Raw genomic sequence first — 111,795 nt, 5'->3', positions numbered from 1 at the left:
ACGGGAACGTCGCCGGCCAGATGTCCTGGTAGGCACCCGTGCGGATGGAGATCTCGCCGGGGTTGATGCCGGCCGCGACCACCTCGACGAGGACCTGGTCACCGGCGGGGGTGGGACGTTCCACCTCTTCGACGCGGAGAACGTCCACGTCACCGTACTGATCGAATCGAACCGCTCGTGTCATGCCGAACTCTTGCCCAGCGCCACGCGAGGCAAGGCCGTCTCGTCGGTCACACCTGCAGCAGACCGGCGGCCTCCGCCGCGACGGACGAGGGTTCACGGCCGTCGGTCTTGACCGTGTGGGTGGCCACCTCGAGGTAGAGGGGCCGCCGCTGGTCGAGCAGGTATTTCAGGGTCGCGCGGGGGTTGATCGCCAGCAGCGGGCGGCCGGCGCCCAGCCCGACGCGCTTCACGGCGTCGCTCAGCTCGACCGACAGGTAGACGACCGTGTGCTTCGCCAGCAGCGCGCGGGTGCCCTCGTTCAGGATCGCGCCGCCGCCGAGGGCCAGCACCCCGTCGCAGTCTTCCAGAGCCGAGGCGATCACCGAACGTTCGAGGGCGCGGAAGGCGTCCTCGCCGTCGTCGATGAAGATCTCGGGGATGGGCTTGCCCGCCCGCTCCTCGATGATCGCGTCGGCGTCGACGAACGGGACGCCCAACTGCTCGGCGACGAGCGCGCCGATCGTCGACTTGCCAGCGCCCGGGGCGCCCACGAACACGGCCCGCGGCGCCATCAGCGGATGACCAGGTTCTCGATGTAGCCGGCCAGGTTGCGGCGGATCTCGCCGACCGAGTCGCCACCGAACTTCTCGACGGCCGCCTCGGCCAGCACCAGGGCCACCATCGCCTCGGCCACGATCGCCCCGGCCGGCACGGCTACCACGTCGGAGCGCTGGTTGATCGCGGTCGCGGGCTCGCCCGTCGTCACGTCGATCGTCTGCAGCGCCCGGTTGAGCGACGAGATCGGCTTGAGCGCGGCCCGCACGCGCAGCGGCTCGCCGTTCGTGATGCCGCCCTCGAGGCCGCCGGCCCGGTCGGTGACGCGCTTGACGCCGTCGTCGGTCGGGATGATCTCGTCGTGGGCGACCGAGCCCCGCGAGCGGGCCTGGGTGAAGCCGTCGCCGATCTCGACTCCCTTGACCGACTGGATCGACATGAGGGCGGCGGCCAGGCGCGAGTCGAGCTTGCGGTCCCACTGCACATGAGACCCCAGACCCGGCGGTACGCCGTACGCCAGCACCTCGACGATGCCGCCCAAGGTGTCGGCGTCGCTCTTGGCCGCGTCGACCTCGGCCACCATGCGCGCGCTCGCCTCGGGGTCGAGGCAGCGCAGCGGGTCGGCGTCGATGCGCTCGGCGTCGGCCGGGGTCGGGATCAGGCCGGTCTTGGCGGCCACCGAGCCCAGTTCGATCACGTGCGAGACGATCTCGATGCCGAGGGCCTGCTTGATCAGGTTCTTGGCGACGACACCCACGGCGACGCGGGCGGCGGTCTCGCGGGCGCTGGCGCGCTCGAGGATCGGGCGGGCGTCGGTGTGCGCGTACTTCTGCATGCCGGCCAGGTCGGCGTGGCCGGGGCGCGGGCGGGTCAGCGGCGCGTTGCGGGCCTGCGACGCGAGCTCTTCCTCCGAGACGGGGTCGGCCGACATCACCGTCTCCCACTTGGGCCACTCGGAGTTGCCCACCCGGATGGCGACGGGGCTGCCGAGCGTGCGCCCGTGCCGGATGCCACCGATGATCTCGATGACGTCCTGCTCGAACTTCATGCGGGCGCCGCGGCCGTAGCCGAGCCGTCGGCGCGCGAGATCACGCCCGATCTGCTCGCTCGTCACCTCGACCCCGGCGGGGACGCCCTCCATCAGCGCGACGAGCGCCGGTCCATGCGATTCACCTGCGGTAAGCCAGCGCAACACGGGTCACAGTCTGGCACGTCGCGACGACGCCCCGCCGCTACCCCGCCGTCGTCCCGCCTAGCGGGCGGCCGCGGCGGCGAGCAGAGCGGCCCGCATCGCCTCTTCAGGAGCCGGCACAACCCCCGTGAACTGCTCGAACTGGCTCAGCGCCTGAGCCAGCAGAAGATCAAGGCCAGAGGCCACCGGTACGCCGTGAGCCTCGGCACTCGCGGCCAGCGGAGTGGGCCACGGGTCGTAGATGGCGTCGAACAGCACCGTGCCGTCACGCCAGGTGACCTCACCGGCCAGCGTGTCGGCCGCGCCCTTGGGCACCGTGGAGATCACCGCGTCGGCCTGGAACGTCTCGGCGGCCCGGGGCCACGGCGTGCCGATCATCGTGATGCCGAGGGCGGCCGCGGCGGGCGCGAGCTCCTCCAGCGCGGCCGGGCGGCGGGTCACGACCGTCACCGCCGAGGCGCCGAGCTGGGCCGCGGCCGCGAGCGCGGCTCGGGCTGTGCCGCCACCGCCGAGCACGGTCACCGACGGGGCGGGCTTGAGGCCGGCGTCGCGCAGCACGCGGACCATGCCGGCGACATCGGTGTTGTCGGCCTGCCAGGTGCCGTCGTCACGGCGTACCAGAGTGTTGGCCGCACCCGTGGCCACCGCGACCGGGGTCGCCGCCGCAGCCAGCCGCAGAGCCTCTTCCTTGAGCGGCATGGTCAGCGACAGCCCGGCCCACTCGGGGCCGAGACCGTCGACGAGGACGGCCAGCTGCGGCTCGGCGCACTCGAAGGACGAGTACACCCAGCCGGAGAGTCCCGCCGCGGCGTAGCCGGCGTTGTGAATCACCGGCGACAGCGAGTGCGCGATCGGCTTGCCGCAGACCGCGGCGCGACGGGATGGAACCACGTCGACCAGATTAGTCGCACTGCAGCTTGATGCCGTTGGCGCATGCCTTGTCGATGTTCTTCTCGTGCTCGGCGTCGGTGACCGCGAAGGCCGAGTTGCCGTCCTTGTCGACGGCCACGAAGAACAGCCACGGGCCGGTCGCCGGGGTCATGGCGCCCTGCAGCGCGGCCTTGCCGGGGCTGTCGATCGGGCCGGGCGTCAGACCGGTCTGAGACACCGAGTTGTACGGGTTCTTCGGGTCGTTCAGCTCGGCCTTGGAGAGCTGACCCGAGTGCTTGGCCGCGCCGCCCTTGAGCTGCAGCCAGTAGTTCGCGGTGACGTCGAACTGCAACGGCATCTGGGGCTTCTGGACGTAGGCACGGTTGTAGGCGACCCGGGCGATCTTCGGAAGGTCCTTGGGCACGCCGGCCTCGGCCTGGGCCAGCGACGCCACGATCAGCGCCTCGAACGGCGAGATCGAGAGGTTCTTCTGCACGGTGTCGACCAGGCCGAGCTCCTCGACCGTGGCGTTGAACTTCTCGACCATGACCGAGAGGACACCCTTGGCGTCGAGCTTGGGGTCGAACTCGTACGTGTCCGGGAAGAGGAAGCCCTCGATCGACTTGCGGGCCGGCTTGCCGTCGCGCCGGTTGAACCAGAACGACGCCACGCCCAGCTCTTCGGGCTTCTTGGCCGCCTCGACGAAATCGTCGTACGGGATCTTGGTGCCCTTGGAGAGCAGATCGAAGGTCTGCATCATGGTCAGGCCCTCGCGGATGGTGACACCGCGGGTGACGCGCGCCTTGGGGTCGAGCAGCAGCGTCACGGCGTTCTGGGCCGACATCTGCTTCTTCAGGTTGTACGTGCCGGACTGGATGTTCTTGCCCTTGGGGTTCTCATCCGCCGCGTTCACGAAGGCTTTGGTGCTCTTGACCACGTCGGCGTCGACCAGGGTGTTGCCGATAGTGGTCAGCGTGGCGTTCTTCTCGATCGTGACCTGCACCGGGTCGCCACCGGCGCCGTCGTAGTCGGCGGCCGTGAAGAAGTCTTTGACCTTGTTGTAGCCGAAGTAGACACCGCCGCCCAAAGCGGCGAGCAGGACGAATGCCATGACAAAGGCGATGCCGGACTTACCCGTGCTCTTCTTGCCGCCACGACCGCGGCGGTGCCTGGGTTTCGTCTTGTCGGCGTGCTCATCGAACGCCAGGTCCAGCTCGTCGATCATCTCTGCCTCCGCTGCGCGTCCAGCCAGCTCTGCAGGATCTCCACAGCGGCCGCCTGGTCGACGACCGCCCGTTGGCGCTTCCCTCGGACGCCACGCTCGGCCAGCCTACGGGTTGCGACCACGGTCGACATCCGTTCGTCCGTGAGAACGACCGGAACCGCGCCGATCGCGGCGGTCAGTCGCGCGACGTACGCACGGATGTCGATGGCGGCGGGCCCCTCGGCCCCGTTCAGGCGAACGGGGAGCCCCACCACGATCTGCACCACCTCGTGTTCCCCCACGAGGCGGACGAGCTCAGCTATATCGCCGGGCACGGCATCATCTGCCGCACCCATGTCACGGGCGACCGTGACCAGGGGGGTGGCCAGGATCCCGTCAGGGTCGCTGATCGCGACCCCGACGCGCACCTTACCGACATCGACGCCCAGTCGCCTACCCCGCGACAAAGCGCTCACCTGACCACCCTCCGTAGTCCAACTGGCCCTGAGCACCGCCCTTAAAGCGGACTTAAGGCGGTCACACAGCGGCGTCGTTCACCGACTTTTCCACCGCCGCCAACAGAACCGGCACCTGGTCGGCCGGCAGGCCGCCGCCCTGGGCCAGATCGGCGTTGCCGCCGCCCCGTCCGGAAAGGGCGCCCTTGACCAGATCGGCCGCGGAGAGCCCGCGGGCCTTCGCCGCCCCGTTGAGCGCGACGATCAGCGACGCCTTGCCGTTCGCCCGGGCCGCCACCGCGACGACCGCGGGACGCGCCGCGTCGATCTTGCCGCGGATCTCCTGCGCCAGCGTACGCACGTCGTTGCCCGCAGCCCCCTCCGGAGCCTCGGTGCCGACGAACGCGACGCCGCGCAGATCCTTGGCCTGCGCGGCCAGGGTTCCGGCACCGCCCAGCACCATCTGGGCGCGCATCTTCTCGAGCTCCTTCTCGGCGTCGCGCAGCGCGGTGACCGTCTGCTCGACCCGCTCGGCGACCTGATCGCCCGGCACCCGGAACATTTCGGCCAGACGCGAGACCAGCAGGTGCTCCTTGGCCAGGAAACCGAACGCGTCGATGCCCACGAGCGCCTCGACACGGCGTACGCCCGAACCGATCGACGACTCGTTGAGGATCTTCACGAGGCCGAGCTGACCCGAGCGGGCCACGTGGGTGCCGCCACAAAGTTCACGCGCGTAGTCGCCGACCTCAACCACCCGGACCTCGTCGCCGTACTTCTCACCGAACAGCGCCATCGCACCGAGGCGGCGCGCTTCCTCCTGGGAGGTGATGAACGCGTGCACTTCGAGGTCACGCAGCAGCACCTCGTTCACCTGCTGCTCGACGTCGTTGAGCACCGCGGGCGAGACGGCCCCCGGTGTGTTGAAGTCGAACCGCAGCCGGCCCGGGGCGTTCAACGAGCCGGCCTGGGTCGCCGACTCGCCCAGGAACGCGCGCATCGTCTGGTGGATCAGGTGGGTCGCCGTGTGCGAGCGCGAGATCGCCTTGCGCCGGGTCACGTCGATCTCGGCCTCGGCCGACTCGCCCGTACGCACCTCGCCGCGGATCACCCGCGCCTTGTGCACGATCAGCCCCGGCAGCGGCTGCTGCACGTCGACGATCTCGAGCTGCCCGGCGCCCACCTTGATCACGCCGGTGTCGGCCTGCTGGCCACCACCCTCGGCATAGAACGGCGTGGTGTCGAGAACCAGCTCGACGAAGTCACCCTCGCCGGCCACCTCGACCGCGCCGCCGCCACCGATCAGCGCCCGCACCCGCGATTCCCGCGTGACCTCCTGGTAACCGGTGAACTCCACCGGCCCACCCAGATCAAGAGCGTTCCGGTACGCGCTGAGGTCGGCGTGACCCGTCTTGCGCGCCGCCGCGTCCGCCTTCGCCCGGGCCCGCTGGTCGGCCATCAGACGACGGAAACCGTCCTGGTCGACCTCGAGGCCCTGCTCCTGCGCGATCTCGAGGGTCAGGTCGATCGGGAAGCCGTACGTGTCGTGCAGCTGGAACGCCTGGTCGCCGCTGAGCGCCTTCCCACCCTTGGCGCGCGTGTCGGTGATCGCCGTGTCCAGGATCGTCGTGCCCGCGCGCAGCGTGGACAGGAACGAGTCCTCTTCCGCGTAGGCGTAGTCGGAGATGCGGCCGAACTCTTTCTCGAGCTCGGGATACGACGGCGCCATGCAGTCGCGCGCCACCGGCAGCAGCTCGGGCAGCGCCGGCGCCTGCCAGCCCAGCAGACGGATCGACCGGATCGCGCGGCGCATGATGCGCCGCAGCACGTAACCCCGGCCCTCGTTCGACGGCGTGACCCCGTCGCCGATCAGCATCAGCGCGGTGCGCACGTGGTCGGCGATCACCCGAAGACGTACGTCGTCAGGGTGGCTCTCGCCGGCGACGTGACCCGAGTGCGCGCCGTAGACCTTGCCGGTCATCTCGGCCGCGCGGGCCAGGATCGGGCGGACCTCGTCGATCTCGTACAGGTTGTCGACGCCCTGCAGCACCGAGGCGACGCGCTCGAGGCCCATGCCGGTGTCGATGTTCTTGTTCGGCAGGTCCGACACGATGCGGAAGTCGGTCTTCGACTTCACGTCGGCGATGTCGTACTGCATGAAGACCAGGTTCCAGATCTCCATGTAGCGGTCCTCGTCGACCGCCGGACCACCCTCACGACCGTATTCCGGGCCGCGGTCGTAGAAGATCTCGGAGCACGGGCCGGCCGGGCCGGGGATGCCCATCGACCAGAAGTTGTCCTTCTCGTCGCGGCGCACGATGCGCGCCTCGGGCACGCCGATCGCCTTCCAGAACGCGTACGCCTCGTCGTCGGTCTGATAGACGGTCGGCCAGATGCGCTCGGGGTCGAGGCCGTAACCACCCTCGGACTGCGGCTTGGTGACCAGCTCCCAGGCGAGCTTGATCGCGCCTTCCTTGAAGTAGTCACCGAACGAGAAGTTGCCGTTCATCTGGAAGAACGTGCCGTGCCGCGACGTCTTGCCGACCTCGTCGATGTCGGGGGTGCGGATGCATTTCTGCACGCTGACCGCCCGCTTGAACGCCGGGGTGCGCTGGCCCAGGAAATAGGGCACGAACTGCACCATGCCGGCGTTGATGAACAACAGGTTCGGGTCGTCGATGGCCGGCAGCGGGGCGCTCGGCACGACCGTGTGCCCGTTGGCCTCGAAATGCGCCAGATAGCGCCGCTTGATCTCCGCCGTCTTCATCGGTTCCCCTCCTGGCCGTCCTGGCCGCTGTCCTCATCCACGTAGAGCTCACCCTCGGCGAACGCTTTGTTGATCTGTTCCTCGCGCTCCGCCGCGGCTTCGCGAACGTCGTCCACGAAGCTACGCACCGACTCGACCAGACCGCCAGCGGATTGCGACAGCGAGGTGGCGATGCCGGTCGGAGTGAACTCGTTCGCCTTCTGGGTGAGCTTGCGAACGACGATGGCGCCGACGGCGAGGCCGACGCCCAGCCAGAGCAGGCGCTTCATGGCGGTGGTTCCCTTCTGATTAGCGGCGGGCGGCCTTACGGCGCTGCTTCAGGGTCTCGCGGACCTCACGGGTCTCCTCGGCCGTGCGGCGGGCCTGCACGGTCTTGCGCAGGCCGTAGCCGAACGAGGCCACCTTGACCAACGGATTGGCGGCCGCGGCGGCGACGACGGTGGAGAGGTTGGCCACGTTCGCGGTGACGTGCGCGGCGTGCTCGGTGATCGTGTCGACCTTGGCGAGCTGCACGTTCACACCGTCCAAAGAGACCTGCACCTGGCCCAGCGTGGCGTTGACGCCCCGCACGGTGTCGTTCACGTCACCGAGCAGCGGGCCGGTGCGGTCGGTCAGGTCGTTGATCGCCCGGGTGGCGGCGTCGACGGTGCGGCCCAGCTTGAGGATCGGCACGGCGAGCACCAGCACGAGCATCAGAAAGGCGCCCGCCGCGATCAGGCCTGCGATTTCTCCGGCGTCCATCAGGCGCGTCTCCCTTACAAGGTCACGGTTGGCGGGGCAACGTGCAGACCCTACCGTCCGTGACCTCGGCCCGCGTCACGACGGCGAGGGTGTCGGCTCCAGGAGCGGATCATCGGTGATCACCGGGTCGGGCGTCACCCCGACGAGCGGGTTCTCCTCCTCCTGCGGCTGGCCCCGAGTGTCGGCGATCGCGGTCTGCACCTTGATGCTGACGCTCGACCCGACGCACTCGCCCGCGGGCTTCACCGGCGGGGCCGTCGCACCCCCGACCGAGGGATCGTTGGCCGCGACCTGGTCGACCTCGCACGGCGGCGGGCCCACGACGAGGTCCAGTGTGAACTCGTCGCGTTTGAAGCAGGTGTACGTGCCCTTCTGCTTGTCGGTCTCGAACTCGGGGCAGTCGACGACCTTCCACGGCTCCCAGCCGGCCGCGGTCAGGGCCGACGTGTAGGCGGCGGTCGTCTCCTTGAACGGCTTCTCCGACTCGGCGGTGCGCTCCCGGAACGTGCAGTCGAAGAAACACCATCGGCTGCCGCTGCTCTGGTCGTCGACCTTCTGCTCGGCCCACGACGGCACCTCGAGCGAGTTGAGAGAGCTGAAGACCGGGTCGTTGCCGGCCGCCCGCAACCCGAAGAACGCGGGCAGCACCACGAGCACGACGACGGCGAGCGAGACCAAGGTCACCACGCGGAGCTTCCGCTGACTGCGCAACTGCCCCCGCAACCCGGCAGGCGCCTCCTCGTCGTTGCCACCGCGTTCTTCACCCAAACGGGGTACGCCTTCAGCACCGGCGCCCGCGTCGACAGCGGCTCGCGCGGGCAGCGCGGGGCGTGCGCCCGGCGGCGGCGCGGCGGCTCCGACGCGCGCGGCGCCGACCTTGGCCGCCCCGACCGGGGCCGACCCCACCTTCGCGGCCCCGGTCGCGGCACCCGGCATGGCGACCGACGCCGCACCGACCGAGGCTGACCCGGCCGCGCCACCAGGCGGCCCCACCGGCGCGGCGCCGACCGAGGCGGCACCGGTGGCCGGGCCGCGCACGGCTGCTCCGCCGACAGCCGCGGCACCGGTGGCGCCACCGACCGTGGCCGCACCGGCAGCGCCCCGGGCGCCGCTCGGAGGCCCACCGGCCGGCCCGCCGGGACCGTTCGGGCCCCGCCCACGGGCACCCCGACCGGCCGGCGGCTGAGCCGTCGGGATGCGACCGGAATCGTCCGGGTCCCGCTGCGGCCCGGGCACGTTCTGGGCAAGCGAAAGCTGGTCGTACTCGTCATGGCCGGGCTCGTCGCGGGTCGCGCCGGGCACACCCTGGGCCCGCGAAAGCTGCCCGTACTCCCCCGGCGCCTGCGGCGATCGGCCATATTCGCCTGGAGCCTGCGGCGGCTGACCGTAAACACCCGGCGGCTGACCGGACTGACCGGGTGAAACCGGTCCGACCGGCGATCCGGGGGGTCCCGAGGGAACGGCAGCCGTCCCGGCGCGGCCACCCCGGGCCTGCGAGGGCTGCGGTCCTGGCCCTGCGGGCAGGGCCGGCCTCTGCTGACCTCGTCCCTGCGGCTGACCCGGTCCCGGCTGACCCGGGCTCTGCTGTCCTGGGCGGGGCGGCTGGCCCGGCTGACCTGGGCCCGGCTGGCCTGAGCGGGGCGGCTGGCCCGGCTGACCTGGGCCCGGCTGGCCTGAGCGAGGCGGCTGGCCCGGCGTCGGTTGCCCCGGCCCGCCCGGCTGACCCGGGACCTGCGCCTTGCCGCCGCGCGGGGCGACCCGGCCGGAGCCCTCGCCCGGCCGCGGGACCACGCCCGAGTTCTGTCCGGCCATCGCGCCGGCCCGGCCGGGCACGGCCGGAGCCCGGACGCCCTCGCGCCCCGGCACAACCGGCGGGACCACGGCCGCGGCCCGGGCCGTCGTGCCGGTGCCGGGCGCGATCACGGGAACGCTGCCCGTGTGGCCGGAGATGCCGGGTCCGCCCGACCCGCGTCCACCGCGGCCCGGAGCTCCCGGGCCGCCGGCCGGCCCGTCCGGGCGGCCTACGTTCTGACTGGTGCCGCCCGTTTCGCCCGGACCCTGCGGCGGCATGCCCGGAGCGGGCGCGGCGCCGCGCCGACTGCGGCCCTGGCCCTGCGGCTCCGGCTCGGGCGAGCCGTGCCGGCCCGTGCTCTCGTCCGGTGCGCGGCCGTGCCGCCCAGCGCCCGCGTCGTCGCCCCGGCCGTGCCGGCCGGTGCTCTCGCCGGGGCCCGCGAAGCCCGGACCGCTGCCGGGGAAGCCCGGACCCGGTGCACCGGACACGGGTCGTCCGGCGCCGGCGGAACCGTATTCACCGGGCACGCCGGAGACCGGCCGCCCGGCTCCCGCTCCCCCGAAGCCCGGCCCGGACACCGGACGCCCGGCGCCGCCCTGAGGCGGGCCGTCGGCCCGGAACCGGTCGCGGCCGCGGGTCGGGCCGCCCGGCGAAGTCGGGCGCGAGGCCGGGGACACCGGCCGGCCGGGAACTTCGGGCGCGTTGCCCGTGACCGGCACGATCGGCCCCGAGTGCATGCCGTCGACGTCACCGAGGTCGGTGCCACGCCGCGGGGGCGCGCCGTAGGTCTGCCCGGGCGCGCCGCCGGGGCCTGCTCGCCCGGCCGCCTGCGGCGGAACGCCACGCTGAGGCCCGCCCTGCTGAGGCCCACCCTGTGGGGGCGCACCGTATTGAGGCCCGCCGTGCTGGGGGCCGCCGTGCTGGGGGCCACCCTGCTGAGGGCCACCCTGCTGTGGGCCACCCTGCTGAGGGCCACCCTGTGGGGGCCCGCCTCGCTGCGGAAAGTTCTGCGGGGGCACACCGGCCTGGCCGGCACCCTGCGGAGGACGACCCTGCGGGGGCATGCCGCGCGGGGGAACGCCTTGCGGCGGCATGCCCTGAGGCGGCATGCCCTGAGGCGGCATGCCCTGAGGCGGCATGCCCTGAGGCGGCATGCCCTGAGGCGGGACCCCGGCCCGTCCGGGCGGGGCCTGACCCGGCACGGGTCGACCGCCCGAAACCTGCCCGCGCGACCCCGGCCCAGGTGCCTGTCCCGGGATCGGCCCGGAGTGTTCCTGCTGCCCACCGGCCGGGAACTCGCCGCTGGCGCCCTGCCATCCGCTTCCGGGGTCGGCGCCGAGCGGCGGAAGATTGTCGTCGGGAGCATCGTCGGGCCCGGGCGCGACCCGGCCCGATTTGCTGTACTGGGTCTCGCCGGCCAGCGTCCCCGGGCCGATCGCCGAGCGTCGTTCCTTGGCCGTGCGCAGGTCGTCGAGCCAGCCGGTCTCTTCCTGACCGATGACCTCGGGCTCGGCCGGTTCCGCCGGGCGTCCGCGGCCGAACCGGCGACCCTTCCGTCCGCCGCCGACATCGCGCAGGTCAGCGTCGTCGTCGGGCTGGTCGGCACCGCGCGGGGTCACGGCTGTTCCTCTCCGGCGGCGGAGCCGCTGTCGTCTGCCTGGTCCGTCCCGGCCGGGGCGGACGGGCCCGGATCGGGGAGGCTACCAGTCCCGGCTGTGACCACGCTCCCATCAGGAGTGGCCGACTCCGGAACGGCGCCCGTCGATGCGGGTCGTTCCCCCACCGGATCAGCCGCGATGGGGGTCGCGGGCGGTTCCGGTGTGATCTTTTCCGCAGGTCGGCCGGCCGGGGCCGGTGGGGCGTCCCCCGCACGCGGTGTGGCCGGGCGGCCACGCACGATGCGCCGCAGCCGGGGCACCCGTTCCCCGATCGCGCGTTCGGCACCGTGGTCGGTCGGCTGGTAATACTCCGTCTCGGCCAGATCGTCGGGCAGATATTGCTGGGTGACCACCCCTCGGGGGTCGTCGTGCGGATAGCGATAACCACGACCGTGCCCGAGCCCCCGCGCGCCCGGATAGTGCGCGTCGCGCAGCGCCGACGGGACCGCCCCGCCGCGCCCGGCCCGCACGTCGGCCATGGCCGCGCCGATCGCCGTCGTCACGCTGTTCGACTTGGGGGCGGTGGCCATGTGGACCACGGCCTGGGCCAGGTTGAGACCGGCCTCGGGCAGACCCACGTTCTGTACGGCCTGGGCCGCGGCCGTCGCCACCAGGAGCGCCTGCGGGTCGGCCATGCCGACGTCCTCGCTGGCGAAGATGACGATGCGCCGGGCGATGAACCGCGGGTCCTCGCCGGCCACCAGCATGCGGGCTAGCCAGTGCAGGGCCGCGTCGGGGTCGCTGCCGCGCATGCTCTTGATGAACGCGCTGATCACGTCGTAGTGGGCGTCGCCGTCGCGGTCGTAGCGCACGGCGGCGACGTCGACCGCCTTCTCCGCGGTGGCGAGGTCGATCTCTTTGACGCCCTGGGCGACGGCCGAGCCCGCGGCGGCTTCGAGGGCGGTCAGCGCCTTGCGGACGTCGCCGGACGCCAGCCGTACGAGATGCTCCTCGGCCTCGGTCGAGAGCGTGACCTCGCCGCCCAGCCCGCGCTCGTCGGTGACCGCGCGGCGCACGAGGCCGCGGACGTCGTCGTCGTCGAGCGCCTGCAGGGTCAGCAGCACGCAGCGCGACAGCAGGGGCGAGATGACCGAGAAGTAGGGGTTCTCGGTTGTCGCGGCGAGCAACGTGACCGTGCGGTCCTCGACGGCGGCGAGCAGCGAGTCTTGCTGGGTCTTGCTGAAGCGGTGGACCTCGTCGATGAACAGGACCGTGGGCGGACCACCGGCGCGGCGCTCGCGGCGGGCCGTGTCGATCACCGCGCGCACGTCCTTGACCCCGGCCGACAGCGCCGACATGGCGACGAACTTGCGATTGGTCGCGCCGGCGACGAGGTGGGCGATCGTGGTCTTGCCGGTGCCGGGCGGGCCCCAGAGGATCACCGACATGGGGCTGCTGCCGGTGACGAGCTGGCGCAGCGGCGCACCCGGCGCGAGCAGGTGTTCCTGCCCGACGAGCTCGTCGAGCGAGGCGGGTCGCATGCGCACCGGCAGAGGGGCGTCGGCGGCCGGGGCCGAGAAGCCGCCGGCCGGTCCCGCGGCCGGCGTGGCGCCCGGCTGGTTGAGGGAGAAGAGCCCGTCCAGTTCCATCGGGGGAAACAGTACCGGCCCGCCGGTACGTGCCCGAAATGCACGTGCCGGCGGACCGGGAAGGGGGCCTGGGGTGGGGACGGGAATCAACCGCGGCCGGGGCGGCGGCCGTAGAAGCGGCGGCCCGAGCCGGTGCCGCCGGTGCGCGGTCCGCTGCCGACGCCCGCGAGGTAGAGCGCGAGGAGCAGCAGCCCGAGCGAGGCCATCGTGGAGAAGTTGAACAGGTCGGGGGCGCCCAGGTTGGTGTCGAACAGGTCGAGGAGCAGCCAGACTCCGAAAACGACGGCGGCGGCGATAGCGAGCATTTTATTTTCCTCCGGGGGGTGAGAGCTCTGTCACGGCATTTACCCCGGTCACGGTGCCGTCCAAACTCCACTGTCACCCGAGCGAATTGACCGCCTTCGCGATCAGGAGGATGGCGATCAGCAGCGCGATGGCCGATTCGAGGCCCATCGCCGCTTTGGCCCAGCGCGACATCGGCAGGGTGTCGGTCGGGCTGAACGCGGTCGCGTTGGTGAACGCGACGTAGAGATAGTCGAGGAAGTACGGCTCCCAGTCCTTGGGGGCCAGCTCGGGCGTGGTCATCGGCGGGAATAGGAAGTCCGGGTACGGGTCGGTGCCGCTGGCGCGCCGGGCCGGTCCACCGCGGTCGAGCTCCCAGAACCAGATCGCGAAGGACAGGATGTTGAGCAGGTAGACCGCGCCACCGACCATGATCAGCTCGGCTGCCGTGCCCGTCTCGCGCCCGGTCAGGATCTGACGGACGAGCATCGCCACCGACCAGGCGTTGCCGAGGCTGGCCACCGCGATCAGGGCGAGGGCGAGCATCCGCAACCTCGGGGTGTCGCGCCGGATGCGCACCGGGTCGGCCGCGACCAACGCCGCCACCATCGCCACCTCGATGGCCGGCAGCAGCCAGCGCGGGCCGAGCGTGAGCCCTTCGGGCAGGGTCACCTGCAACGCGATGATCACGACGACCGCGAGCGACACCGGCCAGCGACGCTCGTCCTGGGTACGGCGCCGCCACGCCGGCTGGAGCACGTCCTCGGTCAGCCGCTCGAGCTCGTTCTCTCCCCTGCTCACCGGCCCATCATCGTCGCCGGACCGGTCGCGCGGAACCAATAGGGGCGGAACCGATAAGGCGCGGAACGAACAAGGCGCGGAACGAATCAGTCGGCCAGGCGGAGGAAGAGGTCGGTGCGCCACCTGTGCATGTCGGGCTGTTCGGCCGGGTTGGTCATCAGCACCTCGAGGCGGCAGCCCCACACCTCGCCGGTCGGGGTGGGCTGCATGTCGAAGGCCAGGCCGTGGTCCTGCGCCCAGTCGAGCAGCCGGGCGGTGACCGCCATCAGCTCGTCGGGGTGCCCGTTGTGGGTGATCGTCACGTAGCGGCCGGCCGGCAGTGTCTCGACGAACATGGGCGCGGCCACGTCGACCCGTTCGGTGATCGGGATGCCGGCCTCGACGACCAGGTCGGCGGACATGTCAATCACCCGGTAGCGGAAGAACGGCGCGCCGGCCACGGTCACCCCGCGCTCGCCGAGCCGCGCGAACATGGTCGGCAGGTGGTCGGCCACCCGCGCGAACTGGGTCATCGTGATCGACTCGCGCCGGCCCACGTACGCCTGCTCGCCCAGCTCGGTGATGGTCGGCTCCACGAGCCCAGTCTCACATGTCCGAGACGGGACGCAACCGGACGCGCAGCACCGTACGGGCGAGGGACGTGTCGAGCCGCACGTCGAGCGGGCGCGGACCGAGGCCGCCCTCGGTGCTGAGCCCGACCGGCAGTGCCGACGGGTCGAGGCCCTGGGCGCGGGCGATCAGGTGGCCGAACTCGGCTCGCGAGACCGCCTCGGGCCCGGCCACGTTGAGCAGGCCCGCGAACCGGGAGTCGGCCAGTTCGAGCAGGGCGGCCGCGAGGTCGTCGACGTGGATCGGGCAGCGGATCTCGTCGGTGAACATCTGACCGGAGCGGCGGCGCTCGATCAGGTCGCGGACGAGGGTCTCTTGCTTGCTCGCGCCGTCGCCGTAGATCAGCGACGTCCGCACGATGACCGCGGACGGGTCGACCGCCGCGACCGCCGTCTCGGCCGCCGCCTTGGCCGCGCCGTAGAGGGAGACCGGCGTGGGCGGATCGTCCTCCGTGTACGGCGACGGGCGCCCGGCGTGCAGGGCGTCGGACGAGACGTGCACGAGCCGGGCACCGACGGCGGCGGCCTCGGCGGCCACAATGGCCGCTCCGTCCGCCGTGATCCGCCAGTCCTCGGCGGGCCGCGACCCCGTCCACGGCGCGCCGCTGCTGTTGATGACGAGCTTGGGCCGCACGGCGGAGATGAGCGCCCGCACGGCTTTGCGATCGGTGATGTCCACCGGCACCCACCCACCGGCCGCGGTGGTGGCCGTTCCCACCACCGCGTGGTCGGTGGCCGCCGCCCGGCGAGCCACTACGGAACCGAGGAAACCGGACGCGCCGACGACGAGAGTGCTCATGTATTGATCAGATCAGTTCGAGCGCTCCACCGGAACCGCCACGCCGTCGGTGCCCGGCGTGCCGGCGGTCGGCTTGGGCTTCGCGTCGATGCCGGCCTCGAGCCGCTGCTGGGTGGTGATCGGGGTCGGCGCCGTGGTCAGCGGGTCGTAGCCGCCGCGGGTCTTCGGGAACGCGATGACCTCGCGGATCGAGTCGTTGCCGGAGAGCAGCATGCAGGTGCGGTCCCAGCCGAGCGCGATGCCGGCGTGCGGCGGGGGGCCGTACTTGAACGCCTCGAGCAGGAAGCCGAACTTGTCCTGCGCCTCCTCGGGCGAGATGCCGAGCAGGTCGAAGACCCGGCTCTGCACGTCGCCGCGGTGGATACGGACGCTGCCGCCGCCGATCTCGTTGCCGTTGACGACGATGTCGTACGCGTAGGCCAGCGCCTTGTCGGGCGCTTCCTCGAAGTTGTCGATCCACTCGTCGTTGGGCGAGGTGAACGGGTGGTGCACGGCCGTCCAGCCGCCGTCGTCGGTCTTCTCGAACATCGGGGCGTCGACGACCCAGCAGAACGCCCAGGCCGACTCGTCGATCAGGCCGGACCGCTTGGCGATCTCGATGCGGGCCGCGCCGAGCAGTTCCTGGGCCTCGCGGCGCTCGGTGGCGGCGGCGAAGAAGATCGCGTCGCCCGGCTTCGCCCCGACCTGGTCGGCCAGGCCGGCGAGGTGGGCCTCGGAGAGGTTCTTGGCGACCGGGCCGCGGGCCTCGCCGGTCTCGGCGTCGAGCACGACGTAGGCCAGGCCGCGGGCGCCCCGGGCCTTGGCCCAGTCCTGCCAGCCGTCGAGTTCCTTGCGGGTCTGCGACGCGCCGCCGGGCATGACGACCGCGCCGACGTAGCCGCCGGCCGCGATGGCCCCGGCGAAGACGCGGAACTCGGTGCCGTTGAGGTAGCTGGTCAGCTCGGTCAGCTCGACGCCGTAGCGCAGGTCGGGCTTGTCGGAGCCGTAGCGGTTCATCGCGTCGGTCCAGGTGATGCGCGGGATCGGCAGCTGCACCTGGTAGTCGGCGAGCTCGCTCCACAGCTTCGAGACGATCTCCTCACCCAGGGCGATGATGTCGTCCTGCGTGACGAAGGACATCTCGATGTCGAGCTGGGTGAACTCGGGCTGCCGGTCGGCGCGGAAGTCCTCGTCGCGGTAGCAGCGGGCGATCTGGTAATACCGCTCCATGCCGGCCACCATCAGCAGCTGCTTGAACAGCTGGGGCGACTGGGGAAGGGCGTACCAGGTGCCGGGCTGCAGGCGCACCGGGACCAGGAAGTCGCGGGCGCCCTCGGGCGTCGACCGGGTCAGGGTCGGCGTCTCGATCTCGTTGAAGTCGCGGGCGTGCAGGATCTCGCGGGCGATCTGGTTGGCCCGCGAGCGCAGCCGCAGCGCCTTGGCCGGGCCGGAGCGGCGCAGGTCGAGGTAGCGGTACTTGAGGCGCAGGTCGTCGGAGGCGGTGATCGCGTCGTCGACGGGCAGCGGCAGCGGGGCGGCCTCGGAGAGCACGGTCAGCCCGGACGCGACCACCTCGATCTCGCCGGTGGCCAGCTCGGGGTTCGCGTTGCCCTCGGGCCGGGCGTTGACCTCGCCGACGACGAGCACGCAGAACTCGTTGCGAAGCGCGTGCGCGTCCTCCTCGCGGAAGACGACCTGGACCACGCCGGAGGCGTCGCGGAGATCGACGAAGATGACCCCGCCGTGGTCGCGCCGGCGGGCGACCCACCCGGCGAGCGTCACCGTCGTGCCGGCGTCGCTCGCGCGCAGAGTGCCGGCTTCATGGGTACGAATCACGGGAAGGACTCCTCACAGATGTCACAGGGCGCAATCGACATTCTGTCAGGGGCCCTCGGTACGACTGCCGTCAGCCCGCGACTTTCCACGACGTGGCTCGCATGCCCGCCGTCCCGGTACGCCCGACATCGGTGATCTCGACCAGCACCATGCGCGCCGGGGTGGCCGCGGTGAGCACGCAGAGGACGGCTCCCTTGCGTACGGGAACGCTTGCCCCGGGACCCACCGGACTCGTGCGGATCGCCTTCTCGCAGCCCGCCGCGTCGGTGTCGGAGTCCTTGACCTGGCTGCCGCCGGCCGCGCCGGTCCCGAGCGTGAGGCTGGGCAACTGATCGCCGCAGCGGCTGTCGTAGCGCAGGTCGCTGACCTTCTCGGCCGCGTTCGAGCGGGGCTCGTCGAGGTCGAGGTAGAGCACGGCCGAACAGCCCACCTGCACCCGCAGCGGTTCCCGGGCGTACGACACGTCGAAGCCCTCGGGCTGCGCCGGGGCCACCGGGTGCGCGGCGGCCGGCGGTTCGAGCGCGGCCCGGGCCAGGTGCGACGCCCGCCAGCCGACGAAGAGCGCGACCCCGGCGACGTTGAGCGCGAAGAGCGCGACCACGACGGCGAGGTAGACCGCCCAGTTGCGCCGTCCGGTGGCGCGTCCGTTGAGCCGCTCGGTCGGCCCGTCCGGGATCGGCGCCTCCTCCGCGGGTGGCTTGGGCCGGTTCATGGTGTAGGGGTCGCGGGTTCGGGCCGGGTTGTTGTTGGTGGCGCGGAACGTGGCCATCGGGCAGCTCCGAGGGGTCGGCAAACCGGGTGAAACGACCCTAAGACGGCCGAAGACCCCGACCCCATCCCCCGGCGAGGTGACTACGTTTCCGGGACGAACCAGCCGTCGCGCAGCACCGGGACGACCGGGCTGGCCCCGACCGCCGCGGCGACCGTGACGTCCCCGGCGAACCCGTTGGCGGCCAGTTCGCGCCCGCTCACCGACTCGGGCAGCGCGGTGGCCATCCGCTCGGCGACCCCGCCGTACGCCGCCATGGCGGTCAGGGCCTCGGGCGAGTAGTCGTCGTTGCCGTCGAACTCGGCCAGCCGGGAAAGAAAGGCGCCGGCACCCCAGAGGTCTTCGGTGGCCGGGCGCAGCGACCCGTCGGGCCAGCGCTCCCCCGCGGCCACCACCGCGACCGGACGCCCGGCGGCCCGCTCCCCCACCCAGGCCGCCGCGGCCGCCGCGTTGCGCAGGCAGACGCCGACGACCGTACAGCCGGCCTCGGCGAGCCGGGTCGAGATCGCCGAGCCGTTCGGGGACGGCAGCACCAGCCGGTCGATCTTGGCGGCCTCCAGGTCGGTGCGCATGATGCTCTCGGGCGAGAGGGTGACCTGACCCGGCCCGGCCTGCGAACGCAGCACGGCCAGCATCGCCCCGTGCCGCCGGGCGACCGCCACCGCCGAGTCGTCGCGCCACCGGTAGGGCAGCACGCTGATGCCCTGCTCGACCGCCACGGTCAACGTCGTCGTGAACGACAGCACGTCGACGACGGCGACGAAGGCCGCGCCGGGCGCCACCGCGTCGGCGCCCACCGGCCCCCAGTCGAACCGAACCCGGAAACCGCCCTGCCCGTCCGCGATCATCGACGCTTCCCCATGCCTCGCAGTGTGCCAGGGGTACGGCCGTCAGAAGTAGGTGGCGACCACGTCGACCACGCGACGGTCCTCGTCGACGACCGGGATGTGCCGCCATTTGTCGAAAGCCGTGCAGGGATGCGAGATGCCGAACCGCACCAGATCGCCCGGGGCGAGCACCACGTCGCCCACTGTGGACAAATAGGTGTGGTGGTCGTTGAGCTTGGTCACCTCGACGCCGGTGGCCGGGGCCGACGAGCCGTCGGGCCGCCTGATCTCGCGCGGCACGGGCAGGCCCTCGTCGAACGGCGCGTCACGTTTACCCAGGCCGGCCAGCGCCAGCCCCGGCTCGGGCGCCGAGATCACCTGGGCCCAGAGGTCGAGCGCGGCGGCCAGCGGGCCCTCGTCGGGCACCCGCAGGAACGGGGTGTTCTCGCGGTAGAAGCCGTCGTCGTGGGTGATCGACGCGCCGCTGCGCAGCACCAGGGTGGCGTCGCCGGCGACGGGGGCGAGCCGCTCGACGACGCGATCGAACCAGGTGCTGCCGCCGGCGGACACGATGGGTTCCCCGGGCAGGAGCTTCGCGGCCCGCAGCCGAGCGAAGCCGGCCACGATCCGGTCGAGGAAGGCGTCCACCTCGGCCTCGGCGCGCAGCTGACCCTCGTACGCGGTGACGCCTTGAAGCTCGAGGCCGGGCGCCTCGGCCACGGCGCGGGCCACCTGTTCGAGATCGTCGAGCGAGCGGATCCCCGTACGCCCATGGTCGTGGCCCTGCTCGACGAGAACCCGCAAGGTGCCGCCGTCCGCCGCGCGCGACGCCACGGCCACGCCTTCGAGCGAGTCGACCTGCAGGTAGACCTCCCAGTCGGCCGCCTGCTCGGCCAGCCAGCGCAGCGCCGTCTCGTCGAGCACCTCGTTGGCGATCAGCACCCGTGGCACGCCCAGCCGGCGCAGCACCAGAGCCTGGTTCGGCGTCGCGACCGTCATCGCCCAGGCGCCCGCCGCGAGCTGCGAGGCGAGCAGAGCCGGGGCCATCGTCGTCTTCGCGTGCGGGGCCAGCTCCCAGCCGTGCCGCCGGGCATAGGCCGCCATCGTCGCGATGTTCGACTCGGCCGCCTCCCAGCGCAGCACCAGCAGCGGCCAGGTGAACAGGCCACCGAAGATGCTCGGCTTCTCGGCCGCGATCTGGGCCGCCGACAGTACGCCGTCGGGCAGCCAGAACCCCTTGCTGCGCCAGTCGATCATCACCTCAGGGACGTCCATCGGTCACCTCGATACCCAGATCGCCGAGCGGTTCCAGCGCGTCGAGCACCTTGGCCAGGCGCTTCTCCTCGCCGATGAAGTGCGTCTCGAGCACGGCGCTGAGCCCGTCGAGCTCCTCGTGCGTGGTGGCCGCCTCGAGCCGGGTCAGCATCCCCGCGATGATCTCGTGATCGCGGCGCAGATCGTCCAGGAACGACGCGAGCTCGGGGTGGCGGGCGGCCAGCAGCGGGAACACGTTCGCGTCCTCGGCGGTGTGGTGACGGGTCACCGCCGTACAGAGGGTGAGGCAGTGCAGCCGAAGATCGCGGCCGTCGTCGAGGGCGTCGTAAAGATCTTCGACCATCTCGCGCAGGCGCAGGTGGGCGCCGATGAGCTGGTTGCCGTAGGCGCGGAAGCGGGTCCGCTCGCTGTCGTACATGTTCTGTCAGCTCACCAAATCCGGGTGGCGGAGGTCAAGTGCGGGGCAGCCGGGCGGTCATCTCGCGCAACTCCGCGAGGCGTCCGGGCAGGTCCTGAGGATGACCGGGCGCGTCCGGGCGGGCATCCCAGGGTCGCGGGCCGCTCAGCGGACGATGGTTGACCTGGAGAGCGCCGAGCCGTTCGAGGTGGTCCGGCAGCCTTCGGGCGAACGACTCGTAGGAGCGGCCAGGCGGGTCCCACACATCCCCAGCCGACCGCAGCAGCCCGAAGCAGCGTTGCCGCTGGGCCCGGGTCCGGCGCAGCCCGATCCGGGCGGTGCACCACCGGGCCGGCGCCTACGCCACGACGTCTAGGCATACGACCATCCTGTCACACGACCAGCTTATACGCGACCACCCTCTCAATCCGGCCAACGTTTGCGGACACCGCACTAGCGGGCTGCGAGGCCGCCGAGCCGCGGTTGTCCACAGGTCGCCCCGGCTCCCGGGCGTTTCCACAGGCCAGGACCTACGGTGATCGGTCGGATAGGGTCGGCCCGGGAGGTGGGCGTGACCTACGACCTGGTGCTTGCCGGGGGCGAGCCGTTCGACGTCGCGGTTGCCAGTGGGGTGATCGCCGCGACCGGTCCAGGGCTGTCCCGCGACGCGAGCACGGTGGTCGACGTCTCCGGCAAACTGGTCACTCCCGGCCTCATCGACCTGCACACCCACGTCGGCCCGGGCTATTGGGGCATCGACCCCGACCCCATCGCCTGGCACACGGGCGTCACCACCTGGGTCGACGCGGGCTCGGCCGGGGCGTACACATTAGATGGTCTGCGCCGCGTCGCCGCCACTTCCGGTGTACGTGTCCCCGCGCTGCTCAACATCTCGGCGATCGGTCTGGCCGGCCGCACCGGGGAGTGCCGCGACCTCACCAACTGCGACGTGGGCCTCGCCGTCGAGACCGTGCAGCGCAACCGTTCGCTGATCCGCGGTTTCAAGGTCCGCGTCGACCGTGAGACCGTCGGCCCCAACGGCGTCGAGCCGCTGCGCCGCGCCCTCGACGCGGCCGCGGCCTGCGACGTTCCCTTGATGGTCCATATCGGATCTGCACCGCCGTTACTGGCCGACGTCGTGAGTCTGCTGCGCCCCGGCGACATCGTGACCCATTGCGCCAGCGGGCTGGCCGAGCCGCTCGGGCCTGACGTGCGGGCGGCTGTCGACCAGGGCGTTCTGCTCGACCTCGGGCACGGCTCGGGCGGGTTCGCCTTCGACGTCCTGGAACGGCAGCTCGACCTCGGCCTCGCGCCCCACACGATCTCGACCGACCTGCACTGCCGCTCGGTCGCCGGGCCGGTGTTCGACCTGCCGACCACGATGGCCAAGCTGCTCGCCGTGGGATTGCCGCTGGCCGACGTGCTCGACATGGTGACCGCCCGGCCGGCCCGCGCGCTGGGCCTGCCCGGCGGCTCGCTCGAGGTCGGCGCCCCGGCCGACCTGGCGGTCTTCGACGTGCGCGCCGAACCCCACCCGGTCGTCGATTCTCACCGGCAGGTGCGAACCGCGCCGCTGCGGCTGGTCAACGTGGCGACCTACGTGGCCGGGCGCCGCCTTCCGCCGCGCTTCCCCGCGCCGCCATCGCCGTGGGTGCCCCTGACTGACGCCCAACGGGCCGCGCTCGCCCGCCGCGAGCAGGCTTTGCGCGACCTGCTGAACGAACCGCTGGCCGGCGTCGACGGTCTGGCCGAACAGTTCCGACGAGACAGAACCGAGGAGACACTTCATGCCCAAGCGCGCCATCAAGGCTGACCAGGCGGCCCCGGCCGGCGGCCCCTATTCGCACGCGGTCGTCGCCGGCGACTTCATCTACCTGGCCGGCGCGGTGCCCGCCACGCCCGCGGGCGAGATCATCCAGGGCAGCTTCGCCGAGCAGGCCCACGCGGCGTTCCGCAACCTGGCCGCTGTCGCCGAGGCCGCCGGGTCGAGCCTCGACCAGGCCGTGCGTCTCGGCGTCTACCTGCGTGACTTCGCCGACTTCGCCGAGATGAACGAGATCTACCAGCAGTACGTGAAGGGCCCCGAGCTGCCCGTACGAACGACGCTGCCGGTGCCGCTGGTCGGCTTCGACATCGAGATCGACGCGGTGCTCTACACCGGAGCCTGAGAGCCCGGGATTCGCCCCTTTGTGGCGCCCCGGCCTGCTTTGATCGACCTGTGACGTGTGGTGCGGGTAACACGTCCGAAACGTCGAGCTGCGAGCATCGCGGGGCGCTACCAGGGGAGGTTCGGCTTGTTCCTCAGTCAGCACGAGCAGGAGCGGCTTCTCGTCCACGTGGCCGCCGACGTGGCCCGGCGGCGGCGGGAACGTGGCCTGCGGCTCAACCATCCCGAGGCCACCGCGATCATCACCGCGTTCCTGCTCGAGGGCGCGAGAGACGGGCGTACGGTCGCCGACCTGATGGACGCGGGACGCCGGGTGCTCACCCGTGACGACGTCATGCCCGGTGTTCCCGAGATGCTCGCCGAGGTGCAGGTGGAAGCCACCTTCCCGGACGGCACGAAGCTGGTCACCGTGCACGGGCCGATCTCGTGAACGTCATTCCGGGCGAGGTGCTCCTCGGGGCGGGCGACATCGAGATCAACGCGGGGCGGGCGAAGATCGAGATGACCGTACGCAACACCGGCGATCGACCGGTGCAGGTCGGCTCGCATTTCCACTTCGCCGAGTCCAACGAGGCGCTGTCGTTCGACCGGCGGGCCGCGTGGGGTCATCGGCTGGCGGTCCCGGCGGGAACGTCGGTGCGCTTCGAACCCGGCATCCCGCGTGACGTGACGCTGGTGGCCCTCGCCGGCGCCCGCGTGGTGCCCGGCCTGCGCGGGCTGGCGGGCGGTCCGCTCGACAGAGCAGCGAACCCCGAAGCCGCAGCGACCTCGGAGGCGCAGCCCGGCCCGCCCGAGAACGGGAGCCCGCGATGACGAGCCTCGACCGTGCGCGCTACGCCGCTCTCTACGGCCCCACGACCGGCGACCGGATCCGGCTCGCGGACACCAACCTGCTCATCGAGATCGAGGAGGATCGCAGCGCCGGTCCGCAACCGGGCGACGAGGCCGTGTTCGGCGGCGGCAAGGTCATCCGGGAGTCGATGGGACAGTCGCGGGCCACCCGCGCCGAGGGCACGCCCGACACGGTGATCACCGGCGCGGTCGTGCTCGATCACTGGGGGATCGTCAAGGCCGACATCGGCATCCGCGACGGCCGGATCACGGCGATCGGCAAGGCCGGCAATCCCGACACGATGGACGGTGTGCACCCCGACCTGGTGATCGGGCCGGGCACCGAGATCATCGCGGGCAACGGCAAGATCCTCACGGCGGGGGCGATCGACAGCCATGTGCACCTGATCAGCCCGACGATCCTCGACACCGCACTGGCCAGCGGCATCACGACGATCATCGGCGGCGGCACCGGACCCGCGGAGGGGACCAAGGCCACCACCGTCACCCCGAACGCGTGGCACCTGGCTCGCATGCTCGAGGCCCTGGACTCGTACCCGATCAATGTCTTGCTCCTCGGCAAGGGCAACACCATGTCGCAGGAGTCGATGTGGGAGCAGTTGCGCGGCGGGGCGGGCGGTTTCAAACTGCACGAGGACTGGGGTACGACCCCCGCGGTGATCGACGCCTGTCTGCGCGTGGCCGACGCGTCGGGGGTGCAGGTCGCGATCCACACCGACACGCTGAACGAGGCCGGCTTCGTCGAGGAGACGGTGCGCGCCATCGCCGGGCGATCGATTCACGCCTATCACACGGAGGGTGCGGGCGGCGGGCACGCGCCCGACATCATCACGGTCGCCGCTTACCCGAACGTGCTGCCCTCGTCGACCAACCCGACCCGGCCGTACACGCGCAACACCCTCAGCGAGCACCTCGACATGCTGATGGTCTGCCACCACCTCAACTCGGCCGTGCCGGAAGATCTGGCCTTCGCCGAGAGCCGCATCCGTCCGTCCACGATGGCCGCCGAGGACCTGCTGCACGACCTCGGCGCGATCTCGATGATCGGCTCGGATTCGCAGGCGATGGGCCGCGTCGGCGAGGTCGTGATGCGCACCTGGCAGACCGCCCACGTGATGAAGGCCCGCCGCGGCGCGCTGACGGGCGACTCGGCCGCCGACAACACCCGCGCGAAGCGCTATATCGCGAAATATACGATCTGCCCGGCGGTGGCGCACGGGCTCTCGGAGCACGTCGGTTCGGTCGAGCCGGGCAAACTGGCCGACCTGGTGCTGTGGGAGCCCGCCTTCTTCGGCGTACGGCCCTCGGTCGTCCTCAAGGGTGGCATGATCGCCCTCGCGCAGATGGGCGACGCGAACGCCTCGATCCCCACCCCGCAACCCATGCTGCCGCGTCCGATGTTCGGCGCCTACGGCGTCGTTCCGGCCCAGACGTCGCTCGCCTTCGTCGCCGAGGCCGCGATCGACGCCCTGCTCGGCGACCGCATCGGCATCCGGCGCACCCTGGCCCCGGTGGCCGACACCCGCCAGGTGGGCAAGGCCGACATGCCCGGCAACGACGCCCTCCCCCGCATCGAGGTGGACGCCGACACGTTCGAGGTCCGCGTCGACGGCGAGGTCATCGACCCCGACCCGGTCACGGAACTCCCGATGGCCCAGCGCTACTTCCTCTTCTGATCATGAGTCTCGCGACCCTGCTCGTACTCGCGGACGGGCGGCTGCCCTCGGGCGGGCACGCTCACTCGGGCGGGCTCGAGCCTCAGGTCTCGGCCGGCCGGGTGCGCGAGCTCGACTCCGTCGCCGAGTTCCTGCGGGGCAAGCTCGCCACCACCGGGCTGGTCGCCGCGGCCTTCGCGGCCGCCGCCTGTGCGAGGCCCGGCAACGGGGCCGAGTTTGATCAAGGGATTGACGTGCGTACGCCGTCACCCGCGCTGCGCAAGGCGTCGAGAGCACAGGGGCGGGCGCTGCTGCGGGCGGCCCGCGCGATGTGGACGCTGCCATCGGCCGGGCGCGAACCGCATCAACCCGTGGCGCTCGGGATCGTCGCCTCAGCGGCCGGGCTCGGAGCGCTCGAGGCCGCGGTCGCGGCCGCGCACGGGACGGTGTCGGGTGCGGCCAGTGCCGCCGTACGGCTGCTGGGTCTTGATCCTTATGCGGTGCACGGGCTGCTCGCCCGGCTCGCTCCCGACTGCGACCGGATAGCGGCGGCGGCCGCGAAAACGGCCGGTGCGCCGGTGGACGATCTGCCGGCCGCCGGTGCTCCCCTGCTCGACATCGGCGCCGAGCTTCACGCCACCTGGGAGGTGCGTCTCTTTGCCAGCTGAACCGCATGCTGCACCGCACACACACGAGCCCGACGAGGTTCCGCACACCCACCCCGACCCGGGCGTCGATCCGCACGCGCCGTTGGCCGCCGGGGCGCGGGCCTTGCGCGTCGGCATCGGCGGGCCGGTCGGGTCGGGCAAGACCGCGCTGGTCGCGGCGCTCTGCCGGGCGCTCGGCGACGAGCTGCGGCTGGCCGTGGTCACCAACGACATCTACACGACCGAGGACGCCGACTTCCTGCTGCGCAACGGCGTGCTGCCGGCCGACCGCATCCGGGCGGTGGAGACCGGCTGCTGCCCGCACACGGCGATCCGCGACGACATCTCGGCGAATCTCGACGCGGTCGAGGATCTGGAGGCGGCGCTGGGCCCGCTCGACCTGGTGCTGGTCGAGAGCGGCGGCGACAACCTGACCGCGACCTTCAGCAAGGGCCTGATCGACCGGCAGATCTTCGTGGTCGACGTGGCCGGCGGTGACAAGGTGCCCCGCAAGGGCGGTCCCGGCGTCACGGCGGCCGACCTGCTGGTCATCAACAAGATCGACCTGGCCCCGCTGGTCAGCGCCGACCTGACCGTGATGGACCGCGACGCCCGCGCTCGCCGCGGCGAGCTGCCCACGGTCTTCCTCTCGCTGGTGCAGGACCGCGCCGCGAGCCCGGTCGCCGATTGGATCCGCGGACTGGTCGCCGCCCGCGTGCCGGCCGCGTGACGGGGCGCGCCGGCAGCTCACCGGCGGCGGCAGCGCGATGAGGGCGCGCTCCCGGGTCGTCGCCGAGTCCGACGGGCACGGCGGCACCCGGCTCACCGAGCTGCGCAGCGAGTCGCCGCTGCTGCTGCGCCGCACGGGTGCCCGCACCGTTCACCTGGTCGGCGGCGGGGCCGGCCCGTTGCGCGGCGACGACCTGCGCCTGGAGATCGAGGTCGGCCCCGGCGCGACCCTCGAGATCCGCAGCGTCGCCGCTCAGCTGGCCCTGCCCGGCCGCGCGCACCTGCCGCCGTCCCGCCTCGAGATCCACGCCACCGTCGCCGGGGGCGCGAGCCTGCGCTGGCTCCCCGAGCCGCTGATCGCCGCGGCCGGCTGCGACCACCTGACCGTCACGCGGGTCGAGGTGGCCGAAGGCGGTTCGCTCCTCTGGCGCGACGACCTGGTCTGCGGCCGCCACGACGAGGATTCCGGCACCGTCCGAACCGACACGACCATCCGGTACGCGGGCAGCACGCTCTACCGCCACGAACTGTCCGCCGGCCCGGCCGCCCCGGGCTGGTCCGGTCCCGCCGTGCTGGGCGAGGGCCGGGCGATCGGCACGGTCGTCGCCGTCCCGGCCTCGCTGCTGCCCCCCGCGACCAGCGGCCCGGCCGACTTCGCGATCATGCCCCTGGCCGGTCCCGGCGCGTTGGCCACCGCCGTCGCCGCCGACCTGCGCCCGGTCCGCGCGGCCCTGGACCCGATCTGCGACCGGCAGCCGGCAACGGCCGGAGGACGACCCTAGGGCCGCCCTCCTCCGTTTTCGAAGATCTACGCCGCGACCGCGATGGGCACGCCGTGCTCGTCGGTCAGCGCCAGCCGGGTGTGCAGGTTGCCCTGCTGCGCCACCCGCGCGAAATACTCGGTCCGGCGGCGTTGCAGACAACCCTTTCGCGTACGAGGCCCGCCCGCCGCCACCGTGAGCAGTTCGGGCGCCAGCGAGCTGTTGAGGCCCTCCCGCAACAGCTGAAGCGCCTCGGTGCGCAGTTGCGAGATGCGCGACTCGGTGACCCCGAGCCGGGCCGCCACGTCGCTCAGCGGCTGCTCCTGCAGGAACGACTCGGTGACCACCTGGCGCAGCCTCTCGGGCAGCGCCTGGATCGCCTGATGCAGGTAGCCGAGACGCTCCCGCTTGATCAGCAGGTCCTCGGGTCCCTCCGAGGTCTCCGGCACCATCTCCTCGGCCGCGCCGGTCGGGAAGCCCTGCAGACTGAGCAGGGCCGCCTTCTGCACGTCGTCCTCGACCGTGGCCAGTTCCGCCACGCCGATGCCGAGCAACTCGGCCACCTCGGCATCCGTCGGCGTCCGGCCCAGCCCGGCGGTCAGCTCCTGGCGGGCGGCCGCGCTCTTGCGGGCCCGGGCGCGCACCGATCGGCTGGCCCAGTCCTGTCCGCGCAGCTCGTCGAGGAGTGCGCCGCGGATGCGGACCGCGGCGAAGCGGTGGAACGGGATGCCGCGGCTCACGTCGAAAGTACGGGCGGCGCCCAGCAGCGCGGCGAAGCCGGCCGAGGACAGATCGTCCGCGTGGACGTGGCCGGGTACCCGGTTGAGCAACTCCCGGACCAGATGGCCAACCATCGGCATGTGTTCGCGGACCAGGTCCTCGATGTCACGCGCCGACGGCGCGTCGTGGGTCGTGCCGATGGTGGCGGGGAGTTCGGTCGTGTCGGTCACGTAGTCCTCCTCGCTCATACGACCGGTTGGGTGAAACCGGCTGACGAGGAAGACTTTTGCCGTCGAAAGGTGCAGAGGTGGCCGAACTCGGTTGCTTTTCAGGTGCTTTTCGCGAGAAAAGCTCAGGTTAGCTAGTGGGAAACGGTGGCCCTCCGGGGCGCGAGCACCCCGGTGAGTTCCGTGTTCACCCAATGCATGCGGCGGACCGCGATGTCCGGATGGTCGCCGAACTCGGTCGCCACCTCGGCCGCGCAGCCGTCACTACCGTGCAACAGGATCATGGCGGTCACCGCTCGCTCCACCGCCTGACGGCTGGGGAACTGCGACGGCTGGAGATCGGAGACGAACAGGGCCTCCGCGGCCAGATCCCGGACGATGCTGATCATGTCGAACTCCCCGATGGACGACAACCTGCCGTGCACCTGAACTTTCATGCCCTGTCCCGGACGGTTCAGACACCACAGCTCCGCTATCTCATCTTTTGCCCGAGGCCCGCTCCGGCCCGGGTCGCCACGCCGGGCGAATCGGAGGAAAGTGTCCCGAACTATCGCTTTTACAGTAACTCCGCAGCGTCGGGTCCTGCCGCCGCTTTACCGTCGGAACACAGCGAAAGGGCCGGCTCACCGGAGCCGGCCCTTCCCTGCGTGCGTGGTTATCCCGCGCTCGGCCCCTCGCAGTCCTCCGGGGTGAACTCGCAGTCCTCGTCCCCGAGATCCGGTTGGGTCGGCGTATCGCGCACGGTCGGCGTGGAACTCGGCGGCGGGTCGACCACCGGTTCCGAGCTGGGCGGCCCCTCGCTGTCCGGCGGATCCGGAACCACGATCACCGGCGGCGAGCTCGACTTCGAGGTACTCGGCGGGTTTTCGATGACACCCCCGCCGGGCGGCCTGCTGGTTCCCGGGCCACTGCTCGGCGGCCTCTGCGTGGTGGTCGGCTTCGTCGTCGGCGTGACCGTGAGTTCGCCGCCGTCACCGATCGAGACGCCGGGAATCGGCGACTTCGTCGGACCCAGGCGCGTCTGCCCGTTGGGAAGCTTCTCGACGTAGCGCGACGGCTCGCCCGGCTTGGCCGACACGAACGTCTCACAGACCGCGCCGTTGAGCGTGAAGGCCATCGGCGGCGTGTTGCTGGCGCTGTAGCGCCCGCTGATCGGCAACGACACCGTCTTCAGCGCGCCGATCGCCGTCTCCGACGTGACCGTGATGCTGCCGCCCTTGGGCTGTTCCTGGGTGAGCTGCACGTCGCCGTTGCCCGAGACCACCTGGTCGCCGGGCATGATGAACCACAGCTTCCAGTCCTTGATCGGCACCGTCTCACTGCGGTTGGCCACCGTGACCTGCGCCTGGAAGCGGCCGTCGCGGTCGGTCCAGACGGCATAGCTCACCACGCACTTGGCGCTGTCGGGAATCAGTCCCGCACCCTTGGCCGCCTCGTTGCGGGTGCCGCCCGAGACGCTCCAGCCGTACGTTCCAACGGCGAGCAGCAGTGCGCCGAGCACCACCACCAGTGAGCGGCGAGTCTTGGTCCCGCGCCCGTGGGACCCTGACGCGTTGGCCGGCCCCCCGGATTTGCCGGGCGGGGCCGGCGGCTGGTTGTTGCCGAACGCCGGGCGCAGATCGCCGGGCGGGGAGGCGGCGGCGTTGTGGACCGGACCCGACGGCAGGTCGCCGAAGCGGCTGTTGCGGTCGGGCGGCCGGCCGCCGGTGTCGGGAGACGGGGAGACCGGCGCGGGCGAGACCTGCGCGGCCTGGTGGAGGATCTCGGCGTACGACTGCTGCGACGGCAGGATCGTGGTGTCCTCGCCGCTGTCGGACCAGTCGGGCACATAGCCGCGGGCCACCGACGACGCCGCCCCGGCCGACAGGGCGGCCAGGATGTGCGCCAGCTCGGCGCTCGACGGCCGGTCGGCGGGGCGCTTCTCGAGGCACCGGCCCACCAGGGCGTCCACCTCGGGCGGCAGCCCTTCGACCGGCGGCAGCGGTTCGGGCTCGGTGTACTGATGGGCGCGCAGCAGGGCCGTGGTCGTGCCCACGTCCCACGGGAGCTGCCCGATCAGGGTGCGGTAGATGAGCAGGCCCACCGCGTAGACGTCGGTCGCCGGGCTGACCTGGCCGCCCTCGAGCCGCTCGGGTGCGAGGTAGGCCGGCGTGCCCAGCAGGCTGCCGTCGGGGTCGATGTCGTTCTCACCGATCAGGGCCGAGATGCCGAAGTCGACGACCTTGGCCCCGGTCGCGGTGAGCATGACGTTGGCCGGGGTGACGTCGCGGTGCACGATGCCCCGCGAGTGTGCGGCGGCGAGCGCCGCGGCCACCTCGGCCGTTATCCGCACGGCGTGCTGCCAGGGCAGCTTGCGCGCGCGGGCGAGCACGGCGGCGAGCGACTCGCCGTCGATGAGCTCCATGACGACGTACGGCACGGGCTCACCGTCGACGGTGGTCGCCTCGCCATAGTCGTAAACATTTGTAATATTGGGATGGCTGAGCCGGGCAGCCGCTTGAGCCTCCGCGCGAAGACGGCGCCGGAACGCCGGGTCCGCACTGGTCGACGGCGGCAGAACCTTCACCGCGACCTGGCGCCCGAGGACTTCGTCGAACCCTCGCCACACCACTGACATCCCGCCGGCGCCGAGCCGCTCGACCAGTCGATATCGACCGGCCAGCAGACTCGAACCGGGCAGGTCCGTCTGGCTCATGTGCCCCCACATGCGCGCTTCGAAGAAACACCGGGTCGCACCGCCATGCTCCCCGGAGCGGGGCGCCCGGCCAGGCCGGACAATCCCCATCGACGGATCGGATGCTAGCTGATGATCCGCCCCCTCACGATCCCGCGCACATACCGTCTTACCTGCGGTTCGTCACGGTGCGTTCCGGGACGGATCGCACCTGCGACGGGTGCCCGTCCAGTACCCGAAAGTCGGATCTCAGACTGAAGCCGAGAGGCATTGACCCGCCTCGTCCGGCAATGACCGCTTTGTCGAAAGACACTGCGGGGGCAAGTTTCCTATCATCCACACTGGATACGATCACGGTCGGTTTCCGGCAGGTCACCCATAGCGACAGCTGGCGATCGTCAACAATTACTCGCCGTGGAACAATTGTTGAAGGATCTACCAGTGCAACCCCGCCTGATCGGGCACGACGGTCGGCTGATCAGCCTATTTCGTGTGCCAACCTCGTCAACCGTGATATCCGGGGACGGGAACTCGCTCGTTCCCCATTAAGGATCTTGCCGGAGACACGAGCGGGCGAGGGCCGCGACCGGGCAGCGCCGGCGTCACCGAGCCGGCCGGCACGGCGCCGAGCTCGGCCAGCAGGCTCAGCACCGGGGCGAGCTTCTCGTAGACGACCAGCACGACGTCGCCCGGCTCGGCCAGGCCCAGGGCCTCGGTCACGGCGGCCCGGAATCCGGTCACCCGCAGCGCCGAAAGCTTGGGCCGGCGCGCTCGCATCTCGCGCTCGACCAGGGCCGACACCTCCCCCGGCGTACGCCCTCGGGGGTCTTCGTCGTCGTAGAGGACCGCTCGGGTCACCCCGTCGGCGACCACCTGGGCGCACGCGGCGAGCAGGTCGTCGCGCCGGTCACCGGGCAGGGTCAGCGCGGCCACGCAGCGGCTCGGGCCCCAGAGCCGGTGCAGCGTACGCAACGTCGCGGCCAGCGCGGCCGGGTTGTGCGCGTAGTCGACGAAGACCGAGATGTCGCCCAGGCGCAGCAGCGTGCCCCGGCCCGCGTTCTCGACGGCCGGATCGAACTCGGCGAGGCGCCGGCACACCGCATCCTGCCCGGCGCCCAGAGCCCGCGCGGCCGCCACCGCGGCGAGGATGTTGGCCACGACGTGCTGCGCGGCACCCCCGTACGCCCCGGGCAGTTCGGTCACTCTGGTCAGCGGGGTCCTTCTTGCTCCGGTCGCCTGCACGACCCACCCGTCGTCGATCAGGTAGGCCGTCGCGCCCTTGGCGAGATGCTCGACCACCACCGGCTGGCCGGCGTCGAGCGAGAACCAGACGATCCGCTTGCGGTCGGCCCGCACCCGCGGCCGGTCGACCAGGCTGCGTACCCACGGGTCGTCGGCGTTGAGCACGAGGGTGCCGCCGTCGCGCACCCGCTCGGCCACCAGCGCCTTGACGTGGGCCAGGTCCTCGATCGTCGCGAGCCCGTCCTGGCCCAGGTGGTCGGCCGTGATGTTGGTGAGCACCCCGACGTCGGACCAGTCGTAGCCCAGCCCCCGCCGCACCAGCCCGCCGCGCGCCGTCTCGAGCACCGCCGTCTGCACCCCCGGGTCGCCGAGCACCATCTGGGCCGAGAGCGGCCCGGTGGCGTCGGCCCGATAGATCACCCGCCCGTCGATCCGTACGTCGTCGGTGGTGGTGAGCCCGACGCGCAGGCCGCCCTCGGCGAGCAGATGGGCGGTCAGGCGGGCCACGGTCGTCTTGCCGTTCGTGCCGGTGACGGCGACGGTCGGGATCCGCCCGTCGGAGCCGGCCGGGAACATCGCGCGCACGATCGCGTCGCCCACGTCGCGCGACCGTCCCCGCACCGGCGCGAGGTGCATGCGTAGCCCGGGGACCGCGTTGACCTCGATCACGCCGGCGGCGGTCTCGTCGTCGTCCTCGGGCGGCGGGACCGGCTCGGCGATGTCGGGCAGGCGCAGATCGATGCCCGCGATGTCCAGCCCGAGCAGGGCCGCCACCCGCAGGCAGAGCCAGACCACCTCGGGATGCACCCGGTCGGTGACGTCGTGGCTGGTCGCACCGGTGGAGAGGTTGGCCGTGCCGGACAACCACACCTGAGTGCCGGCCGGCGGGACGCTGTCGAGCGTGCAGCCCTGCCGTTCGAGCAGCCCCGGCGCGACGGTGACCCGGGTCAGCACGCGGGAGTGCCCGGTGCCGCGGCGCGGGTCGGCGTTGACCCGGGCGATCAGCTCGGCGACCGTGTTGTGCCCGTCGCCGACGACGTGCGCGGCGATCCGTTCGGCCGCCGCGACGACCTCGCCCGCCACGACCAGCACGCGGTAGTCGCGCCCGTCGAGGTGCCGTTCGACGATCACGTCCTCGCCGGCCTCGGCGAAGGCCCGCGCGACCTCGGTGGCGGTGCTCAGGTGCAGCGCGACGCGTTCGCCGTGGCGGCCGTGGCGGGGTTTGACGACGACCGGGCCGCCGAGCCGGTCGAGCCAGTCGAGCGCCTCGGCCGGCGTACGGGCGGCGCCGCCGTCGGGCATCGGGACGCCGGCCTCGGTGAGGAGCCGCCGGGTCACCTGCTTGTCGCCGGCGATGTCGATGCCCACGCCGCTGGTGCGGTCGGTCATCGCCGCCCAGGCCAGCCGCCGCCGGGTGCCCCAGCCCAGGCGCAGCAGGCTCAGGTCGTCGAAGCGCTCGACCGGGATGCCGCGTCGCCGGGCGGCGGTGATGATCGCCCGGGTGCTCGGCCCGGTGGCCTCCCGCTCGGCCCGCGCCGCGAGCTCGTCGAGGTCGAGGCCCGCCGTCGAGCCCTGCTCGATCGAGAGGACCAGGGCGACCGCGGCCTCGAGCAGGTCGCGCGGCACCCGCGAGGCCGGCGACTCGTCGACCGGGCATTCCAGGATCAGGTCGTAGCAGCCCGGCTCGCCGGCCGAGACGGTGCGGCCGAAGCTCACGTCGCGGCCGATCACCTGGGACAGCTCCAGGCACACGTGCTCGGTGACGTGGCCGAAGTAGGTGCCGCCGCGCAGCCGGCTGACGAAGCCGCCGGGCGCACCGGCCGCGCAGTGGTGTTCGGCCAGCCCCGGCAGGGCTCGCAACAGCCGCTCGGCGAAGCCGGTGACGTCGCAGGTCTCGACGCCGGTCAGTTTCTCCAGACGCAGCCGGGCGACCACGGCGGGCCGGGAAAGATAAACGTTCGGGCCGCGCAGCCGACGGACGCTCTCGATCCTCATCGACACGTCATCAGGTTAAACGGAACAAAACCGAAACATCCTGCTAATCGTCGATGTCAGCGGGTAATAGGTGGGTAATTTCCGGCGGCCCCTCGGCCAGGGCCCGGGCGCGTTCCTCCACCTCCTCGTCGCTGCCGGTCAGCCGCCCCTCGTGCTGACGCAGATGGTCCTCCCACGTCGGCACCTGATAGACCTCGACGTAGCGGACCGGGTCGGCCCCGTCGCGGAACAGCCCCCACCGGGTCGCCCCCGTACGCAGCCGGGTCAGCCGTACGCCGTCCATCGCCGTCACGAACTCGGCGGCCCTCTCGTCCCGCACCCGATAGGCCGCGGAGACCAGCACCGGCCCCTCCTCGGGGCGCGGTTCGAGCATGATGTGCGGCTCGGCCCAGAAGACGGCCGGGCTGCGGTCGGCGTCGTCGTGCTCGTGCACCGGCAGCCACGGGACGGTCGCCGTGCCCAGCAGCATCACCACGGCCGCGGCCACGAAGGTCACCGGCAGCCCGGCCACCTCGGCGACCTGCCCCCACAGCAGCGCGCCGAGCGCCTGCGCCCCGGCGAAGACGACCTGATAGATGCCGAAGCCGCGGGCCCGCACCCAGTTGGGCAGCAGCAGTTGCAGGGTCGCGTTCATCCGCGAGACAAGCGTCATCCAGGCCGCCCCGGCCAGCACCAGCACGACGGCCACCGGCGCGAAGTGCGGCACGAGCGCGACGACGGCCAGGGCCCCGGCATAGATCAGGCCCGAGACCAGGATCAGCCGGTTGGCCGTCATGATCCGCCGGATCCGCGGCATCAGGAGGGCTCCGCCGATCGCGCCCACCCCGAGCGCGGCCAGCAGCACGCCGTAGCCGCTCGCGCCCAGGTGCAGCTCCTGGTGGGCGACGACCGGCAGCAGACCCCACACGACGCTGCCGGGCAGTACGAACAGGATCACGCGGATCAGCAGCCGCCGGACCGTCGGCGCGTAGCGGACGAACTGCCCGCCGGCCCGGATCGCGGGCCCGAACCGCTCGGGGTGACTCGGTCCGCGGCGCGGCGGGCGGCGCCAGAAGAACAGGGTCACGGCGAAGATCCCGTACGAGATCGCATTGAACCCGAACACGGCGGCCGAGCCGATGTGGGCCACGAGCAGGCCGGCCACCGCGGGACCGGCCGAGCGGGCGAGATTGGTGTTCACCGCCCCCAGCGCCGACGCGGCCGGCAACTCGGCGCGCGACACCACCTCGGGGATCACGGCCTGCCAGGTGGGCAGGGTCAGCGCCTGACCCACCCCGAGCAGAAAGGTGAAGAACAACAGCAGCGGCGGCGGCATGCGGCCGAGGGCGGTCAGCACGGTGAGCAGCGCCCCGACCAGGAACAGCATGCACTGCACGGCCAGCAACAGCCGGCGACGATCGAGTACGTCGGCGATCGCACCGGCCGGCAGGGCCAGCAGAAGCACCGGCAGCATCGTCACGGTCTGCACGAGGCTGGTCCAGGTGGCCGCCCGCGGCTCCCCCACCACCAGCCACTGCGCGCCGACGGTCTGCATCCAGGTGCCGACGTTGCTGACCAGCACCGCGATCCAAAGCGCCCGGAACACGCGCCCCCGCAACGGCCCCCACGGCGAGTCCACGGGAGGAACCTATCGGCGGCGCGCTCCCGGCCCGGGATAAGGCCAGACTTCCTTAAGCCTTGCGCTCCTGACGCAGGCGGCGGGCCTCGCGCTTCTCCTCGAAGCGGACGGCCTGGGCCTCGAGCTCGTCCATGTGAAGGGCGAGCTCGTCGCGGGCCTTCTCGCCGTCGCCGTCGAGGTCGGTGCGGCCGAAGACGTTCCACTGGCGCAGCACCGGCTGCAGGACCTCGTCGCGGTGCTGGCGCAGGTCGTAGATGCCGGCCAGCGCGATCGACAGGGCCTTGCGGCCGAAGCCGTCGATGTTGGCGCCGGGCATCTCGAAGTTGGCGACCACATCGGTCACGGCGCGCATCGACTGGTTGGGGTCGAGGTCGAAGGCGGCGGCCAGCAGGTTGCGGTAGAAGACCATGTGCAGGTTCTCGTCAGCCGCGACCCGGGCCAGCAGTTGCTCGGCGATCGGGTCGCCGGTGGCCTTGCCGGTGTTGCGGTGCGAGATGCGGGTGGCGAGTTCCTGGAAGGCGACGTACGCGATCGAGTGCAAAATCTCGTCGTGCGCGTTGGTGTAGCCCGACTCCATGTGGGTCATGCGGGCACGCTCGAGGGCGGTGGGGTCGACGGCGCGGGTGACGGTCAGGTAATCGCGCAGGGCGATGCCGTGCCGGCCCTCCTCGGCGGTCCAGCGGTGCACCCACGTGCCCCAGGCGCCGTCACGGCCGAAGAGCGTGGCGATCTCGTGGTGGTAGGAGGGCAGGTTGTCCTCGGTCAGCAGGTTCACGATCAGCGCGGTGCGGGCCACGTCGGGCAGCGGGGAGTCGGCCGGGGTCCACGGCTCGCCACCGAGCAGGCCGTCGAAGGTGCGACCCTCGCTCCACGGCACGTACTCGTGGGGGAACCATTCCTTGGCCAGCGACAGGTGCCGGTCGAGATTCTTGGCGACGACGGGCTCCAACTCGATGAGCAGCGCGGTCTGGTCCAACGACATAAAGATCACTCCCTACGGTGGCGTAACTTACGGCACCGTAGGTAAGGGTACCCCTCCTGATGTGCGCAAACCTGCGGACCCCGGCGACCTCGACGAGGATGAGGGAAAGTTCGCCGACCGAACCGCACCCGATCGACCTCGCGGTCCAGGGCTTCCGCACCACCGCGATCCGCGGGACGACCACCGGCGGGCCGCCCACGCAGATGCGGCGGATGGGCTGATCAACCGGCGGTGACCTCGGGGCTCAGGTCGGCGACCGGTGGCTGCCACGTGGTGGCGTCGGCGTCGACCTGCTCACCCGAGCGGATGTCCTTGACCGTGTCGTTCTCACCGGGGAACCAGACGTACGGGATCCCGCGCCGGTCGGCGTACTGGATCTGCTTGCCGAACTTGGCCGCCGTCGGCGCGACCTCGGTCGGGATACCGCGCTTGCGTAGCGCCCCGGCGATCCGGTCGCAGGCCGTACGCTCCTGCTCGCTCGGCACGGCGACCAGCACGGCCGTCGGCACCGAGCGCGACACCTTCAGCGCGTCGTGCCCGAAAAGCAGCCCGAGCAGCCGGGTGACGCCGATCGAGATGCCGACGCCGGGGAACTTCTCCTTGCCGGTCGAGGCCAGGTTGTCGTAGCGGCCGCCGGAGCAGATCGAGCCGAACCGCTCGTAACCCTCGAGCTGGGTCTCGTAGACCGTGCCGGTGTAGTAGTCGAGCCCGCGAGCGATCTTCAACTCGGCCACGACCAGGCCCGGAGCGTGCTCGCGAGCCGTCTCGACCACCCGCACCAGCTCGTCGAGACCCTCGTCGAGCAGCGGGTCGCTGACGCCGAGCTTGCGCACCGCGTCCACGAAGGAGCCATCCTCGGACGAGATCGCGGCCAGCTCGAGGCACGCGTCGGCCTGGGCCTGGGTCGCCCCGGCCGTCTCGATCAACAGCGCGGCCACCTTGGCCGGGCCGATCTTGTCGAGCTTGTCGACCGTACGCAGAACCTGGGCTGTGTCCTCAAGACCGAGCCCGCGGTAGAAGCCCTCACAGACCTTGCGGTTGTTGACCTGGATGCGCACCGCCGGGATGGGCAGGCCGCTCAGCGCGTCCCCGATGACCAGCGGCATCTCGGTGTCGTAGTGGAACGGCAGCGTCTCGCGGTTGACCACGTCGATGTCGGCCTGCAGGAACTCGCGATAGCGGCCCTCCTGCGGCCGCTCGCCGCGCCACACCTTCTGGATCTGGTAGCGCTTGAACGGGAACTGCAGCTTGCCGGCGTTCTCGCCGACGAACCGGGCGAACGGCACGGTCAGGTCGAAGTGCAGGCCGAGCTGGTCGTCGTCCTTGGCGTTCTCGTCGGCCTGCAGGCGGCGCAGCAGGTAGACCTCCTTGGACGTCTCCCCCTTGCTCAGCAGCGTGTCGAGCGGCTCGACCGAGCGCGTCTCGAGAGGGGCGAAGCCGTAGAGCTCGAACGTCGTGCGAATGCGGTCGAGCACACGCTGCTCGATCATGCGCTGGGCGGGCAGCCATTCGGGAAAACCGGAAATGGGCATACTGGGAATCTCCTCAAAGAAGTCTTAGAGCCCACGGCCGGGCGCGGCAGCCAGTTCCCGCAGGTACGGGTTCTGGGCGCGCTCGCGGCCGATGGTGGTGGCCGGTCCGTGGCCGGGCAGCACGACGGTGTCGTCGGCCAGCGGCAGGATCTTGTCCCGCAGGCTGGTCATCATCGTCGGGGTGCTGCCGCCCGGCAGGTCGGTGCGTCCGATCGAGCCGGCGAAGAGGACGTCCCCGGAGAGGCAGAGCTGCTCCGCGTCGTAGGAGGTCCCGGCGCCGGGCAGGCGGAAGAGCACCGACCCGCCGGTATGGCCCGGGGCATGATCGACTGTCACTTCCAGACCGGCGAGGGTCAGCGTGGCGCCGTCGGTCAGTTCGGCCACGTCGTCGGGCTCGGTGTACGTCAACCGACCGCCGAAGAGCTGGTCGAGGCCGGCGCCCAGGCCCTTGGCCGGGTCAGCCAGCATCTCGCGGTCGGCGGGGTGCACATAGGCCGTGATGCCGCGCGCACCGCAGACCGGGGCGACCGAGAAGGTGTGGTCGAGGTGGCCGTGGGTGAGCAGCACCGCGGCCGGGAAGAGCCGGTGCTCGGCGAGCACCTCGTCGAGCTGGTCGAGCACGCCGATGCCGGGATCGACGATCAGGCACTGCTCACCCGGGCCGGCGGCGACCACGTAACAGTTGGTGCCGAAGGCTTGCGCCTCGAAGCCGGTGACGAGCACGACAGGCCCTCTCTGTATTCAGGTACGAATCGTAACGATCCTAGTCCGGCGGGCGCACACCACTTTCTCAGGAGGTACCCGTACACTCTTGCGGGCGTGTGACACGGGCCGTACGAGAGGACAACGTTCGGTGGCATCCAGCAAGGACCGGCAGCGCAAGCTGGCGCGGGCGAAGCTCGATCGGCAGATGGCGCGGCGGGCTGTCAAGGAGCGCCGCAGTCGTCGCGTGCTCGCGGGCGTCGGGTCGGTGGTCGCCGTTCTTCTCGTCGTCGCCGGCGTGGCGTGGATCGGCGGGGCGTTCGACTCCGACCCCACGACCGACGCCGCCGACCAGGACCTCTGCCTGTGGACCCCGCAGAACGCGTCGACGAACTCGAACCTGAAGGACGTCGGCACGCCGCCGACCAAGAACATCCCGACGCTGGGCACCGAGACCATGACGATCAGCACCAACCAGGGTGAGCCGGTCGTCGTGGGTCTCGACCGGGAGCTCTCGCCGTGCGGCACGGCCGACATCGGCTACCTGGCGAGCAAGAAGTTCTACGACAACACGGACTGCCACGAGATCACGACGTACGGGGCGCTGCGCTGCGGTGACCCGAGCGGCACCGGTCTCGGCGGCCCGACGTACAGCATCTATAACGAGAACCTGCCGACGGTCCCCGAGCCGACTCCAAGCGCCAGCGCGGCTCCCGGATCGACTGCCGCACCGCTCTACCCCAAGGGCACGGTCGCGTTGATCGGTAACCCGCCCGGCACCAACGGCAGCCAGTTCCTGATCTTCTTCAAGGACTACAGCCCGGCCAACCCCGAATTCTCGATCGTCGGCAAGGTGACCGGCGGGCTCGCCACGGTGGAGAAGATCGGCAAGATCTCCACGTCGAACAACGAGGCGGGCGAGAAGGTCCGGCCCTCCCAGAAGATCACCATCAAGACCCTGACCGTCGGCGACGCCCCCGTGGCCGCCGCTCCGTCGGCCAGCGCACAGTCCTAAGGCCCCCAAGCAGGCTCAGCCCCAAGGCCGACCACTCAGCAGGAGGAACACGGTGTCGTCGATCAAGGACCGGCAGCGCGCGGCGGCGCGGGCCCGGCTCGAGAAGGAGATGGCCGAGCGCTCCGCCGCCGCTCGCAAGCGCCGGCAGCGGCAGGCCATCATCGGGTCGGCGATCGCGGTGGTGCTGATCGCCGGCGTCGCCGTGTGGATCGCGACCTCGCTGCAGGACGACAAGCCCACCAAGAACACGGCGGGCGGCGTGCCGGCCGGTCAGGTCGCCTGCACGTGGACGCCCGACCAGGGCGGCGGCAAGGTCAAGGACGTCGGCACCCCGCCGGCCAACGTGGCCAACACCGGCATGGCCACGCTGACCATCGACACCAACCTCGGCCCCATCAAGGCGACGATGGACCGCAGCAAGGTGCCGTGCACGGCGGCCAGCTTCGAGTTCCTCTCGGCCAAGAAGTTCTGGGACAACACGAAGTGCCACCGCCTGGTCAACCAGGACCAGTTCAAGGTTCTGCAGTGCGGCGACCCGTTCGCCTCCGGCAAGGGCTACCGCGAGACCGACGGTCAGGGCGGCCCGAGCTACACGATGGCGGAAGAGAACCTGCCGACCGACACCCAGAAGCCGTACCCGGCGGGGTCGATCGCGATGGCGAACACCGGCCAGCCGGGCAGCACCGGCAGCCAGTTCTTCATCGTCGCGGCCGACACCCAGCTGCCGGCGAACTACACCCTGCTCGGCACGATCACCGAGGGCATGAACATCGTGCAGGAGGTGGTCAAGGCCGGTGACGACGGGGCGTTCGCCCAGCAGGCCGGTGGCGGCCACCCCAAGAAGGAGATCGACATCAAGAAGATGGCGGTCGCCGCGGCCTGATCGGAATTTTGAAAGGGGGCGGGCTTCTTCGGAAGCCCGCCCCCTTTGCTATGCCCCTGAGGTCACGCGGTAGGCGTCGAAAACGCCGTCGACCTTGCGCACGGCGGCCACCAGGTGGCCCAGATGCTTCGGGTCGGCCATCTCGAACGTGAACCGGCTGACGGCCACACGGTCGCGGGTCGTGGTGACCGTCGCGGAGAGGATGTTGACCCGCTCCTCGGACAGCACCCGCGTCACGTCGGCCAGCAGCTTGTGCCGGTCGAGCGCCTCGACCTGGATAGCGACCAGGAACGTCGACGCGCTGGTCGGCTTCCAGGTCACCTCGACGACGCGTTCCTGCTGGTCACGCAGGTCTTCGGCGTTGGCGCAGTCTTCCCGGTGCACGCTGACGCCGCCCGAACGGGTGACGAAACCGAACACCGCGTCACCCGGCACCGGGGTGCAGCAGCGGGCCAGCTTGACCCACACGTCGCTGACCCCCTTGACCACGACGCCCGGGTCCTGCGCGGAGCTGCGGTTGCGCGGCGGACGGGTCGCGACGGCGGTCTCGGCGATGTCCTCGACCGCGCCCTCTTCACCCCCGAAGCCGGCAACCAGCTTCTGCACGACGGACTGGGCGCTGACCGTGCTCTCGCCGATCGCCGCGTAGAGCGAGGCGACGTCGGCCAGGTGCAGGTCGCGGGCGATGGTCGTGAGGTTCTCGTTCGTCAGCATGCGCTGCAGGGGCAGGCCCTGCTTGCGCATCGCCTTGACGATCGCCTCCTTGCCGACCTCGATCGCTTCCTCGCGGCGTTCCTTGTTGAAGTACTGCCGGATCTTCGTGCGCGCCCGAGGGCTCTTGACGAAGCCGAGCCAGTCCTGCGTCGGGCCGGCGTTGGCCGACTTCGACGTGAAGATCTCGATGACGTCGCCGTTGGACAGCGTCGACTCGAGCGGCACGAGCTTGCCGTTGACCCGCGCGCCGATGCACTTGTGCCCGACCTCGGTGTGCACCGCGTAGGCGAAGTCGACGGGCGTCGAGCCGGTCGGCAGCGGGATGACGTCGCCCTTGGGCGTGAAGACGTACACCTCTTGGCTGGACAGATCGAAGCGCAACGCGTCGAGGAACTCGGACGGGTCGCTCGCCTCGCGCTGCCAGTCGAGCAGCTGCCGCAGCCAGGTCATCTCGTCGATGTGCGCCGGCGGGCCGACGATCGTCGCGCCCTTCTGTTCCTTGTACTTCCAGTGGGCGGCGATGCCGAACTCGGCCGTGCGGTGCATGGCGAACGTGCGGATCTGCATCTCGACCGGCTTGCCGGTCGGGCCGATGACCGTCGTGTGCAACGACTGGTACATGTTGAATTTCGGCATCGCGATGTAGTCCTTGAACCGGCCCGGCACGGGCTGCCAGTTCGCGTGGATGACGCCCAGCGCGGCATAGCAGTCGCGGACCGTGTCGACCAGGATGCGCACGCCGACGAGGTCGTAGATGTCGTTGAAGTCGCGGCCCCGCACGATCATCTTCTGATAGATCGAGTAGAGGTGCTTGGGGCGGCCGGTGGTCTCGGCCTTGATCTTCGCCGACTTGAGGTCGAGGCTGACCCGGTTGGTGACCTGGCGCAGCAGGGCCTCACGCTGCGGCTGGTGCTCCCCGATTAGGCGGTTGATCTCTTCGAACCGCTTGGGGAACAGGGTGCCGAAGGCGAGGTCTTCCAGCTCCCACTTGATCGTGTTCATGCCGAGGCGGTGAGCCAGCGGCGCGAGGATCTCGAGGGTCTCCTTGGCCTTCTGCTCCTGCTTGGCGCGCGGGAGGAAGGTCAGGGTGCGCATGTTGTGCAGCCGGTCGGCCAGCTTGATGACCAGCACGCGCGGGTCCTTGGCCATGGCGACGACCATCTTGCGGATCGTCTCTGCCTTGGCCGCGTCGCCCAGCTTGACCCGGTCGAGCTTGGTCACGCCGTCGACCAGCAGCGCCACCTCGGGGCCGAAGTCGGTGCGCATCTGCTCGAGGCCGTAGTCGGTGTCTTCGATCGTGTCGTGCAGCAGGGCCGCGACAAGAGTGGTCGTGTCCATGCCGAGGTTGGCCAGGATCGTCGCCACGGCCAGCGGGTGCGTGATGTAGGGGTCGCCGGACTTGCGGTATTGACCGGAGTGCCAGCGGGCGGCCACGTCGAAGGCGCGCTGCAGCATGCGGCCGTCGGCCTTGGGGTGGCTGGCCCGGTGGGTGGCGATCAGCGGCTCGAGAACCTCACTGACCTGGGTGCTCTGCCAGGGCGCGTTGAACCGCGCCAGGCGGGCCCGCACCCGGCGGCCGGTGGGCGCGCTGGCCAGCCCGAACCCGCCGGGCTCACCGCCGGGCGGCATCGGCTGAGTGGCCTCGTCGGCCGCCTCAACCGCCGCCACCGTGGGAACCTCGTCGGCGGGCGCAGGCGCGCCGGAGCCGTTCCGTGAGTTCTCGGTCGGCTGCACCGTGCCCTCCGCCGGAGGGACGACGTCGCTGGACACCGGCCTCCTCACACCTTCGCTCGTGACCCGGCCGGGGATCGCCGGCCGGAGAAGTCCAGGGTTGCTCACCTGGTTAGGAACGCCATCCTACCCGCACACTCTTCCCCGATGGCGCGCCTGAACCTCCGAAAGAACCGGGCCCACGCCGGGCAAATGCCTATCAAACGGTCAGTAGCGCATGGACCGTACGCGAACCGAGACGCTCGCGGCCCTTCAGGAACGCCAGCTCCATCAGCACCGTGAAGCCGGCGACCGTACCGCCGGCCCGCTCGACCAGCTCGAGGGCCGCCCCGGCCGTGCCCCCGGTGGCGAGCACGTCGTCGACCACCAGCACCCGCTGCCCGGCGACGAACGCGTCCTCGTGCACCTCGAGGGTGGCCTCGCCGTACTCCAGCTCGTAGGAGACCGCGATCGCGGGCCGCGGAAGCTTGCCGGCCTTGCGCACCGGCACGACCCCCACCCCGGCCGCGTACGCCACCGCGGCGGCCACGACGAAGCCCCGCGCCTCGACCCCGGCCACCACGTCGAACGTGTCCTTGCCGTAGTGGGCGACGATCCCGTCGATCACCGTGCGGAACGCCGGCCCGTCGGCGAACAGCGGCATCAGGTCCTTGAAGACGATGCCCGGCTTGGGGAAGTCGAGCACGTCGACCGTGCCGCCCGCGACGACCGCGGCGAGATCGAGTTCATCAGTCACGCGCGTCAGCGTAACGACAAAGGGGGCGGCCGGATCACCGGCCGCCCCCTTGTCGCGTCAAGCGTCAGCGTCGCTTAGTGCCGCCGCTGGGGCGGTTGCCGGCGCCGCCGGTGCGTCCGCCACGGTTGTTCGTGTTGCGCTTGGCCGTCGGACGGCTGCCGGGCCGCGGGGCGGCCGACGCGAGCGCCGGAGCCACCTCGTCGGACTCCGACACGTTGGCGTCACGGCCGGTGCGCTCACCACGCGGAGCCACGTCGCCCGAACGGACCGAGGCCCGCCGCGCGAGGACCCGGGCGGTGTGCGCCTTGATCTTCGGCTCGCGGTCCTTCAGCAGGGTCAGCACCGGCGCCGCGAACATGATCGAGGCGATGACGCCGAAGCCCATGCCGACGAAGAGCACCAGACCGAGGTCCTTCAGCGTGCCCGCGCCGAGCAGACCGGCCCCGATGAAGAGCAGACCGCCGACCGGGAGCAGCGCCACCAGACCGGTGTTGAGCGAGCGCATCAGGGTCTGGTTGACCGCCAGGTTGGCGGCCTCGCTGTAGGTGCGGGTGCTGCCCGCGGTGATACCGCGGGTGTTCTCCTGCACCTTGTCGAAGACCACCACCACGTCGTAGAGCGCATAACCCAGGATCGTCAGGAAGCCGATCACGGTCGACGGGGTGACCTCGAAACCCACCAGCGAATAGACGCCGGCCGTGACCACGAGGTCGAGCAGGAGCGAGGCGACGGCGGCGACCGCCATCCGCCACTCGAACCGGACGACCAGATAGATCATCACGATGATCAGGAAGATCACCAGACCGAGCAACGCCTGTCTCGTGACCTGACCACCCCACGCGGCCGACACCTGGTCGTCACTGACCTCCTCGGCCGAGACCTTCAGGTCGGTGACGAGGGCGGTCTTGGCCTCCTCGGCCTGCTGAGCGGTCATCGCGGTGGCCCGGACGGTGAAGCTCTTGCCCTGGCCGGCCCGGCCGACCTCCTGCGCGGCGCCGACCTCGGCGCCCGGGTCGACCGACTGGATCGCCCGCTGGACCGCGTCGGACACCTCACCCTGGGTCAGGGTGCGCCCGTCCGAGGTCGTCGCGGGCACGCTGAACGACGTGCCACCGGCGAACTCGATGCCGAGGTGGAACCTCTGGATCGAGATGCTGGCGATCGAGACGACCACGAGCGCGGCGGCGATCAGGAACCAGAGCTTGCGCCGGCCGATGATGTTGATGTTCGCCTCACCCGCGTACAGCCGGGCGGCGAGACCTTGGCGGGCCATGTCAGGCCTCCTTGGGGTCGGTCGAAGCGTTGCGCAGCACGCGGCCGAGACCGCTCACCCGCGGCGAGAGGAACGCCTTGGTCCGCGCGAACATCGTCATGATCGGGTGACGGAAGAGGAACACCACGACCAGGTCGAGCACGGTCGACAGACCCAGCGCGAAGGCGAAGCCCTGCACCGCGCCGACCGAGACGATGTAGAGCACCACGGCGGCCAGGATGGTGATCGTGTTGGCCGAGATGATCGTACGCCGGGCACGGGCCCACGCTCGTGGCACAGCGCTTCGCGGACTTCGACCCTCGTGGATCTCGTCTTTAAGACGTTCGAAGTAGATGACGAACGAGTCAGCCGCGACACCTAGTGACACGATGAACCCGGCGATGCCCGCCAAGGTCAGCGTGAAGCCCACCGTACGGCCCAGGAAGACCAGCGCGCCGAACGTGAGCAGACCCGACAGGATCAGGCTCAGGAAGATGACCGAGCCGAGCAGGCGGTAGTAGAAGAACGCGTAGATCGCGACCAGGCCCATGCCGATCGCGGCCGCGAGCAGACCGGCCTGGAGCTGCTGGATGCCCAGCGTCGCCGAAACCGTCTGAGCCGGGCCCGAGGTGAAGGTCACCGGCAGCGCGCCGAAGTTGAGCTGGTCGGCCAGCTGACGGGCCGAGGCCGAGGTGAACTGGCCGGTGATCTGCGAGGTGCCGGTCAGCACGCCCTGGATCTGCGGGGCCGAGATGATGTTCTTGTCGAGCACCACGGCGACGGCACAGTGGTCAACCTGGCCGTAGAGCGCCTGCGCGGCGACGAAGCAGGGAGCGGTCGAGGTGGCCTCGAACGCCTGCCGGGTCAGCGCCGCCCACTTGGTCGAGCCCGCGCTCGTGAAGTCGAGCGAGACGACCCACTGGCCGGTCTGCTGGTCGAGCTGCGGGCTCGCCTTCGAGATGTCCTCACCGACGACCGGCGCCTTGTCGAGCAGCACCTTGGCGCTCTGGTAACACGCGACGGCCTGAGCGTCCTTGTTGTCGATCGCGCCGTTCGGCCGGGCGTCGAGCTGCTGACAGCCGATCGTCGGCACGTTGAACTGCATCTGCGGGGTCAGAACGTTGACCTCGTCGCCGCTGAGCTTGGCGAAGTTCGCGAACGGCAGGCCGGCCTTGGTGTCGGTGCTGAGATCGACCGGGGTCGTCAGCTTCTCGGCCGCGGCCCACGCCGCGGCGCCGACCTTCTTCTCGACGGCGGCGCGCTGCTCCTGCACGCCGGCGGTGGCCGGCACGGGCTCGCTCGCCGCCGGGGCCGACGCGCTCGGGCTCGGGGTCGGCGTCGGGGCCTTGACGACCTCGCCGCCACCCTGACCACCGGTCGACGGGCTGTTCTGCACGGCCGGGGCGCTCGCGCCGTTCGACGGCGTGGTGCCGGCCGGCGCCGAGGGCGGCGCGGACGGCGCGCCGGAAGGCGCGGCCGACGGCGGGTTCAACGCCACCGAGGCGACGTCGCCCGTCGTGCCGATCAGCAGGCGGAACCGCATCTGCGCGGCCTGCGACAGGTCTTTGAGCTGGTCGTCGGCCTTACCGGCGAGGGAGACCACAATGTTTCGGTCACCCTGGATGACAACCTCGGCCTCGGAGACACCGAGAGCGTTGACCCGCTCCTCGATGATGCCGCGGGCCTGCTCCAGGCTCTGCTTCGACGGCACCTGGCCGCCCTGCACCGAAGCGATGTAGGTGGCCTGGGTGCCACCCACGAGGTCGAGGCCGAGCTTGGGGTGCAGGCGGTCCATGAAGCTGCCGCTCGCTCCACCGGCGAAGAAAACCAGCAGATACAGGACGACGAAGATGGCGCCGAGCACGGCAAGCTGCCGTCCGGGATGCATCTGTCCCTGTGGTGGTCGTGCCACGGCTTTAGGTCTCCCTGTGTGTTACGGCATCTTTGTGGGTACCGCGGTAGCGGTGCCCGTTTTATACACCAGGCGGCGGCCGGATGTGGGCCCCACGAAACGGCCCGGCGACGTGATGCCGCGCGGGCCGGCCCGAAGAGTAAGTCAGTCCTTCTTACGCGTGTCGGTCACCGGGTTGACGATCGGCTCCTCGACGGCGGGCTCGGCGATCGGCTCGTCCTCGACCGGCGCCTCGGCGGCCGGCTCGGGCACGACCCGCGCGATGGCCGGACGCGCGAACTGCACCTGCACACCGTCGGCGATCTCGATCGTCACGATGTCGTCGGAGACGGAGACGACAATGCCGTGCAGGCCGCCGATGGTGACGATGTGGTCGCCGGGGCCGAGCGTGTTCTGCATCTGCTGGGCCTCACGGCGACGCTTCTGCTGCGGCCGGATCATGAGGAAATACATCACACCGAAGAGCAGAACGATGAGGAGCAGGGGCGTGAAGCTGCCGCCGCCCGATGCTTCGGCTGCCAGGTCGTCCACGAATATGCCTTCCGTTGGCCGTCCACGGCGCTCCGCGCCACCGACGGCGATAAACAACTCCCGGTTGAACGGCGGCGAGTCTAATCGGTCAACCTGGGAAGTCCGAATGCGGCACACATCACGTTCGCATTACGAGGGGATTTCATGCATCCCGTGCGAACAAATCTCCTTGGGCCGTGCCCGATGGCGGTGTCTTTCCGAGATGAAGCCAACCCGCCTCGGTGGCGACACGACCCCGCGGCGTACGGGCCAGAAGCCCGGCCCGCACCAGGAACGGCTCGCAGACCTCCTCGACCGTGTCGGACTGCTCCCCCACCGCCACGGCCAGCGTGGACAGGCCGACCGGACCGCCCCGGAACGACTCGATCAGCGCCCGCAGCACCGCCCGGTCGAGCCGGTCGAGACCCAAGGCGTCGACGTCGTACACCTTGAGCGCCTCCCGGGCGGTGGTCTCGGTCACGATGCCGTCGGCGCGCACCTCGGCATAATCCCGGACCCGCCGCAGCAGCCGGTTCGCGATGCGCGGCGTACCCCGCGACCGCCCGGCGATCTCGGCCGCCCCCTCATCGGTGATCGGCACCCCGAGAATGCGGGCCGACCGGTGCAGCAACGCGTCGAGATCGGCCGGCGAATAGAAATCGAGGTGTGCGACGAAACCGAACCGGTCGCGCATCGGCCCCGACAGCAACCCGGCCCGCGTGGTCGCCCCGACCAGCGTGAACGGTTCGACGTCGAGCGGGATGGCGGTCGCCCCCGGCCCCTTGCCCACGACGACGTCGACCCGGAAGTCTTCCATCGCGCTGTAGAGCAGCTCCTCGGCCGGCTTCGCGATGCGATGGATCTCGTCGATGAACAGCACATCCCCGGGCGCGAGACCGGTCAGGATCGCCGCGAGATCCCCCGACCGCTCGATCACCGGCCCACTGGTCGTCCGGATCCCGGTCCCCAGCTCGGCCGCCACGATGTTCGCCAGAGTGGTGTTGTGCACGACCAGGTCGTTCACAGTGAACGTGTGATCGTCAGCGACGGTCAGACACCGGCATTCCGTCAGACCAGCGGGCTCCACGGACGCAACCCGGTCTGGCGCCAGCCGCTCATCGAAGCGGTCCCGGCGCGGCGCCCACTCACGCAACCGCACACCGCGCTCACCGATCGGTGTGACCCGCTCGGCGAACCGCGCCGCATCGTCCTGACTGGTGATCGACAAACGCCACGACTCATGGAGGCGGCCCTGGTAGCGGCCGCGCTTCAGCTTCAGGCGCGATTGGATGCCCAGGCGGAGCAAAAGGTGCTGGGTGTCTTCGAGGAGACCGCGGGAGACGCTGTAGAACTCGATAACCACGTCGTAGCGGTCGCTCCCACGGCGGCTCACCGTGCCGTCGCACGCGAAATAGGCAGCAAGAAAGGCACTGACCTGCCACTCATCGCCCTGGAAGACGAACCTGGGCACTCTCTTGAGCCACGCCGTCTTGTCGATCAAGCCGGTTTCGGTGAGCCAAGGCTTCAGCCCTGAGATCCGCACCAACTCGCTGCGTGCCGAGTTGGGCCGGGTGATGTGCGAATACCCGAGACGGTCACAGACGGCGCGGAAATCGTCCAGCACCGTGGCATCGCCTCCGGTGAAGGTGACCTGGTTGCTGGTGCATCCGTCGCCGACCATGTAGCCGGCCAGGCGGAACTCGTCTGACTCCTCGGTCGCCTCGGCGACGGTCACCGGGGACAACACGTTCGCCAGCGTGTCCTGGGGGGTGAGGTCGCCCGCTTTGACCCAACCCTCCGTCGTCCAGAACGGGTGGTCCGGCGCCGCGACGACCTCGCGGCCGGTGGTCGTGCGGATCCGCACGGAGTCGAGTTCGCCCTGCTCATGCACGGCGAGAACGGCGGCTGCCTCACCCGTGCGGGTGATGACCTGATCGCCGACGACGATGTCGCCGAGGCGGCGCCGCGAGCCGTCGCCCATCAGCACCAGCGCGTCCACCGACACCGGCTTGCCCAAGCCAGGGGGCCCCGAGAGCAGAATGTGGTCGGGTGGGGTGCCGCGGCCCATCGCGCCCTTGAGCAGCAGTTCCAGCTGGTCGCGGACGCGGTGCTGGGCGATGAAGTCGGCCAGGCGGCGGGGGCGGACGCTCGCTTCGGCATCCAGATCGTCGTCGCCGGCGTCGGCTGAGACCAGCTCGCTCATCGGGCCTTGCCCAGCAGGCGGATGGCCTGACGCAGCAGCACGGGCACCGCGGGCACCTCGCCGTCGATGCTCTCGGCGACCGCGGCGACGGCCTGGTCGGCCTGGGCCGCCGACCAGCCGAGGGCCAGCACGCCTTGACGCACCTGTTCCTGCCAGGCGCCGCTGAGCACGCCGGCCGGGCCGTCGCCGAGGGGCAGCGGGCCGACGCGGTCGCGCAGTTCGAGCACGAGCCGTTCGGCGCCCTTCTTGCCGATGCCCGGCACCCGGGTCAGCGTGGCCAGGTCGCCGCCCGAGATGGCCCGGCGTACGACCTCGGGCTGGTGCACGGCCAGCACGGCCTGGGCGAGCCGGGGACCGACCCCGCTGGCCGTCTGCAGCAGCTCGAAGAGGTGCTTCTCGTCGTCGTCGGCGAAACCGTAAAGGGTCAGCGAGTCTTCCCGCACGACCATGCTGGTGGCCAGCCGTGCTTCGACGCCCGCTTTCAGGCCGGCCAGGGTCGCCGGGGCGCACTGCACCTGCAGACCGACGCCGCCGACCTCGATGACGGCGCTGTCCGGCGCGATCGCCGCCACCACCCCACGCACGCTGGCGATCATCGGCGAATTCCCCTCTTGTTCGCCGCGGTGGCGGCTTTGTGCGCTTTGTTGGCCGCGGCAACCGCGGCGGCCTGAATGCGGGCGCGCGTGCCGCCCCGCCAGATGTGGCAAATGGCGAGGGCGAGAGCGTCGGCAGCGTCGGCCGGGCGGGGCGGCTCGTCGAGCGCGAGCAGCCGGGTGACCATGGCCGTCACCTGAGCCTTGCCGGCCGTGCCGGAGCCGGTGACCGCCGCCTTGACCTCGCTGGGCGTGTAGGTCTGCACGGGCAGCCCGGCCCGCGCCCCGGCGAGCACGGCGACGGCGCTGGCCTGGGCCGTGCCCATCACGGTGCGCACGTTGTGCTGGGAGAAGACGCGCTCGACGGCGACGCTCTCGGGTTGGTGCTGGGCGACCAGTTCGCCGAGAGATTTGTCGAGGTGCAGCAGCCGCAGCGCGATGTCTTCGTCGGGCTCGGTGTAGACCACGTAGTAGGCGACGAGCTTGCACTGCCGGCCCGGCACGCCCTCGACGACCCCGACCCCGCAACGGGTGAGTCCCGGGTCGATCCCGAGTACGCGCACCACGGACCTCCCCATTTCACGTACGTGTGTTCGACACCCTAATACCCGGGCCTCTTGCGCCCCGCAGCGACACGCCTCGACCATGGGGAGCGGGGGTGAGCGTCATGTACCTCGTTCCGCCCATGGCCGAGGAGCCGCCGCACGACTACGTCGTCTTCGTCGCGACGTACCTGGCTGACCTGCGCAGTTCGACGTCCCGTCTGGTCGGCGGCGACCCCGAGGCCGAGCATCTCTACATGGACGTGCTGGCCGACGTGGCCTGCCATTGGCGCCGCCTGTCGTGGCGCCGCCGCCTGCTGGGCCGGCCCTACGCAGCCCGCGATTACCTTCAACACCGTTTGGACGTACGCACGAAGCAATGGCGCGACGACCAGATGTACGAGGTCGACGTGCGGGTGCTGCGCCCGCAGCCCTATGCCCCGGCCCTCTATCGCCGCGGCGGCAGCATCGCCCTGCTCAAAGCCCCCCTGCTGGCCGACACTCACCGCGCGGGCGCGATGGCCACCGCCGACGCCGGCATCGCATGGTGCCAGGCCTACCGCCGCCAGCAGTGGCATGCGATCGGTCGCCGCGTGGCCCTCGGAATCCTTCTGATTCTCACGCTGATCCAAACAATGTCGGCGATCTCCGTCGACTACTGAGCGGGGCCGGCGACAACGCACCGGCCCTCGCTCAGGAAACGGTTCACAGATCGAGCCGGGTCATTGCCTACCGGCCCAACACGCTGGTATCGACGAGACATTCACGCCCCCGGTCGATCGCATCCAGATCGAGCAGCCCTTCCCGGACCATGCGCTGGATGCTGTCGTAGGCGCGAAGGCGGCGTTCCCGCCTCTCTTCCACCAGCCGCCGGAGCGCAATATTGATCACCTCGGTATTCGATTCGACGCCGACCTGCCGGCGCGCTTCTTCGAGCAGGTCTTGATCAACCCCTCCTGGAGGTCGGGCTTTTCGGCCAGATCCGTCATCGGCTCCTCCTCGGGCTCCATCGGACCACCCACCTCCAGACCAGTAGTCGAGCGACCAGATGTCACGAGTCAAGATGAGGATATTCGCGTTCGAGGTCGGAGAGGAGGACATTTCGCTCACGGCCGTAGATCGGCTCGCCGCCGGCCAGCAGGAGGCGGTGGACGAGCACGAAGGCGTCGTCGTCGGAGCGGTCGGGGGCCTGGTCGACGATCCAGTACTCGGGGATGCCGTGCTCGGCGTACCAGGCGGCCTTGTCGGTGTATTCGCCGTTGACCGAGTTCTCGGACACGATCTCGACGACCAGGCTGAACGACGACGCCGGCAAATTGGAGTAGGTGGCCAGCCCGGGTGGCAGGCGGGTGACGACACCCAAGTCGGCCAGACGGTTGTCGCGCGGGCGGTCGCCCCTGATCCCAGGATCGACGAAGGCGTTCAGGCCCGCCTTGTGCAACATCGTCACCAGACGCATCGACATCTCTTTGTGCCAGAAGCTCGTCGGCGCGGCGATGACGAGATTGCCCTCACGCAACTCGTATCGGTAGTGCTTGGGCAGGGTGGCGAGGTCTTCGATATCAAGATCCTCGATCGGCGGCAACCAGAAACGGGTCATGGCGGAGCACCTCCACGCCGAAAGACTCGGTCCCGTCACCATACTGGTCACACGACCAGGTGTCAGGCCTCGTTCTTCGCCCGGTACTCGGACTCGAGCTCGGACAGCCGTGCCGACCGAACCTGAACGTAGTGAGGGAGGTCGCCGGTCAGCGCCAGACGGTGCAGATGAACGATGGCGTCGTCGTGTGAGCGTTCGACGTCGCGGTCGACGATCCAGTATTCCGAGATGCTCCGCTCGGCATACCAGCGGGCCTTTTCGGTGTACTCGCCGTTCTCTGAGTTCTCCGACACGATTTCGATGATCAACTGGAACGCGGATCCTGGCAGGTTCGAGAAATCGGCCACGTCAGTCGGCAGATGGGCGACGACACCGAGGTCGGGCAACCGAAGATCACGCGGCCGGTCTCCGCGGATTCCAGTGTCCTGGAGGACCTCGAAACCGGCCGCGTAAAGCATCAGCAGGAGCCGCCGGGCCATGAGTTTGTGCCAATAGGTCGACGGCGTCATGACGAGGAGGTTCCCCGCGTGCAGCTCGTAGCGGAATTCCTTGGGCAAGGAGGCGAGATCATCGACGTCGAACTCCCCGATCGGCGGCATCCTGTAGTCAGACATAGCTGTAGCCACCCCCTTACCCTACTGGTCGCTAGACCAGATGTCACGCGTCAATAGCGGCCAGCACGTCGTCGCTGATGTCGGCGTTCGTGTAGACCTCTTGGACATCGTCGCAGTCCTCGAGGGCGTCCACCAGCTTCATGACCTTGCGGGCGCCGTCCTCGTCGACCTCGACGTTCATCGTCGGGATCAGGGAGGTCTCGGCCGAGTCGTACTCGATGTTCGCGTCCTGCAGGGCCTTGCGCACGGCGGGCAGGTCGGTCGGCTCGAAGACGATCTCGAACGACTCGCCGATGTCGTTGATCTCTTCGGCGCCGGCGTCGAGGACGGCCAGCATCAGGTCGTCCTCGCTGATGCCCTCGGACGGGACGATCACGACGCCCTTGCGGTTGAACAGGTACGACACGCTGCCGGCGTCGGCGAACGTGCCGCCGTTGCGGGTCAGGGCCGTGCGCACCTCGGTGGCCGCGCGGTTGCGGTTGTCGGTGAGGCACTCGATCAGGATGGCGACACCGTTCGGGCCGTAGCCCTCGTACATGATCGTCTGCCAGTCGGCGCCGCCGGCCTCGAGGCCCGAGCCGCGCTTGACCGCGTTGTTGATGTTGTCGTTGGGGACCGAGCTCTTCTTCGCCTTCTGGATGGCGTCGAACAGCGTCGGGTTACCCGCCGGGTCGCCCCCACCGGTGCGCGCCGCGACTTCGATGTTCTTGATGAGCTTGGCGAACATCTTGCCGCGCTTGGCGTCGATGACGGCCTTCTTGTGCTTGGTCGTCGCCCATTTACTGTGGCCAGACATGCAACAACCTCCGTGGTCTCAGGCGGCCTGGCGGACCATCTCGACGAAGTACCGATGAACACGCAGGTCACCGGTGAGCTCCGGGTGGAAAGCCGTGGCGAGCAGGTTCCCCTGCCGAACGGCCACAATCCTACCGGCGGCCTGACCGTCTCTGACGCGGCCCAACACCCGCACGTCGTCGCCGACCTCCTCGACCCACGGCGCGCGGATGAACACGGCGTGAAAATCCCCGCCCTCGATGCCCTCGATCGGCACGTCGCCCTCGAACGAGTCGACCTGCCGCCCGAACGCGTTGCGGCGCACGGTCATGTCGATGCCCTGGAACGACTCCTGGTCGGGGCGGCCGTCGAGCACTGTCGTGGCGAGCAGGATCATGCCGGCGCACGACCCGTAGACCGGCATGCCGTCGGCGATCCGCTTGCGGATCGGGTCGAGCAGCCCGAACGAGACGGCCAGCTTGCTGATGGCGGTCGATTCTCCGCCGGGAAGGACCAGGGCCTCGACGTCGGCGAGTTCCTCGGGCCGGCGGATCTGCCGGGCCAGGACGTCGCTCTCGGCCAGCGCGGCGAGATGCTCGCGCACGTCTCCCTGCAGGGCCAGCACTCCGATGTTCACGTTTTCCAGCTTAGGCTCGGGTCGTGTTCGCTCTGCGCAGGGTGCGTGACCACATCGACCGTCACAGCACGGCGCCCCTCACGCTGACCGATCTGGCCACGCTGGGCGGCATGTCCCGGTTCCATCTCGTACGAGCGTTTCGTGCGACCTACGGCGAGACACCGATCCGCTACCTGTCGCGCCGCCGCATAGCCCGGGCCCAGGAGATGCTGCGGTACGCCAACCTGACCGTCACCGAGGTCTGCATGGCGGTCGGTTACACGTCGCTGGGCTCGTTCTCGACCCGGTTCAGCGAGCTGGTCGGTGAGAGTCCGGCCGCCTACCAGCGCCGCTGGGCCTCGGGCACGCCCCGCATCCCGGGCTGCTGGCTCTTCATGCACGGCGTGATCGCCGCAAAACCGGCCGGAGCAATTTCGGAGAAGCCCGGAGCCGCCCCGGGCCCTAGCGTCGAGGCATGATTCTCAACGTTTCGCTGATGACCGTCTACTGCCTTGACCAGGACGCCACCCGCGACTTCTACGTGCGCCATCTCGGCTTCGAGCCCCGCGTCGACTCGCGGATGGGCGAGATGCGCTGGGTGACCCTGGCCCACCCGAACCAGCCCGAGCTGGAACTGACCCTGATGACGCCCGGCCCGCCGCTGTCGCCCGCGGCCGCCGACTTCATCCGCGGTCAGCTCGAGTCGGGCCAGATGGGCGGTTTCGGCCTGCGCGTCGACGACTGCCGCAAGACCCACGCCGAGCTGGCCGCGGCCGGCGTCGAGTTCCTGCAGGAGCCGTCCGACCGCCCCTACGGCGTCGAGGCCGTCATGCGCGACAACACCGGCAACTGGCTGGTCCTGGTCGAGCCGAGAAGCTTCGGCCCGGCCTGACAATCCGCACGACGCCCGTGGACAACCGCTGGAGAGCCTCCGGGTCGAGGTCTGCGCCGGGAAGCCCGGTGCAGGCATCCGGTTCGCGTGGCCGGTCGCGGTGACCGGCTGGTCGCCCCGAGCTGCCCGAGGTTGTCCACAGGCAGCTCGGCCGGGCATCCACAAGCGGCGCCCGGGTGGCGGCAAGGCCACTTGGGGGGCGATTGGCCATCGGCCGGGACGACGCGCGCGGCTAAATTCGGGGCACCAAACCTGCTTCGAGGAGCCACCATGTCTGACAATCAGCCCGCAGTCGGGACCGCTCGGGTCAAGCGCGGAATGGCGGAGATGCTCAAGGGCGGCGTCATCATGGACGTCGTCACGGCCGAGCAGGCGAAGATCGCCGAGGACGCCGGGGCCGTGGCGGTCATGGCACTCGAGCGGGTGCCGGCCGACATCCGCGCTCAGGGCGGCGTGTCGCGCATGTCCGACCCTGACATGATCGACGGCATCATCAACGCCGTCTCGATCCCGGTGATGGCCAAGGCGCGCATCGGGCACTTCGTCGAGGCGCAGGTGCTGCAGGCGCTCGGGGTCGACTACGTCGACGAGTCCGAGGTGCTGACCCCGGCCGACTACGCCAACCACATCGACAAGTGGAACTTCACGGTTCCGTTCGTCTGTGGCGCCACCAACCTGGGCGAGGCGCTGCGCCGCATCACCGAGGGCGCGGCCATGATCCGTTCGAAGGGCGAGGCCGGCACCGGCGACGTCTCGAACGCGACGACCCACATGCGCAAGATCCGCCAGGAGATCCGCCGTCTGCAGACGCTGCCCGAGGACGAGCTGTTCGTCGCGGCCAAGGAACTGCAGGCCCCCTACGATCTGGTGCGCGAGGTCGCCGAGGCGGGCAAGCTTCCGGTGGTGCTGTTCACCGCGGGCGGCATCGCGACCCCGGCCGACGCCGCCATGATGATGCAGCTCGGCGCCGAGGGCGTCTTCGTCGGCTCGGGCATCTTCAAGTCGGGCAACCCGGCCCAGCGCGCCGCCGCCATCGTCAAGGCCACCACCTTCCACGACGACCCCGACGTGCTCGCGAAGGTCTCCCGTGGTCTCGGCGAGGCCATGGTCGGCATCAACGTCGAGGACGAGCCCGTGCCGCACCGCCTCTCCGAGCGCGGCTGGTAACAGCAGCCTTTTTCAACCCCAACGGGCCGTGGTGGTCGGTGACGCTTCGATCAGACCGACTCGAGGGGAGCCGCTCGCTCGGCCGGGGCGGCACCGGGAGCGGGAGCGGGGATCGCCGGGGGCATCGAGGGCTCTTCGATGTCGAAATATTGCGGGCGCGGGTATTGGCGGGCCATGCGCAGGGCACGCACCAGCGGGCGGCGGCGCGAGGTCAGGGCGTCGCGGACCAGGTCGGTGTGCACCTGGCGGGCCAGCACCACGCGGCGGCTCGAGGCGACCAACGTGCGGGTGGCCGGGTCGGGGCCGGCCAGCGGGACGGCTTGCAGCTGGCGGGTCAGGTCGTTCTCGGCGGACTCGCGCTCGTCGGGGTCGGCGTCGAGCGCGAGGCGGGCGGCCGCGTAGAGCTCGATGATCTCGGCCTGTTCGGCGACGACGGCGGCGGCGGCGGCGCGGCGCATCAGGTGGGCGTCGAGGGCGCGCTCGGCCGACTGGGCCCGCACGTGCACCCGCTCGACCCGGTGGGCCGTCCAGCCGAGGTAGATCGCGAGCAGCACCACCGCCGCGACAACACCGACCGTCCACCACATGGCGGGAATCGTAGTGCCCCGGCGCCCGGCCGTGTCAGGTGCCGGAGCGTGGTTCCGCCCACTCGTCGTCCATGACGCGACCGTCGGTGGCCTCGATCGCCGTGGCGTACACCTCGAGCACCCGACGGGCGACGCTGGGCCAGTCGAACGCCGCCACCGCCTCCCCGGCCGCCTCAGCCAGCTCACGACGGCGCGCACCGTCGTCGAGCAGGGCGTCGAGCAGCACACACAGGGCGTCGGCGTCCCCGGCGGGGAAGAGCGCCCCGGCCCGGCCACCGTCCAGCACGCGGCGGAACGCGTCGAGATCACTGGCCGCGATCGCCGTGCCGGCCGCCATCGCCTCGGTCAGGATCATGCCGAAGCTCTCACCACCGGTGTTCGGTGCCACATAAACGTCCACGCTCCGCAACATGCGAGCTTTGTCCGCTTCAGTCACTAAACCGAGAAATATCACTCGATCGTGCAGATCAGGCGGAATTTCGTCGTAAAGCTCGTCGCGGTCGCCTGGACCGGCCACCAGGAGCCGCAAGCCTGGCCGCTGCCGGGCGAGCGCGACAAAAGCCGTACGCAGAATGTCGAAGCCCTTCCGAGGCTCGGTGAACCGCCCGAGAAACCCGAGCGTCCCACCCTCCCCCGGCCATCCTTCCAACGGCGACGCCGCGGCGAACTTCGCCACCGCCACCCCGTTGGGGATCTCCACCGCTCCCCCGCCCAGATGCTCGACCTGCACCTTGCGGGCCAGCTCGCTCACCGCGATCCGCGCCGTGATCTTCTCGACCACCAGTTGCAGCATGCCCTGGGCCACCGAGAGGAACTTCGACCGCGTGATGGCCGTGTGGAACGTCGCCACGACCGGCCCGCGCGCCGACAGCACGGCCAGCAGCGACAGGCTCAGCGTCATCGGCTCGTGCACGTGCAGCACGTCGAACTGCCCGGCCTTGAGCCAGCGCCGGACCCGGGCCGTCGACACCGGCCCGAACGCGATCCGCGCCACCGACCCGTTGTAGGGCAGCGGCACGGCCCGCCCGGCCGAGACCACGTACGGCGGGAGGTCGGCATCTTCGTCGGCCGGCGCCAGCACGCTCACCTCGTGCCCCAGCCCCATCAGGGCCTCGGACAGGTCCATGATGTGGTTCTGCACGCCGCCGGGCACGTCGAACGAGTAGGGCGAGACGATCCCGATCCGCACGGCAATCTCCCTACAGCCACAGTTTCTGCAGCATGTGCCAGTCCTGTGGATGGTCGGCGATGCCGGTCGCGTACGCGTCGGCGAGCAGCTGGGTGGTCGCCTTGACCCGCACGTCGAGCGCCCCCTCGGTCGACGGGGTGATCCGCCGCAGCACCGCGTACGTCTGGGCCGGCGTGAACGACAGGTCGACCGCGATCAGCGGTGCCCCGGTGCGGATGGCCAGGATCGCGGGCCCGGCCGGCATCTTCGTGCGCCCGCCGAAGAATTCGACCTCGACCCCGCCGCGGGACAGGTCACGGTCGCTGAGCAGCGCCACCACGAAGCCCTGGCCGAGCCGCTCGGCCAGCACGTCGAGCGGTGCCCGCTGCCCTCCGGTGAGCGGGATCACCTCCATGCCGAGCTTCTCGCGGTAGGCCACGAACTGCTCGTACACGCCCTCGGGCTTGAGCCGCTCGGCCACGGTGACCATCGGCCAGCCGTTCGAGACGACCCAGGCCGCCGCCGCGTCCCAGTTCCCCACGTGCGGCAGGGCGAGCACAACGCCCCTGCCCTCAGCGACCAGCGACTTCAACATGTCGTACTGCTCGGGGGCGATCCCGAAACCGTCCAGGAACTGCTGCTTCGACTGCGAGGGCAGCCGGAACGCCTCGAGCCAGTAGCGCGCGTAGGACCGCAGCCCGTCGCGCACCAGCTCGTCGGGCATGTCCGGCACGACCTGCTGAAGATTGCGGCGCAGGCGCTGAGTTCCCGGGCCGTTGTTCTTGTACGCCCGGTCGGCCGCGGCCGTGAAGAGGCGGCGCGCGACGGACAGCGGCAGCGCACGAGCCACCCGCCACCCGGCCGCGTAGCCGAACTCGATCAACCGATCCTTCACGCGGCCGGTTCCTCGGCCGGACGGGGCTCGGTGCGGGCCGCGTGGATCAGCCGCTGGAACACGGTGATCAGCGACAGCACGGCGAGCACCCAGAGCGCGGCCGGCAGCCCCCAGTCGACCCCGGCGCTGCCGATCAGGCCGCCGATGCCGAGGATGACCAGCCGTTCGAGCCGCTCGGCGATGCCGACGTCGGCGTTGAGCCCGAGACTCTGGGCGCGCGCCTTCACGTACGACACGACCTGACCGGCGGCCAGGCTGATCAGCGCGGCGATCGTGCCACCGTACGGGTTGCCCTGGTTGGCCATGTAGTAGACGACCGCGCCGAAGACGGCTCCGTCGGCTATGCGGTCCATGGACGAGTCGAGCAGGGCCCCGAACTTGCCGGAGCTGCCTCGCATGCGGGCCATCGTGCCGTCGAGCACGTCGGTCAGCGCACAGGCCGTGATGATCCAGGTGCCCCAGAAGAGGTGGCCCTGGGCTCCGAACCACGCGCCGATCAGCACGCCCACGGTGCCGGCGATGGTGACGGCGTTCGGCGTGACGCCGATGCGCAGCAGGAAGCGGGCGGTCGGGTTGACGCCGTAGGAGACAACGGCGCGCGCGGTTACTTGGACGATCTTTGCCATGGCGGCCCCAGCTTATCGGCGGTGACCTGGTCACCGCGCCCCGGCACGAGGTCATGGCCGTAAGGTCTTCTTCTGCGACGTTTGCCAACTACAAAGGGTTGCCTCCGGGACAGCGCTGGGTGTGGGATTTCAAGAGCAGCGTCGTTAACAGTCTCGAAACGGACAGGAGCGGCCGCCATGGCGCAGAAGACCTCGGAGAAGGGGCTCAACGGCGCGACGGCGCCGGTGGTGACCGAGCCCGGCAGAGTACGCAACGTGGTGCTGGTGGGACACTCCGGCTCGGGGAAGACCACCCTGGTGGAGGCCCTGCTGGCGGCCACCGGGACGATCTCCCGCGCCGGCTCGGTGACCGACGGCACCACGGTGTCGGACCACGATCCCGCCGCGATCCGCCAGCAACGTTCGGTGTCGCTGTCCTGCGCGCCGCTCGTTCATCAGGACGTCAAGATCAATCTGTTGGACACCCCCGGCTACGCCGACTTCGTCGGGGAGCTGCGCGCCGGCCTGCGGGCCGCGGACGCCGCGCTCTTCGTCGTCTCGGCCGTCGACGGCGTCGACGAGGCCACCGCCGCGCTCTGGGAGGAGTGCGCCGCGGTCGGCATGCCCCGGGCCGTCGCGATCACCCGGCTCGACCACCCGCGCGCCGACTACGAAGAGACCCTGGCCGACTGCCAGGAGGCGTTCGGCGAGAACGTGATGCCGATCTACCAGCCGATGCTCGGCGACGACGGCGAGTCCGTGGCCGGCCTGATCGGCCTGGTCACCCTGCGCGTGCTCGACTACTCCGAGGGCTACCCGCCGCGCGTCGGCGAGGCCGAGCCGCAGCACCTGAACCCGATCGCCGACGACCGCAACGCGCTCATCGAGGGCATCATCGCCGAGAGCGAGGACGAGTCCCTGATGGACCGCTACCTCGCCGGCGAGCTGATCAGCACCGACACCCTGCTGCCCGACCTCGAGAAGGCGGTCGCCCGGGGCAACTTCTATCCCGTCATCCCGGTCTGCTCAGGCACCGGCGTCGGGCTCGACGCGCTGCTCGACGGCCTGGTCAGCGGCGCGCCGTCGCCGCTGGAGCACGACCTGCCGGTGGTGACCGGGGTGGACGGCTCGGCCCGCCCGCCGCTGCTCTGCGACCCCGACGGCCCGCTGGTGGCCGAGGTGGTCAAGACCACCATCGACCGGCACGTGGGGCGCGTCTCACTGGTGCGGGTCTTCTCGGGCACGCTGCGGCCCGAGCAGGTGCTGCACGTCTCGGGCCACGGCCTGGCCGACCGGGGGCATCCCGACCACGACGCCGACGAGCGGGTCGCGCACGTCTACTCCCCGCTGGGCGCCCAGCTACGCGAGGTGGCGTACGCGATCGCCGGTGACATCTGCGCCATCACCAAGTCGGGCAGCGCCGAGACCGGCGACACGCTCAGCGGGAAAGACCAGCCGCTGCTGATGGAGCCGTGGGCGATGCCCGAGCCGCTGCTGCCGATCGCCGTGGTCGCCAAGTCGCGCTCCGACGAGGACAACCTGGCCAAGAACCTGGCCCGGCTGGTCGCCGGCGACCCCACCATGCGGCTCGAGCGCAACCCCGACACCCATCAGCTCGTGCTCTGGACGATGGGCGAGTCGCACGCCGACGTGGTGCTCGACCGGCTGCGCGCGGGCGGCGTCGAGCTCGACACCGAGCCGGTCAAGGTGCCGCTGCGCGAGACGTTCGGCTCGGCCGCCAAGGGCCACGGGCGGCACGTGAAGCAGTCCGGCGGCCACGGGCAGTACGCGGTCTGCGACATCCACGTCGAGCCGCTGCCGCGCGGGTCCGGCTTCGAGTTCGTCGACAAGGTCGTCGGCGGCGCGGTGCCGCACAACTACATCCCGTCGGTCGAGAAGGGGGTGCGCGCCCAGCTCGACCGAGGGCTGGCGGCCGGCTACCCGGTGGTCGACCTGCGCGTGACGCTCTACGACGGCAAGGCCCACAGCGTCGACTCGTCGGACGCCGCGTTCCAGACGGCCGGGGCCCTGGCCCTGCGCGAGGCGGCGGCGATCGGCCAGCTCACGTTGCTCGAGCCGATCGACGAGATCGTCGTACGGGTCCCCGAGACCTACGTCGGCGCGGTGATGAGCGACCTCTCGGGCCGCCGCGGCCGCCCGCTGGGCAGCGAGAGCGAGGACGGCTCGACGTACAGCCTGGTGCGCGCCGAGGTTCCCGCGACCGAGCTCGTCCGGTACGCCGTCGAACTGCGCGCGATCTCGTCGGGCGCGGGCACGTTCACCCGCACCTACGCCCGCCACGAGCCGATGCCGCCGCACCTGGCCGACAACGTCAAGAAGGAGACGGCCAGGCCTTGATCAGCAGTCGGCGGGTGTCGTCGAGCAGCTGAGGCAACACCTTCGTGCGGCTCACCACCGACATGAAGTTGGCGTCGCCGCCCCACCGGGGCACCACGTGCTGGTGCAGGTGGGCGGCGATGCCGGCGCCGGCCACCGCACCCTGGTTCATGCCCAGGTTGAAGCCGTGCGGGCTGCTCACCGACCGGATCACGCGCATCGCCGTACGCGTGAAGGCCGCGACCTCGACCGTCTCGTCCTCGGTGAGATCGGTGTAGTCGGCGACGTGCCGGTAGGGGCAGACCATCAGGTGGCCCGGGTTGTAGGGATAGAGGTTGAGCACCGCGAAGACCAGCTCGCCGCGCGCGACGACCAGGCTGTCGACGGCGGGCGCGAGGCAGAAGGGGCAACCGGCCGGTTCCTCGTACCCCTCGGGCCTCTCCTCGCCGGTGACGTAGGTCAATCGGTGCGGCGTCCACAGCCGTTCCAGGCTGTCGGGTTCTCCGGTCACACGCGAAGCCTATTGACTTCCTCCCCGCGTCCAAAGCCGGGGATTCCCACTGCTGAGGCGCGTTCACGCCACGAGCCGTCCGGGTGGTTGGCGCTTCAACGGCCGCCCAACGGCAAGGCCTCCACGCCCGGTCACGGCCAGTCCGGCCGCGAGGATGTTCTTCGCCGCGTTCACGTCCGCGTTGTCCCGATAGCCGCAGCCGACGCACACGAACCCCGCTTGGCTCTTACGGGACTTCGCATCCACATGGCCGCAGCGGGAGCACCGCTGAGACGTGTAGGCAGGATTGACCTTGACCACAGTCGCGCCGTGACAGCGCGCCGCATGATCCAGGGCGAGCAGGAACCCACCCCATCCCTTGTTCAGGACGGCCCGGTTCAGGCCGGCCTTCTGCCGAACGTTGACACCTGGCTGCTCGGCGGTGCCCCTTGCCGAGCGGGTGATGTTCGTGACACGCAGGTCCTCGACGACGACCAAGCCGTGCTCAGTCGTCAGGTAGTGGGCAGTCTGTGCGGCGAAGTCCGTGCGCCGGGCACGTATGCGGGCGTGGAGCCGGCCCATCTGGGCGCGTACGGCGTCACGGCGCTTCGACTGCCGAGCGCGGCCGTGGACCCGCCGGGACCGGGCCAGACGCTGCTGCAACCGCCGCATCCGGCGCTGCTCGCCTGCGGTGACGAACTCCCGGTCATGCATGACGCCGTCGCTGGTCGCCACCGCAACGGCCACACCCAGATCGACCCCGACCGCGGATTTTCCATTCGGAGGAACCTCGGCGACCCCATCCTCGACGCAGAACGCGACATACCAGCGACCACCGTCGCGCACGACAGTGGCGTTACGGATCGCCCCGCCCAGCGGCCGGGTCCAGCGGAACCGCACCCAGCCGAGCTTCGGCAGAAGCACCCGTCCCCAGCGGCGATTGAGCCGTTCGACCCGGATCTGCTTCGGGTCCGGAAACCGGAACGAGGGTGCAGTCCTGGCCTTCGAACGCCAGCGGACCTTCCACGTGCCGTGGGTCTTGCACGCTCTCTCCAAGTCCCGCAAGGTCTGCTGGAGGATGTGCGACGGCGCGATGGTCAGCCATCCGCAGAGAGGGTCTTTTTTCGCCTCGGCCAACTGCCGGGCCTGATCAACATAATTGATCCACGCACCACGCCGCCGATATTCGCGGCGCTGCTCCAAGCCCGTGTTCCACACCGCCCGGCAGATCGCCCCGAACACGATAATGCTGTTCGATCGCAGAATCACGGACATAACTGGGTACCGCTACCCACCACAGAAGCTGGCGAGCTGACCGACAACTGGAGCTTGGTCCGTGCGCTACGCATTTCGATCACGCCGGCTGACGCTGGGCCGCTCCGTGCAGGTGGATGCCGCCGCCGCGCCGCTTGGCCTGGTACATCGCGGCGTCGGCCAGCCGCAGCAGCTCGTCCAGGTTCGAGGCGCCCACGTGCGAGAGCGCCACGCCGACGCTGGCCGGGGTGCGCAGCCGGCGAGCGCCGATGTTGATCGGCTCGTCGAGGGCCGTCACGATCCGCTCGGCGACCAGCAGCGCGTCGCGGGCCGAGGACACGTTCTCGGTGAAGACCACGAACTCGTCGCCGCCGAGCCGCCCGACCGTGTCGCCCTCGCGCACGCAGGTGTGCAGCCGCTCGGCGGCCACCTGCAGCAGCTGGTCGCCCACGTTGTGCCCGTGCGCGTCGTTGACCTGCTTGAAGCCGTTGAGGTCGAGCATCAGCGCACCGACCGGCCGCCCGCTGCGCCCGGCCCGGGCCAGGGCGGCAGCCAGCCGCTCCCGCAGCATCGCGCGGTTGCCGAGGCCGGTCAGCGGGTCGCGCGTCGCCCGCTCGGTCAGCTCGGCGGTCAGCGCCGAGCTCGCCAGCGCCGGCGCCACCTGGGCCCACAACGCCCGCAACGACTGAAGAACCTCGTCCGGCAGGTCGTCCTGGGCGCTGACCGACAGGACGCCGAAGAACCGGTCACCGTTGGTCAGAGGCATCAGCGTGTACGGCCGGTCGACCTCGGGCTCCAGGTCGGGGTAGCCGAGCGCGGCCAGGTCGCGCACGACGACGATCTCCCCGGCGAGCAGCCGGCTGATCAGGCCCGCGGGTGCCTCGGTGGCCGGCACCGAGCGGCCCACGATCGCGTCGGCGTGCGCACCGGCCGCCTCGGTGACCTTGAACGCGCCGGCGTCCAGCCCGATCATGGTCGCCCGGGCGCCGGGGCAGTCGGCCAGCAGGGTGCCGGCCGCCCCCACGGCGAGGCGGTGCACGTCGGCCACGTCGGTGGTGGTGATCAGCGCGGTGCCGAGCTCGCTGAGCACCTGCTCGCGCGAGACCGCCCGGCGCAGCGCGCGCAGGTCGGCGTCGCGGCCGGCCAGCAGGCGCACCACGACTAACAGGACGGCGGCGACGACGACGGCCTGGGCCGTGCCGCTCCAACTCTGGTGCAGCACCGACCACGCGGCCACGACAGCGAGACCGGCGACGACGAAGAGACTGTTGGCCCTGGGCATGAAAGCAGAATCGGCGCGCCCGCCACCCACTTGAGGACCTGGCTGGACATCACACCCAGGCCTGTTTCGGAATGGTGCCGGGCCGAAGACCTAGCCCAGCCACTTCGGCAGCGGCTCGCGCGCGGCCAGCCAGTCCTCCGGGATCCCGGCCAGGCCCGTGTACGCCGCCACGATGCCCCCGGCGATGGCACAGGTGGTGTCGACGTCGCCGCCCGCGCGCAGGCACGCCGCGATCGCGGCCGGATAGTCGTCGAGGAACCGGTCGGCGACCCAGACGGCGAACGGCACGGTGTCGCGCGCCATCGCCCGGGCGCCGTTACCCAGCTCGTACGCCGCCTCGCCCACATCGCGCAGCCGGCCGGCCCGAATCAGGCCGTCGCGCACGTGTCCCTCGGGAGTGTGCGCGGCCACCGTCCGCAGCAGCGCGGGCCGGTGCCCGTCGAGCCGCCCGGCCGTCGCCACCGCCGCGGCCACCGTGACCGCCACTCCCCCGGCGATGCCCTCGGGGTGGGCGTGGGTGACCTCGGCCGCGCGGGCCCCCTGGGCGGCCGCGTGCGCGAGGGAGTCGGCGTGCCAGGCGCCCAGCGGGGCGGCCCGCATGGCGGCGCCGTTGCCGGCCGAACCCTGCCCGTCGAAGGCGGCCGCCGCCGCGATCGGCCACGGCAGCCCCTCGCGGATCTCGCGCAACATCACGACCGCGCCCGGGCCGTAGCCGCGGTAGGGGTCGTGGTGGCGGCCCAGCCGGTCGGCGAACCCGTCCCGATCGAAGTCGCCCTCGCCCAGCGCCGCCACCAGGCAGCACGCTTCTTCGGTGTCGTCGGTCCAGGGCCAGGGCGCCGGCGGCGGGTCGGTGGTGTCGACCCGAGCAACGAAGTGCTGCGCGCCCAGCGCGTCGCCGACGCTCAGGCCCGCCAGGCTCTCGAGCGCCAGCGCCAGGCGCGTACCGGGAAAAAGAATGAACGACATCGGCACATCGGATGGTAACCATCCGACCGCCCCGCCCACCGCCCCTGTCCGGACTAAAGGCAGTTACGGTACGTGATCGAAAGGTGTCCCTGAATCACCGGTTAGGCCCTGCGTGTCTGACCCAGTACCTTCTTCGCATGGCCACGGTGTTGCTCGTCGAAGACGATCACGTCGTGCGCGGCGCCATGCTCCGCTCGCTCGCCGACCGGGGGCATGCCGTGCACGCCGTCGGCACGGCGCTGGACGCGTTGCGTCGTGTCGCCGCCGAGACGCCCGATCTCGTCGTGCTCGATCTCGGCCTGCCCGACCTGGACGGCTCCGACGCCCTGCGCATGCTGCGCGGCATCACCGACGTCCCGATCATCATCGCCACCGCGCGCGACGACGAGCAGACCGTCGTCCGCCTGCTGCGGGCCGGCGCCGACGACTACATGGTCAAACCGTTCACCGGCGCCCACCTCGACGCGCGCATAGCCACCGTGCTGCGCCGCGTCGGGCGGGCCAGCCGCGCCGCCCAGCCCGCCGTGCACGAGGTCGGCGAGCTGCGTGTCGACGTCGGCGAACGCAGTGCCACCCTTGCCGATCAAACGCTCGCGCTGACTCGCAAGGAGTTCGACCTGCTGGCTTACCTGGCCGCCCGCCCCGGCCGGGTGGTGTCCCGTCGCGAGCTGTTGGAGGAGGTATGGCGACAGCCATCGGTCGGCGAGGATCAAACAATCGACGTCCATCTGTACTGGCTACGCCGGAAGCTGGGCGAGTCCGCGGCGAAGCCCCGCTACCTGCGCACCGTGCGGGGGGTCGGATTCCGGTTGGTGGCGCCGGACTGAGAGGCCGCCTGGCCTACATCACCGCCGCGACCACCGCCGTCGCCGCTCTCGCCTTCCTCATCCCGCTCGGCCTGCAGCTGCGCAGCGACCACCGCGCCCAGGCGCTCGTGGCCGCCGAGCGGCACAGTGCCCGGGTGGCCGGCGCGATCACGGCCGGTGCGAGCGCCAAGGGCCTGGCCGCCGTCGCGGGCGAGCGGGTCAAGGTGCATCCGCCGGGCGAGACGGCCGGCGGCCGTGCTCCCGGCGACGAGGTGCAGCACGCCGCGTCCAGCGGTTCGACGATCACGGCTGACGTCGCCGGTGGAGTCGTCCGGCTCGAACCGGTCACGGCGTCGGGGCGTACGTCGGTGATCGAGGTCTTCGTGCCCGAGGGCGAGCTCTCCGAGGGTTCCGGGGGCGACTGGTGGCTGCTCCTCGGCATCGCGTTCGTGCTGGTCGCGGGCAGCGTCGTGGTGGTCGACCGGTTGGCCCGGGGCGCGGTGAACTCGGCCCGCAACCTGGTGCAGGCGGCGATGGCCGTCGGCGGCGGCGACCTCGGCGTGCGCATCCAGCCTTCCGGTCCGCGCGAGCTGGCCGAGGCCGGGTACGCCTTCAACCGCATGGCCGACCGCCTGGTGACCTCGCGCACCAGCGAGCGCGAGATGGTCGCCGACCTGTCGCACCGGCTGCGCACCCCGTTGACCGCGCTGCGGCTGGACGCCGAGCAACTCGACCCGGACGACACCCAGATCATCGACCTGAGCGCCGACGAGATCGACCGCCGTCGCGGCATCCGGCGCATCCGGCAGGCCATCGTCACCCTCGAGGGCGAGGTCAACGAGCTCATCAACACCACCCGCCAGGCGGTCGCGGCCCAGGTCGCGGCGGCGCCCGAGACGGGGGTCTGCGACGCCAGCGAGGTCGTGCGCGAACGCATGACGTTCTGGTCGGCGCTGGCCGGCGACCAGAACCGTCCCTACCGGGTGGTCGGCGCCCAGTTGCGCATCCCGGTGCCGGTCGCCCGGGCGGAACTCGCTGCCGCCCTGGACGCGATCCTGGGTAATGTATTCCGCTACACCCCCCAGGGCACGGCGTTCGAGGTGGGCATCTCCCGGCGCGACGGTTGGGTCGCGGTCCGGGTCGACGACGCCGGCCCCGGCATCGGAGATCCTGAGAAAGCGATGCAGCGTGGCCAGAGCAACCAGGGTTCCACCGGGCTCGGGCTCGACATCGCCCGCCGCGCGGCGCTGTCCGCGGGTGGCTCGGTCAGCCTCGACCGGGCCGCGATGGGCGGCGCGAGCGTGGTCATGCTGTTCGCCGACGCCGAGGCGGCACCCAAACAGGCCAGCCGTTTCGGGCTCGTCGGCCGCCTGGCCCGGGAGCGTGGCAGCCGCCCCGCCCGTTCCGAGTGAAGCGGACCGAGCTCTTGCTTAGATCTGCATTAAAGGCGTTCCGCTCCCGGGACCGGGCTGGCAATGTTCGGAGTTCTCCCGCCCATCGCGCTCCCGCCCAGCAAGGAGAGGCCTTGTCCACGCACCGCCGGCCGGTCCTGCGTGGGCACCGGCGTGCCGTCTCGTCGAAGCCGCACCGGCTGCTGCCGGTCGCGCTCGGCCTGGCGCTGCTCGGCGTGGGCGGCGTCGTCGGCCCGAGCGTGGTCGAGAACGTGGTGGCCGACCGTCCCGACTCGCACAACCTGGCCCTGTCGTCCCTGCCCAAGGACAAGCCGGACGAGGGCCTGGTCTATCAGGGACTCAAGGCCGCCAAGGCGGGCACGCTCTGCGCCGGCTCCTACGAGCTCGACGACGTGACCTGCTCGCACGGCCCCGACGAGGCTCCGGCCGGGCTCAAGGTGCGCCAGGACGTCACCCCGGTCACGGCCAAGGCACCCGAGCCCCAGCAGCCGGCCCGCGAGAGCGCAACCGACGTGCCGGCCGACGCCGAGATCGCCCGCGACGAGGGCGGCAGCGCGCTGACCGCCGACGCCCCGGCCCTGGTGCCCGACGCGGCGCCCGGCGAGGCCGACTTCATCATGGGCGCGCACGACGTGGCCTGCGAGGGCGACGGCCGCTCGGGCAAGCGCGTGCAGGTGCTCTACCTGCACGCGGCCGGTGCTCCGAGCCGCTACACCGACTTCCTCGGCTCGATCCGCTTGTGGTCGTCCGGGGTCGACCAGATCTTCGACGAGAGCGCGGGCGAGACCGGCGGCTCCCGTCACGTGCGCTTCGTGACCACCCCGCAGTGCCGGGTCGACGTGTCCGAGGTGGAGCTGCCCGGGGGCAAGCTGTCCTCGTTCGCCGGCAACATCGACGCTCTGCGCACGCTCGGCTACAACCGCACCGACCGTAAGTACCTGATCTTCGCGGATGCCAATGTGTACTGCGGCATCGCGACCTACGTGGCCGACCGGCGCCCGGGCCTGGGCAACCGCAACAACGGCGGACCCTCGTACGCCCGGGTCGACGCCGGCTGCTGGAGCTCGGCGATGGCGGCCCACGAGCTGACCCACTCGCTGGGCGCGACGCTGATCGGCTCGCCCAACTCGAGCGGCGCGGGCGGCTGCCTCGACGACCACGACCTGCTCTGCGGGCCCGACCGCTCCGGCAAGCCCGTGCGAACGGCGTGCCCGAAGAAGCACGAGACCCGGCTCGACTGCGGTCACGACGACTACTTCAGCACCAACCCGAAGCCGGGCAGCTATCTCGACGAGAACTGGAACGTGGCGCGCAGCGAGTTCCTGCTGCGCAGCGACGGCGGCGACGACATCCCGGACGCCGGCGGCCCCGCCCCCGACCCGGTCCCCAGCGCCAGCACCCCGGCCGATCCGACGCCGAGCACCAGCGGCGACACCGCGCCGCCGCTGACCGACTCGGGTGACGCCCCGCCGTCCCCCTCGGTCATCCCCGGCGAGACGCCGCCCGTCGAGGAGCCCAGCGCCCCGGTCACTTCGTCGACGCCCGGCCCGCCGCGCGAGACGGTGGCGGCCCCGGCCGATCCCGTTCAGGCGGTCCTCGAGGTGCGCGACGCGACGAGCAGTTCGGTGCGGCTCACCTGGAGCGCGGCTTCGGCCCAGGCGACGTACCAGGTCTGGGTCGGCGGGCAGCCGGTCGCCACGACCAAGGCCACGCGGGCCCGCCTGATCGGTCTGAAGCCCGACGCGAAATACCAGGTGGTCGTGAAGTCGGGTCCGAAATACGCGGCCCGCGCCGCGGCCGAGACCGCGCCGGCCGCCCGGCCCGCGCAGAACTCGTGGTTCACCCTGACCAACGCGCTGACCGGCGGGGCGGCCGACCTCTACGCGGCCCGCGCGGCGACCGGCACGCCGCTGACGCTCAGCGGCACCGACGACGACGCCCAGCAGCAGTGGAAGCTCGTGCCGGCCGGCCGCAACACGTACACGATGGTCTCGCGGGCGACCGGCAAGTGCGTCGGCGCGCTCGACGGGAAGGCGGTCGCGGGCGCCCCGCTGGTGCAGGTCGCGTGCGGCGGCGACGCGGCCCGCTGGACGCTGCAGGCCTCCGTCTACGGCTTCACCCTGCGCACCACGGGCGATCTCGTGGCCGGCGTGGGCGAACAGCGTTTCGGCGCGCACCGCGTGCTCGTCCTGCAGACGGGCAACGGCCAGCGCCACCAGGCTTGGTCGGCGGTTCCCGACTAGTCAACCGGGAGGGCACAAACATGCGTGACACCCTGGATCGTCCCCTGGCCGAGCCCGGGGAGGGCCCGGCCAGGTTCAACCGGCGCCGGCTGGTGCGCTGGATCGCCGTGCTGACGGTGGGCACCGTCGTGGTGCTGGCGATCTGGCAGGAGCCGCTCTACGCGTTGTAGGCGTCGATCTCGGCGAGCAGCGTGGCCTTACCGCCCGGGTCGAGGAAGCTCTGCTCGACGGCGGCCCGGGCCAGCCCCCGTACGCCCTGCTCGTCGAGGTCGAGCAGCTTCGCCGCGACCGCGTACTCCTCTTCGAGCGTGGTACCGAACATCGGCGGGTCGTCGGAGTTGATGCTCACCGGCACGCCCGCGCCGACCAGCACGGCCAGCGGGTGCTCGTCGAGGGAGGCGACCGCCCGGGTGCGCACGTTCGAGGTCGGGCAGACCTCGAGCGGAATGTTGTGCCCGGCCAGGTAGGCCATCAGCTCGGGGTCCCGCGCGGCCGCGATGCCGTGCCCGATCCGCTCGGCGCCCAGGTCGCGCAGCGAGTCCCAGATCGTCTGCGGCCCGGTCGTCTCGCCCGCGTGCGGCACGCTGTGCAGCCCGGCCGCGCGGGCCTTGTCGAAGTAGGGCTTGAACTGCGGCCGGGGCACGCCGATCTCGGGGCCGCCCAGCCCGAAACTGATCAGCCCGGCGGGCTGCTGGCCGAGCGCGACCCGCAACGTCTCCTCGGCCGCGGGCAGACCGGCCTCGCCCGGAATGTCGAAGCACCAGCGCAGGTCGATGCCGAAGTCGGCCGCGGCGGACCGGCGGGCGTCCTCGATCGCGGCGCAGTAGGCCTCGGCGGCGATGCCCCGCTTGACGCTGGAGTAGGGCGTGAGGGTCAGCTCGGCGTACCGGACCTGCTGGCGGGCCAGTTCACGGGCCACCTCGTAGGTCAGCATCCGCACGTCCTCGTCGTCGCGGATCAGGTCGACCACGCTCAGGTAGACCTCGATGAAGTGCGCGAAGTCGCGGAACGCGAAGTAGTCGGCCAGCGCGGCCGGGTCGGCGGGCACCGGCGTGTCACCCTCGTGCCGGGCGGCCAGCTCGGCGACGATCCGCGGCGACGCCGACCCCACGTGGTGGACGTGCAGCTCGGCCTTGGGCAGGCCGGCGATGAACGAGGTCAGCTCGGTCACCTGGTGGTCCCTTCTGGATCTGCGGTCCGGGCCACCACGAAGACGCGGCGGAACGGAAACGCGACGTACTCGCCGGTCGCCGGGTAGGCGCCGGTCAGCTCCCGCGCCAGGTCGGCGCGGAACGCCTGCCACGCATTCTGGTCCAGCGCGGCCTTGACGGGCCGCAACGCCGTCCCCTCCATCCAGCGCAGCACCGGATGGTCCGGCCCGTCGGCCGGCAGCAGGTGCAGGTAGGTGGTCTCCCAGGCGTCGACCGTCGCGCCGGCTGCGGTGAGCAGGGCGGCGTAACCGGCCGGGTCGTCGACGGGCGCCTCGCGCAGCAGATCACCGAGGCCGTAGCGCTGTCCCACCGCCCGCAGCAGCACGTGCGAGGGCGCGCCGAAGTTGCCGGGCACCTGCATCGCCAGCCAGGCCCCGGGAGGCAGCTCGCGGGCCCAGCGGGCAAGCAGGTCGCGGTGCTCGGGCACCCATTGCAGGGCCGCGTTGGTGACCAGCACGTCGGTCTCGGGCGTGGGCCGCCAGTCGCGCACGTCGCCGAGCTCGAACGAGACCGGGCCCGCCGGCGTCTTGGTTCCGTCCGCGACCATCTCCGTCGCCTTCGCGATCATCTCGGGCGACGAGTCGACCCCGGTGATCCGCGCGCCCGGCCACCGCTCGGCCAGCGTGGCGGTCAGCTCACCGGGCCCGCAGCCCAGATCGACGACGGCCCGCGGCCCCGAAGCTACGGCCCGCCCGGCGACAGCCTCCGGTCCCACATCACCGATCCGGCCGGCGACTGCCTCCGGCCCCGCGTCCCCGATCCGGCCGACGAGGTCGAAGAAAGGGCGTGAGCGTTCGCTGCCGAAGCGACGATAAACCGCGGCATCCCACATGATCGCTCCCTTCCAAACCGTACGTACGTCTTGTAGGCACGCTATCAGGAGGCCGGTAGGGTCAATACCCGTGGAGAATCGCAGTTTTCGCAGGATGGGACGGACGGCCGGCGTGGTCGGCCTCGGCGCGTGGCAGCTCGGCGCCGACTGGGGAGAGGTGAGCGAGTCCGACGCTCACGAGACCCTGCAGGCCGCGGTCGACGCGGGCGTCACGTTCATCGACACCGCCGACGTCTACGGCGACGGCCGCAGCGAGCAGATCATCGGCTCGTTCATCAAAACCCGCCCCGGGCTGACCGTGGCCACCAAGATGGGCCGCCGGGTCCCGCAGGAACCGGCCAACTACACCCTCGACAACTTCCGCGCGTGGACCGACCGGTCGCGCGCCAACCTCGGCGTCGACACGCTCGACCTCGTGCAGTTGCACACCCCGCCGACCCCCGTCTTCTCGTCCGACGCCGTCTTCGACGCTCTCGACACCCTGGTCGAGGAAAAGCGCATCAAGGCGTACGGCGTGAGTGTGGAGAAGGTCGACGAGGCGCTCACGGCGATCGCCCGCCCGGGCACCGCCAGCGTCCAGATCATCCTGAACGCGTTCCGGCTCAAGCCGCTCGAGCGGGTGCTGCCGGCCGCCGCCGAGGCCGGGGTGGGCATCATCGCCCGCGTGCCGCTGGCCAGTGGCCTGCTCTCCGGCCGCTACGACGAGCACACCACGTTCGCCGCGAACGACCACCGCAACTACAACCGGCACGGCGCGTCGTTCGACGTCGGCGAGACCTTCTCCGGTGTGGACTACGAGACCGGCCTCGAAGCCGTACGACGGTTGCGGCCCCTGGTTCCCGAGGGCTACACGATGGCCCAGTTCGCGCTGCGCTGGGTTCTCGACCAGCCCGGCGTCACCGTTGTCATTCCCGGCGCGCGCAATCCTTCGCAGGCCACCGCTAATGCCGCCGTGGCTGACCTTCCGCCGCTTACCGACGCGGCCAAGGCGGGCGTTCGCGAGGTCTATGACGAGCTCATTCGCCCGCAGGTTCACGACAAATGGTGAACGAACCGGCACCGCCCCCGCAGCCGTCGCCATCATCGTCGCCTTCGTCGCCCCCGGTGCCGCCGAAAAGGCTGCACGGATGGCTTCCGATGGCGCTCGGCGTGCTCGGTGTCGTGGTCGGTGCTCTGTGGACACTGCAGGGTCTTGACATTCTCGAGGGAAGCCGCATGACCGGGGTCGGCATCTGGTCGATCATCGGTCCGGTCGTCGCCGTCGCGGGACTGATTTTGATCATTCTTGGAGAGCGCACGAGAACGCGCGCGAAACGGGCCGAGGCCGCCGCCCAGAAATGACGAAACCCCCGCATCCACAAGGATGCGGGGGTTTCTGCGTCGGAGCCGACCTCCGCCAGGCGATCGGCAGCCGATCTTACGATCGGCGTGTGTCTCAGAGCGGGCGAACCTGCTCCGCCTGCGGGCCCTTCTGACCCTGGGCGATCTCGAACTCGACCCGCTGGTTCTCTTCCAGAGTGCGGTAACCGCTCGTCTGGATGGCCGAGAAGTGGACGAACACGTCAGCACCCCCGCCGTCGACGGTGATGAAGCCGAAGCCCTTGTCTGCGTTGAACCACTTCACGGTTCCTTGCGCCATGCTGAACTCTCCTTCTGAAAATGCCGACCCTGTTATACCCCGGGCCGATGACCGTTTTCGAGCAGCGGCGCCGTGAGGCGGCCTTTCAGAGGACGTCCCATCCGCCGTGATCGCAAGACACCGGACGTCATCGTGTGACGGGCCGGCATCCCTTGATCGGGCGGAAGCAGCGAACCACGTACGCAAAAACTGGGCACACTGTACCTGAAAAGCAGCCCGCAAAGCTGCCCCTCGGAAGATTCGAATTAACGTCCGCGGATATGGAAAAGGGCCCCCACTTCGCTCTCGCGAACCGGGAGACCCTTGACCGTTAACCCACGTCTCAACTAGGCCATTGACCAGTCAGTTTCCGAACACCGACGGCTCCACCTCGATCGACGGCCGCCTTCACGAGAGCGAAGATCGCACCCTGCAACGCGGCCGCCGCGAGAATCTCGCCCCAGCCCCGATCCTCATCGGTTGCGTTCGGTGCGTCGTTGTCGTGGCCGGCCAGTCGCCAGATCTCTTTGAACACGAAGCCGGCGAGCGTGCCCGCCCCGATGCCGAGCAGCAACCCGACCGGCTTGTAGGCCAGCTTGGACACTTTGCCGCTCACCGGCGCCGCCCCCGGACGATCAGAATGACACCGACGATCGCTGCCACTCCGGCGAGAACCAGCGGAAGAGGAACGGGGCTGTTCCGTACTTTCTGGCGGAGGTCGACGACGAGTTCGTTCGAGGATGCCTGGTCGGCTTTCTCCCCCACAACGCCGGCCGCGGTGGTCGCCTTCTGCCCGACGGCCCCGGCCGCGGTAGACGCCTTGTGCCCGACGGTTCCGGCCGCGGTGGTGGCCTGGTCGGTCGCCTCGCGAACCTTGCCGCTCACCACACCCGCGGCGGCCACGGCCGCGTCCCGTACCCTCTCGGTCGCCTCGACGGCCTGGGCCTTGACCTTCTGCTTGGTCTGCTCGACCTGCTCCTTGGCCCGGGCCTTCACGTCGGCCTTGGCCGCGAGGGCCTGCACCGTCTCACCGAGTTCCTCACGCGTCTGCCTGATGTCAGCGCGCAACTCGTTGATCGACGGTTTCGGCGCCGACCCGTTCTTCTCGCTCATGGGTGGATTCGGCCTTCCTTGACGGCGTTTTTTACCTCGTCGACATCGGCTTTCACGCTGGCGATCGCGTGGGTGGGCTCGGGCGGGACGGCCTTGGTGACCTGGCTCTTGCCGATCAGGGCGAGGATGCCGGCCAGCACGAAGATCGCGGCGGTGACGATCAGCGCGGCCAGCCAGAGGTCCAGGAACAGGTTGAAGACAATGATCAGGGTGGCGATCGCGGCGCCAACGCCGTACATAGCCAGCACGCCGCTGGTGCCGAAGAGGCCGATACCGATGCCGGCATGCTTGCCCTTCACAGCAAGCTCCGCCTTGGCGAGGGCGATCTCCTCACGGACGAGGCGACTCACCTGCTCGGTCGCGCGCTGCACCAACTCGGCGGTGGACTGATCGGCAACCGCCTTGGGCTGGCCGCCGTTCAGAACATCGGCCATCGTGTCCTCCTTTCCATGACCCGGTGTATGCCCTGATCATCGGAGAGTCAATCCTGTTGCGCGAAACCCGCCAGAACACGTCACCGATGGGCGGAAACAGGCACCTGTTCGTCCGGTCCGGAGAACGCCGCGGCCCGCTCGTCGCCGTCCTGGCCGGTGAACATGCGGCTGCTGCCGGCATCCGGAAGCGGGGTGGGACGCGAGGGCGTCACCGTGGCGCGGTCGAGGTCGGCCCGGTAGCGCGGCAGCGAATCCCGCTGGTGCGCCCAGATGTAGGTCACCAGCCGCTCGCGCACCAGGCAGCGCAGGTCCCACAGCGACGGCGCGTCGCTCGCGCTCACCAGCGCCCGCAGGCGCACCGTGCCGCCCACCTGCAGCACGCAGACCCGGCCGTCCCACAGCTCCGAGCCCTCGCACACGGCCTTCAGCTCGGCGCGCAGCGGCTCGATCTCGGTGGCCCAGTCCACGTCCAGCTCGGCCGTGCCGAGCACCGCCGACGACGAGCGGGTCCAGTTCTGGAACGGCTTGGTCGTGAAGTAGGACGTCGGCAGCAGCAGCCGGCGGTCGTCCCAGATCTGCACCGCCACGTACGTGAGGGTCAGCTCCTCGATGCGGCCCCACTCCCCCTCGACCACCACCACGTCGTCGACCCGCACGGCGTCGCTGAACGCGAGCTGCAGCCCGGCGAAGACGTTGCCGAGCGTGCTCTGCGCGGCGAGCGCCGCGACGACGCTGACGATGCCGGCCGAGGCGAGCACACTGGCCCCGAGCGCACGGATGCCCGGGAAAGTCATCAGCACCACGCCCAGGGCGAGCACGACGATCGCGGCCACGGTGAGCCGGCGGACCATGACGACCTGGGTCTTGAGGCGCCGGCGGCGCAGGTTGTCGGGGATGTCGGTGCGCCAGTGCGACAGCGCCGCGTCCTCCAGCACGAGCACGAACGCTCCGACGAGCCACGCGAACGCGGCGATGAAACAGATGACCAGAGCGTGCAGGACGCCCGCGCGGGCCGGGAACTCGCCCGCGCCGGCGCGGATCGCCTGCTGGATCGCGAACAGGGTCACGGTGGCCAGGAACGGCTTGTGGGCCGTGCGGGCCAGATCCGCCGCGAGCTCGGACTTACGCCCGAGACGCTGGGTCAGGCGGTGCAGGATGCCGACCAGCACCAGGGCGAGCCCCGCCGACGCCGCGACGACGAGCAGGGCCTTCAGAACGCTGGGCACGTCTAACTCCTTCAACAGGAAAGTTGCGAATGCCAGCGACCTAGCTTGCCCAGGTCTGCCGCATTCGCAACCCTCCCGCACGAAGGACGGGTGTTACTCACACTTTCCGGTACTTGGCCTGCGCGATGCAGTAGACCCCGAAGCACGCGATGCCCAGCGCGATCAGCGCGAGCAGCCACACGCCCCACGAGTTCGCGGCCAGCGTCTTGAGCGCCGCGTCCAGGCCGCGCGCCTTGTCCGGGTCGTAGGTGACCGCGGCCGACACGACCAGGATGCCCGCGATGGCGTACGCCGTCCCCTTGGCCATGTAACCGGCCTTCCCGAGCCGGATGATCGGGCGGCGGGTGCCGTGGGGCATCTCGCCGGTGTTGAGGTGCTTGACGAACTTCTCGCGCCAGCCGTAGATCGCCATGCCGATCCCGACGCCGACCACGACGAGCCCGATCAGGCCGACCAGCCAGCGGCCTCCGGCGCTGTCCATCAGGGTCGAGGTCTTGCTCTGCGAGTTGTCACCCATCGAGGCGTTCGAGCCCTGCAGCACCTTGACGGCGGTCCACGCCAGATAGAGGTAGAGGATGGCCCGCACGCCGGAGAGCACCCGCTCGGCCATGGCACCCTTGGTCTGCTCACCGCTCTCGCCGATCGCGGCCTCGAAGGCCTGCCAGATCGCCATCGCGATCATGCCGATCACGATGATCACGAGCAGCGTCCTGCCGAGACCGTTGCCGGCCAGCGTCTGCAGCGCGCCGGACTGGTCGCTCTCCTGCGACGAGCCCTGGAACGCCACCTGCAGGGCGATCCACGCGAAGATGAGGTGGATGATGCCGTAACCGATGAATCCGCCCCGGGCCAGGTACTCCAGCGGTTTGCTGTTCGCGGCCTTCGAGGCGGTGCTCTTGACGTTCGAGGCAGCGGATGTCATGACGTGATGAATGTCCCGTCCCGGGTTTTCTCAAACCCGGGACGCGGACGAGTGAATGTGCTAACCGCGCTACTGCCGGGAGATCTGCAGACCGATCTGGTCGTCGGTGACACTGTCGAGCGACACCATCAGCCCACCGACCTCGACGGCCTGCTGGCCCTTGGTCAGGCTGATCTGCTCGCCGGCGACGTCGAGGGTCACCGTGTTGGCGTCGGCGCTGATGAATTTCGCCTCCACCCCCAGGACGCTCGCGCTGGCGTTGGTCTCACGGGCGATGGTCACGGTGCACTGGTCGAGGCCGCAGTTGACGTTGTCACTGCTGCAACCGGTGAGGAGCGCGAGGCCGAGCACGGCCGAGCTGACAAGGGCGGCGAGGTGACGCGTGGGCTTCAACACCGTTCCAGCGTACGGGTCCCGCGCGACCCTAAGCTGAGGCGATGAGCGATCTCGAGGTGCGCGAGAACCCCGACCAGAAACGCTTCGAACTGCGGATCGGCGACGACGTGGCCGGTTTCGCGGCCTACCGGGTGCGCGACGGCATCACGGTCGTGACCCACAGCGAGATCAATCAGCGGTTCCGCGGCCAGGGGCTCGGCAACGAGCTGGCCAAGCGCACGCTCGACCAGCTTCGCGCCCAGGGCGCCCGGGTCTACCCCGCCTGCCCGTTCTTCTCGAAGTACGTCTCCGAGCACCACGAGTACGACGACATCATCGAGGACTGACCGGTCGCCGGCGAGCTGGGCCCCCGCTCTGCCCGCCGGCGACCGGAGTTCTCAGGCGGCCAGGGGCTGCGGGGCGGGCGCGGGCACGCGGGTGCCCGCGATCAGCTCGGCCGCGGCCAGACCGCAGGCTCGGGTGGCGCCGAAGGTCGCGAGGTGCACGGCCCCGAGCACGACCTCGGGCACGCCCATCTCGACCACGATCGCGTCGGTACGCTGCGCCAGCACGCGTTCGAGCACGTCGCTCAGCCACCCGTGCCGGTGCACGTCGCGCACCACCAGCACCAGCGGCCGTCCGGCGGCGCCGTCGAGCACCGTGGCGGCCGGGTCGGGGCCCAGATCGGCCTCGGTCAGGCGTACGGCCGTGGTGCCGGGCAGCAGGGCGTCCAGGGGTGCGCCCACGCCCCAGGGCGTCTCGGCGCCGATCGCGATGTTGCGCGGCGGGGCGAACTCGACCACGTGCGCCGGTCCGTCGATCGGCAGTTCGGCCGCGCCCTCGGACACGGTCACCCGCACGGCCCGGCGAGCGGCGTCGAAGCCCACCCCGCTGGCCGGGGTGATCACGGCGACCTCGGTGACGGCGTCGGCGACCGCCCGCGCCCCGGTGGCCGTCTGGGTGGCGGTGGTCCAGGCGCCCAGGCGGCGCACCCGGGCGGCCGCCGCGTGCAACCGTTCCTCGGGCAGCTCACCCGAGCGCACCGCGTCCACGATGGCGTCGCGCAGCACCACGGCGGTCTGCTCGTCGGCGTGCTCGCCGCCCACGCAGATCGCGTCGGCCCCGGCGGCCAGGGCCCGTACGGTCGCCCCGGCCAGCCCGTAGCGGCGTCGCACGGCCTGCATCTCGATGGCGTCGGTGACGATCAGCCCGTCGAAGCCGAGTTCCTCGCGCAGCAGCCCGGTGAGGATGGCCCGGCTCAGCGTCGCGGGCAGCTCGGCGTCGTAGGCCGGGACGAGCAGGTGTCCGGTCATCACGACCTGGACGCCGGCCTCGATCGCGGCCCGGAACGGCGCCAGTTCGCACTCGTCGAGCTGGGCCCGGTCGCGGTCGATCAGGGGGACGTCGTGGTGCGAGTCGACGCTGGTGTCGCCGTGGCCGGGGAAGTGCTTGGTGCAGGCGGCCACGCCGGACGCCTGCAGACCGCGAACGAAGGCGGCGGAGTGTCGCGCCACGAGCTGCGGCTCGGCCCCGAACGACCGTACGCCGATGACGGGGTTGGCGGCGTTGCTGTTGACGTCGGCGTCGGGCGCGTAGTCGAGGGTGATGCCGGCGTTGGCCAGATCGCGGCCGAGGTCGCGGGCCACCTCTTCGGTCAGCCGCGGGTCGTCGATCGCGCCGAGGGCCAGGTTGCCGGGCCGGGAGCTGCCGAGCCGCGACTCGAAGCGGGTGACGTCGCCGGCCTCCTCGTCGATCGCGACCAGCACGTCGGGGTGCTCGGCGCGCAACTGCGCGGTCAGCGCGGCGATCTGGGCGGGCGACTCGACGTTGCGGGCGAACAGCGCCACGCCGCCGAGACCCTCGCCGAGCCACCGCCGGATCCAGTCGGGCGCGGTGACGCCGACGAATCCCGGCTGTAGCACCGCTGCGGCGAGTTCCGGCAATTCGCCATGATTCGGCATGGGCCCCCGTACCTCCGGTGACGTCTCGCGCGCCCTGTGGGAGCGCGCCCCCCTCGTTGCGGACCAATGGTCACACCCGTTCGGGTTTCAGTCAACAAACCTTCCTATTAAATGAGAGAGCAAACCGGGCGGTACTGAGCGGGCCGGGCAGGGTGGGCCGGAACGGGCTCGGGCAGGCGGGGCGGGCCTGGCGGGCCGCGCGGGCGGGCCGTGACGTGGGCGGTCGGGTGGGCCGGGGTCGATACGATGCCCTCGTGTCCCCCACACTGCTCGCCGCGTCCGGTGTCGACTGGTCCGAGATCCACGCGGTCCGGCTGCTCGGTCTGGCCCTCGCGTTCCTCATCCTGATCTGGGCGATCCGCCGCATGTTCGGCGGCAAGAAATAGGGGTATGCCCCCATCCGACCACCCCACCGCCGCCCCTGACCGGACTGAAGGCTGTGCTGACATACGACTTGGCTACTTCTTGAGCTGCGAGGAATACACGCCTGCCGAAGTGATCGAGCAGGCCCGCGGCGCCGAGCGCGCCGGGTTCGCCTCGCACTGGATCTCGGACCACTACCACCGTTACCTCTCAGTGTGCTTTGGTGAGCACATGGTCGGTAGTCCTGCCTTGCGGCAGGACGGTCCCGGTCTGACCGACTGGTGTCGTGCCGGTTCACGCTTCACAGCCACCTGCCCGCATACACGGGTCTTCCGGTCGGCTCCACGTGCTGCCACCGAGCCACTCCCGGCAGTATTGTCCGACTCGACCGCGAGAGCGGCCGGGTTCAGTGCGGCGTTCCGGTCCGGTCGATGACCAGCCCGCACGCCTCACAGACGAATTCGCGCTCGGACAGAGCCGGCTTGGTTGTCACCGCGCCCCATGCCGAGCAGGTCTTGGAAAAGCGATCCCGCAACGCGCCCTTGCACAAACGTTGACATCACGGCCAGCCGCCGAGATCGCAGAGACGACACCGGAACGCACACCATCGCTCACGGCCCCCCTTCCTGCGCGCCCCCATCGGGACGAAAGCAGTCTCCCGTACCGCATAACAACTAGTCAAGAGACATATTGTCGTCTGCCTAGGATTTGGCACGTGGCGTCGCGGCACGGTTGCCTACGGGTACCGGTGGCCGCTGCCCATTCTTTCCATCGAGCCGCCCACGGCCACCGGCACACCGGCGGAGTGCAGATTGACACCGTCACTATTGCCAACCAGTGAGCACTACCGACTATCAACACGTCAGCAGATGCCACCCCCTGGGTCGACGCCCAGGGCCAGAGCCCGTTCGTCTGGTCGATGATCGGCGCGCTGAGCCAGGCCACCCGTCTGCCGATCACGACCGCGGTCACCTGCCCGATGGTGCGCATCCACCCGGCCGTCATCGCGCAGGCCGCGGCCACCAGCGCGGTGCTGACCGAGGGCCGGTTCCGGCTCGGCGTCGGCACCGGCGAGGCGCTCAACGAGCACATCTTCGGCGACGCCTGGCCCGAGTTGGACGTACGCCTGGAAATGCTCGAGGAGGCCGTCGACATCATGCGGGGACTGTGGCAGGGCGGCCAGTACTCGCACCGCGGCAAGCACTACACAGTGGAGAACGCGCGGATCTACACGCTGCCCGAGACACCCGTCGACATCTACGTGTCCGGCTTCGGACCCAAGGCGGTCGACTCCGCCGCCCGCATCGGCGACGGCTACGTCAGCACGATGCCCGACGGCGACCTGGTCAAGCGGTTCCGCGCGAACGGCGGAGGCCAGAAGATCGCGCAGGCCGGCTTCAAGGCGGCGTTCGCCCCGACCGAGGACGAGGGAGCCCGGATCGCGTACGAGAAATGGCCGAACTCGGGCGTGCCCGGCGAACTCAGCCAGGTGCTGCCCACGCCCGCCCACTTCGAACAGGCGTCCTCCCTCGTCATGCGGGACATGGTGAAGGAGTCGTTCGTGTGCGGCAGCGACCCGGCCGGCCACCTCGACATGATCGAGCAGTACCGCGAGGCGGGTTTCGACGAGCTCTACGTGGCCAACGCCGGCCCGCACTACCAGGGCCTGTTCGACCTGTACGCCAACGAGATCCTACCGAAGCTGAAATAGCGTTTGCCCGTCATGGCGTCCGGGCACAATGGCCGCTCGATGAAGCTTCCCGTCTATGGACCACGCCTGCGCAGGGTTGCCCGCAAACACTTCGGGTGGCCCTCGCTGCGCCCTGGCCAGTTCAAGCCGATGCGTGCCGTGCTACGCCGCCGCGACGCCCTCGTCGTGCTGCCCACCGGCGCCGGAAAATCGGCCATCTACCAGATCCCCGCCGTGCTGCTGCCCGGCCCGACCGTCGTGATCTCCCCGCTGCTCGCCCTACAGCAGGACCAGATCGCCGCCCTCAACGAGCGCAACGACCCGGCGATCCGCGCGGTGCGGGTGAGCTCGGCCGAGACGCCGGCCCAGCAGCGCGAGGCGATCCGCGAGATCCGGGAGGGCCGCGCCGAGTTCCTGTTCATCACCCCCGAGCAGCTCAGCGACCCCGAGCGCATGGCCGAGGTGCGTGACCTCAAGCCCGGCCTGGTCGCCGTGGACGAGGCGCACTGCATCTCGGCGTGGGGCCACGACTTCCGGCCCGAGTTCCTCGCCCTCGGCGACCTGATCAAGGGCATCGGCCGGCCGCCGGTGCTGGCCCTGACCGCGACGGCGTCCCCGCCGGTGCGCGACGACATCATCGAACGGCTGCGCCTGGGCCAGCCCGAGATCCACGTCTCCGGTCTCGACCGGCGCAACCTGTTCCTCGAGGTCGCGTACTGCCCGGACGAGGACTATCGCTGGCGCAAACTCACCGCCCTGCTCGACGCGGCCGCCGGGCCGGGCATCATCTATGTCGCGACCCGGCGCGCGGCCGAGGAACTGGCGGCCCGGCTCGACGAGGCCGGTTACTCGGCGGCGTTCTACCACGGTGGCATGGCCGGCGGCGCCCGCGAGCAACGCCACGAGGACTTCACCGCCGACAAGATCGACATCATGGTGGCCACGTCGGCGTTCGGCATGGGCATCGACAAGCCGAACATCCGCTGGGTCGCCCACGTGGCCCTGCCGGACTCGCCCGACAGCTACTTCCAGGAGATCGGCCGCGCCGGCCGCGATGACGAACCGGCCCAGGCGCTGCTGCTCTGGCGCTCCGAGGACGAGGCGATTCAACGTTTCTTCAACGGCGGCGCGCCCGACGAGGTGGAGCTGCGTTCCCTGGCCGCGGCCCTGCGAAGCGGCCCGCAGACGAAGGCGGAGCTGCGCGCTTCGACGGGCCTCGGGCCGCGCAAGCTGGGGGCGTACCTGGGCCTGCTCGAACAGGTGGGCGCGGCGGTCACCGGCCGGGGCACGAAACTGACGGTTCCGGTCTTCGCGCCCCTGCCCGCCGCGGCCGCCGCCGCAGCCGTGAAGGAACACGAACGGCAGCAACTGGTGTCCCGCTCCCGCACCGACATGATGCGCGGCTTCGCCGAGACCAGAGCCTGCCGTACGCAAGCCCTGCTGGCCTACTTCGGCGAAGACATGCCGAAGCCGTGCGGTCACTGCGACAACTGCGCCGAGGGCACGGCCGCCGAGGTCGAGACGTCCGCCGCCGACGAGCCTTTCCCCGTCCACGCCAAGGTTCGCCACGGCGAGTGGGGGCCCGGCACGGTGATGGGCTACGAGGACGAACGCATGACCGTCCTCTTCGACGAGGTCGGCTACAAGACCCTCTCCGTGCCGGTCGTCATCGAGAACGAGTTGCTCGTCGCGCAGTAGCAGTCGGCCGGCGGGCCCTTCAGCCGGCACGTGCGGTGTCCGGCCCTCGCGCTTCGGAGCGATCGAGCGAACACCGGCCGGCCGGAGGGTTCAGCCGATTCGGCGAGATTCCCTCCGGCCAGTGAAGATTCAGTCGGCGAGGGCCTTGGCGAGGTCGTCGCGGAAGGCGCGCTCGTTGTCGGTGACGGATTCGGCGCCTAGGCCCAGTACGCCGCCGGTTGACGCGGCCCCCACCACGCTTTCGGCGATCTCGACGAGCCAGTGTTTGTAGGTCTCCGCGTCCGCCTGCTCGGCCTTCGCGACCAGCAGGGCGTTGGCCTCGGCGGCCCGGTCGAGCACGTCCTGGGCGTACGCGATGGGGTCGCCGGGCTCGATGACCGGTGGCTCCTCGCCCAGTTCGGGGTCGCCCACCCGGGTCACGATCGCGCCGGCGACCGCGGCGACCAGCGGGCTGGCCGATGCCCGCGCGTCGGAGATGACGTCGAGCCCGGCCTCGGCCTCGGCCCGGGTCTTGCGGGTGCTGTCGGGGGAGGCCACGCTGGCCGCGGTGAGCACCGACTGCGGCAGGCCGACGAGCAGCCCCCACTCCGAGTCGGTGAAACCCAGCATGGAGTACAGCGGATCGTCACTCACAGTGTTTCCTCACGGTCGGTAATTCTTGCTCGGCCTCTTATACCCCAACCGGCGCGCAACCAAAGACACCTAGGATGGACACGGCTTCGCCCCGGGAATCGTTTATGTCGTAGGATTTCGCCCGATAGCGGGCGAGGAGATCCATGTCGAATACGGCCTACCGGCTTACCGTCTTCTGTGGACGTGCAGTCCTCGGCAACTGGTTCAATCTGGCCGGCTTCGCGGTCATCATGCTCAACGCGATCGTGCTGGGCCTGGAGACGTACGATCCGATCGTCGAGGCGGCCGGGCCACTGCTCAAGGCCATCGAGTACGCCTGCGTCGTCTGCTTCGTGCTCGAGCTGCTGGTCCGTTTCGGCGCCGCGCCGTCCCGCTTCTTCCGCGACGGCTGGAACCTGTTCGACCTCGCCATCGTGGTCGCCCCGCTGCTCCCGGGCGTACGGGAGAATGTGACCCTGCTTCGCCTGCTCAGGCTGGCTCGCATCGTGCGCACGTTCCGGCTGTTCCCGAGCCTGCGTGTCATCCTGGTCGGCATCCGCCGCAGCCTGCCCGGCCTGGGCAGCTTCCTGCTGATCACGGTCCTGCTGCTCTACGGCTACGCGATCCTCGGCTGGATGATGTTCGGCGAGGCCTACCCCGAGCGCTACGGCACGGTCGGCCAGGCCATGCTCAGCCTGTTCCTGCTGCTCTCGCTGGACGCCATCACCGACACCCTGGACGCCGGTCGGGAGGTCACCGAATGGGCGGTCCTTTATTATGTGTCCTACGTGGTCGCCGCCTGCTACCTGCTGACCAACCTGCTCGTCGGTCTCGTGCTGACCGCCCTGCAAGAGGCTCACGAGGCCGAGCGATCCGCCGTCAAGGGCCCGGCGCGTCCCGAGCCCTCGGTCCACGAACAGCTGGCCAGCCTGCGCTCCATCATCGAAGATCTCGAACGCCGCCTGCCCGCCGGCGAGGCCCGCGTCCCCGCCCAGCCGGAGGTCAACCTCACCCGAATCGAATGAGGCGTCGACCCGCCGGCCCGGGAGACGCTTCTTCGTAACCGGGGAGGTGGCGGTGGCGGCGACAACGACGGCCCGGGAAGAAGTGCCGGAGGTGGCCACCGGCCCGCGGCTGAGATTCAGCTTTCCGGGGCTGGCCGGGGCGACGCTGTTCCTGTGCGCGTCGCTCACGCCGTCGTTGCTGCCGCGGGGCTGGCTCTTCCAGGGTGTGATCAGCGGTCTTCTCGCCGCTTTCGGGTACGGGATCGGCGTGCTCGCCGTCTGGCTCCTGAACTGGGTGGCCGGCCAGCGCGTGGTGCCGCAGCCGAACCGTACGGCGTGGCGTGCTCTCGCCGTCTCGTCCGGCGTTCTCATCGTCGTCTTCGCCTGGCTCGGCTCGGGCTGGCAGCGGGCGATCCACCGCCTGATCGGCCTCGACCCACCCCACCGCGGCACCTATCTCCTGGTCCTGATTCTCGCCGCCGTCCTGTTCGCCGCGCTGATCGGCGGTGCCCGTCTGCTGCGCCGAGGCACCCGGGCCGTCGTCACCTGGCTCGGCCGGTACGTCTCCCCGCCGGCCGCCCGCGCGATCGGCGTGGTCGTCGTCGCCCTGCTGATCGTCGGCGTGGCCAACGGCGTACTCCTGCGAGGCTCCTACCGCCTGGCCGACCGCTCGTTCGCGACCATCAACGGCGAGACGCAGCCCGGAGTCGCCGCGCCCACGTCGTCGTTCCGCACCGGCGGCCCCGGTTCCGAGGCGTCCTGGGCGTCGCTCGGCAACCAGGGACGTACGTTCATCGGCGGTGGCCCGACCGTGGCCGACCTGCGGGCCTTCACGGGCGCGACCCCCAAGGAACCGATCCGCGTCTACGCCGGTCTCGACTCGGCCGACACCGCTCGGGAGAGGGCAGAACTCGTCGTACGCGAATTGGAGCGCACCGGCGGCTTCAACCGCGCGGTCCTCTGCCTGATCACCACGACCGGCACCGGATGGGTCAACGCGAAGGGTGTCGACCCGCTCGAATACATGTACAACGGCGACACCGCGCTGGTCTCCATGCAGTACTCCTATCTGCCCAGCGCGATCTCGTTCCTGGTCGACCAGCAACGCGCCCGCGACGCCGGCCGGGCGCTGGTCGACGAGGTGTACGGGGTGTGGTCGCGGATGCCGGTCGGCCAGCGCCCGAAGCTGCTCGTCTTCGGCGAGAGCCTCGGGTCGTTCGGGTCGGAGGCGGCGTTCAGCGGGGGTGGCGACATCCGCAACCGGGTCGACGGCATGCTGCTCGTCGGACCGCCCTACAGCAACGAGCTGTGGCGCGAGTTCACCCGGGACCGCGAGCCGGGCACCACCGAGGTGCTTCCCGAGTACGAGCAGGGGCGGATGATCCGGTTCGCGGCGGACCCGGCCGTCGACCTGGCTCGCCCGAGCGCGAGCACCTGGGCGTACCCGCGGGTGGTCTATCTGCAGCACCCCTCCGACCCCATCACCTGGTGGTCGCCGCGCCTCGCGGTGAGCCGCCCCGACTGGCTGGAGGAGCAACGGGGCGGCGACGTGCTGCCCGCGATGCGCTGGTACCCGTTCGTCACGTGGTGCCAGGTCACCGCGGATATGGCCGGCTCGAACGAGGTTCCGGCGGGGCACGGGCACAACTTCGGCGCGGCGCCCGTCGTGGCGTGGGCCGAGATCGCGCCGCCGCCGAATTGGACGATTGAGCGCACGTCGGCGCTCACCGAGTTGATCGAAGAGTGATCTGAAAAGGACAAACCGATGGTTCAAGCCGACAGCGTACGAGTGGTCCTGAACTCGCTCACCGAGACCGAGCTGATGCTGGCCCGGGAGGCCGACCCCGATCAGTTGGCCCAGCTCGACGAGGACGGGCTGCTCGACCTGCACACCCGCATCCGGCGGGCCCGCGACAAGCACCTCAAGGTCTACCGCCGTCGCGGTGCCACCAAGGTCGAGGAGGCGGGCGGACGAGGGAAGGCGTACCAGCGCAACAGCCGTCGCCGCGCCAAGGCCGAGGTCTTCGAGGACGCGCTGGCCCGAGTCAGCGAGGCGGTGGCCGCGGCCGCGCGCGCCGCCACCGAAGCCCTGCGGGCCGAACGGCTGGCCGAGGCGCAGCAGCCCGGCAACCCCGAGCCGCCGGGAACGCCCGAGGGCCGCACGATCCGGCGCCGCTCGTCGCAGACCACCGACCGTCAGCCCGATCACCAGGGGCTGCCGAAGCGGTACGCGTCGACGCGCGCGTCCGGGACCCGGCGTCAGGCCCGCAAGGACAACCGCTGAGCGCACCCGCGCGGGAGGCGAGGAAGGACGGATGAGCGTGGGCCTGAACGAGCCCAAGGTCACCTCCTGCCCGGCCGAGAAGCCAGCGGCATCGTCAGCGCGCTGGGCGGTGACGTACCGGTGCCGTCCGGGGCCGGGCTGACCGCCGTGCTGCCCGGCGCGATCCAGACCGACGCGGCCATCAACCCGGGCAACTCGGGCGGGGCGCTGGTCGACTGCGAAGGCCGGCTGGTCGGGGTCAACACCGCGATCGCGACGGTGCCCAGCGCGTCCGGCGAGCCGGGTGGCGGCAGTGTGGGCATCGGCTTCGCGAAGTGACGCTGACCTAGAGAATCTCAAGTTCGCGAGCCCGCAGGACGGCGTCGCGGCGGCGGCCGACGCCGAGCTTGCGATAGATCGCGGCCAGGTGCGTCTTTACCGTGTTGGCCGACACCCGCAGCTGCTCGGCGATCTCGGCCGTCGACATGGTCGTCGGCATCAGCAGCAGCACGGCCTGCTCCCGGACGGTCAGCACCTCGACCAACCCGGTGCCGGGTGCGGGGGTCGAACCCTGGTCGGCGAAGGACCGCGGGGCCGGCCACCGCGCCGCGACCGTGGGATGGCGGTTGAGCAGGCCCTCGAAGGTGGCGGTGGAGCGCACGAAGGGCAGGACCAGCTCGTCGTGGGCGATGTCGAGGGCGCGGTCGAGCAACTGCGCGGCGCCGCCCTCGGAGCCGCCGCGCTCGGTGATCTCGGCGTCGCACAGCATCGCCTCGATGACCATGCGCCGGTCGACCATCGGGCTGGGCGTGGTCAGCACCGCGCGGGTGCAGGCGCTGGCCTCGCCCAGCTCGTCCAGCGCGAGGTGGGCCCGGGCCGAGGTGACCGCGACCATCAGCGCGAACGTCGAGCGCCGATGCGGGCTGAGCAGCCGCAGGGCGTGTTGCGGCCGGCCGAGCTGGATCTCGACCTCGGCCAGCTCGCGGTCGCGCAGCACGGCCAGCGACCCGGCCGCGTTGGCCAGCGCGGCGTTGTGGCGCAGCAGGTCGCGGGCGGCGGGCAGACGGGTGCAGCCGATCAGGTAGGTCGCCTCCAGGAACGCCACGGTCGCGGCGATGCCGTGGTCGGAGTAGACGGGTCCGCCGGCCCGCACCCGCTGGAGCGCGGTGTGCATCGTCGGCCAGTCGGCCTTCAGCTCCGCCCGGCGCGCTATCGCCATGTCGAGCACGGCGGGGCGTACGAGGTCGGGGTCTTTCTCGGTCAGCTCGGTGGCCGACCGCAGGATCTCGTCGGCGTGGCGCAGGCGGCCCATCGACGTGCACACGAAGGCGAGCAGCGAGAGCACGGTCAGCCGGACGGCCGGCACGTCGTCGGCCTCGGCCAGGGCCAGCGCCCGGCGCAGCAGCGGCTCGGCCTCGGTGAGCTGCCCCTTGGCGAACCGCGAACGGGCCTTGAGCTGCACGACCGTGGCCCGCAACCCCGGCACCTGGCTGAGCGCGTCGTCGAGGCTGTCGTCGGCGATCAGGATCTCGGCCGAGCGGTCGATGCGGTCGAGGTCGTCGGCCTTGTCGGCCAGGATGAGCTCGGCCACCCGGGCGGTGACGATCAGGTCGGGTTCCGCGTCGTCCAGGCGGGAGTCGACCGTCGGCAGCGCGGCGAGTTCGGCCGCCGCCGTGGACGACTCGCTGGTCAGGGCCGTGATCGCCCAGTGGGCGACGTCGAACTCGAGGTGGCCGCTCTCGTGCGGGCCGCCGTCCTCGGTGAGGGCCCGCAGCGTACGGGGGGAGATCTCCTGTCGGGTCACGAAGACCTCGGCCAGACCGCCGTGCAGCAGCAGCGAGCGGGTCGCCGACGGATCGAGCGAGCGGATGGTCCACCGCAGCGCGTTCGACAGGTCGTGGCGGGCGCGGTACCAGGCGGCCGCCCGCGAAAACCGTTCCCGCTGCCGGGCCGGCGGCTGCCGCTCGGCGATCCGGCGCAGCACCTCGCGGAACAGCCGGTGGAAGCGGAACTCGGTGCGAGCGGCGTCGACCGGGATGACGAACGAGTTGCTGCGGGCCAGGTCGGCCAGCAGCGTGCCCGAGTCGGTGAGCCCGGTGACCGCGTCGGCCAGCGGCCCGGTCACCTCGTCGAGGAAGCTGGTCTCGACGAGCAGCTGTTTGATCCGCTCGGGCTGCACGGCCAGCACCTCGTGGGTCAGATATTCGGTGACGCTGCCCGGCCCGCTGGCGAAGAGCGCCACGAACTCCTCGGGGCTGGCGTGCTCCTGCATGCGCAGCGCGGCCAGGCGCAACCCGGCCGGCCAGCCCTCGGTGCGGGCGGTCAGCGTGCGTAACTCCTCGTCGGGCAGCGCGATGCCGTGCGCGTCGAGCAGCCGGCGAGTCTCGGCGACGGTCATCGCGAGATCGGTGGCGCGGATCTCGCGCACCTGGTCGGCGACCCGGTAGCGGTGCAGCGGCAGCAACGGGTCGCTGCGGGCGGTCATGAACAGCCGCACCGCGTGCGACCAGCGCCCCACGATGCGGTCGAGACCGTGGATGATCTCGGGATCGGTCAGCACGTGCCCGTCGTCGAGAACCACCGACAGCCGCGTACGGCCCACCCGCGCGTACATCGAGTCGATGAGCTCGATCGTGCGGCCCGGCGTCCAGGCCGTGGGCGGATAGTTCTGCCCGCCGACCCGGCCGCCCTCGAGGAACAGCCGCCAGAACCGGCGCGGTTCGTTGTCCTCACTCGTCAGCGCCAGCCACACGACCGGGCCGCGCTGCTGCCGGGCCCAGTCGGCCAGCAGCACCGTCTTACCGGCGCCCGCCCCCGCGCAGACGAGGGTGAGCGCCGCGGGCGCCGCCTCGTCGATCGTCTCCAGCAGCCGTTCCCGGCAGACGTGGTGGGGTGGTAGCGGCGGCACGGCGAAGCGCAGGTCCGAGATCGGTGAGGTCATGCCGAGGTCCCCCCGACGAAGGCTTGACTTACCCCGACTCTCGCATGAGAAGCAGCTCCTGCCTATGGGGCTGCCTGGTCGGATGCCTTTTACGGCCGGCCGGTCAGAACGGCCAGACCAGGGGGATCACGGCACGGCCCGTGCACGAGCAGAGAGTCGCCCTCGGCCAGCGAGCAGCGAGCCGGCGTGGGCCGCGAACGCCATCGGCGAGCGCCAGGGCCGTCAAGACGGCGACGACCCCCACCGGCAGCCGGTTCCAGACGAAGAGCGCGACGGCCACGCCCAGGATGACCAGGCTGGTGGCGGCGGGATCCATCGTCTTCTAGGAGGCGAGTTCTCCGGCGAGCTCCTTCTCGTCCTCCGTCGACAGCGACGTCTGCAGAACCTCACCGCCGTACGGCTTCATCGCGCTGCCGAACTTGTCCTCGGTGATCTTGGTGGCCATGATGACGACAGCCGCCCGGCCCGGGGTCAGCATTCCCTGCACGCGCTCGCGGAACGACGCGTCGATGCCGGACTTGCCGAGTTTGCCCATGAGAGCGCCCATCGCGCCGCCGAGCAGCAGCCCGCCGATCGGCACGAGGAACAGCAGGCCGAGCAGCATGCCCCAGAGCGCCCCGCCCGCCGCGCTGCCCGAGACCACCTTTCCGGGGGTCTCGACGTGACTCTTGCCCTTGTCGTCGACGGTCACCACGGCGAGGCCGGTCAGGTCGACGATGTGGTCGTTCTGCAGGCGTTGCACCTCCTCGTAGGCGCGGGTCGCGGTGTCGTGGTTGTCGTACCCGAGGATGATCAGGTCGGACATGGTGGATCCTTTCGCTTGTGCCCGGTACGGGCCTTACGTGTGCACGGGGGAGCCGGGGCCGATGAGGTGGGTGAGAGGCGTACGCTCCGGGCGTTCTCGAAGGGCGGCGTACTCGTAGCGGGCCAGCAGGGCACCCTCGACCGCGGCCTGGGCGTCGCCGTTCGGCGGCAGCTCGATCGCCAGGCTGTCCTGGTTCCGCAGAGCTTGCGAGACCGCGGCGGCCGCGCCCGCCACGGTGACCCGGGGCGCCACCCGCCACGACGGAATCGGGTCGAACGTCTCGGCGACAGTCGTCATGAAGGACCCCACTTCCTCGCCCGGCTCACATGGCGTGAGTCAAACCGCCCCGGGCGGGCCGCGCCTCACCTGTTACGGGTGAAGTGCTCCGACAGCCGGATTCCCACCAAATCAAGCCCCAGCGCCCGAATCCGGTCGAGAACCCCGTGCAGCCCGGCCTGATCGAGCTCCCCGCACACCACCGTCGAGTCCGTTTCATCCCGCGTGCTCAGCCCCGCGAACGCCGCCCGCGCGGCCGGCCCGAGCACACCCGCGACCAGCACCTCGTACATCTCTCCCGGCCGCCCACCCGGCGCCGACCCGGCGACGCTGACCTCGAGGACATCGAGGCCCAGAACCCGAGCCCGCTCCAGCACACCGTGCAGCGCGGCCTGATCGAGCTCGCCCCGCAGCTGCAGCACGTAGCCGTCCGAGACCGCGTCCAGCCCGAGGAACGCAAAGCTCGACATCTCACCGGCCCGCTCCCGCAACCGGATCACATATTCAGGAGGCATCGCGCGCCCTCCCCTCGACCCCATGATGCGAGCCCGTCCACGCGGCGACCTCCCGCCTCTCGGGTGAGCCGCCCCCCGCACCTCATACGCGAAGGATGAGAAACCCACCCCGACATAACCGGCGATCAATGTCTTTTGGGGCGATCATCGGGCGGCGGTTGCGCGAATGCCGCACTCTTTAATGGACAGTGCTCGGCCGGGGCGAGGGATCTGGGGAATCGCCGCCGGCTAACTTTCTGCCTGCGCCGGAAGGGCTGAGATGAGCGTCGTGACGGCGGTCCTTCTGCTGGTGGCGGGCGGCCTGCTCGCCTATTTCGGCGAGCGCATCGGTGGCGCGCTCATCAACCGGGTCTCCCAGTTGCGCAAGCAACCACCGACCTTCGCCGACCACTTCCGAGGTCTGCGTTCGAGCGGGACCGACTTCCTGGCCTACACGCTGACGGCGCGTCCACATCTGTCGATCACCGACGTCCTCTATTTCGAACTGGTCAGCCACCTGCTCTCCGAGAATCGCGTGCAGGCCACGCTGATCACGGTGTGGTGGCCGAGCACCGTCGCCCCGAAGAAGTCGGACACCGGCGAACGGTCCCTCGACGAGGACTCGCACTACGTGCAATACATCCGTCACCTCGAGAAACGGTTCGGGGAGCGCATCGAGTTCGTGCACCAGTTCGCCGACGGCGACGCGCTGGTGCCGGCGAACTCCGATTTCGGGCGGCGGATCCCGGGCGATGCCGGCCTGCCGGACATCTTCTGGTCGGCCCTCAAACAGTTGACGAGCAAGGACTACTACCTGTGGGTGCGGAACCTGGGTGTTCCGGCCCGCCGGCTGCGCCACCTCAACCGCGCCCGGCCGGGCGACCAGGTCCTCGAAGGGCTGGTCGCGCACACGATCCACAACTCCCGGCTCGCCCCCGACGCCGTCGAGCGCCTGAAGCGCCTCGGCCCGCGGCACGGCTCGGAACTGGTGCTGAGCGTGCTGTTCTGGGAGCTCGAGGTCGACCGTCTCGCCGTCTACTACGAGCTCTACAACGAGCAGAAGAACCGGCCGGCGGCGATCCAGTTCATGCTCAACCCCGTGGCCGGCCGCACCATCCGCGCGACCGCGCGCAAGGCCAGCGACAACCACACCGCCGGGTTCGCCCTCTCCCTCGCCAAGTCACCGATTCAGCAGGTCGAGCGACTCTCCCGGCTGACGCGCAGGGAGACCGCCGGGTATGTTCGGGCGCTCACCACCGTTCTGACCCTCAACTACGGTTTGCAGGGCGATCGGCGAAAGTGGGCGCGGGAGGCGACCTACATGATCAACGAGTGGAGGGCCGCGGAGCGGGTGGCCCGGGTGCCGCGCCTGAGCCGCGGTCAGCTCGAGCTGCTCTACCTCATGGATGAATGGCGGCGCCGGTGGCACAACCGTTGACGATGTCGCCGGGAGCCACCGGCGAAATTCTCCGGTACTGCCGCGGCAAGCTGTTCCTGTTCATGCCGAACGTGTGCGACGCCGAGTGCGCGTTCTGCTACGTCGCGCCCACCCGGGTGGAAACGGCGCGGGTGCCCGCCGGTGTCCTCGACCGGGCGATGGCGCTGTTCGCCGGCCTGGCCCACAAGGGCCTCCGCGAGGTGCGGATTACCGGCGGCGAACCGCTGGTCTTCCAGAACCTGCCGGACCTGGTCGCCGAGCTGAGGGCCCGGGGCTTGGCGTGGACGCTGCTGACCAACGGGATCAGGCTGAAGGCGTCGCTGGGATGGCTGATCGAACACCGACCCTCCAAGATCACCGTCAGCGTCCACAGCCTGCGGCAGGCGGCGAGCGTGTTCGGGCGCCCTATGCCGGTGGATGAGATCGTCGACGCGATCACGACGTTGGTCCGGCACGACATACCGGTCAGCGCGACGATCGTCGGTCTTCCCGCGGTGCTCGGCGACCTTCACGACACGCTGTCCGGGCTGGAGGCGGCCGGCGTCCGGGAGTACAAACTGATCCACCCCAACGACTCCCGGTTCCCGGTCGCCCCGGCTGAGTTCCGCGCGACCGCCCGCCGGGCTCGGCAGGCCCTGTCACCGGCGTCGCGTCTGCGCGTCTCGGACACCACGGCCACCGGCTGCCTGCTCCGCCGCCAGGGCGAACTCTCGGTCACGCTGCCTCGCTTCGAGTGGAGCTGGTGCTGCGCCACCGTCGGAACTGACAGTCTGGGCGTGGCGCGGACCGTGCACGACTTCGAGCAGGTGGCTCGCTCGTTGAGTGATCGGATCGGCGCCATCGCCGGCCTGCCCTGCCACCATCAAGGCTTCTGCCCGATCGCTCTGGCCGAACCGGAGAAATGAGCACCGTGGTCAACGCACTCCTGTCGCCTGTCGCCGACCTGATGCTGCTGGTGGGCGAGCACATCAGGCGATCGCTGTCGAGCCGGCTGCACATCACCGGCACGGACGGCAGCGTGGTCACGAACGTCGACCTGGACGCCGACCTGATGATCCGCCGCGGACTCGAGGGGCTCACCCCCGACCTGACGATCCTCACCGAGGAGGCGGAGCCGCGCGACACCGGCAGCAAACAACACTGGGTGGTCGACCCGGTCGACGGCACCCAGAACCTGGCGATCGGGCTGCCGCTGGTCGGGGCGAGCGTCGCCCTTCTCGACGAGAACGACCGCTGTCTGCTGGCGGTGGCGGCCGACCCGGTCGGCGGTCGCGTCCTGGTCGCCGACGCGACCACGCTCTACTCCCGGTCGTGGCTCGACGGCACACCCCGGCCGGTCGCCGCCGGGAACCTGCCCGCGCCGGCGGGGATCCGGCGCGTGGGTCTGTTGCGCGGCAACACGCTGGCCCGCGACGACGCCGAATTCACCCGCCTCAACGAGGTGCTGACCCGCTCGGTCAGCCGCGTCCTGCAGACCCGCAGCCCGATCGTCGACGTCTTCCTGCTGTTCGGCGGCGGGCTGGACGCCCTTGTATGCCTCGGATGCGACGGCTACGAGATGCCGGCCGTCGTGCATCTCGCGCGCAGGATGGGATTCGACCTGGTGCCCGGACCGATCGACGGCCCCGAGGCATGGGGACACCCGTTCTCGTACACGCTGTGCCACCCCGCGAACCAGGACGGGCTGAACGAGATCATCGGCTGGGCCGCGTGACCGGCGCCGACCGGACCGACCTGGTGGACGAGGTCGTGCGCACCCTGATGACGCGGCTGCGCAACCCGGACGTCCTGGTATACGGCAGCGTCCTGCGCGACGACTTCCGGCCCTCCTCCGACGTCGACGTCTTCGTGATGGACCACGGCGAGGGTCCTCCTCGCAGGTTCGACATCGCGGGCCGGGACCAGACCGCCTCGATCAATCTGGCCTCAGAACGCGTAGTCCTGGACGACGCGGTCCGGCACACCTACGGCGGGTACTACGCGGCCAAGTTCGCCCTGCCGGTGCTGCCGTTGAGCCGCTGCTCGGGCGCCCTGGTCGAACGCAGCCGGGAGTTGCTGCTGCGGGCGCGCCGCTCCTGCACCTCCCCGGAGCAGGCCGCGGTCGACCTCTTCCCTGCGTATCGGGCGTTCACCGCCGCCAAGGGGAAGGCCACCCTCGGCCCCCTGACCGACCGAGAACGCCGGATGCTGCACCGATTCCGGGCCGAGGGCGAACGAATGCACGCCACCGACCCGGCCGGCTGGTGGCGCGGTTACAAGCGGCGAGCCGGCATCCCGGAGAGCTGGGACTGACGACTCGCTCCGCAACCGGCAACTGTGGCGCGCCGGTGGCGAACGCTTGGGGAAACGGTGAGCGTCTCAGCTCGCGGCACGGCAGCGATCATCGGGCGGCCGGCGCCTCAGCTTGCGACGACGCCGGCGCGCGGCGCGCGGCGCGCGGCGCGCGGCGCACGGCGCAAGGGGCGCGGCAAGCGGCGCGCGGCTGAGCTGTGGACAACGGCGGGCTGTGGACAACCCGGCCGGCTGCCCCCGCGGCGCGTAGGCTCGGGCCAGATCCCGGGTGGGTGGGCCGGCAGGGGGTGAGCGGGCCGGTGGTCGTCGACGAATATGTGCTGGCGCGACCGGGGGCCGCCCTGGCGCCCTTCATCGCGCAATATTCGGGTTATCGGCAGCGTGGGGTCGCGCCGATGCGGCATCTCGGGTTGCCGTCGCCCTGGCTCACGATGATCCTGACGATGGAGGATCCGCTCGTCGTTGCCGCTCATCCGGATCCGCGGCAGCGGCCGGGAAGCTTCGACGCGCTGGTCGGTGGGTTGCATCTGGGGCCGGCGGTGATCACACACGACGGGCGGCAGTCGGGGATTCAGGTGGCGTTGCGGCCATTGGGGTGCCGGGCGCTGCTCGGGGTGCCCGCCGGGGAGCTGGCCGGGCTCGACGTCGACGCGGCAGCGGTGCTCGGTGAGGCGACGGTGGCCGAGATACGGGAGCGGCTGGTGGCGGCGCCTGATTGGCCGAGCCGGTTCGCGGTGGTCGAGTCCGTCTTCGGGCGACGACTGACCGGCGGCCGGCCGCCGCCCGGCCCGCCGCTGCCCGGCCAGCCGCCCGGCTCGCTGCTGCCCGGCCCGCCGCCGCTGACATCCGCATCGCCCCGCGGCGCGAACGACGCGGACAGCGCGAACGCCGTGAATCGGGTGAGTGGGACGGGCGTCGCGCCTGAGGTGGCGTACGCGTGGGGGCTGGTCTTGCGGGGTGTGCCGATCAGGGCCGTGGCGGGGGCCGTGGGGTGGAGCGACCGCCACCTGGCGAAGCGGTTCCGGGCCGAGATCGGGCTGCGGCCCAAGGAGGCGGCCAGGGTGGCGCGGTTCGATCGGGCGCGGCGAGCTCTGCGGCCTGACGGGCGGATCGCCGAGGTGGCGGCGCGACACGGGTTTGCCGACCAGTCGCATCTGGTGCGTGAGTTCCGGGCGTTGGCCGGGTGCACGCCGACCGAGTGGCTGGCCGCCGAGTTCGGTTTTGTCCAAGCGCTGATGCTCACGTCCGCGCAGGATGTGGGGCATGACTGATGCGAAGACACCGCCACCACAGGTGTGGCCGACGCTGCGGGCCACCGACGCCCGGGCGCTGATCCGGTTCCTGGTCGACGCGTTCGGCTTCGAAGAGGTCGTCGTTCACGGGGAGGGCGACCGGGTCGATCACGCCCAGCTCGCCTGGCCGCTGGGCGGGGGCATCATGCTCGGCTCCGAAAAGCAGGGCGACGACACGTGGCCGTTGAAGCCGGGCACGTTCGGCGCCTACGTCGTGGCCGACGACGTCGACGCGCTGCATGAACGGGCCGCGAAGGCCGGGGCCGAGATCCTCCAAGAACCGTACGACACCGATTACGGCTCGCGGGATTTCCGCGCGAAAGACCCGGAGGGCAACCTCTGGTCGTTCGGCACCTACCGCGGAGAGCCCACGCCTTAGCCCTGCAGCAATCCTCGTTCGAAGGCCACGGCGACGGCCGCCGCCCGGTCGCGGACGCCCAGTTTGGCGTACGCGTGCAGTAGGTGGGTCTTGACCGTGGCCTCGCTGATGAACAGGCGCGAGGCGGCCTCCTTGTTCGAGTTGCCGCGGGCGATCAGGGCGAGCACCTCGAGCTCGCGCTGGCTCAGCGGCTCCTTCGCGGGCGAGCGCAGGCTGCCCATCAGCCTGCCGGCGACCGCCGGGGAGAGCACCGACTCGCCCCGGTGTGCCGCCTCGACGGCGCGGAAGAGCTCGTCGCGGGAGGCGTCCTTCAGCAGGTAGCCGGTGGCGCCCGCCTTGATCGCCGGGAGCACGTCGGCGTCGGTGTCGTACGTCGTCAGCACCAGCACCCGCGCCCGGCTGCCCTGCTCGCGCAGCGCCTTGATCGCGGTCACGCCGTCCATGCCGGGCATGCGCAGGTCCATCAGCACCACGTCGGGGTCGGTCGTGCCCGCCACGGCCAGCGCCTCACGGCCGTCGCCGGCCTCGCCGAGCACGTCGAAGCGGTCGTCACCGGCGAACATGCCGCGCAGGCCGTCGCGAACGACCGGGTGGTCGTCGACGATGAGCAGGCCGATCATGCGGCGGCCCCGACCGCGATGGCCGGGACGCAGGCCGACAGGGCCGTGCCCGCGCCCGGTTCCGACTCGACCTCGAGGCTGCCGGCGATGCGGGCCAGTCGTTCCCGCATGGCGGCCAGGCCGTAGCCGCCGGTGTCGGAGAACGCCCGGGGCACGTCGAGGTCGAAGCCGGCGCCGTCGTCGCGCACGTCCAGGGTCACCACATCCTCCATGTAGGACAGGGTCAGCGCGACGCGTTCGGCCGCCGCGTGCCGCGCCACGTTGGCCAGAGCCTCCTGCGCCGTACGCAACAGGGTCGCCTCGATCTCGGGCAGGAGCCGCCGGGCCACGCCGGTCGTGATCAGCTCGGCGTCGACCTCCTGCACGCGCGACCATTCGGTGACCACCTCGCCGATCGCCTCGGGCAGGCCGGCGCCCTCGAGGGTGAGGGGCCGCATCGCCTGCACCGACCGGCGGGCCTCGGTGAGGCTGTCGCGGGCCAGGCGCTTGGCGTTGCCGAGGTGGCGGCGGCGGTCGGCCGGGCGGTCGTCGGCGCCGTCGGCCGCCTCGAGCTGGGTGACGATGCCGGTGAGGCCCTGGGCGAGCACGTCGTGGATCTCGCCGGCCATGCGCTGCCGCTCGTCGAGCACGCCGGCCTCGTGCGCCTGCACCAGGAGCTGGGCATGCAGGCCGGCGTTCTCCTTGAGCGCCGCGCCGAGCTTGGCGTTCGCCTCGGCCAGCTCGTCGATCATGCGGGCGCGTTTCTCGCCCTGGTCGTGGGTCCACATGGTCACCCAGATCATCACGTTGGAGACCCCGATGTTGATCGCCAGCACGACGAGGAAGACCGGGATGACGGCCGGGTCGGCCAGGTTGGGGAACCCGCCGATCTGCGAGATCGCGCCGGCCCCGGCGACCAGGGTCCCGGCCGCGAGGCGGCGCCAGCTCTTCAGGCCGTACGTGGTGAGCAGGTAGCCGCTCCACACGAAGAACCCGAACAGCGGGCTCGACCAGACCAGCAGGTAGAGAAGGGCGGCCAGGCCCACGAAGAAGACGATCATCTTGCGTTCGTCGTGCTCCCACTGGGGGTGCAGCGGGACCCACCAGAGCAGCCAGCCGAGGGTGGCGGCGACGGAGACGCCGACGACGATCCACGACTGGTGCGGAACTCCGACCTGGGCGCCGGCCACCAGCAGCACGAGCGAGGCGGTCAGCGCGATGTAGGGCAGCCGCATCATGATGCGGTCCACGCGGGTCGCCGTCGACTTCTCCGTCACTTCAACCACTCCCGTTACGACCAGCGGAACAGGCGGACCGCCGCGAGCCCGAACACGACCAGGTAGCCCACCAGAACCGTAGCCGAGAGCAGGTTGGGCCAGCTGCCCGTCATCGCGTCGTTCAGCGCCCGCTCGCCCGCCCCGAGCGGGGTGAAGTCGGCGATCTTCCGCAGGACCTCGGGCATGACCTCGCGCGGCGTCCACAGCCCGGCGAAGAACATCAGCGGGAAGAACAGGATCGTGCCGACCGAGCTGCCGGCTTTGCCGCTGGGGACGACCGCGCCGACGAAGAGACCGATCGCCAGTACGCCCGCCGCGGTGAGCACGAAGGCCAGGACGAACCCGCCGAACTGCTCGGCCAGGCGTACGCCGAAGGCCAGCCGCCCGACGGCGAGCACGAGGGCGGTCGACACCACGGCGGTGATCCCGTGCATGGCGAGCTGGGCGCCGAGCATCTTCAGCGGCGAGACCGGGGTGGTGGCGAGCCGGCGCAGCACGCCCCGCTCGCGATAGGTGGCCAGCACGGCCGGGGCGATCTGGATGGCCACCATGGCCAGCGTGAGCGCCACGGCGATGCCGACGTAGAGGTCGATGACGCGCGCGCCACCAAGGTCGGCGCTCGGCTCCCGGAACGACGGGATGCTGCCGAGGATGATCACGAGCAGGGTCGGGAAGAACAGGACGAAGAACGCCGAGACCGGTTCGCGCAGGAACAGTCGCAGCTCGGTCAGGGTCAGTTTGGCGAACACGCGCATCGGATTCACTCCTTGCCGGACCGGCTGGTCAGCCGCACGAACGCGTCGTCCAGGCTGGCCTGTTCGATCCGCAGCTCGGCGGCGATGATCTGGTTGACGGCGAGCGTCGAGGTGACGGCGTGCAGCAGGTTGCCGGTGCCGATGACCTCGATCTGCTCGCCGTGCCTCTTGACCGAGCGCACCTCGGGCAGCGCCGTGAGCAGCGCGTCGTCGAGAGGCCGGGAGGGTCGGAAGCGCAGGCGCTGCTCGGTGTCGAGGCCCGAGATCAGGCCGGACGGGGTGTCGAGCGCGACGACCTCACCGTGGTCGATCACGGCCAGCCGGTCGCAGAGCCGCTCGGCCTCCTCCATGAAGTGGGTGACCAGCAGGATCGTGACGCCGCTGTCGCGGATCGACTCGATCAGGTCCCACGTGTCGCGGCGGGCCTGCGGGTCGAGTCCGGTGGTCAGCTCGTCCAAGATCGCGATCTTGGGACTGCCGATGAGCGCCAGTGCGATCGACAGGCGCTGCTTCTGGCCGCCGGAGAGCTTGACGTACCGGGTGTTCAGCTTGTCGGCCAGGCCCAGCTCGCGGGTCAGCGCCCGCCAGTCGGCCGGGTCCGGATAGAAGGAGGCGTACAGGTCGAGCGCCTCGCGGACGGAGATCTTGTCGGGGAGCTGGCTCTCCTGCAGTTGGACGCCGACCTCGTAGCGCAGCGTGGAATCGTGCGGCTCACGGCCGAGCACGTGGATCGTGCCCTGGTCGGGACGGCGCAGCCCGGCGATGCACTCGACCGTGGTGGTCTTGCCGGCGCCGTTCGGTCCGAGGATGCCGAAGATCTCGCCGGCCTCCACCGTGAACGACACGTCCCGCACCGCAACCGTTTCCCCGTACGCTTTGCGCAGGTCACGGACCTCGATGACTGTCATGCGTCCAGCGTCGCAACGCATCGGCCGCGGCGAATCGAACAGCTCGCTGCACCGTGGGTCAACCGGTTGGTGGATGCGGGGCTACGCCATGGCTTCGGTGTTCGAGTTCTTGCGCTGGCCGGTGACCGTGGCGTAGACCGAGCCGACCTGGGCGGCGACCCGCTTCCACGAGTACGCCTGCCGGGCGCGGTCGAGGGCGGCGGTCGCGTACGCGAAGCGGCGAACCCTGTCGTTGACCAGCCGTCGAAGCGCCCCGCCGAGCGCCCGAGGATCGCGGGCCGGCACCAGATCGCCGGTGAGCCCGTCGACCACGGTCTCGGTGAGGCCGCCCACCGAGGTGCCGATCACCGGCACGCCGCAGGCCATCGCCTCGAGGGCGGACGGCTCGAACTGCTCCTCCCAGGGCGCGGCGACGAGCAGGTCGGCCGAGCGGTACCAGCGAGGCAGGTCAGCCTCGGACACCGCACCGACAAGCTTGAACCGGTCTCCCACCTGCAGCTTCTCGGCCAGCGCGCGCAGCTTGCGGGCGCCCGGGTCGGCCGGGAGCTGATCGGCCGGCGGGCCGCCGATGACGACCACCTCGGCGCGCGGCACGTAACGCATGGCCTGGATGACGTCGCCGAAGCCCTTGCGCTCGACGAGCCGGCCCACCGACAGGATGCGCGGACGGTCGGGGTCACGCTCGACGGCCGGGCCCTCGGGGCTGAACCGGACACTGTCGACACCGGCGGGCACAACGGTCAGGCTGGCCCGGGGCACGCCGATGCGCACGAGGCCACGTACCTCGTCCTGGGTCTGGGCGACGACGCGGTCGACGGCCCGGCCCAGCGCCCGCTCGTAGCCGGTGCGGGTGGGCTGGTTGCCGCCGGTCTCGGCCTCCATCTCGCCGAGCTCGTGGAACGACTGCACGATGGGGATGCCGATCTGGCGGGCGGCGGTGACGGCGGCCAGACCGCTGGTCCAGAAGTGGGCGTGGGCGACGTCGGGCGTCCAGTCGCCCGTACGCCAGGCCTCCTCGAGCAGCCGGGCGAACTCGCCCATGTGCGGGAGCAGCAGGTCGGGCGGGAGGAAGTGGGGTGGGCCGGCGGCGACGTGCACGATCCGGATGCCGCCCGGCGTCGTGATCACCTCGGCCACGGCCGGGTCGTCGCGGCGCGCGAAGACGCGCACCTCGTGTCCGAGCTCGGCCAGCGCGGCGGAGAGATCGGCGACGTGGGTGTGCCGGCCCCCGTCCCCGAGGGGGCTGGCGTGCTCGGAAATCATGGCGATGCGCACGTGTTCCCCTCCGTCGCCGATGCGGTTCGCGGTGGCTGATGCCCGACTGCCGGATCCGTAAACCTGCGCCTATCCGTTACGCCGGTTTCTCGCAGGGTATGTCCTGGTCGTGGCTATCGTGCAGCGTACTGTTCAGGCTCCCCCGGACCGGGTGTTCGCCGTGCTCGCCGACGGCTGGACCTACAGCGACTGGGTGGTCGGCACCACCCACATCCGCGACGTCGACGAGGCCTGGCCGCAGGTCGGCGCGGAACTGCACCACAAGGCCGGGCCGTGGCCGCTCTCGCTGCACGACTCGTCGACGGTCGTGCTCGTCGAACAGGACCGCCGCCTGCGCCTGCGCGCGGGACTGTGGCCGCTGGGCGAGGCGGTGGTCGACATCCGGCTGGAACCCGAGGGCATCGGCGCGACCCGAGTGATCATGCACGAGCAGTTCGAGCGCGGCCCACTGCTGGCCGCCCGCAACAAACTCAACGACCTCGTCCTGCACCGGCGCAACATCGAGGCCCTGCGCCGCCTGGCCGACATCGCCGAGAATGCGCCCTTACGTCAACCGGTCGAGGTAATACCGACGATATCGGTCAAGGATCGGTTCGATCTCTGAGGTAGCTCCCTGATCGAGCCGGTCGAACACATACCGGTAGACCGCGACGTCCTGGGCGCCGGTGGCGATCATCGACGTGCTGAATACGTCGATCACCACACTCTGGCTGTCCATCAGCTCGAAGCCGTGCACGAACGGGAGCGTCCACGGCGCGTCGGACGGGATGATCCTCAGCGAGACATTGGGCTGCTCGGCCAGCACTCGGAGGCGCCTGATCTGGCCGAGCATGGTCTCGGCGCCGCCTACCGCTTGGGTCAGCGCCGACTCGGCCATCAGGAGGAAGAACCGCCGATCCGGGTCGGCCAGGATTCCCTGCCGCTGTATCCGAGCGGCAAGAACGTCGGCGAAGACATCGTGCTCTGCTTCTGGATCGACGGCGTCCCTGATCTCCCGGACGGAGGCAAGGACCGCACGAGCGTATTCGCCCGTCTGCGCCAACCCGGCGACGACATCGGACCGGAAGATTCGGAACTCCCGCGCTCCTCGCTCGCCACGGGCGACCGCGCGCTGAAGCGTCGAGACCGATCCCGCGGCTGTCCGCAGGTCGGTGACACGGTTCTGCGCCAGTTCCGCGCGTTCGACCAAGCGAGCAACCAGGTCCGACGTCGCGCCGAGGGCTCGGGCCACCCGGCCCACGTCCCGCGGGGCAACCTGGGTCATACCCGTTTCTATCCGCGAGATCTTGCTCTGACTCATCTTGACCAGCCGACCCAGCTCAGCGCCGGTCAGACCGGCCTTGACCCGCAACCGGTGGAGGACCACACCGACCGGCACCGACGGCGACTCGCCGTTTTCCAGCAGGTCGTCTGTCACCTCAACCCCTCCACCGGCGCGGCCTCCGGCACGGTCGGTCAAGACTGGTTGCGCACAGCCGCAGCCAGCAGTTCGGCGGGGATCTCGACCAACAACTCACCCGGCGGCGGAGTTACGCCGGCGTCCTTGCCCTCGAAGGCATACCCCTGGACCACAACCGTTCCACGATCGGTGAGGTACACAGTGGGACAGCTGCCGGCAGTACACGAGGCAGCCAGCAACTCAAGCCGGCGTGCCTGGGCCTCTGGACGCATTTCGGTCTCGCTCATCTCGCTGGTCAACATCCCGTCTTTAGTGTTCATTCAGGCCGCCCCTGTCCCGAAGGACGCTGCATACGGCAACGGCCAGCGAGGTTCAACGACGTAGCACTGTGTTAGGTGGCACCCCGACAGGAGGCCAATTGGCGAACAATGTCCGCTATCTACGCCCTCTGCATATGCGCGGGCGCGTTTACGGCGAGTCGAACTGAGCTTACGGGTTACGGTGAGATAGGTCACGCCTAAATGAAGATCCCAGGCCAGAACTCAGCCCCTGGGACGGGCCCGTTCGCGTGCCGGCGTACCGGCACCCGAATCGCGCCAGCCGGTCAGGTCAGGCGGGACGCCGCCCGCGCGAGCAGGTCACAAGGAATCTCGACGAGGCCCTCGCCGGGCGCCAGGGTGAGGCCGGCATCCGTTTCACTGATCGCGTAACCCTGCACGACGACCGTTCCGCGATCGGTGACGTAAACGGTCGGGCAGCTGCCGATGACGCAGGAGGCAGCCAGCAGCTCCAGCCGGAAGGGCTGCCGCTGAGTGCCGGGAACAGCCTCATTGTCCATGTTCAGCAACCTGTCCTATAGCGACGGACGTTCTTGTATTCGCCGGGTATCCAGGCCTCGATCGGCAAGCATGCACGGCATCCCACCAGGGACGGCTACGTAGCGTTGTGTTACCTGGCAAGTTGCCAGGTAGCCATTTCGCCCGGCAGTGTCCTTTATTCGCGTCACATGCATATGCGGTGGCGCGGCGTCAGAAGAACCCGCAAGCTGACCATAGAACATGGGTGACTCAGATCACACACAGGTCTGAATCGCTGGACGGCGCCGCATCGTCAGGAGGCCATGATGACCCTATCGACGCATACCACCGCTGGTTCTCTGGCGGCGCACGGCATGATTTACCTGGTGATCGCCGGATTATGCCTGGCACTCGCGGCTCGCTCACTGCGAAACCTGTTGGTGCCGATCGGCCCGCTCGTACGCGCCGTCACCGCCGCCGTCACCATCGCCTTCTGCCTCGGCGCAGCGTTGGTGCTGCTCACGGCAGCTCTCGTGAACGGCCGTTGAGATGAGCTACGCGCTCTTCGCCACCGTTGCGGCGCTCGTCGCCCTATGCGTACTCGCTGAATTGCTGGCCGCCGTGGTTCCGCTCGTTGTGGTGATCGCATTCGTGCCGCCGGAGGAGAGGCCCGCGCTGGCCGTGACCCTCGCCGCCGCCGACAGCTCGCGGCGGTTGCGGTTGTGGCCGGCCCTGCGTGTCGCGGTCACCGCGCGCCGGGTCAGCCGTAGACGGCGCGGTTCCCCGCGTTGATCAGCGCTCGGTAGGCGCCGCCGACCAGGGCGCGGTCGCGGGCCAGGGCGGCGCGGGCCGCGTTGGCGCCGGGGGCGCCGTGCACGCCGCCGCCCGGGTGGGCCGACGAGCCGGCCAGGAAGAGGCGATCGACCGGGGTGTCGGCGCGCCCCAGACCCGGCACGGGCCGCAGGAAGAGCTGCTGGAAGGCGGCCGCCGTGCCGCCGCCGAGCGCGCCGCCGACCAGGGCCGGGTTCTCGCGTTCGAGGTCGGCCGGGGCGAACACGTTGCGGCCGACGACCTCGCGCCGGAAGCCGGGGGCGTGGTCCTCGATCACCTGCTCCATGCGGTCGACGTGGGCGGCGATCTGGTCGGGTTCCCAGTGTTCGCGATGCGGCAGGTGCGTGTAGGCCCAGAGTGACTCGGTGCCGGCCGGCGAGTGTGCGGGGTCGGCGGTTGTCATCTGGCCGAGCAGCAGGAACGGGTCGGGCGGAAGTTCGTCGGTGGCCAGGTGCGCCGCGTACCGGGTGAGGCCGTTGAGGTCGGCGCCCAGGTGGACCGTGCCGGCGCCGGCCGCGGCCGGGTTCTTCCACGGCATCTTGCTGCGTACCGCCCAGTCGACCTTGACGGTGGCGCCGTCCCACCGGAAGTGCCGCAGGTCCTCGACGAGCAGGGGCGGCAGCCAGCGTTCGCCGACCAGATCGAGATAGAGGGCCGGAGCCGGCACATCCGCCAACACCGCCCGATACGCGCGATATCTCCCCGTCGCGGCCTCCACGCCCATAGCCCGGCCGCGAGCGATCAAGACCCGCGAGACCGGCGAGTCGTAGACGATCCGCCCACCCCGCTGCAGCAACCGCGCCACCAGCGCGTCGGTGATCTTCTGAGCTCCACCGACCGGCAGCGGCCATCCGTGTTCCTGACCCAGCATCGCGAGCAGCCACCCGTAGACCCCGCCCCCGGCCTCCTCGGGCGACAGATCGGTGTGCAGGGCGCACCCCGCCAGCAGCAGCGTCGCCCCCTCCCCACGGAACGCCTCGGTGCCCAGCTCTCGCACCGAGAGCAACAGTCGTCGGGCCAGCCGCAGGGCGCCGGGCGTGCCCAGCCCGCGCACCACCCCGAGAGCGCCCCGCACCGGCGGGAAGGGCCGCAGGATCGCGTCCAGCATCGACCGGGAGACCTTGCCCCACTGGTCGAACTCGTTCCTCCAGCGGTCGCCGTCCCCGCCGGCGAACCGCTCGACCGACTCCATCGTGCGCTCCAGGTCGCGACTGAGCGTGACCCCGCGGCCGTCGGGCAGCAGGTGGGTCAGCACCTCGGGCGCGTGCGTCCAGCGCAGACCGTGATCACCTAGATCGAGGCCGTTCAGCACCGGGGAGGCGTACCCCAGGGGGTAGAAGGAACTGAAGAGGTCGCTCAGATAGCCGGGCGCGGTCACGAAGCCCGAGCGCACCGCCCCGCCCGGGTTGGGGGTCGCCTCCAGCACCACCACCGACCATCCGGCGTCGGCCAGCAGGTTGGCCGCGACCAGCCCGTTGTGGCCCGCACCGACGACGATCGCGTCCGCGGTCTCCATGCTCGGCCTCCGTGTTTGTTGCTCTCCGTGCTCGGGTAGATGCGCCCTCGAACGAGCCCGAGGAGCCGGCATGAGCACCGAGCCCCACGTCGACCGGGAGTCCGAGGCCCAGGCCGACACCATGACCCCGCGCCCGGTGCCTCGCCGGCTCCGCCAGTTGCGGTGGCGTTACTGGCGGGGTGTGCTGTGGCGCAGCGTCGCCGGCTACATCGAGGACGACTGTTCTGACTTCGCCGCCGCGATGACGTATCAAACCTTCACGGCCTTGATTCCCTCGCTCGTCGTGGTCGTCGCGCTCATCAACCTAGTGACCGACGGTTCCACGGTCCTCACCGCCACGGTGAGCATCCTCGACGATCTGGGCCTCGCCTCGGTCGTCGGCAACGAGAACCTGCTCTCGGTCGTGCAGGCGCTGCTGGTGCAGCAGAACTCGGCCAAGGTCCTGTTCGGCTTCGGTCTGCTCTTCGCCCTCTGGTCGGCCTCCGGCTACGTCGGCGCGTTCACCCGGGCGTCCAACCGCATCTACGGCGTCGAGGAGGGCCGGAGCTGGTGGCTGCTGCAGATCCTGGAGATCGCGCTGGCCGCGGTGGCGCTCGTGCTGCTCGCCGCGGTCGGGGCCGGCCTGGTGATCAGCGGCCCGCTGGTGGACGCGGTGGGCGACGCGATCGGGGCTGGTGAGACCGCCCGGACGCTCTGGTCGATCGGTCGCTGGCCGGCGCTGGTCGCGATCGCCACTCTCGTACTCTCGCTGCTCTTCTGGATCGCGCCGAACGTGCGGCAACCCCGGTTCCGCTGGCTCACCGTGGGCGGCACGGTCGCGTTGCTGGTGTGGAGCCTGGCGTCATTCGGGTTCGGGCTGTACGTGGCCAACTTCGGCTCGTACAACCGCACCTACGGCAGCCTCGGCGCGATCATGGCGTTTCTCGTCTGGATCTATCTGTCGAACATCGCCGTGCTGCTCGGGGTGCAGGTCAACGCCGAGGTGCAGCGGGCGCGGCTGCGCCAGGCCGGCGACGAGGATCCGAAGACTCCCCTGGCGCCCCGTTTAGCCCCCTCGGGCCCGGGCACGTCTTAGTGCGTAAGGCGGGGTAACACCAATGTGAGGAGCCACATCGTGAGTACCGTGACCGAGTCCGTCGACGTCGACGTCCCCGTGCGCACCGCGTACAACCAGTGGACCCAGTTCGAGGAGTTCCCCCGGTTCATGGAGGGCGTGAACGAGATCCGTCAGCTCGACGCGACCCACACCCACTGGAAGACCGAGATCGCCGGCGTGAAGCGCGAGTTCGACGCCGAGATCACCGAGCAACTGCCCGACGAGCGGGTGGCCTGGAAGTCGACCGAGGGTGAGAAGCAGGCCGGCGTGGTCACCTTCCACCGGCTCGACGACACCCACACCCGGGTCACCGTCCAGATGGACTACGACCCGCAGGGCTTCATCGAGAACGCGGGCGACAAGCTGGGCCTGGTCGACCGCAAGGTGAAGGGCGACCTCAAGCGGTTCAAGGAGTACATCGAGAACCGCGGCGGTGCCGAGAGCGGCGCCTGGCGCGGTCAGGTCGACCGCTCCGGAATCTAGGCCGCGTAGTCGGTCGACCGGCTCAACGAAGCCCACTGCTCAGCCTCGGCGTTGCGGGCCAGTCCGGCCGCCAGCGCCGAGGCCCCAGGAACACCACGGGTACTCACCCTGGCCCGTCGGTGCGGCGCACGGCCAGGATGCCCACGGACGAGCGGGCGCGCAGCAGATAGCGGTCGCGGGCCGACGGCCAGGTCGCCGGGGCCAGCCTCGTCCCGGGCGGCAGCTCGGCGGCGCCCCGGTCCAGCCGAAGGCGCAGCGGAACCGACCGCGGCGTGCTGACCGCCAGCCGCCCGACGCCGCCGGTCAGCGTGAGCGGGACCGTGCCGACCGGTCGCGGCAGGCGCAGTTCGACCAGCCCGGACGCGCCCACGTCGACCCGGGTGACACGTCCCCGGGTCAGGTCGAGGCGCTGCTCCCCCGCGCCGGCGGGCAGGCGCAGGTCCCAGCGCACACCCCGGTTGAGCACGATGCGCACCTCGTCGGGACCGTCGGCACCGGTCGCGACCAGGGCCGCCCGCACATCGTTGCCGCGCCGGGTCACCCGCGGGGTCAGCCCCGAACCGGAGGGAGTCGTGATGCGGTAGAGCAGTCCTGGGATGTTGGCCAGCACGAGATGCACTCGCGACGATGCGTCGGCCACCAACAGTGAGGCACGCCCGACGTCCTGTAGCGGCCCGGTGACCACGTGATCAAGCGGCGGGGCCGGTGAGGGGCGCTCACAGCCGCCGGCCAACAACGCCACTACCAGGAGAAAGGCAGGAATTGAGTCACGGCGGCGCAACGCTGAGGGCACGATCGGACAACGGAGAATCGGCCGAACGGGTGACGGCGGCCCGTCCGTTGCGAGTTAACTTGTCCGAATGCGTTCTGCCGGTTTCCTCTCCGAAGGTCAGCGCCGACTCGCCTGGGTGGGCTTCCTGCTCGCCGCGTTTCAAGCCCCGCTGGCCGCGAAGTTGATCGACGACGCGTCCTGGCTGTTCGCCGTGGTCGTCGCCCTGGTCGTCGCCACCGTGATCCTGGCCGACGACGCGCAACGCCGCCGCCCTACCCCGGTGGAGTAGACGACCCGGAAAGGTTCAACCGACCTGCACCGGTACAGAGAACCGTCAGCTACCCGGGCGACCTTAACGTTCTCCTCATGAATGGCCTGTTCAGCGGCGCTGCCGCCCGTGCTGCCCACCGTTCCGCCCACGCCAGCCTCACCGAACTGCACGACACCGTCGGTGTCAGCGGTCTCGAAGCGGCCGACGCCAACCCCGGTCTGATGGCCGTCGTCGACCAGCACGCCGCCGGCATCCGCGACAGCCTGTCGTCGGACGTCCGCCCCCTGACCGCGGTCCTGCTGGCCGCCTACGCCGAGGGTGTGCGCGACGCCGCGTTCACCCACGGCTGGCGCCCGCCGGTCGACGTCGACTGGACCGCCAACGACTGGGTCCTGCGCCGCCTGCTGGCGGTATGCGTGATCGCCCGCACCCTGCCCGCCCTCTGACCCGCTCCCACCCAATCCGCTGAATCGACCTTTCATTCGAGGGCCGGCACCGCACAGGTGCCGGCCTTCCTCATTCCCAGATCAACTTCATGACGTACGAGTCGTGCCAAGCCCTGGGCGCGCCTGCGAGCCAGGCGTGACCTCACGGCCGTAACCCACGACCGGCCCCATCGTCTGCCCGTTACCTCTCAGTGTGCTTTGGTGAGCACATGGTCGGTAGTCCTGCCTTGCGGCGGGACGGTCCCGGTCTGACCGACTGATGTCGTGCCGGGTTCACGCTTCACAGCCACCTGCCCGCATACACGGGTCTTCCGGTCAGCTCCACGTGCTGCCACCGAGCCACTCCCGGCAGTATTGTCGTACTCGACCGCGAGAGCGGCCGGGTCTAGCGCGGCGTTCCGGTCCGGTCGATGACCAGCCCGCACGCCTCACAGGCGAATTCGCGCTCGGACAGAGCCGGCTTGGTTGTCACCGCGCCCCATGCCGAGCAGGTCTTGGAAAAGCGACCCTGCAACGCGCCCTTGCACAAACGTTGACATCACGGCCAGCCGCCGAGATCGCAGAGACGACACCGGAACGCACACCATCGCTCACGGCCCCCCTTCCTGCCCGCGCCCATCGGGACGAAAGCAGCCTCCCGTACCGCATGGCAACTAGTCAAGAGACATATTGTCGTCTGCCTAGGATTTGGCACGTGGCGTCGCGGCACGGTTGCCTACGGGGTACCGGTGGCCGCTGCCCATTCTTTCCATCGAGCCGCCCACGGCCACCGGCACACCGGCGGAGTGCAGATTGACACCGTCACTATTGCCAACCAGTGAGCACTACCGACTATCAACACGTCAGCAGATGCCACCCCGCGGTCACCCCGCCTGCGCGCTCGCGCCGAACCACCGAGCCACGTGGACGCTCAGCTCCCGCTGGTCGTCACCGGCCCAGGCCACGTGCCCGTCCGGGCGTAGCAGCAGGGCCGGAGCACTCAACTCCGAACTGGTGTCGATCACGTGGTCGATCCGGTCGCCCCAACCCTGGACCGACAGCTCCCCGGTCTGGTCGATCAGCAGGCCACGCCCGGCCCGCATCAGCTGATAAAGCCGTCCACGCCCGAGCACAACATCCCGCTGGCGGCGCCCCACCAGACCCGCACCCGCGCCCGCACCCGCGCCCGCACCCGCGCCCGCACCCGCGCCCGCACCCGCGCCCGCACCCGCGCCCGCACCCGCGCCCGCACCCGCGCCCGCACCCGCGCCCGCACCCGCGCCCGCACCCGC

Annotated in this window: 119 protein-coding genes and 3 pseudogenes (1 of these 122 only partly in view); 43 read left to right on the top strand and 79 right to left on the bottom strand. The window is 70.7% G+C overall.

Annotation, left to right across the window (positions count from 1 at the left end; genetic code table 11):
• From EER30_RS25805 to EER30_RS25705, 21 genes are all read right to left on the bottom strand, one after another.
• Window positions 1-184, bottom strand: partial view of an NADP-dependent oxidoreductase gene (locus EER30_RS25805; protein WP_127503179.1) — the start only. It extends 773 nt beyond the left edge of the window; only the first 184 of its 957 coding nucleotides appear in the window; it begins with the start codon at window positions 182-184; its stop codon lies off the left edge, out of view.
• 46 nt (window positions 185-230) lie between these two features.
• A complete protein-coding gene (locus EER30_RS25800; RefSeq protein ID WP_127503178.1) occupies window positions 231-734 on the bottom strand; it encodes a shikimate kinase in 504 nt (167 codons plus the stop codon).
• Window positions 734-1,912: a chorismate synthase gene (gene aroC / locus EER30_RS25795; protein ID WP_127503177.1), complete on the bottom strand. Its 1,179-nt coding sequence runs from the start codon at window positions 1,910-1,912 to the stop codon at window positions 734-736. Before aroC ends, EER30_RS25800 begins: the two co-directional genes overlap by 1 nt.
• A gap of 57 nt (window positions 1,913-1,969) precedes the next feature.
• Window positions 1,970-2,800, bottom strand: a complete 831-nt coding sequence (locus EER30_RS25790; protein WP_127503176.1) for a shikimate dehydrogenase — start codon at window positions 2,798-2,800, stop codon at window positions 1,970-1,972.
• Window positions 2,801-2,810: 10 nt separating this feature from the next.
• Window positions 2,811-4,004: an endolytic transglycosylase MltG gene (gene mltG / locus EER30_RS25785; RefSeq protein WP_127503175.1), complete on the bottom strand. Its 1,194-nt coding sequence runs from the start codon at window positions 4,002-4,004 to the stop codon at window positions 2,811-2,813.
• The gene (gene ruvX / locus EER30_RS25780) at window positions 4,001-4,459 is read right to left on the bottom strand and encodes a Holliday junction resolvase RuvX (RefSeq protein ID WP_127503174.1); all 459 of its coding nucleotides are present in this window, start codon (window positions 4,457-4,459) and stop codon (window positions 4,001-4,003) included. Before ruvX ends, mltG begins: the two co-directional genes overlap by 4 nt.
• 61 nt (window positions 4,460-4,520) lie before the next feature.
• On the bottom strand, window positions 4,521-7,205 hold the full coding sequence (gene alaS / locus EER30_RS25775; protein ID WP_127503173.1) for an alanine--tRNA ligase: 2,685 nt from the start codon (window positions 7,203-7,205) through the stop codon (window positions 4,521-4,523).
• On the bottom strand, window positions 7,202-7,474 hold the full coding sequence (locus EER30_RS25770; protein ID WP_127503172.1) for a hypothetical protein: 273 nt from the start codon (window positions 7,472-7,474) through the stop codon (window positions 7,202-7,204). The genes alaS and EER30_RS25770 overlap by 4 nt, the downstream gene beginning before the upstream one ends.
• A 19-nt stretch (window positions 7,475-7,493) precedes the next feature.
• Window positions 7,494-7,946, bottom strand: a complete 453-nt coding sequence (locus EER30_RS25765; RefSeq protein ID WP_127503171.1) for a DUF948 domain-containing protein — start codon at window positions 7,944-7,946, stop codon at window positions 7,494-7,496.
• Between the two features lie 75 nt (window positions 7,947-8,021).
• On the bottom strand, window positions 8,022-11,357 hold the full coding sequence (locus EER30_RS49615) for a hypothetical protein (protein ID WP_284699713.1): 3,336 nt from the start codon (window positions 11,355-11,357) through the stop codon (window positions 8,022-8,024).
• Window positions 11,354-12,985, bottom strand: a complete 1,632-nt coding sequence (locus tag EER30_RS25755) for a replication-associated recombination protein A (RefSeq protein WP_127503170.1) — start codon at window positions 12,983-12,985, stop codon at window positions 11,354-11,356. Before EER30_RS25755 ends, EER30_RS49615 begins: the two co-directional genes overlap by 4 nt.
• A gap of 86 nt (window positions 12,986-13,071) precedes the next feature.
• Window positions 13,072-13,290, bottom strand: a complete 219-nt coding sequence (locus EER30_RS25750; protein WP_127503169.1) for a hypothetical protein — start codon at window positions 13,288-13,290, stop codon at window positions 13,072-13,074.
• 73 nt (window positions 13,291-13,363) lie between these two features.
• On the bottom strand, window positions 13,364-14,068 hold the full coding sequence (locus EER30_RS25745) for a hypothetical protein (RefSeq protein ID WP_240670300.1): 705 nt from the start codon (window positions 14,066-14,068) through the stop codon (window positions 13,364-13,366).
• Between the two features lie 86 nt (window positions 14,069-14,154).
• Window positions 14,155-14,643 carry a GyrI-like domain-containing protein gene (locus tag EER30_RS25740; RefSeq protein WP_127503168.1) on the bottom strand — a complete coding sequence of 163 codons (489 nt, stop codon included), beginning with the start codon at window positions 14,641-14,643 and terminating at the stop codon, window positions 14,155-14,157.
• 10 nt (window positions 14,644-14,653) lie between these two features.
• Window positions 14,654-15,475, bottom strand: coding sequence for an SDR family oxidoreductase (locus EER30_RS25735; protein ID WP_127503167.1), 822 nt, complete (start codon window positions 15,473-15,475; stop codon window positions 14,654-14,656).
• A gap of 12 nt (window positions 15,476-15,487) precedes the next feature.
• Complete coding sequence (aspS, locus tag EER30_RS25730) at window positions 15,488-17,290, bottom strand: aspartate--tRNA ligase (RefSeq protein WP_127503166.1); 1,803 nt, start codon at window positions 17,288-17,290, stop codon at window positions 15,488-15,490.
• A gap of 70 nt (window positions 17,291-17,360) precedes the next feature.
• The gene (locus tag EER30_RS25725) at window positions 17,361-18,059 is read right to left on the bottom strand and encodes a hypothetical protein (protein ID WP_127503165.1); all 699 of its coding nucleotides are present in this window, start codon (window positions 18,057-18,059) and stop codon (window positions 17,361-17,363) included.
• An 83-nt stretch (window positions 18,060-18,142) separates the two neighbouring features.
• Window positions 18,143-18,907 carry a 2-phosphosulfolactate phosphatase gene (locus EER30_RS25720; protein WP_127503164.1) on the bottom strand — a complete coding sequence of 255 codons (765 nt, stop codon included), beginning with the start codon at window positions 18,905-18,907 and terminating at the stop codon, window positions 18,143-18,145.
• Window positions 18,908-18,949: 42 nt separating this feature from the next.
• A complete protein-coding gene (locus EER30_RS25715; RefSeq protein WP_127503163.1) occupies window positions 18,950-20,161 on the bottom strand; it encodes an alanine racemase in 1,212 nt (403 codons plus the stop codon).
• Entirely contained in the window at window positions 20,148-20,579 is a 432-nt protein-coding gene (locus tag EER30_RS25710) for a hemerythrin domain-containing protein (RefSeq protein ID WP_127503162.1), read from the bottom strand. Before EER30_RS25710 ends, EER30_RS25715 begins: the two co-directional genes overlap by 14 nt.
• Window positions 20,580-20,613: 34 nt before the next feature.
• Window positions 20,614-20,823 carry a hypothetical protein gene (locus EER30_RS25705; protein ID WP_240670299.1) on the bottom strand — a complete coding sequence of 70 codons (210 nt, stop codon included), beginning with the start codon at window positions 20,821-20,823 and terminating at the stop codon, window positions 20,614-20,616.
• A gap of 306 nt (window positions 20,824-21,129) precedes the next feature.
• Between EER30_RS25705 and EER30_RS25700 the strand changes: the two genes are divergently transcribed.
• From EER30_RS25700 to EER30_RS25665, 8 genes are all read left to right on the top strand, one after another.
• On the top strand, window positions 21,130-22,371 hold the full coding sequence (locus tag EER30_RS25700) for an amidohydrolase/deacetylase family metallohydrolase (RefSeq protein ID WP_127503161.1): 1,242 nt from the start codon (window positions 21,130-21,132) through the stop codon (window positions 22,369-22,371).
• Complete coding sequence (locus tag EER30_RS25695; RefSeq protein ID WP_127503160.1) at window positions 22,346-22,726, top strand: RidA family protein; 381 nt, start codon at window positions 22,346-22,348, stop codon at window positions 22,724-22,726. The genes EER30_RS25700 and EER30_RS25695 overlap by 26 nt, the downstream gene beginning before the upstream one ends.
• 126 nt (window positions 22,727-22,852) lie before the next feature.
• On the top strand, window positions 22,853-23,155 hold the full coding sequence (locus EER30_RS25690) for an urease subunit gamma (protein WP_127503159.1): 303 nt from the start codon (window positions 22,853-22,855) through the stop codon (window positions 23,153-23,155).
• Entirely contained in the window at window positions 23,152-23,538 is a 387-nt protein-coding gene (locus tag EER30_RS25685) for an urease subunit beta (RefSeq protein ID WP_127503158.1), read from the top strand. Before EER30_RS25690 ends, EER30_RS25685 begins: the two co-directional genes overlap by 4 nt.
• Window positions 23,535-25,253, top strand: coding sequence for an urease subunit alpha (locus tag EER30_RS25680; protein WP_127503157.1), 1,719 nt, complete (start codon window positions 23,535-23,537; stop codon window positions 25,251-25,253). The genes EER30_RS25685 and EER30_RS25680 overlap by 4 nt, the downstream gene beginning before the upstream one ends.
• 2 nt (window positions 25,254-25,255) lie before the next feature.
• A complete protein-coding gene (locus EER30_RS25675) occupies window positions 25,256-25,900 on the top strand; it encodes an urease accessory protein UreF (protein ID WP_127503156.1) in 645 nt (214 codons plus the stop codon).
• Window positions 25,890-26,609, top strand: coding sequence for an urease accessory protein UreG (gene ureG, locus EER30_RS25670; RefSeq protein ID WP_127503155.1), 720 nt, complete (start codon window positions 25,890-25,892; stop codon window positions 26,607-26,609). Before EER30_RS25675 ends, ureG begins: the two co-directional genes overlap by 11 nt.
• Window positions 26,610-26,646: 37 nt before the next feature.
• Window positions 26,647-27,390, top strand: a complete 744-nt coding sequence (locus EER30_RS25665) for an urease accessory protein UreD (RefSeq protein ID WP_127503154.1) — start codon at window positions 26,647-26,649, stop codon at window positions 27,388-27,390.
• A 26-nt stretch (window positions 27,391-27,416) separates the two neighbouring features.
• On the opposite strand, the gene EER30_RS25660 is transcribed toward EER30_RS25665, so the two are convergent.
• From EER30_RS25660 to EER30_RS25635, 6 genes are all read right to left on the bottom strand, one after another.
• A complete protein-coding gene (locus EER30_RS25660; RefSeq protein ID WP_127503153.1) occupies window positions 27,417-28,319 on the bottom strand; it encodes a sigma-70 family RNA polymerase sigma factor in 903 nt (300 codons plus the stop codon).
• Between the two features lie 131 nt (window positions 28,320-28,450).
• Window positions 28,451-28,705 carry a hypothetical protein gene (locus EER30_RS25655; protein WP_127503152.1) on the bottom strand — a complete coding sequence of 85 codons (255 nt, stop codon included), beginning with the start codon at window positions 28,703-28,705 and terminating at the stop codon, window positions 28,451-28,453.
• A 266-nt stretch (window positions 28,706-28,971) separates the two neighbouring features.
• A complete protein-coding gene (locus EER30_RS25650) occupies window positions 28,972-31,011 on the bottom strand; it encodes a serine/threonine-protein kinase (RefSeq protein WP_127503151.1) in 2,040 nt (679 codons plus the stop codon).
• A 483-nt stretch (window positions 31,012-31,494) separates the two neighbouring features.
• Window positions 31,495-34,227 (bottom strand): cyanophycin synthetase, encoded by a 2,733-nt coding sequence (gene cphA, locus EER30_RS25645; protein WP_127503325.1) that lies wholly within the window; start codon window positions 34,225-34,227, stop codon window positions 31,495-31,497.
• A 43-nt stretch (window positions 34,228-34,270) separates the two neighbouring features.
• Complete coding sequence (locus EER30_RS25640; protein ID WP_127503150.1) at window positions 34,271-35,845, bottom strand: MFS transporter; 1,575 nt, start codon at window positions 35,843-35,845, stop codon at window positions 34,271-34,273.
• A 52-nt stretch (window positions 35,846-35,897) separates the two neighbouring features.
• On the bottom strand, window positions 35,898-36,827 hold the full coding sequence (locus tag EER30_RS25635; RefSeq protein ID WP_127503149.1) for an acyl-ACP desaturase: 930 nt from the start codon (window positions 36,825-36,827) through the stop codon (window positions 35,898-35,900).
• Between the two features lie 98 nt (window positions 36,828-36,925).
• Here EER30_RS25635 and EER30_RS49445 point away from each other — a divergent pair, with 98 nt between their 5' ends.
• Entirely contained in the window at window positions 36,926-37,048 is a 123-nt protein-coding gene (locus tag EER30_RS49445) for a hypothetical protein (RefSeq protein ID WP_255436880.1), read from the top strand.
• Here the strand turns inward: EER30_RS49445 and hisS are convergent, their stop codons facing one another.
• Together hisS and EER30_RS25625 are read right to left on the bottom strand one after the other, a co-directional pair.
• Window positions 37,049-38,359, bottom strand: coding sequence for a histidine--tRNA ligase (gene hisS, locus EER30_RS25630; RefSeq protein WP_127503148.1), 1,311 nt, complete (start codon window positions 38,357-38,359; stop codon window positions 37,049-37,051). It lies immediately after the preceding gene.
• A 24-nt stretch (window positions 38,360-38,383) separates the two neighbouring features.
• Window positions 38,384-39,082, bottom strand: a complete 699-nt coding sequence (locus EER30_RS25625; protein WP_127503147.1) for an MBL fold metallo-hydrolase — start codon at window positions 39,080-39,082, stop codon at window positions 38,384-38,386.
• 130 nt (window positions 39,083-39,212) lie between these two features.
• On the opposite strand from EER30_RS25625, the gene EER30_RS25620 reads away from it, so the two are divergent.
• Both EER30_RS25620 and EER30_RS25615 read left to right on the top strand, forming a co-directional pair.
• Window positions 39,213-40,076, top strand: a complete 864-nt coding sequence (locus tag EER30_RS25620; RefSeq protein WP_127503146.1) for a peptidylprolyl isomerase — start codon at window positions 39,213-39,215, stop codon at window positions 40,074-40,076.
• A gap of 52 nt (window positions 40,077-40,128) precedes the next feature.
• A complete protein-coding gene (locus EER30_RS25615) occupies window positions 40,129-40,959 on the top strand; it encodes a peptidylprolyl isomerase (RefSeq protein WP_127503145.1) in 831 nt (276 codons plus the stop codon).
• Window positions 40,960-41,007: 48 nt separating this feature from the next.
• Here EER30_RS25615 and EER30_RS25610 read toward each other — a convergent pair whose 3' ends face one another.
• The 9 genes and pseudogenes from EER30_RS25610 to ruvC form a co-directional block, all read right to left on the bottom strand.
• Window positions 41,008-43,443 (bottom strand): RelA/SpoT family protein, encoded by a 2,436-nt coding sequence (locus tag EER30_RS25610; protein ID WP_127503144.1) that lies wholly within the window; start codon window positions 43,441-43,443, stop codon window positions 41,008-41,010.
• Window positions 43,444-43,603: 160 nt separating this feature from the next.
• Window positions 43,604-44,140, bottom strand: coding sequence for an adenine phosphoribosyltransferase (locus EER30_RS25605; protein ID WP_205650415.1), 537 nt, complete (start codon window positions 44,138-44,140; stop codon window positions 43,604-43,606).
• Between the two features lie 64 nt (window positions 44,141-44,204).
• The gene (secF, locus tag EER30_RS25600; protein WP_127503142.1) at window positions 44,205-45,413 is read right to left on the bottom strand and encodes a protein translocase subunit SecF; all 1,209 of its coding nucleotides are present in this window, start codon (window positions 45,411-45,413) and stop codon (window positions 44,205-44,207) included.
• 1 nt (window position 45,414) lies between these two features.
• Window positions 45,415-47,280, bottom strand: a complete 1,866-nt coding sequence (gene secD, locus EER30_RS25595) for a protein translocase subunit SecD (protein ID WP_127503324.1) — start codon at window positions 47,278-47,280, stop codon at window positions 45,415-45,417.
• A 168-nt stretch (window positions 47,281-47,448) separates the two neighbouring features.
• Complete coding sequence (gene yajC, locus EER30_RS25590; protein ID WP_240670298.1) at window positions 47,449-47,835, bottom strand: preprotein translocase subunit YajC; 387 nt, start codon at window positions 47,833-47,835, stop codon at window positions 47,449-47,451.
• Between the two features lie 142 nt (window positions 47,836-47,977).
• A pseudogene (gene ruvB / locus EER30_RS48895) lies at window positions 47,978-48,853 on the bottom strand (Holliday junction branch migration DNA helicase RuvB); the annotation flags it as partial.
• Between the two features lie 153 nt (window positions 48,854-49,006).
• Window positions 49,007-50,017, bottom strand: a pseudogene (locus EER30_RS48890) (LAGLIDADG family homing endonuclease); the annotation flags it as partial.
• Window positions 50,014-50,613: a Holliday junction branch migration protein RuvA gene (ruvA, locus tag EER30_RS25575; protein WP_127503141.1), complete on the bottom strand. Its 600-nt coding sequence runs from the start codon at window positions 50,611-50,613 to the stop codon at window positions 50,014-50,016. The gene ruvA and the pseudogene EER30_RS48890, both read right to left, overlap by 4 nt.
• Window positions 50,610-51,173: a crossover junction endodeoxyribonuclease RuvC gene (ruvC, locus tag EER30_RS25570; RefSeq protein ID WP_127503140.1), complete on the bottom strand. Its 564-nt coding sequence runs from the start codon at window positions 51,171-51,173 to the stop codon at window positions 50,610-50,612. Before ruvC ends, ruvA begins: the two co-directional genes overlap by 4 nt.
• A gap of 95 nt (window positions 51,174-51,268) precedes the next feature.
• On the opposite strand from ruvC, the gene EER30_RS25565 reads away from it, so the two are divergent.
• The gene (locus tag EER30_RS25565; RefSeq protein ID WP_127503139.1) at window positions 51,269-51,814 is read left to right on the top strand and encodes a hypothetical protein; all 546 of its coding nucleotides are present in this window, start codon (window positions 51,269-51,271) and stop codon (window positions 51,812-51,814) included.
• A 67-nt stretch (window positions 51,815-51,881) separates the two neighbouring features.
• On the opposite strand, the gene EER30_RS25560 is transcribed toward EER30_RS25565, so the two are convergent.
• From EER30_RS25560 to pdxT, 5 genes are all read right to left on the bottom strand, one after another.
• On the bottom strand, window positions 51,882-52,214 hold the full coding sequence (locus EER30_RS25560) for a type II toxin-antitoxin system VapB family antitoxin (RefSeq protein WP_164842479.1): 333 nt from the start codon (window positions 52,212-52,214) through the stop codon (window positions 51,882-51,884).
• Window positions 52,204-52,752: a Uma2 family endonuclease gene (locus tag EER30_RS25555; protein ID WP_240670297.1), complete on the bottom strand. Its 549-nt coding sequence runs from the start codon at window positions 52,750-52,752 to the stop codon at window positions 52,204-52,206. Before EER30_RS25555 ends, EER30_RS25560 begins: the two co-directional genes overlap by 11 nt.
• Window positions 52,753-52,814: 62 nt before the next feature.
• The gene (locus tag EER30_RS25550) at window positions 52,815-53,366 is read right to left on the bottom strand and encodes a Uma2 family endonuclease (RefSeq protein ID WP_127503136.1); all 552 of its coding nucleotides are present in this window, start codon (window positions 53,364-53,366) and stop codon (window positions 52,815-52,817) included.
• Between the two features lie 43 nt (window positions 53,367-53,409).
• Window positions 53,410-54,162 (bottom strand): YebC/PmpR family DNA-binding transcriptional regulator, encoded by a 753-nt coding sequence (locus tag EER30_RS25545; RefSeq protein ID WP_127503135.1) that lies wholly within the window; start codon window positions 54,160-54,162, stop codon window positions 53,410-53,412.
• 18 nt (window positions 54,163-54,180) lie between these two features.
• The gene (gene pdxT, locus EER30_RS25540; protein WP_127503134.1) at window positions 54,181-54,777 is read right to left on the bottom strand and encodes a pyridoxal 5'-phosphate synthase glutaminase subunit PdxT; all 597 of its coding nucleotides are present in this window, start codon (window positions 54,775-54,777) and stop codon (window positions 54,181-54,183) included.
• 23 nt (window positions 54,778-54,800) lie between these two features.
• Between pdxT and EER30_RS25535 the strand changes: the two genes are divergently transcribed.
• From EER30_RS25535 to pdxS, 3 genes are all read left to right on the top strand, one after another.
• Entirely contained in the window at window positions 54,801-55,235 is a 435-nt protein-coding gene (locus EER30_RS25535) for a helix-turn-helix transcriptional regulator (RefSeq protein WP_127503133.1), read from the top strand.
• Window positions 55,232-55,648 (top strand): VOC family protein, encoded by a 417-nt coding sequence (locus EER30_RS25530; protein WP_127503132.1) that lies wholly within the window; start codon window positions 55,232-55,234, stop codon window positions 55,646-55,648. The genes EER30_RS25535 and EER30_RS25530 overlap by 4 nt, the downstream gene beginning before the upstream one ends.
• A 270-nt stretch (window positions 55,649-55,918) precedes the next feature.
• Entirely contained in the window at window positions 55,919-56,815 is an 897-nt protein-coding gene (gene pdxS, locus EER30_RS25525; protein ID WP_127503131.1) for a pyridoxal 5'-phosphate synthase lyase subunit PdxS, read from the top strand.
• Window positions 56,816-56,865: 50 nt separating this feature from the next.
• Here pdxS and EER30_RS25520 read toward each other — a convergent pair whose 3' ends face one another.
• The 4 genes from EER30_RS25520 to pgsA are packed head-to-tail and all read right to left on the bottom strand — an operon-like array spanning window position 56,866 to window position 60,091.
• Window positions 56,866-57,411, bottom strand: a complete 546-nt coding sequence (locus tag EER30_RS25520; RefSeq protein ID WP_127503322.1) for a hypothetical protein — start codon at window positions 57,409-57,411, stop codon at window positions 56,866-56,868.
• Window positions 57,412-57,436: 25 nt separating this feature from the next.
• A complete protein-coding gene (locus tag EER30_RS25515; RefSeq protein ID WP_127503130.1) occupies window positions 57,437-58,591 on the bottom strand; it encodes a glycosyltransferase family 4 protein in 1,155 nt (384 codons plus the stop codon).
• A 10-nt stretch (window positions 58,592-58,601) separates the two neighbouring features.
• The gene (locus tag EER30_RS25510; protein ID WP_127503129.1) at window positions 58,602-59,465 is read right to left on the bottom strand and encodes a phosphatidylinositol mannoside acyltransferase; all 864 of its coding nucleotides are present in this window, start codon (window positions 59,463-59,465) and stop codon (window positions 58,602-58,604) included.
• Complete coding sequence (pgsA, locus tag EER30_RS25505) at window positions 59,462-60,091, bottom strand: phosphatidylinositol phosphate synthase (RefSeq protein WP_127503128.1); 630 nt, start codon at window positions 60,089-60,091, stop codon at window positions 59,462-59,464. Before pgsA ends, EER30_RS25510 begins: the two co-directional genes overlap by 4 nt.
• 177 nt (window positions 60,092-60,268) lie before the next feature.
• Here pgsA and EER30_RS25500 point away from each other — a divergent pair, with 177 nt between their 5' ends.
• Window positions 60,269-62,428 (top strand): elongation factor G-like protein EF-G2, encoded by a 2,160-nt coding sequence (locus EER30_RS25500; protein WP_127503127.1) that lies wholly within the window; start codon window positions 60,269-60,271, stop codon window positions 62,426-62,428.
• On the opposite strand, the gene EER30_RS25495 is transcribed toward EER30_RS25500, so the two are convergent.
• The 4 genes from EER30_RS25495 to EER30_RS25480 form a co-directional block, all read right to left on the bottom strand.
• Window positions 62,403-62,918 (bottom strand): HIT family protein, encoded by a 516-nt coding sequence (locus tag EER30_RS25495; RefSeq protein WP_127503126.1) that lies wholly within the window; start codon window positions 62,916-62,918, stop codon window positions 62,403-62,405. The genes EER30_RS25500 and EER30_RS25495 overlap by 26 nt on opposite strands.
• 63 nt (window positions 62,919-62,981) lie before the next feature.
• Window positions 62,982-64,166 (bottom strand): RNA-guided endonuclease InsQ/TnpB family protein, encoded by a 1,185-nt coding sequence (locus tag EER30_RS25490; RefSeq protein WP_205650414.1) that lies wholly within the window; start codon window positions 64,164-64,166, stop codon window positions 62,982-62,984.
• Between the two features lie 85 nt (window positions 64,167-64,251).
• On the bottom strand, window positions 64,252-65,433 hold the full coding sequence (locus EER30_RS25485; protein WP_127503124.1) for a sensor domain-containing diguanylate cyclase: 1,182 nt from the start codon (window positions 65,431-65,433) through the stop codon (window positions 64,252-64,254).
• A gap of 90 nt (window positions 65,434-65,523) precedes the next feature.
• Window positions 65,524-66,399 carry an ADP-ribosylglycohydrolase family protein gene (locus EER30_RS25480; protein ID WP_127503123.1) on the bottom strand — a complete coding sequence of 292 codons (876 nt, stop codon included), beginning with the start codon at window positions 66,397-66,399 and terminating at the stop codon, window positions 65,524-65,526.
• Between the two features lie 137 nt (window positions 66,400-66,536).
• Here EER30_RS25480 and EER30_RS25475 point away from each other — a divergent pair, with 137 nt between their 5' ends.
• The 4 genes from EER30_RS25475 (at window position 66,537) to EER30_RS47315 (ending at window position 71,030) form a co-directional block, all read left to right on the top strand.
• Window positions 66,537-67,226 (top strand): response regulator transcription factor, encoded by a 690-nt coding sequence (locus tag EER30_RS25475; RefSeq protein ID WP_127503122.1) that lies wholly within the window; start codon window positions 66,537-66,539, stop codon window positions 67,224-67,226.
• A 17-nt stretch (window positions 67,227-67,243) separates the two neighbouring features.
• On the top strand, window positions 67,244-68,617 hold the full coding sequence (locus EER30_RS25470; protein ID WP_205650422.1) for a HAMP domain-containing sensor histidine kinase: 1,374 nt from the start codon (window positions 67,244-67,246) through the stop codon (window positions 68,615-68,617).
• A 113-nt stretch (window positions 68,618-68,730) separates the two neighbouring features.
• Window positions 68,731-70,860 carry an RICIN domain-containing protein gene (locus tag EER30_RS25465; RefSeq protein WP_127503121.1) on the top strand — a complete coding sequence of 710 codons (2,130 nt, stop codon included), beginning with the start codon at window positions 68,731-68,733 and terminating at the stop codon, window positions 70,858-70,860.
• Window positions 70,861-70,880: 20 nt separating this feature from the next.
• Window positions 70,881-71,030 (top strand): hypothetical protein, encoded by a 150-nt coding sequence (locus EER30_RS47315; protein ID WP_164842478.1) that lies wholly within the window; start codon window positions 70,881-70,883, stop codon window positions 71,028-71,030.
• On the opposite strand, the gene EER30_RS25460 is transcribed toward EER30_RS47315, so the two are convergent.
• Window positions 71,018-72,031 carry an adenosine deaminase gene (locus tag EER30_RS25460; RefSeq protein WP_127503120.1) on the bottom strand — a complete coding sequence of 338 codons (1,014 nt, stop codon included), beginning with the start codon at window positions 72,029-72,031 and terminating at the stop codon, window positions 71,018-71,020. The two genes, EER30_RS47315 and EER30_RS25460, sit on opposite strands and share 13 nt — an antisense overlap.
• Window positions 72,028-72,903, bottom strand: coding sequence for a methyltransferase domain-containing protein (locus EER30_RS25455; RefSeq protein ID WP_127503119.1), 876 nt, complete (start codon window positions 72,901-72,903; stop codon window positions 72,028-72,030). The genes EER30_RS25460 and EER30_RS25455 overlap by 4 nt, the downstream gene beginning before the upstream one ends.
• A 70-nt stretch (window positions 72,904-72,973) precedes the next feature.
• Between EER30_RS25455 and EER30_RS25450 the strand changes: the two genes are divergently transcribed.
• Entirely contained in the window at window positions 72,974-73,951 is a 978-nt protein-coding gene (locus tag EER30_RS25450) for an aldo/keto reductase (RefSeq protein WP_127503118.1), read from the top strand.
• 89 nt (window positions 73,952-74,040) lie between these two features.
• Window positions 74,041-74,244, top strand: coding sequence for a hypothetical protein (locus EER30_RS25445; protein ID WP_240670295.1), 204 nt, complete (start codon window positions 74,041-74,043; stop codon window positions 74,242-74,244).
• Between the two features lie 94 nt (window positions 74,245-74,338).
• Here the strand turns inward: EER30_RS25445 and EER30_RS25440 are convergent, their stop codons facing one another.
• From EER30_RS25440 to EER30_RS25410, 7 genes are all read right to left on the bottom strand, one after another.
• Window positions 74,339-74,542: a cold-shock protein gene (locus tag EER30_RS25440; RefSeq protein ID WP_011905669.1), complete on the bottom strand. Its 204-nt coding sequence runs from the start codon at window positions 74,540-74,542 to the stop codon at window positions 74,339-74,341.
• 322 nt (window positions 74,543-74,864) lie between these two features.
• On the bottom strand, window positions 74,865-75,137 hold the full coding sequence (locus EER30_RS25435; protein WP_127503116.1) for a DUF4235 domain-containing protein: 273 nt from the start codon (window positions 75,135-75,137) through the stop codon (window positions 74,865-74,867).
• Entirely contained in the window at window positions 75,134-75,634 is a 501-nt protein-coding gene (locus EER30_RS25430; protein ID WP_127503115.1) for a DUF3618 domain-containing protein, read from the bottom strand. The genes EER30_RS25435 and EER30_RS25430 overlap by 4 nt, the downstream gene beginning before the upstream one ends.
• On the bottom strand, window positions 75,631-76,068 hold the full coding sequence (locus tag EER30_RS25425) for a phage holin family protein (RefSeq protein WP_127503114.1): 438 nt from the start codon (window positions 76,066-76,068) through the stop codon (window positions 75,631-75,633). The genes EER30_RS25430 and EER30_RS25425 overlap by 4 nt, the downstream gene beginning before the upstream one ends.
• Before the next feature lie 80 nt (window positions 76,069-76,148).
• On the bottom strand, window positions 76,149-77,294 hold the full coding sequence (locus EER30_RS25420; protein ID WP_127503113.1) for a mechanosensitive ion channel family protein: 1,146 nt from the start codon (window positions 77,292-77,294) through the stop codon (window positions 76,149-76,151).
• A 97-nt stretch (window positions 77,295-77,391) separates the two neighbouring features.
• Window positions 77,392-78,216, bottom strand: coding sequence for a DUF1206 domain-containing protein (locus EER30_RS25415; protein ID WP_127503112.1), 825 nt, complete (start codon window positions 78,214-78,216; stop codon window positions 77,392-77,394).
• Between the two features lie 69 nt (window positions 78,217-78,285).
• On the bottom strand, window positions 78,286-78,612 hold the full coding sequence (locus EER30_RS25410; RefSeq protein WP_127503111.1) for a hypothetical protein: 327 nt from the start codon (window positions 78,610-78,612) through the stop codon (window positions 78,286-78,288).
• 41 nt (window positions 78,613-78,653) lie between these two features.
• Between EER30_RS25410 and EER30_RS25405 the strand changes: the two genes are divergently transcribed.
• Window positions 78,654-78,938: a GNAT family N-acetyltransferase gene (locus tag EER30_RS25405; protein WP_127503110.1), complete on the top strand. Its 285-nt coding sequence runs from the start codon at window positions 78,654-78,656 to the stop codon at window positions 78,936-78,938.
• A 51-nt stretch (window positions 78,939-78,989) separates the two neighbouring features.
• On the opposite strand, the gene EER30_RS25400 is transcribed toward EER30_RS25405, so the two are convergent.
• Window positions 78,990-80,552: a glycoside hydrolase family 3 protein gene (locus tag EER30_RS25400; RefSeq protein WP_127503109.1), complete on the bottom strand. Its 1,563-nt coding sequence runs from the start codon at window positions 80,550-80,552 to the stop codon at window positions 78,990-78,992.
• A 254-nt stretch (window positions 80,553-80,806) separates the two neighbouring features.
• Between EER30_RS25400 and EER30_RS49440 the strand changes: the two genes are divergently transcribed.
• The 3 genes from EER30_RS49440 to EER30_RS25380 all read left to right on the top strand — a co-directional run bounded on the left by EER30_RS49440 (window position 80,807) and on the right by EER30_RS25380 (window position 84,303).
• A complete protein-coding gene (locus tag EER30_RS49440; protein ID WP_255436874.1) occupies window positions 80,807-80,938 on the top strand; it encodes a hypothetical protein in 132 nt (43 codons plus the stop codon).
• 830 nt (window positions 80,939-81,768) lie between these two features.
• The gene (locus EER30_RS25385) at window positions 81,769-82,626 is read left to right on the top strand and encodes a TIGR03557 family F420-dependent LLM class oxidoreductase (protein WP_127503108.1); all 858 of its coding nucleotides are present in this window, start codon (window positions 81,769-81,771) and stop codon (window positions 82,624-82,626) included.
• 39 nt (window positions 82,627-82,665) lie between these two features.
• The gene (locus EER30_RS25380; protein WP_127503107.1) at window positions 82,666-84,303 is read left to right on the top strand and encodes a RecQ family ATP-dependent DNA helicase; all 1,638 of its coding nucleotides are present in this window, start codon (window positions 82,666-82,668) and stop codon (window positions 84,301-84,303) included.
• 129 nt (window positions 84,304-84,432) lie between these two features.
• On the opposite strand, the gene EER30_RS25375 is transcribed toward EER30_RS25380, so the two are convergent.
• Entirely contained in the window at window positions 84,433-84,936 is a 504-nt protein-coding gene (locus tag EER30_RS25375) for a hypothetical protein (protein ID WP_127503106.1), read from the bottom strand.
• A 143-nt stretch (window positions 84,937-85,079) separates the two neighbouring features.
• Here EER30_RS25375 and EER30_RS25370 point away from each other — a divergent pair, with 143 nt between their 5' ends.
• The 4 genes from EER30_RS25370 (at window position 85,080) to EER30_RS25355 (ending at window position 88,521) form a co-directional block, all read left to right on the top strand.
• Window positions 85,080-85,940 (top strand): ion transporter, encoded by an 861-nt coding sequence (locus EER30_RS25370; RefSeq protein WP_127503105.1) that lies wholly within the window; start codon window positions 85,080-85,082, stop codon window positions 85,938-85,940.
• Window positions 85,941-85,992: 52 nt separating this feature from the next.
• Window positions 85,993-87,666 carry an alpha/beta hydrolase gene (locus EER30_RS25365; RefSeq protein ID WP_127503104.1) on the top strand — a complete coding sequence of 558 codons (1,674 nt, stop codon included), beginning with the start codon at window positions 85,993-85,995 and terminating at the stop codon, window positions 87,664-87,666.
• 18 nt (window positions 87,667-87,684) lie between these two features.
• Window positions 87,685-88,203: a hypothetical protein gene (locus EER30_RS25360; RefSeq protein ID WP_127503103.1), complete on the top strand. Its 519-nt coding sequence runs from the start codon at window positions 87,685-87,687 to the stop codon at window positions 88,201-88,203.
• 66 nt (window positions 88,204-88,269) lie between these two features.
• On the top strand, window positions 88,270-88,521 hold the full coding sequence (locus EER30_RS25355) for a S1C family serine protease (protein WP_432417567.1): 252 nt from the start codon (window positions 88,270-88,272) through the stop codon (window positions 88,519-88,521).
• A 7-nt stretch (window positions 88,522-88,528) separates the two neighbouring features.
• Here EER30_RS25355 and EER30_RS25350 read toward each other — a convergent pair whose 3' ends face one another.
• The 5 genes from EER30_RS25350 to EER30_RS25330 form a co-directional block, all read right to left on the bottom strand.
• On the bottom strand, window positions 88,529-91,123 hold the full coding sequence (locus EER30_RS25350; protein WP_127503102.1) for a winged helix-turn-helix domain-containing protein: 2,595 nt from the start codon (window positions 91,121-91,123) through the stop codon (window positions 88,529-88,531).
• A gap of 103 nt (window positions 91,124-91,226) precedes the next feature.
• Complete coding sequence (locus tag EER30_RS25345; RefSeq protein ID WP_127503101.1) at window positions 91,227-91,439, bottom strand: hypothetical protein; 213 nt, start codon at window positions 91,437-91,439, stop codon at window positions 91,227-91,229.
• Between the two features lie 6 nt (window positions 91,440-91,445).
• Window positions 91,446-91,928: a DUF1269 domain-containing protein gene (locus tag EER30_RS25340; protein ID WP_127503100.1), complete on the bottom strand. Its 483-nt coding sequence runs from the start codon at window positions 91,926-91,928 to the stop codon at window positions 91,446-91,448.
• Between the two features lie 33 nt (window positions 91,929-91,961).
• Window positions 91,962-92,225, bottom strand: coding sequence for a M17 family peptidase N-terminal domain-containing protein (locus EER30_RS25335; protein ID WP_127503099.1), 264 nt, complete (start codon window positions 92,223-92,225; stop codon window positions 91,962-91,964).
• A gap of 65 nt (window positions 92,226-92,290) precedes the next feature.
• Window positions 92,291-92,719, bottom strand: a complete 429-nt coding sequence (locus EER30_RS25330; RefSeq protein ID WP_127503098.1) for a DUF8691 family protein — start codon at window positions 92,717-92,719, stop codon at window positions 92,291-92,293.
• Between the two features lie 268 nt (window positions 92,720-92,987).
• Between EER30_RS25330 and EER30_RS25325 the strand changes: the two genes are divergently transcribed.
• The 6 genes from EER30_RS25325 (at window position 92,988) to EER30_RS25300 (ending at window position 98,099) form a co-directional block, all read left to right on the top strand.
• Window positions 92,988-94,136 (top strand): hypothetical protein, encoded by a 1,149-nt coding sequence (locus EER30_RS25325; RefSeq protein WP_127503097.1) that lies wholly within the window; start codon window positions 92,988-92,990, stop codon window positions 94,134-94,136.
• Window positions 94,121-95,041, top strand: coding sequence for a radical SAM protein (locus EER30_RS25320; protein ID WP_164842477.1), 921 nt, complete (start codon window positions 94,121-94,123; stop codon window positions 95,039-95,041). Before EER30_RS25325 ends, EER30_RS25320 begins: the two co-directional genes overlap by 16 nt.
• Complete coding sequence (locus EER30_RS25315) at window positions 95,038-95,850, top strand: inositol monophosphatase family protein (RefSeq protein ID WP_127503095.1); 813 nt, start codon at window positions 95,038-95,040, stop codon at window positions 95,848-95,850. The genes EER30_RS25320 and EER30_RS25315 overlap by 4 nt, the downstream gene beginning before the upstream one ends.
• Window positions 95,847-96,428, top strand: a complete 582-nt coding sequence (locus EER30_RS25310) for a nucleotidyltransferase family protein (RefSeq protein ID WP_127503094.1) — start codon at window positions 95,847-95,849, stop codon at window positions 96,426-96,428. Before EER30_RS25315 ends, EER30_RS25310 begins: the two co-directional genes overlap by 4 nt.
• Window positions 96,429-96,715: 287 nt before the next feature.
• Window positions 96,716-97,699, top strand: a complete 984-nt coding sequence (locus tag EER30_RS25305) for a helix-turn-helix transcriptional regulator (protein WP_240670293.1) — start codon at window positions 96,716-96,718, stop codon at window positions 97,697-97,699.
• A complete protein-coding gene (locus EER30_RS25300; RefSeq protein WP_127503093.1) occupies window positions 97,692-98,099 on the top strand; it encodes a VOC family protein in 408 nt (135 codons plus the stop codon). Before EER30_RS25305 ends, EER30_RS25300 begins: the two co-directional genes overlap by 8 nt.
• Here the strand turns inward: EER30_RS25300 and EER30_RS25295 are convergent.
• The 5 genes from EER30_RS25295 to EER30_RS25275 form a co-directional block, all read right to left on the bottom strand.
• Window positions 98,096-98,719, bottom strand: coding sequence for a response regulator (locus EER30_RS25295; RefSeq protein ID WP_127503092.1), 624 nt, complete (start codon window positions 98,717-98,719; stop codon window positions 98,096-98,098). The genes EER30_RS25300 and EER30_RS25295 overlap by 4 nt on opposite strands.
• On the bottom strand, window positions 98,716-99,975 hold the full coding sequence (locus tag EER30_RS25290) for a sensor histidine kinase (protein ID WP_240670292.1): 1,260 nt from the start codon (window positions 99,973-99,975) through the stop codon (window positions 98,716-98,718). The genes EER30_RS25295 and EER30_RS25290 overlap by 4 nt, the downstream gene beginning before the upstream one ends.
• Window positions 99,976-99,989: 14 nt before the next feature.
• Entirely contained in the window at window positions 99,990-100,730 is a 741-nt protein-coding gene (locus tag EER30_RS25285; RefSeq protein ID WP_127503091.1) for an ABC transporter permease, read from the bottom strand.
• 5 nt (window positions 100,731-100,735) lie between these two features.
• The gene (locus EER30_RS25280) at window positions 100,736-101,638 is read right to left on the bottom strand and encodes an ABC transporter ATP-binding protein (protein WP_127503090.1); all 903 of its coding nucleotides are present in this window, start codon (window positions 101,636-101,638) and stop codon (window positions 100,736-100,738) included.
• Window positions 101,639-101,719: 81 nt separating this feature from the next.
• A complete protein-coding gene (locus EER30_RS25275) occupies window positions 101,720-102,913 on the bottom strand; it encodes a glycosyltransferase (RefSeq protein ID WP_127503089.1) in 1,194 nt (397 codons plus the stop codon).
• Between the two features lie 109 nt (window positions 102,914-103,022).
• Between EER30_RS25275 and EER30_RS25270 the strand changes: the two genes are divergently transcribed.
• A complete protein-coding gene (locus tag EER30_RS25270) occupies window positions 103,023-103,517 on the top strand; it encodes an SRPBCC family protein (RefSeq protein WP_127503088.1) in 495 nt (164 codons plus the stop codon).
• On the opposite strand, the gene EER30_RS25265 is transcribed toward EER30_RS25270, so the two are convergent.
• From EER30_RS25265 to EER30_RS25255, 3 genes are all read right to left on the bottom strand, one after another.
• Window positions 103,458-104,279: a helix-turn-helix domain-containing protein gene (locus EER30_RS25265; RefSeq protein ID WP_255436902.1), complete on the bottom strand. Its 822-nt coding sequence runs from the start codon at window positions 104,277-104,279 to the stop codon at window positions 103,458-103,460. The genes EER30_RS25270 and EER30_RS25265 overlap by 60 nt on opposite strands.
• 89 nt (window positions 104,280-104,368) lie before the next feature.
• On the bottom strand, window positions 104,369-104,632 hold the full coding sequence (locus tag EER30_RS25260; protein WP_240670290.1) for a hypothetical protein: 264 nt from the start codon (window positions 104,630-104,632) through the stop codon (window positions 104,369-104,371).
• Between the two features lie 284 nt (window positions 104,633-104,916).
• Window positions 104,917-105,150, bottom strand: coding sequence for a hypothetical protein (locus EER30_RS25255; RefSeq protein WP_205650413.1), 234 nt, complete (start codon window positions 105,148-105,150; stop codon window positions 104,917-104,919).
• Between the two features lie 333 nt (window positions 105,151-105,483).
• Here EER30_RS25255 and EER30_RS47310 point away from each other — a divergent pair, with 333 nt between their 5' ends.
• Both EER30_RS47310 and EER30_RS25250 read left to right on the top strand, forming a co-directional pair.
• Window positions 105,484-105,657 (top strand): hypothetical protein, encoded by a 174-nt coding sequence (locus EER30_RS47310; protein WP_164842475.1) that lies wholly within the window; start codon window positions 105,484-105,486, stop codon window positions 105,655-105,657.
• 1 nt (window position 105,658) lies between these two features.
• Entirely contained in the window at window positions 105,659-105,901 is a 243-nt protein-coding gene (locus tag EER30_RS25250; RefSeq protein WP_127503086.1) for a hypothetical protein, read from the top strand.
• Here EER30_RS25250 and EER30_RS25245 read toward each other — a convergent pair.
• Entirely contained in the window at window positions 105,870-107,456 is a 1,587-nt protein-coding gene (locus EER30_RS25245) for a phytoene desaturase family protein (protein ID WP_127503085.1), read from the bottom strand. The genes EER30_RS25250 and EER30_RS25245 overlap by 32 nt on opposite strands.
• A gap of 70 nt (window positions 107,457-107,526) precedes the next feature.
• Between EER30_RS25245 and EER30_RS25240 the strand changes: the two genes are divergently transcribed.
• Window positions 107,527-108,531, top strand: coding sequence for a YihY/virulence factor BrkB family protein (locus tag EER30_RS25240; protein WP_240670289.1), 1,005 nt, complete (start codon window positions 107,527-107,529; stop codon window positions 108,529-108,531).
• Window positions 108,532-108,570: 39 nt separating this feature from the next.
• Window positions 108,571-109,035, top strand: a complete 465-nt coding sequence (locus EER30_RS25235) for an SRPBCC family protein (RefSeq protein ID WP_127503084.1) — start codon at window positions 108,571-108,573, stop codon at window positions 109,033-109,035.
• A gap of 103 nt (window positions 109,036-109,138) precedes the next feature.
• Here EER30_RS25235 and EER30_RS25230 read toward each other — a convergent pair whose 3' ends face one another.
• Window positions 109,139-109,675, bottom strand: coding sequence for a hypothetical protein (locus EER30_RS25230; protein WP_240670288.1), 537 nt, complete (start codon window positions 109,673-109,675; stop codon window positions 109,139-109,141).
• 220 nt (window positions 109,676-109,895) lie between these two features.
• Here EER30_RS25230 and EER30_RS25225 point away from each other — a divergent pair, with 220 nt between their 5' ends.
• Together EER30_RS25225 and EER30_RS25220 are read left to right on the top strand one after the other, a co-directional pair.
• Entirely contained in the window at window positions 109,896-110,096 is a 201-nt protein-coding gene (locus EER30_RS25225; RefSeq protein ID WP_127503082.1) for a hypothetical protein, read from the top strand.
• Between the two features lie 77 nt (window positions 110,097-110,173).
• Window positions 110,174-110,524 (top strand): DUF6401 family natural product biosynthesis protein, encoded by a 351-nt coding sequence (locus tag EER30_RS25220; protein WP_127503081.1) that lies wholly within the window; start codon window positions 110,174-110,176, stop codon window positions 110,522-110,524.
• Between the two features lie 863 nt (window positions 110,525-111,387).
• Here the strand turns inward: EER30_RS25220 and EER30_RS25210 are convergent.
• Together EER30_RS25210 and EER30_RS47305 are read right to left on the bottom strand one after the other, a co-directional pair.
• Window positions 111,388-111,678 (bottom strand): annotated as a pseudogene (locus EER30_RS25210) (aromatic-ring hydroxylase C-terminal domain-containing protein); the annotation flags it as partial.
• Window positions 111,606-111,795, bottom strand: a 190-nt coding sequence (locus EER30_RS47305) for a hypothetical protein (RefSeq protein ID WP_205650410.1), incomplete at its 5' end; no start/stop codon positions are given. The pseudogene EER30_RS25210 and the gene EER30_RS47305, both read right to left, overlap by 73 nt.

It is taken from the genome of Actinoplanes solisilvae, assembly GCF_003999975.1.
Taxonomy (GTDB): Bacteria; Actinomycetota; Actinomycetes; order Mycobacteriales; family Micromonosporaceae; genus Actinoplanes; species Actinoplanes solisilvae.
Note: the sequence above shows the minus strand (reverse complement) of the source record. Positions and strands in the feature narration are given on the sequence as shown.

Excerpts from the sequence above, each read along its gene's own strand:
- EER30_RS25245 (WP_127503085.1), bottom strand. The coding sequence starts at position 107,456 with ATGGAGACCGCGGACGCGATCGTCGTCGGTGCGGGCCACAACGGGCTG.
- EER30_RS25715 (WP_127503163.1), bottom strand. The coding sequence starts at position 20,161 with ATGGACGTCCCTGAGGTGATGATCGACTGGCGCAGCAAGGGGTTCTGG.
- EER30_RS25255 (WP_205650413.1), bottom strand. The coding sequence starts at position 105,150 with ATGGACAATGAGGCTGTTCCCGGCACTCAGCGGCAGCCCTTCCGGCTG.
- mltG (WP_127503175.1), bottom strand. The coding sequence starts at position 4,004 with ATGATCGACGAGCTGGACCTGGCGTTCGATGAGCACGCCGACAAGACG.
- EER30_RS25400 (WP_127503109.1), bottom strand. The coding sequence starts at position 80,552 with ATGCCGAATCATGGCGAATTGCCGGAACTCGCCGCAGCGGTGCTACAG.
- EER30_RS25680 (WP_127503157.1), top strand. The coding sequence starts at position 23,535 with ATGACGAGCCTCGACCGTGCGCGCTACGCCGCTCTCTACGGCCCCACG.
- EER30_RS25750 (WP_127503169.1), bottom strand. The coding sequence starts at position 13,290 with ATGCTCGCTATCGCCGCCGCCGTCGTTTTCGGAGTCTGGCTGCTCCTC.
- EER30_RS25405 (WP_127503110.1), top strand. The coding sequence starts at position 78,654 with ATGAGCGATCTCGAGGTGCGCGAGAACCCCGACCAGAAACGCTTCGAA.
- EER30_RS25500 (WP_127503127.1), top strand. The coding sequence starts at position 60,269 with ATGGCGCAGAAGACCTCGGAGAAGGGGCTCAACGGCGCGACGGCGCCG.
- EER30_RS25725 (WP_127503165.1), bottom strand. The coding sequence starts at position 18,059 with ATGGCCACGTTCCGCGCCACCAACAACAACCCGGCCCGAACCCGCGAC.
- EER30_RS25295 (WP_127503092.1), bottom strand. The coding sequence starts at position 98,719 with ATGATCGGCCTGCTCATCGTCGACGACCACCCGGTCGTTCGCGACGGC.
- EER30_RS25335 (WP_127503099.1), bottom strand. The coding sequence starts at position 92,225 with ATGACGACTGTCGCCGAGACGTTCGACCCGATTCCGTCGTGGCGGGTG.
- EER30_RS25350 (WP_127503102.1), bottom strand. The coding sequence starts at position 91,123 with ATGACCTCACCGATCTCGGACCTGCGCTTCGCCGTGCCGCCGCTACCA.
- EER30_RS25260 (WP_240670290.1), bottom strand. The coding sequence starts at position 104,632 with ATGAACACTAAAGACGGGATGTTGACCAGCGAGATGAGCGAGACCGAA.
- EER30_RS25455 (WP_127503119.1), bottom strand. The coding sequence starts at position 72,903 with ATGTGGGATGCCGCGGTTTATCGTCGCTTCGGCAGCGAACGCTCACGC.
- EER30_RS25550 (WP_127503136.1), bottom strand. The coding sequence starts at position 53,366 with ATGTCTGACTACAGGATGCCGCCGATCGGGGAGTTCGACGTCGATGAT.
- EER30_RS25530 (WP_127503132.1), top strand. The coding sequence starts at position 55,232 with ATGATTCTCAACGTTTCGCTGATGACCGTCTACTGCCTTGACCAGGAC.
- EER30_RS25360 (WP_127503103.1), top strand. The coding sequence starts at position 87,685 with ATGGTTCAAGCCGACAGCGTACGAGTGGTCCTGAACTCGCTCACCGAG.
- EER30_RS25710 (WP_127503162.1), bottom strand. The coding sequence starts at position 20,579 with ATGTACGACAGCGAGCGGACCCGCTTCCGCGCCTACGGCAACCAGCTC.
- EER30_RS25280 (WP_127503090.1), bottom strand. The coding sequence starts at position 101,638 with ATGACAGTCATCGAGGTCCGTGACCTGCGCAAAGCGTACGGGGAAACG.
- EER30_RS25475 (WP_127503122.1), top strand. The coding sequence starts at position 66,537 with ATGGCCACGGTGTTGCTCGTCGAAGACGATCACGTCGTGCGCGGCGCC.
- EER30_RS47310 (WP_164842475.1), top strand. The coding sequence starts at position 105,484 with ATGATTTACCTGGTGATCGCCGGATTATGCCTGGCACTCGCGGCTCGC.
- EER30_RS25655 (WP_127503152.1), bottom strand. The coding sequence starts at position 28,705 with ATGATCAGCATCGTCCGGGATCTGGCCGCGGAGGCCCTGTTCGTCTCC.
- EER30_RS25675 (WP_127503156.1), top strand. The coding sequence starts at position 25,256 with ATGAGTCTCGCGACCCTGCTCGTACTCGCGGACGGGCGGCTGCCCTCG.
- EER30_RS25445 (WP_240670295.1), top strand. The coding sequence starts at position 74,041 with ATGGCGCTCGGCGTGCTCGGTGTCGTGGTCGGTGCTCTGTGGACACTG.
- pdxS (WP_127503131.1), top strand. The coding sequence starts at position 55,919 with ATGTCTGACAATCAGCCCGCAGTCGGGACCGCTCGGGTCAAGCGCGGA.
- EER30_RS25370 (WP_127503105.1), top strand. The coding sequence starts at position 85,080 with ATGTCGAATACGGCCTACCGGCTTACCGTCTTCTGTGGACGTGCAGTC.
- EER30_RS25635 (WP_127503149.1), bottom strand. The coding sequence starts at position 36,827 with ATGTCGTTGGACCAGACCGCGCTGCTCATCGAGTTGGAGCCCGTCGTC.
- alaS (WP_127503173.1), bottom strand. The coding sequence starts at position 7,205 with ATGAAGACGGCGGAGATCAAGCGGCGCTATCTGGCGCATTTCGAGGCC.
- EER30_RS25755 (WP_127503170.1), bottom strand. The coding sequence starts at position 12,985 with ATGGAACTGGACGGGCTCTTCTCCCTCAACCAGCCGGGCGCCACGCCG.
- EER30_RS25330 (WP_127503098.1), bottom strand. The coding sequence starts at position 92,719 with ATGCCTCCTGAATATGTGATCCGGTTGCGGGAGCGGGCCGGTGAGATG.
- EER30_RS25250 (WP_127503086.1), top strand. The coding sequence starts at position 105,659 with ATGAGCTACGCGCTCTTCGCCACCGTTGCGGCGCTCGTCGCCCTATGC.
- secF (WP_127503142.1), bottom strand. The coding sequence starts at position 45,413 with ATGGCCCGCCAAGGTCTCGCCGCCCGGCTGTACGCGGGTGAGGCGAAC.
- EER30_RS25440 (WP_011905669.1), bottom strand. The coding sequence starts at position 74,542 with ATGGCGCAAGGAACCGTGAAGTGGTTCAACGCAGACAAGGGCTTCGGC.
- EER30_RS25300 (WP_127503093.1), top strand. The coding sequence starts at position 97,692 with ATGACTGATGCGAAGACACCGCCACCACAGGTGTGGCCGACGCTGCGG.
- EER30_RS25485 (WP_127503124.1), bottom strand. The coding sequence starts at position 65,433 with ATGCCCAGGGCCAACAGTCTCTTCGTCGTCGCCGGTCTCGCTGTCGTG.
- EER30_RS25650 (WP_127503151.1), bottom strand. The coding sequence starts at position 31,011 with ATGAGCCAGACGGACCTGCCCGGTTCGAGTCTGCTGGCCGGTCGATAT.
- ruvA (WP_127503141.1), bottom strand. The coding sequence starts at position 50,613 with ATGATCGCCAGCGTGCGTGGGGTGGTGGCGGCGATCGCGCCGGACAGC.
- secD (WP_127503324.1), bottom strand. The coding sequence starts at position 47,280 with ATGCATCCCGGACGGCAGCTTGCCGTGCTCGGCGCCATCTTCGTCGTC.
- EER30_RS25770 (WP_127503172.1), bottom strand. The coding sequence starts at position 7,474 with ATGAAGCGCCTGCTCTGGCTGGGCGTCGGCCTCGCCGTCGGCGCCATC.
- EER30_RS25665 (WP_127503154.1), top strand. The coding sequence starts at position 26,647 with ATGAGGGCGCGCTCCCGGGTCGTCGCCGAGTCCGACGGGCACGGCGGC.
- cphA (WP_127503325.1), bottom strand. The coding sequence starts at position 34,227 with ATGAGGATCGAGAGCGTCCGTCGGCTGCGCGGCCCGAACGTTTATCTT.
- EER30_RS25545 (WP_127503135.1), bottom strand. The coding sequence starts at position 54,162 with ATGTCTGGCCACAGTAAATGGGCGACGACCAAGCACAAGAAGGCCGTC.
- EER30_RS25380 (WP_127503107.1), top strand. The coding sequence starts at position 82,666 with ATGAAGCTTCCCGTCTATGGACCACGCCTGCGCAGGGTTGCCCGCAAA.
- EER30_RS25480 (WP_127503123.1), bottom strand. The coding sequence starts at position 66,399 with ATGTCGTTCATTCTTTTTCCCGGTACGCGCCTGGCGCTGGCGCTCGAG.
- EER30_RS25765 (WP_127503171.1), bottom strand. The coding sequence starts at position 7,946 with ATGGACGCCGGAGAAATCGCAGGCCTGATCGCGGCGGGCGCCTTTCTG.
- EER30_RS25220 (WP_127503081.1), top strand. The coding sequence starts at position 110,174 with ATGAATGGCCTGTTCAGCGGCGCTGCCGCCCGTGCTGCCCACCGTTCC.
- EER30_RS25340 (WP_127503100.1), bottom strand. The coding sequence starts at position 91,928 with ATGTCCGACCTGATCATCCTCGGGTACGACAACCACGACACCGCGACC.
- EER30_RS25415 (WP_127503112.1), bottom strand. The coding sequence starts at position 78,216 with ATGACATCCGCTGCCTCGAACGTCAAGAGCACCGCCTCGAAGGCCGCG.
- EER30_RS25800 (WP_127503178.1), bottom strand. The coding sequence starts at position 734 with ATGGCGCCGCGGGCCGTGTTCGTGGGCGCCCCGGGCGCTGGCAAGTCG.
- EER30_RS25285 (WP_127503091.1), bottom strand. The coding sequence starts at position 100,730 with ATGCGCGTGTTCGCCAAACTGACCCTGACCGAGCTGCGACTGTTCCTG.
- EER30_RS25225 (WP_127503082.1), top strand. The coding sequence starts at position 109,896 with ATGCGTTCTGCCGGTTTCCTCTCCGAAGGTCAGCGCCGACTCGCCTGG.
- EER30_RS25430 (WP_127503115.1), bottom strand. The coding sequence starts at position 75,634 with ATGAGCGAGAAGAACGGGTCGGCGCCGAAACCGTCGATCAACGAGTTG.
- EER30_RS25345 (WP_127503101.1), bottom strand. The coding sequence starts at position 91,439 with ATGGATCCCGCCGCCACCAGCCTGGTCATCCTGGGCGTGGCCGTCGCG.
- EER30_RS49445 (WP_255436880.1), top strand. The coding sequence starts at position 36,926 with ATGAGGGAAAGTTCGCCGACCGAACCGCACCCGATCGACCTCGCGGTC.
- EER30_RS25695 (WP_127503160.1), top strand. The coding sequence starts at position 22,346 with ATGCCCAAGCGCGCCATCAAGGCTGACCAGGCGGCCCCGGCCGGCGGC.
- EER30_RS47315 (WP_164842478.1), top strand. The coding sequence starts at position 70,881 with ATGCGTGACACCCTGGATCGTCCCCTGGCCGAGCCCGGGGAGGGCCCG.
- EER30_RS25315 (WP_127503095.1), top strand. The coding sequence starts at position 95,038 with ATGAGCACCGTGGTCAACGCACTCCTGTCGCCTGTCGCCGACCTGATG.
- pgsA (WP_127503128.1), bottom strand. The coding sequence starts at position 60,091 with ATGGCAAAGATCGTCCAAGTAACCGCGCGCGCCGTTGTCTCCTACGGC.
- EER30_RS25240 (WP_240670289.1), top strand. The coding sequence starts at position 107,527 with ATGAGCACCGAGCCCCACGTCGACCGGGAGTCCGAGGCCCAGGCCGAC.
- EER30_RS25735 (WP_127503167.1), bottom strand. The coding sequence starts at position 15,475 with ATGAGCACTCTCGTCGTCGGCGCGTCCGGTTTCCTCGGTTCCGTAGTG.
- hisS (WP_127503148.1), bottom strand. The coding sequence starts at position 38,359 with ATGCCCATTTCCGGTTTTCCCGAATGGCTGCCCGCCCAGCGCATGATC.
- EER30_RS25720 (WP_127503164.1), bottom strand. The coding sequence starts at position 18,907 with ATGATCGCGGACGGGCAGGGCGGTTTCCGGGTTCGGTTCGACTGGGGG.
- EER30_RS25425 (WP_127503114.1), bottom strand. The coding sequence starts at position 76,068 with ATGGCCGATGTTCTGAACGGCGGCCAGCCCAAGGCGGTTGCCGATCAG.
- EER30_RS25555 (WP_240670297.1), bottom strand. The coding sequence starts at position 52,752 with ATGACCCGTTTCTGGTTGCCGCCGATCGAGGATCTTGATATCGAAGAC.